We start from the raw sequence: 113872 nt of genomic DNA, 5'->3' as shown, positions 1-113872 counted from the left end.
GAAGTTCAAGCAGATGGTCCCGCATGTACCTACCAAGTCGGGCCTGATGCTCGGCCTGGGCGAGACCGACGAGGAAGTGATCGAAGTGATGCACCGCATGCGCGAGCATGACATCGACATGCTCACCCTCGGCCAGTACCTGCAGCCGTCGCGCAGCCACCTGCCGGTGCAGCGTTTCGTGCACCCGGACACCTTCGCCTGGTTCGCCGAGGAAGGTTACAAGATGGGCTTCAAGAACGTCGCCTCCGGCCCGCTGGTGCGTTCTTCGTACCACGCTGACCAGCAGGCCCACGAAGCCAAGATCAAGCTCTGAGCCTGGTCTGAGGCACGCATGCCGATGCACGCCGAAGGGCGGCATCGGCATTTTTGTTTGTGTACCAAGCGCTGCAAGGAGCCGCAATGAACTGTGCCGAAACCTTACTACCGAGCCTGCCAGCCGCGTTGCCGGCCAACGCCTGCTTTGCCATTGTCGCCCCGGCAGGCGCGGCGCGGCTGGATACGCACAAGGTCAGCCAGTGGTTTGCCGACCGTGGCTACAGCTGCCGCCTGTACCCCGGTGTACACCAGGCCCAGGGCTACCTGGCAGGCTCCGACCAACAGCGTTTGCAAGACTTGCACGATGCCTTTGCCGATCCGGCCATCGACGCCATCCTGTGCATGCGCGGTGGTTACGGCAGCATGCGCCTGCTTGATCGGCTCGACTTTGACCTGATTCGGCGCAACCCCAAGCCGTTGATCGGCTACAGCGACATCACTGCGCTGCACACGGCCATCTATCGGCATGCCGGGCTGATCACCTTCCATGGAGGGATGCTCAATGCCGACCTTCTGGGGGCGAAGTTGCCTCCAACTGAGTCGTCGTTGCTGGCACAGCTGGCTGGGCATGTGCGGGCAGGCGAGCAGATCGTGCACCCGACGGACTATGCCTTGAGCAGTGTATTGGCAGGTGCGGCCAGTGGTCCGCTGCTGGGCGGCAACCTGTCGATGCTGGGTGCGACCATGGGGACGCTGGCCGAGCTGGATACCCAGGGCTGCATTTTGTTTATCGAGGACGTCAACGAGCCGTTGTACCGGGTGGACCGGCTGCTGACGCAGTTGCGTCTGGCGGGCAAGCTGGAAGGGGTAAAGGGCGTGCTGGTTGGGGATTTTGCCGGGATTACCACGGCGGCGCTTGCACCGTTGCTGGAGGAAACCTTTGCGCCTCTGGGGATACCGGTGCTGGCGGGGTGGCGCAGTGGGCATTGCGACCCGAATGTGTGCTTGCCGATGGGGGCTCGGGTGCGGCTGGACAGTAATCAGCAGAGTCTGGTGCTGGAGCAGGATCTGTTCAAGGCTTGAGATTGCCGGGGCCGCGCAGCGGCCCCAAAAATCTCACTGGCTACGCAGGCTCTCAAGCAGCTTGTGGGTCGGATACCCATCCGCCGGCCACCCCAGCCCCTGCTGGGCATTGCGGATAGCCTTGCGGGTATTGGCCCCGATAATGCCATCAGCATTCCCGGCCTCATGCCCGTTGCTGTTCAGCAGGTTCTGCAATTCCATACGCTCGCTGCGGCTCAGCGGCAGGTCTTCCTTCGGCCAGCTGCCAGCAATGAAGCCCCAGCCGCTGAAGCGATCCCCCAGCAAGCTCACCGCCAGCGCGTAGGACGACGAGTTGTTGTACTTGAGGATGGCGCGGAAGTTGTCCAGCACCAGGAACGCCGGCCCGCGTGCGCCAGCCGGCAACAGCAGGGCGGCAGACAGTTGGTTGCTGTTGGCGGGCAACTGCGTGCCTGCCGGCAGTTTCACGCCCATCGCCAGCCACTCGCTCACCGGTTTGCGCAGTGCGCCATCGGCCTGCCAGAAATCGAAACCAGCCGGTACCTGTACCTCGAAGCCCCACGGCTGACCACGCTTCCAGCCCGAGCTCTGCAGGTAGTGCGCGGTCGAAGCCAAGGCATCTGGTGTGCTGTTCCAGATATCGCGGCGGCCATCGCCGTCAAAGTCCACAGCATGGGTGTTGTAGGTGGTCGGGATGAACTGGGTCTGGCCCATGGCGCCGGCCCACGAGCCGCGCATGGCTTCAGGCTGGATATCACCATGCTGGATGATCTGCAGCGCAGCGATCAGCTGGTCCTGGGCGAACTGTGGGCGGCGGCCTTCGTAGGCCAGGGTGGCCAGCGAGCGGATCACCGACTTGTTGCCCTGGAACTGACCGAAGTTGCTTTCCATGCCCCACACCGCGACCAGCACCTGGCGGTCCACGCCATAGCGTTGTTCGATGCGTGTCAGCAACTCGGCATTCTGCTCCAGCAGCTTCTTGCCGTTGCGCACGCGCAGGGGCGACAGGGCGCCTTCGAGGTATTCCCACACCGGGCGGGTGAACTCCGGCTGGCTGCGGTCGGCCTTGATCACGTCCATGTCAGGGGTGACGCCGAGGAACGCGCGGTCGAAGGTGCTGGGTGAAATCCCGGCTTGCAGGGCCTGTTGGCGGAAGCCGGCCTGCCACTGGGCGAAGGTTTGCAGAGGCTGGATTTCAGTGCTGACGTCAGGCGTCGCGCCGGGCACGGTTACCACGGGAGCGGGTTGCGCAGGGGCCAGCGGCAGTGCGTCGGCGGCGGTGGGTTTTTCCGCGCAGGCCACAAGCAGGATGAAGCTGGAGGCCGCGATCAGCTGGCGGGTTTCCCAACGGGGGATAAGACGGAAGAGCATGCACAGATCCAGAATTGCAGGTCAGGTGACGACCATACCATGCCTGCGCTTGCGATGCTTTCATGCAGCCAAAAAGTAGGAAGCCTCCCAATCTCTCGATTGGAAGGCTTCGCGGCGGTAGCTGCCTTTGCCCTTGTTCGGTTGTTCCTGGCGGCAGCGGAACAGCGGTTGGGCAATGATGGACTTGGCCTTGTTGGGGCCGTGCTTTTTCGGCTTTTTGCTCATGGTGCAGGTTCCCGATGGGTGGTTTCGGGGCGCACTGTAGGGGTTGGTGCGGGGTGGGGCCAATTGATTGTGTTTATGGTCGATCGCAGTCCTGTGGGAGCGGGCGTGCCCGCGAACACCGGCGAAGCCGGTGCCATCCACCGCGTCGCCTGATTCGCGGGCACGCCCGCTCCCACAGAGACCCCAGTTATTCCGGAGGTAGCGCCAGGCGCTGGCCAGCCATCAGCAGCGACAGCCGAGCCAGACCCGTCCAGGGCGAGCCCTCGGCCTGGCCTTTGATCTGCGCATCGATACGCTGGGCATCCTGCAACAACTGCGACCAGCGCTGCGCCGACAAACGCTGCAGGGCCTTGCTGACCAGCGGTCGGCGTTTGTCCCAGATCGGCGGCCGGGCCTGGCTGAAGGCTTTGTCCAGCGGCACGCCCTGGCTGAACTGCTGGGCCAGCCCGGCCAGCTGGCGCAACTCACGGGCCAAGGCCCAGAGGATCACTGGCGGCTCCACACCCTCGCCACGCAAGCCTTCGAGCATGCGCAGGGCATGCGCAGCTTCGCCGTTGAGAATGGCGTCCACCAGGCCGAAGACATCGAAGCGGGCGCTATCAGCAACAGCGGCTTGCACGGTTTCCACGGTGATCTGGTTGCCGTCGGCCAGCAGCTTGAGCTTTTCGATTTCCTGCGCGGCTGCCAGCAAGTTGCCTTCCACGCGCGCGGCAATCAGGTCGACAGCGTCACGCTGTGCCGTCAGGCCGGCCTGTTGCAGGCGCTGGTTGATCCACTGCGGCAGTTGATGCACGTCCACCGGCCAGATCTGGATGAACTGGCAATGCGCGCCTTCGATCAACGCCTTGCCCCACTTGGTCTTTTGCGCACTACCGTCGAGCTTGGGCAGGCTGACCAGCAGCAAGGTGTCTTCGGCGGGGTTGGCGCAGTATTCCATCAGTGCGGCGGCACCCTTGTCACCGGGCTTGCCCGAAGGCAGGCGCAGTTCCAGCAGGCGGCGTTGCGCGAACAGCGACAGGCTGGCGCCAGCCTGGAGCAGGGTGCCCCAGTCGAAGTTGGCGTCGGCACTGAACACCTGGCGCTCGTCGAAACCTTGCTGGCGCGCAGCATTACGGATGGCGTCTGCGGCTTCCTGGCATAGCAACGGGTCGTCACCGCTGACCACGTAGACCGGTGCCAAGGTACCTTGCAGGTGTTTGTTGAGTTGGGCGGGGGCAAGTTTCATGGGAAACAGGCGGGGCACCCGAAGGTGCCCCACACGGGCTTAGTTGCCCGGTACTTCCAGCGGCGACTGCTGAGGCGTTTCGGCCTGCTGACGGCGGGCAGCTTCCAGCGCGGCGGCTTCGGCCTGGGCGCGTTCGTCGGCTTTGCGCTGCAGCTCGTCCAGCTGGGACGGGCTCAGCATCTGCAGGCGCACGACCATGGCGTTGACCAGATCGCGGCGCATTTCTTCACGGGCGCGGTTGGCTTCCTGCTCGGAACCGGTGATGTTCGAGCCGTCACGCAGGTAGATCTTGCGTACTTCCAGCTTGTCGCTCATCAGCTCCAGGTTGTTCAGGCCCTGAATGCTGTAGTTCAACACCGTGGTCAGCTCGTACTCGGCGGTACGGTTACCACTGTTGTAGGTGGCCGCGCGCTCGCGCTCCTGTTCGTTGGTCAGTACCAGGCGATACGGTGCGCCAGCATGTACGTTGACGCCGCTGCGCTCCAGTACTTCACGCAGCTGGACCACGGTCGGTCCATAGGCGTTGCGCGCGCTGACATCCATTTCCTTCACGCTCAGCTCGGTAGAGCCGGTGCCGCGCAGCTGGAAACCGCAGGCGCTGAGCATGACCGCCAGGCCGATTACCAGCAAATTGCGTTTGATCATGTTGTTGCTCCCTTGTGGGCCTGTTACGCCCGCCCGCAGTGACTGCGAGCGGGCGCTGCCATCAGTTGGCGACGATGTTGACCAGCTTGCCCGGTACCACGATGACCTTGCGGATGGTCAGGCCATCGATGAAGCGCAGGACGTTCTCGTTGCTGCGGGCAGCGGCTTCGACTTCTTCGCGGCTGGCAGCAGCCGGCATTTCGACCTGGCCACGCAGCTTGCCGTTGACCTGCACCACCAGGGTGATGGTGTCCTGCACCAGGGCTGCTTCGTCGACAGCTGGCCAGCCAGCGTCGATCACGGCCTGCTGGTGGCCCAGTTGCTGCCACAGCTCGTGGGAGATGTGCGGGGTGATCGGTGCCAGCAACAGGGTGACGGCCTCAAGGCCTTCCTGCAGCAGGGCACGGTCCTGTTCGCTGGCCTGCGGGGCCTTTTCCAGCACGTTCATCACGGTCATCACCTGGGCGATGGCGGTGTTGAACTTGTGGAACTGGCCCACGTCGTTGCTGGCCTGCTTGATGGCAGCGTGGATGGCGCGGCGGATGACCTTCTGCGCGTCGTCCAGTGCGGTGACATCCAGCTTGCCCGGCAGGCCCTGGCTGACGTGAGCCTGAGCCAGGCGCCAGACGCGGCGCAGGAAGCGGCTGGCACCTTCGACGCCGGAGTCGGACCATTCCAGGCTCATGTCGGGCGGCGAGGCGAACATCATGAACAGGCGGCAGGTGTCGGCACCGTAGGCTTCGATCATCGACTGTGGGTCGACGCCGTTGTTCTTCGACTTCGACATCTTCTCGGTACCGCCGATTTCCACCGGCAGGCCGTCGGTCTTCAGGCGAGCACCAATGATCTTGGCCTTGGCATCGCGCTCGATCTCGACATCGGCCGGGTTGAACCAGTCCTTGCCGCCGTTGCTGGCCACACGGTAGTAGGTTTCGGCAACGACCATGCCCTGGGTCAGCAGGTTCTTGAACGGCTCGTTCGAGGTAACCAGGCCTTCGTCACGCATCAGCTTGTGGAAGAAGCGCGCGTACAGCAGGTGCAGGATCGCGTGCTCGATACCGCCGATGTACTGGTCGACCGGCAGCCAGTGGTTGGCGGCTTTCGGGTCTACCAGGCCCTTGTCGTAGTTCGGCGAGGCGTAGCGGGCGAAGTACCAGGACGACTCGACGAAGGTGTCCATGGTGTCGGTTTCGCGCTTGGCCGCAGTGCCGCATTTCGGGCAGGTGCACTCGTAGAATTCCGGCATGCGCGCCAGCGGCGAGCCGGCGCCATCCGGCACCACGTTCTCGGGCAGGGTGACCGGCAGCTGGTCTTCCGGCACCGGCACGTCGCCGCAGGACGGGCAGTGGATGATCGGGATCGGGCAGCCCCAGTAGCGCTGGCGGCTGATACCCCAGTCACGCAGGCGGAACTGGGTGCGCGACTTGCCCAGTTCCTTGCGGATCAGGGCGGCTTCGATGGCGTCGAAGGCGCCGGCGAAGTCCAGGCCGTCGAACTCGGCGGAGTTGATCAGCTGGCCGTGCTCGCCATAGGCGGCCTGCCACTCGCTGCCCACTTCATCGCCCGCGCTGGTGCGCACCACGGCCTTGACCGGCAGGTTGTACTTGTGGGCGAACTCGAAGTCGCGCTCGTCGTGGGCCGGCACGGCCATCACGGCGCCATCGCCATAGTGCATCAGCACGTAGTTGGCGACCCATACCGGCAGCTTCTCGCCGGTCAGCGGGTGCTCTACCAGCAGGGAAGTGGCCATGCCTTTCTTCTCCTGGGTGGCCATGTCGGCCTCGGCAACGCTGCCGCTCTTGCACTCGTCGATGAACGCTTGCAGCGCCGGGTTGCCCTGGGCCGCCTGGGTGGCCAGCGGGTGCTCGGCGGCGACGGCGACGTAGGTGGCGCCCATCAGCGTGTCGGGACGGGTGGTGAAGACCTTCAGGGTGCCTTCGTGGCCGATGCTGGCCTGGTCGTACGGGAACTGTACTTCCATGCCGCGCGACTTGCCGATCCAGTTGCGCTGCATGGTCTTGACCTGCTCAGGCCAGCCCGGCAGCTCGTCGAGGCTTTCCAGCAGTTCGTCGGCGTAGTCGGTGATGCGGAAGTAGTACATCGGGATTTCGCGCTTTTCGATCAGCGCGCCCGAACGCCAGCCACGGCCGTCGATGACCTGCTCGTTGGCCAGTACGGTCTGGTCTGCCGGGTCCCAGTTCACGGTACCGTTCTTGCGGTAGATGATGCCTTTCTCGAACAGGCGGGTGAACAGCCACTGCTCCCAACGGTAGTAGTCGGGTTTGCAGGTGGTGACTTCACGTGCCCAGTCGATGGCCAGGCCCAGGCTCTTGAGCTGGGTCTTCATGTAGTCGATGTTTTCGTATGTCCACTTGGCCGGGGCGACGTTGTTTTTCATCGCCGCGTTTTCCGCGGGCATGCCGAATGCGTCCCAGCCCATCGGCTGCAGGACGTTCTTGCCCAGCATGCGCTGGTAACGGGCAATCACGTCGCCGATGGTGTAGTTGCGAACGTGGCCCATGTGTAGCTTGCCGCTCGGGTACGGGAACATCGATAGGCAATAGTAGGTGTCTTTGCCTGGCTGTTCGGTAACAGCGAACGATTGTTGCTCGTCCCAGAACTTCTGGGCGGCGGCTTCGATATCACGGGGCGTGTATTGTTCGTGCATGGCTACTTTTGGCTGAGAGAGAAGAGACCTTGTTCCAGGCAGCGGAACCTCGCTGCGTCCGGCACTCCGGTGTCGTTTAGAGTGAACGCCGTAGCATACAGCAGCGCTGCGCATCGTGGGAAACCTTCGTTGCGAATGGCCGCTGGTCGCAGCACCCGGCTGCTTTTCATGGCGCCGCTAAGCTCAGGTGTGGGGGGAGATATTCTTTATCTTCAATTGAGGTGAACGGATGGGAGAGACGCAGCTACCCGCAATGAAACCGGAGCTTTACGAGCGCCTGATCGACCGGCTTGGCCTGGCACTGGAAGTGGCAAGGACCTCGGTACGATTGCGCGACGAGATGCCAGCCGAGCTGGAGTTGCGTGGCCTGAGCCACGCAGAGTTCGAAGTGATCAAGGCTTACCTGGAATCCCTCCCGGAGCGCCACAATGCCTCTGTCGGCAGTTACCCGCAAGCGGAGCCGACATCGGCCAAGATCATCTGGCTCAAGGACAAGAAACGCCCCGCCAATACGGCGAGATCCAGGACGCTGCCACATCGCTAGCCGTTCAGGACGCCAGGCGCGGGCTATCGCGCGCCGGTTCTTCACTATCACACAACTCACGATCGGCGCCGGCCGCACCCTTGTTGACCGGCGCCGATCCTTCTAGGCTGCACGCCTGCCAAGGAGGTGTGGCCGATGCCGATCCGATTCTTCATCAAACAATGGCTGATGCCGCCGGGCATCCTGTTTCTGCTGCTGCTTGCGGCGTGGTGGCTGCGTGCACGTCGGCCACGGTTGGCGGCGCTGTGCTTTGCCGTGGGGCTTGGTGGCCTGTGGCTGATGAGTTTACCGCTGGTGGTGCAGGAAACCGCCCATAGGCTGGAAAGCGAGCCTCCGTTGGCTGTAAACGACTGGGCCGCTCTTGCGCGGCGGGCAGATGCCATTGTGGTGCTGGGCGCAGGGCGTGAGCGCGGCGACCCGGCCTGGGGCGGTAGCGACCAGCCCACGGCCACGGCTTTGGAGCGCATGCGTTTTGCTGCGCAGTTGGCCAAGGCGTCAGGCCTTCCGGTGCTGACCAGTGGAGGGTTGCACTATGGCACGCCGCCGAGTGAGGCGCGGTTGATGGCTGATCGCCTGCATGAAGACTTTGCTGTTGACGTGAAGTGGCGCGAAGAGGCCAGCCGCACGACCTGGGAAAATGCCCAGTTCACGGCCAAGGTGCTGCAGCCGTTGGGGATTCGCCGTGTGGTGGTGGTGACACAGGCCTGGCATATGCAGCGCTCGCGCTGGAGCTTCGAGCAGGCGGGGTTCGAGGTGGTGCCGGCGCCGGTGGGGTTCCTGGGGCAGGATCATGCGCGGCCGTTTGGCGGGTTGCTGCCGGAGAGCCGGGCGATGTGGCAGAGCGGGCAGTTGTTTAATGAGGTGGTGGGGTTGGTGGGGTATCGGATTTTCTATTGAGCCTTGCATCTTCTGTGCAGGCCTCTTCGCGGGCAAGCCCGCTCCCACAGGTACTGCACATGCCTTCCAGGCTGTGAAAATCCTGTGGGAGCGGGCTTGCCCGCGAAGAGGCCGCTACAGGAAAACTCAGACGGTTTTGGCGATGCGCCCAGCCAGCAATGCCCAGCCCAGCAACAGTACACAGACAATCGCCAACGGCCACGAACGCCATTGCAGGTAAGGCGTCAGTTGTTGCATCGGCACCACCTCACCATACAGCACCGCCTGCTGGAACTGCGGAATCTGCGTGGTAATACGGCCAAACGGGTCGATCAGCGCGGTCACGCCGTTGTTGGTGGCTCGGATCATCCAGCGGCCGGCTTCCAGTGCGCGCATCTGTGCCATCTGCAGGTGCTGCAGGGGGCCGATCGAGGTGCCGAACCAGGTGTCGTTGCTGATAGTCAGCAGCAGGTCGCTGCGTGCCGCCAGGCCAGCGGCAAACTCGGGGTAGACCACTTCGTAGCAGATGTACGGCGCAATCTGGTAACCCTTGGCCTGCAGCAGTGGCTGGTCTTCCGGCCCACGGGCGAAGTCCGACATGGGCAGGTTGAAGAACTCGATGGCGCCACGCAGCATATCCTGCAGCGGTACGTACTCGCCAAACGGCACCAGCTTCTGCTTGAGGTAGGTGCCGTCACCTTCACCGGTCACGGTGATGCCGTTGTAGTAGCGGCGTTGATGGTGCACCACTTCCCGCACTGGCACGCCGGTGATCAGCGCCGAATGCCGCTCGGCAGCAAAACGGCCCATCACGTCGATGTAGCCTTGGGCCTGGTCCTTGAGCACCGGCACTGCCGTTTCTGGCCACACCAGCAGATCCACGGGCTTTGAGCTGAGGCTCAGGTCACGGTACAGCGCCAGCTGCGCGTCGATGTGCGCAGGGTCCCATTTCAGGTCTTGCTCGACGTTGCCCTGAATGGCCGCCACTTTCAACGGGTCACCTACCGGTTTGGTCCAGGCGTGGCCCTTGAGCGCCAGGCCCAGCGCCCATGGGGCCAACAACAGCAGGCAGCCCACGGCCAGGAAGGAGGGGCGGGCACGCAGGCGGTGCAGGTTGCACAGCAGGGCAGCAGTGAGCGCCAGCGTGAAGGAAATCAGCCACACGCCACCCAGCGGCGCCAGGCCGGCCAGCGGGCCGTCCAGCTGGCTGTAGCCGGCGTAAAGCCAGGGGAAACCGGTCAGGAACCAGCCGCGGAAGGCCTCTTGCAGCAGCCACAGTGCAGCGAAGCACAGGGCATCGGCCAGCGGCGCTTCGTTGCGCCGTAGCCAGCGTGCCCACAGCCAGGTAGGCAAGGCAAAGAACCAGGCCAATGCGGCGAAGAACGCCAGCAGCAGCAGAATCGCCAGCAGCGGCGAGGCGCCGCCGTAGGTGTTCATGCTGACGTAAATCCACCAGGTGCCGGCGCCATACAGGCCAAAACCGAACCACCAGCCACGCCACATGGCCTGGCGCGGGCTGAGCTCGCGCAGGCCAAGGTAGAGCATGGCGATGGACAACACGGCCAGCGGCCAGATGTCGAACGGCGCCAGGGCCAGGAGTGTGGAGGCACCGGCCGCCAGGGCCAGCAGGTTACCGGGCCAGCCGGGGCGGGTGATCCAACGCATGTTTGTCCTTAACGGGTGATCGGGGTCAGGCGCAGCAAGTGTATCCGCCGGCTGTCGGCGTTGAGAATACGGAACTTGTAAGACCCGATCTCGGTAGTTTCGTTGCGCTTGGGCAGGTGGCCGAAGGCGCTCATCACCAGGCCGCCGACCGTGTCGAACTCGTCATCGGAGAACTCGCTGTCGAAGAACTCGTTGAAGTTGTCGATCGGGGTAAGCGCCTTCACCAGGAAGTCACCGCTGGGCAGCGGCTTGATGTAGCTGTCTTCCTCGACGTCGTGCTCATCCTCGATGTCGCCAACGATCTGCTCCAGCACGTCCTCGATGGTCACCAGGCCCGCCACACCGCCGTATTCGTCGATGACGATGGCCATGTGGTTATGGTTGGCACGGAACTCGCGCAGCAACACGTTCAGGCGCTTGGACTCGGGCACGAAGGTGGCCGGGCGCAGCAGGTCCTTGATGTTGAAGCTGTCGCCGTTTTCCTTGAGGATCAGCGGCAGCAGGTCTTTGGCGAGCAGGATCCCGAGTACGTCGTCGTGGCTTTCGCCGATTACCGGGTAGCGCGAGTGCGCGGCGTCGATCACCGCCGGCAGGAATTCACGCGGCGACTGGCTGGCCTTGATGCTGATCATCTGCGAACGCGGGACCATGATGTCGCGAACCTGCAGGTCGGCGACCTGGATGGCGCCTTCGACGATGGTCAGTGCTTCGCTGTCCAGCAGCTTGTTCTGGTGGGCTTCGCGCAGCAGCTCAAGCAGCTCCTGGCGGTTTTTCGGCTCATGGGCAAAAGCCTGGGTCAGTTTACCCAGCCAGGACTTCTGCCCGTTGCTCGATCGATCTTCGCTCATGGCGGTTCTCGTGATCCTTCGTGTTTCAGTGTGTGATTGAGTCGGTTTCATCGTCGGCGTACGGGTCGGGGTGACCCAGTTCTGCCAGCAATTCCCGTTCCAGGCTTTCCATTTCCTCGGCTTCCTCATCCTCGATGTGGTCGTAGCCGAGCAGGTGCAGGCAACCGTGCATGACCAGGTGTGCCCAGTGCGCTTCGAGCGACTTGCCCTGTTCGGCCGCTTCGCGCTCGACCACCGCCACGCAGATCACCAAGTCGCCCAGCAGCGGGATATCGAGCAGGTCGTCAGGCACGTCGGCCGGGAACGACAGCACGTTGGTCGCGTAGTCCTTGTGCCGGTAGGTGTGGTTCAGCTCGCGGCCTTCGGCTTCGTCGACCAGGCGAATGGTCATTTCCGAGTCGGCACTGCGCTGGCGCAGGGCCAGTTCGCACCAGCGGCGGAAGGCAGCGTCATCCGGGGCGGCAGCGTCCGTGGCCCGTTGAATATCAAGTTCAAGCATCTTTGCCGGGCGCCTCGGGATTGGCCTGGCGGGCTTCGAAGCGGTCGTAGGCTTCGACAATGCGCTGCACCAGTGGGTGACGAACCACATCTTTGGGTTGGAAGTGGGTAAAGCTGATACCCGGAACGTCTTTCAGCACCTCGATGACGTGTGCCAGGCCCGACTTGGTGCCACGTGGCAGGTCGACCTGGGTGATGTCGCCGGTAATCACCGCCGTGGAGCCGAAACCGATGCGGGTGAGGAACATTTTCATCTGTTCCAGCGTGGTGTTCTGGCTTTCGTCGAGGATGATGAAGCTGTTGTTCAGGGTGCGGCCACGCATGTAGGCCAGCGGGGCGATCTCGATCACCTGGCGCTCGATCAGCTTGGCCACGTGTTCGAAGCCGAGCATTTCGTACAGGGCGTCGTACAGCGGGCGCAGGTACGGGTCGATCTTCTGCGCCAGGTCGCCGGGCAGGAAGCCGAGCTTTTCGCCCGCCTCGACCGCCGGGCGTACCAGCAGGATGCGGCGTACCTGTTCACGCTCCAGTGCGTCCACGGCACAGGCCACGGCCAGGTAGGTCTTGCCGGTACCGGCCGGCCCGATGCCGAAGTTGATGTCGTTGGCCAGGATTTCCTTCACGTAGCGCTGCTGGTTGAGCCCGCGCGGGCGAATGTTGCCCTTGCGCGTACGCAGCGACACGCTGACCTCGTTGACGGCCGGGTTGTCAATGTTCTCGACGGCCGACTCCTGCAGGTACAGGTGTACGGTTTCCGGCGACAGGTCGGTGGCCTTGGTCTCGCGGTAGAGACGGCGCAGCAGCTGTTCGGCAGCGGAAGTGGTCTTGGGTTCGCCGATCAGTTCGAACTGATTGCCGCGGTTGCGGATTTCGATGGCCAGGCGCTGTTCGATCAGGCGCAGGTGCTCGTCGAACTGGCCGCACAGGTTGGCGAAACGGTGGGCCTCGAAGGGCTCGAGGATGAAACGATGGGGTTCTATGGGTGCGTTCAAGGTCGTTTTTAGCCGCTCGACGGCAATGGATGTGAACTCAAGAATAACCCTTGAATGGCAGTGGCGAAAGCACTGAAACGTTCAACGGTATGTAGGGCCGGTACAGCCGACACAGATCAGCAAACCTGTCTGCTATGATGCCCGCCTTTTCTTACGCATGTGTTATCCCGCCGAACATGAGCAAACGCGAACCTGCCATCTATAAAGTGATCTTCCTCAACCAGGGGCAGGTCTTCGAGATGTATGCCAAGCAGATCTACCAGAGCGACCTGTGGGGCTTTCTGGAAATCGAGGAGTTCGTGTTCGGCGAGCGCTCGCAACTGGTGGTGGACCCGAGCGAGGAAAAGCTCAAGAGCCAGTTCGAGGGGGTAGTCCGCAGTTTTGTGCCGATGCACTCGATCGTGCGCATCGATGAGGTGGAGCGCCTGGGCACGGCCAAGATCAGCGAAGCCAAGGGCGGAGGCAATGTCATGCCGTTCCCGATGCCGATGCCGGAAAAGTAAGCCTCAGGGGAGCGGCGAGAACGGCGTACGCCCTTCGGCGTTCTGCAGTTCCAGCAGGTACTTGCGGAAGATCTGGCCGAGCACCTGAGTGGCGTGTTCAAGCTCGTCGCGGGGCATTTGCTCGGTCACTTCGTCGGCCATGTCCAGCGCATCTTCTGCGCCGTTGACGGCGGCCATCTTCAGCAGAATGTAGGCCTGCACGTTGTTGGCCTTGACCCCTTCGCCATGGAAGAACATGGCCCCCAGGCGGTACTGCGCGTCGGCGTGGCCTTGCAGCGAAGCTTTCTGGAACCAGTCCAGGGCTTTGTCGAGGTTTTTTGGCGTTTGCGTGTAGAAGTACTCGCCCAGTTCGAACTGTGCCTGGGCATCCCCTGCGGTTGCCGTCTGCTCGCAGGCCTTGAGGGCGTTTGCCAGGTCTTCTGGCTGGACGTTCAAGGTGCAGCGGCCCGTTGCTGGAATGAGCAACGAGTTACCGCCCTCCGCCAGGGCCAGCAGGGGCTGAAGAAGCAACAGGCAGCCCAATGTCAGGGCGCGGCCGGTGCGGTTCATGGGGATCGACTTACCTCTGCAAAGCTGCGGCCAATGTCTCTGGTGGCACATTATGGGATAAGCAGCGCCAACCTTACAAAGTTTTACTCGAATTTCTGCTTGGTTGGGGAAGTCAGCTGATTGTGCTGGGCCATTTGTTGTCTGTACCGGCCTCTGTGGGAGCGGCCTTGCGTCGCGAAAGGGCTGCGAAGCAGCCCCAGCAATTTGTGCATTTTTGCTGAAATCCTGGGGCCGCTTTGCGGCCCTTTCGCGACGCAAGGCCGCTCCCACAAAAAGCCGGTGCAGCGTTTTACTTCAGGGCAGCAAAGGCCTTTTCAGCCGCATCGAGGGTGATCTGCAACTCTTTGTCGCCATGGGCGATGGAGGTGAAGCCTGCCTCGAATGCGCTTGGTGCCAGGTACACGCCACCGTCCAGCATCAAATGGAAGAAGCGCTTGAAGCGCTCGGCATCGCTGGCCATCACGTCTTCGAAGGTGACGATGTCGTCGGCGCCGCTGAAGTACAGGCCGAACATGGCACCGGCCTGGGTGGTGACGAACGGTATGCCAGCGGCATCGGCGCGCTGTTGCAGGCCGTCGAGCATGCGGCTGGTGTAGTCGGTCAGCTCGGCATGGAAGCCTGGGCGGCTGATCAGCTTCAGCGTGGTCAGGCCGGCGGCCATGGCCAGCGGGTTGCCCGACAGGGTGCCGGCCTGGTAGACCGGGCCAAGCGGGGCGATGCAGCCCATGATCTCGCGCTTGCCGCCGAAGCAGCCGACCGGCATGCCGCCACCGACGATCTTGCCGAAGGTGGACAGGTCCGGCTTGATGCCGTAGTGGCCCTGGGCGCCGCCCAGGGAAACGCGGAAGCCGGTCATCACTTCGTCGAAGATCAGCACCACGCCGTGCTTGTCGCACTGCTCGCGCAGGCCTTCGAGGAAGCCAGGTGCCGGCGGTACGCAGTTCATGTTGCCCGCCACCGGCTCGACGATGATGCAGGCCACGGTCTGGCCGACGTCGGCCAGGGTCTTCTCGACGGCGGCGATGTCGTTGAACGGCAGGGTCAGGGTGTGCTTGGCGAAGTCGGCCGGTACGCCCGCCGAGCTTGGCACGCCCTGGGTCAGCAGGCCGGAACCGGCTTTTACCAGCAGGCTGTCGGAGTGGCCGTGGTAGCAGCCTTCGAACTTGATGATGGCATCACGGCCGGTGTAGCCACGGGCCAGGCGGATGGCGCTCATGGTGGCCTCGGTGCCCGAGCTGACCATACGCACCATTTCCATGGACGGTACCAGCGAGCAGACCAGGTCGGCCATGTCGGTTTCCATGGCGGTCGGTGCGCCATAGGACAGGCCATGCTCCAGCTGCTTGCGTACCGACTCCAGCACGTCCGGGTGGCCGTGGCCGAGGATCATCGGGCCCCAGGAGCCGACATAGTCGACATAGCGCTTGTCGTCCTCGTCAACGACGTAGGCGCCTTCGGCATGCTTGAAGAACAGCGGCGTGCCGCCCACGCTTTTGAAAGCGCGCACTGGCGAGTTGACGCCACCGGGGATGTGCTTCTGGGCTTTGGCGAACAGGTCTTCAGAACGGGACATGAAAAAATTCTCTCGAAATCAGGATGCGAACAAAGCGTTGAAGGCGCGGGCGCGGCGGGTAACTTCCTGCGCGCTGTCGGCACCGAACAGGCCGTGGATCACCGCCAGCAGGTCGGCGCCGTGGGCGACCAGCGGGGCGGCGTTGTCGAGGGTGATGCCGCCGATCACCGCGATCGGCAGTTTCACCTGGGCGCGTGCCTGCTCCAGCAGTTGGACGTTGGCAGCGGGTGCACCCGGCTTGGTGACGGAATTGAAGAAGCGGCCAAAGGCCACGTAGCTGGCCCCTTCGCTGGCGGCCTGGGCGGCCAGGTCGAGGCTGGCGTGGCAGGTGGAGCCGATGATTGCGTGGCGGCCGAGCAGGGCACGGGCCGGGGTCAGCGGGCCATCGGTCTGGCCCAGGTGCACGCCGACGCCCAGGCGTGCGGCCAGTTCGGCGTCGTCGTTGATGAGCAGTTGGGTGCCGTAGCGCTCGCAGAGCTTCATCAGCCCTTCGGCTTCGCGCAGGCGGCGCGCGGCGTCGTCGCTTTTGTCGCGGTACTGCAGCAGGCACACGCCGCCTTCCAGTGCCGCCTCGACATGGGACAGGAAACGGCCGGCGAGCAGCTGGCTGTCGGTGATGGCGTACAGACCGCGTAGCTTCATGGAAGGCCTCGTATCAGGAGCAGAAGTCCAGGGGCAGGCGACGCGGCACGTACTGGCCTTTGCCCAGCTGTTCGGCGTCACGCAGGGTGCGCCAGGTGTAGTCCAGTGCGCTGCGTACGGCGCTTTCCAGTTGCTCGCCAAGGGCCAGTCGGCCGGCCAGGGCGCTGGCCAGGGTGCAGCCCGAGCCGTGATAGCTGCCCGGCAGGCGCTGACAGGTCCAGGTGTGGTGCTTGCCGTCCTGGGTGTACAGGCGGTTGTGGATTTCGTCTTCGTCGCCGTGACCGCCGGTAATCAGCAGGTGTCTACAGAACGGCAAGAGTTTCTCGGCACACTCGTCGGCGGTGCCTTCGGGCAGTTCGGCGAGGATGCGCGCTTCAGGCAGGTTAGGCGTGGCGATGGTCGCCAGTGGCAGCAGGCGTTCGCGCAGGGCGTAGCCCACTTCGTCCTTGCCCAGGCGGCCACCGCCACCGGCACGCAGCACCGGGTCGCACACCAGCGGCAGGTGCGGATGGGCAGCCAGCAGCTCGGCCACGGTGTCGACCATCTCGATCGAGCCGAGCATGCCCAGCTTGACGGCGGCCACCGTGGAGTCGGCCAGCACGGCATTGGCCTGGGCCAGTACCCACTCGCGGTCGAGCACGCGGAAGTCGGAAACGTTGACGGTATCCTGCACGGTCAGGGCGGTCACGGCGGGCGCGGCGTGACAGCCTTGGGCGATCAGGGCTTCGATATCTGCCTGCAAGCCGGCGCCGCCACTTGGGTCGTGGCCGGAGAGACAGAGGACAACGGGGCGGGAGCTGTAGGTATTCATGGTCGGCGAGCTTACCACCAAACCTGTTTGGGCGGATCGTCCGACAAATGAGTTTTGTTGATCAATCGGTCAGAATTTATTGTTGGATTCTTCTGAAAGTATTGATTTAGAGCCTTTTCTTTGATTTTTCATATGGCCGATTGCCAGGTTGCGAAGCTATGCTAGAGTGCTCGGATAACTCGACAAACGGGTTCTGCAGGATCACGTCGTCTCAAACGGATGGGAGGCAACCGCGACGCGACCGGACAGGCCATGCTGGGGCTGTATGCGCTATTTGCTGATTGTGCTTCTGGGCTTGCTGCCCGTGCTGGCTGGAGCGGTCGATTTCGACAGCGCTACGCAGCACCTTCCATTGGGCAAGGCCATGCAGGTGTATGAAGACCTTGATGGCAATGCCAGCATCGCCCAGGTCAGTGCCCCCGGGTTCGCCAAACATTTCCGCCCCCACGATAAAGACGTGCTGAATGCCGGTTACTCCACCTCGGTGTTCTGGCTCAAGGTCGAGCTGCGCCCGGTTGCCGCGCCCGGCGCTGCCCCTCGGCAGTGGCTACTGGAGCTGGCTTACCCGCCGCTGGACCACCTGGAGCTGTATTTGCCTGATAGCGGCGGCGTCTACCGCCTGGCGCAGCGCACCGGTGATGCCTTGCCCTACGACAGCCGGCAGATCCGGCAGAACAACTACCTGTTCGAACTGCCGTTGCCGCCAGGCGAGGTGACCACCGCCTACCTGCGCCTGCACAGCCAGGGCTCGGTGCAGGCACCGCTGGCGCTGTGGTCCCCTGAAGCCTATATGGAAGAGCAGCCCACGCGCCTGTATGTGCTGGGGATGATCTACGGCGTGCTGTTGGTGATGCTGGTGTACAACCTGTTCATCTACCTGAGCGTGCGCGACGTCAGCTACCTCTATTACATCCTTTACATCGCCTCGTTCGGTTTCTATCAGGTGTCGGTGAACGGTGCGGGTGTCGCTTATTTCTGGCCGGACAGCCCCTGGTGGGCGAATGCCTCGACACCGCTGTTCATCGGTGCGGCAGGCCTGTTCGGTTGCCAGTTTGCCCGGCATTTCCTGCAACTGGACAACATCAGCCGTGGTTTCGACCGGTTGCTGCAGTTACTGATGCTGGGCGGTGCGTTGGTCATGGTAATGGCGGTGAGCGTGCCCTACGGCATTGCCCTGCGCATGGCCACGCTGCTGGCCTTGCTGTTTACCGTGAGCATCTTCAGTGCGGGGCTGTACGCCTGGTGGCGGGGCTTGCGCGTGGCGCGCTGGTTCATCATTGCCTGGACGGCCTTCCTGCTCGGCGGGCTGGTCAACACGTTGATGGTGCTGGGGTACCTGCCGAACGTGTTCATCACCATGTATGCCAGCCAGCTGGGTTCGGCGCTGGAGGTGGCATTGCTGTCGCTGGCGCTGGCCGACCGCATCAACAGCCTGCGCGAGCAGCAGGCGCAAACCTTGCGCGAAACCGGACGCACGCTGGAGCAGTTGAACCTGCAACTGGCCAGGAGCAACCGGTTGAAGGATGAGTTTCTGGCCAGTGTGACCCACGAACTGCGCACCCCGATGAATGGCGTGATCGGCTCGCTGGAACTGATGCACACCCTGCCGATGGAGGCCGAGATGGCCCAGTACCACCGCACGGCGGTGGGGTCTGCGCAGGGGATGATGGACATGGTCGATGCCATTCTCACCTTGTCTGAATTGCAGGCCGGCCGCCTGCGTGCGCAACCGGCGCCGTTCAGCCTGCGCACACTGCTGCAGGGGTTGCGCGCCGGTTATGCCGGGCAGGCCTTGGGCAAAGGCTTGTACCTGAGCCTGGATATCCCGGCTGACCTGCCGGATGCGCTGGAGGGCGATGGAGAGAAACTGGCCCGCTGCCTTGGCTGCCTGGTGGAGAACGGGTTGAAGTTCACCCACCAGGGCGGGGTGATGATCCAGGTGCGCGGGCGCCGGGTAGGGCCGGGGGATCTGGCGTTGACCTTTACGGTCAGTGACAGCGGGATCGGTTTTGATGACCTTGAGCAGTCGACCCTGTACCAGCGGTTCTTCCAGGTGGATGGGTCGATGACCCGGCGCTATGGCGGGTTGGGGATTGGCTTGTCGATCTGCCGGCAGATGGGGGAATTGCTGGGGGCGCGGTTGGCACATGAGTCGACGCGCGGGTTGGGGAGCCGGTTCGAGTTGAGCTTGAACATGGCGATTTCGCAGGTGCAGATGAGCCCGAGCATTCTGCAGGCGCGGCGTTCGCTGTAGGTTTTATTGGGGCTGCTTTGCAGCCCTTCGCGGCGGTTCGGCGCCCCGACTCGCCCGCTCCCATAGGCTACAACAACTCCAGACTCTTCCTACGCACCGGCACTGGAAACTCCATCCACTGCGAAATACCCTACAACTCCTGTCGACACGCGTCTGATTGTTCCTGCAAATCCCGCCTAATAGGCTTTGCCTGTCGCTGACGGTTCAGCGATCGGGTGTGGAAACCTGTAGCAAGCATTTCAGGGTATGTCGTTCATGGCGGCTGTACCCGGGAGGCCTTGTGCCTACCGAGTTTTCCCTGAATGCACTCGGGTTTCCACCCCGTGTACAGCCGCCACCCTTCCTGTGGAAACGGAAGCGGCGGTCAACGAGCATTCAGGAGAATCCATGACCGACGAAACCAAAACCACCCCAGGCGTCACCTATTTCTTCCAAGGCGAAGGCCAAACCCATCCGCTGTTCCGCATAGCCGAAGGCATCCCCTGCCGCAGTGCCCGCGAGCAAGCCTCGGAGCTGATGGGTTATGCACGGGACCTGTCGCTGACCGGCTTGATGGATGGCGACCAGCAGATGCTCTGGGCTTCGCACTACTTCTCAGCCATGGCCAAGGCGTTGCTGGATGATGCCGAGTTGGGCTTGATGCGCTGACTTTTGTATGGGCTGTACCCGCCCTTTCGCGGGTGAACCCGCTCCCACAGGTACTGCGCAAGTCATACGGCCAGCATCTGACCCTGTGGGAGCGGCTTTAGCCGCGAAGAGGCCGGCACAGCCCCTACAAATCAATCGTTCATAAAACAGAACGCTAAAGCCAATTTCTGCTGACTACTGCCGTGAAGGTGATGATTTTAATCTGTGCCCATCAACGCGAAACACCCGAATAGCTGAAAAATTCATAAACCTTAGGAGCACAGACCATGAGCAAATTCACCTATAACCGCCTGAACAAAGACGACGCTGCCGTACTGCTGGTAGACCACCAGGCGGGCCTGCTGTCGCTGGTGCGCGACATCGAACCGGACAAGTTCAAGAACAACGTGCTGGCCCTGGCTGACCTGGCCAAGTTCTTCAACCTGCCGACCATCCTGACCACCAGCTTCGAGCAAGGCCCCAACGGCCCGCTGGTGCCAGAGCTGAAAGCGCTGTTCCCGGATGCGCCTTACATTGCCCGCCCTGGCCAGATCAACGCCTGGGACAACGAAGATTTCGTCAAGGCGGTGAAGGCCACTGGCAAGAAGCAGCTGATCATTGCCGGTGTGGTGACTGAGGTTTGTGTAGCCTTCCCGGCGCTGGCGGCCCTGGAAGAAGAGTTCGATGTGTTTGTGGTGACCGATGCTTCCGGCACCTTCAACGAAATGACCCGCGATGCTGCCCATGACCGCATGAGCCGGGCGGGTGCCCAGCTGATGACCTGGTTTGGCGTGGCCTGTGAGCTGCACCGCGACTGGCGCAACGATATCGAAGGGCTGGCGGCGCTGTGCTCCAACCACATCCCGGACTATCGCAACCTGATTACCAGCTACAACGCACTGACTGCCGAGAAGTAAGGCGGGAGATTGGGTGAGGGCTAACAGGTGCTGCAACTGTTGTGGCGAGCACCTGTAAGCCCTCACACATCCTCAAACCATGCCCCCCACCCCACGTTTCGTCATTAATGCCCCTTTGACTCCCCCGCAACCAGTGCTTCACTGGGTCTCTCAAGCCTACCCGGATCCAGGAGCCCCCGATGAACCTGCACCAGTACGCTGAAACCCACGAAGTCACCAACCAGCCTCCGCCCCTCGACGGCGCCAACCTCTACCGCCTCGACCTGCCGCTGCAGGAATGGTCCCGGCGTTTCGGCGCAGGCTGGGCCGAGTCGCGGATCGACGCCTACGGTGCCCTGGCTGGCGGCCCGCTGATGCAGGCAGGTTTCCTGGCCAACGCACACAAACCGGAATTCATCAGCCACGACCGCTATGGTCATCGCATCGACCTGGTCGAGTTCCACCCCGCCTACCACGAACTGATGCGAACGGCCGTCGAACACGGCCTGCCTTCTTTACCCTGGGCCGAGCCCCGCGCTGGCGCACATGTGGCGCGGGCTTCCATGACCTACCTGCACAGCCAGGCCGAGGCCGGGACCGGCTGCCCGCTGACCATGACCTTCGCCGCCGTGCCGGCGCTGCGCCTGCAGCCCGAGCTGGCCGAATACTGGCTGCCGAAAATCCTGGCCTGTGAATATGACCCGCGCAACATCGGTGACCGGCACAAGGCGGGGGTTACCCTAGGCATGGCCATGACCGAGAAGCAGGGCGGCACCGATGTGCGCGCCAATACCACGCGGGCCTATCCGGTGGGGGCACCCGGCCCGGGCCAGGCCTACGAGCTGGTGGGGCACAAGTGGTTCTGCTCGGCGCCCATGTGTGATGCCTTCCTGACCCTGGCCCAGACTGAAAAAGGCCTGAGCTGCTTCCTGCTGCCGCGCCATCGCCCGGACGACAGCCGCAATCAGTTCTACATCCAGCGGCTGAAGAACAAGCTCGGCAACAGCTCCAATGCCTCCAGCGAGGTGGAGTTCCGGGGGGCGCTGGCGTGGATGATTGGCGAGGAAGGGCGGGGCGTGCCGACCATCATCGAGATGGTGGCCATGACCCGCTTCGACTGCATGGTCGGCTCCAGCGCCTTGATGCGCCAGGCGCTGACTCAGGCGGCTCACCACTGCGCGCACCGCAAGGTCGGTGGCCGGGTGCTGAATGAACAACCGCTGATGCAGAACGTGCTGGCCGACCTGGCCCTGGAAAGCGAGGCCGCGCTGGCCCTGAGCCTGCGCATGGGGCAGGCGCTGGAGCAGCTCGACGACCCGCAGCAGGCGCATTTCGCCCGGCTGGTCACGGCCGTGGGCAAGTACTGGATCTGCAAGCGTGCGCCGGCCATGATCAACGAGGCAGCCGAATGCCTGGGCGGTGCGGGTTATGTGGAGGACAGCATCCTGCCGCGGCTGTACCGCGAAGCACCGGTCAACTCGACCTGGGAAGGCTCGGGCAATGTGCAATGCCTGGATGTGCTGCGGGCGTTGTCGAAGGAGCCGGGCGTGCTGGACGCGTTGTTTGCCGAACTGGGCGATGGGCATGGTGACCCACGGTTGGCCGCGCACATCGGTAACCTCAAGGGGGCGTTTGCCGATACGGGCGACATGCAGTACCGGGCGCGGCAGTTGACTGAAGATATTGCCCTGGCGTTGCAGGCCAAGCTGTTGCTGGAGGCGGGGAATGCGGTGGTGAGTGATGCCTTTATCGGTAGCCGGCTGACAGGTGGTGGCCGGGTGTATGGGGCATTGCCGCGGGGTGTGGATGTGGAGGCTTTGGTGGCAAGAGCAACACCCGTCTGGGAGGGCTGAGTTGGCCTCTTCGCGGGCGCGCCCGCTCCCACAGAAACCGTGCTGATCTCAGGGTTGCGAATATCCTGTGGGAGCGGGCGTGCCCGCGAAGAAGCCAACACCGATCAATGGGGATGTATTTACCCAAGAAGGCAGGCAAGATGGTTCACATGCATGTCCAGACAGGAAGCACAGTGTGAGCCACGCTTTTGTAGTCGTTGATACTCCCGAACAGGCCGTCGACCGTCTGGCGGCCTTGCATGAACAGGCCACCGGGGCCCTGAGCCAGGCCCTCAAGCGTTACCTGAAGGACCGTACCGAGCCGGGCGCCGATGAGCGCGACCTGTTCCGCTACCCGGCACTGCGTCTGACCTACCACAGCCACGGCGAAGTGGCCGCCACCACGCGGGCCTACGCCAAGGTCCAGGTGGCCGGCACCTACAGCGTTACCGTCACCCAGCCAGCCGCGTTCCGTAGCTACCTGCTGGAGCAACTGCGGCCATTGATGCACGACTACACCGTCACGGTAGAGGTCGGCGTCAGCGAGCAGAACATCCCTTACCCCTACGTGGTCGACCAGGGCGACGAGTTGGCCGGTAGCGGTATTACCGCCGCGCAGCTGGCGCGGGTGTTCCCCAGCACCGACCTTTCGGCCGCCACCGACAACATCGCCGATGGCCTGTACGACTGGGACCGTGCCGAAATTTTTCCGCTGGCGCTGTTCGACGCCGCCCGCGTCGACTTCTCGCTGCGCCGCCTGGTGCACTACACCGGCAGCGACTGGCGCCATGTGCAGCCATGGATCCTGCTGACCAACTACCACCGCTATGTCGACCAGTTCATCAGCCATGGCCTGGAGCAGCTGCGTGACGACCCGCGTTTCGTGCGCATGGTGCTGCCGGGCAATGTGGTGATCGAAAAGGGCATGGACCACGGTGAAACCCAGGCGTTGGTGGCCAGCGTGATCTGGCACCGCTACCAGATGCCGGCCTACCACCTGATTGCCGCCGATGGCGACGGCATCACCCTGGTCAACATCGGTGTCGGCCCGTCCAACGCCAAGAACATCACCGACCACCTGGCCGTGCTGCGCCCACACTGCTGGCTGATGATCGGCCACTGCGGCGGCCTGCGGCAGTCGCAAACCATCGGCGACTATGTGCTGGCGCACGCCTACATGCGCCGTGACGGCATTCTCGACCGGGTGGTACCGCCGAACATTCCGATCCCGGCTTTGGCCGAAGTACAGCTGGCCTTGCAGGAAGCGGCAGCCCAGGTCACCGGCGAGCGTGGCGAGCAGTTGAAGAAGCGCCTGCGCACCGGCACCGTGCTGACCTACGACGACCGCAACTGGGAGTTGCGCTGGGCTCAGGAACGCCCGCTCATCAACCTGTCGCGTGCCGTGGCGGTAGACATGGAAAGCGGCACCATTGCCGCCCAAGGGTATCGCTTGCGCGTGCCGTACGGCACCTTGCTGTGTGTGTCTGACAAGCCGCTGCACAGCGAGATCAAGCTGCCGGGCTCTGCCAACGCCTTCTATAACCGGGCGGTCAGCCAGCACCTGAAGATCGGCATCGCCGCGCTCGACTTGCTGCGCACCGAGCTCAACTCGCTGCACTCGCGTAAACTGCGCAGCTTCGATGAGCCGCCGTTCCGCTGAGGATCCATGTCACTGCCACCCCGTAACAAGCCGCGCCGCCCCCAGGCGCGGCCTGCCGCCGGTCCGCGTCGCCAGCCCAAGGCGCCACCGGCCGAGCCGCGTCTGATCCTGTTCAACAAACCGTTCGACGTGCTGACCCAGTTCAGCGATGGCGACGGGCGGGCGACGCTCAAGGACTTCATCGACATCCCGGGCGTGTACCCGGCCGGGCGGCTGGACCGCGACAGTGAAGGCTTGCTGTTGCTCACCAACGATGGCGGGCTGCAGGCGCGCATTGCCGACCCCAAGCACAAGCTGGCCAAAACGTACTGGGTACAGGTGGAGGGTGAACCGAGCGACGAGCAGTTGCAGCGCTTGCGTGATGGCGTGGAGCTGAACGATGGGCCTACCTTGCCCGCCGAGGCACGGTGGCTGGACGAACCCGAGCTGTGGCCGCGCAACCCGCCGGTACGGTTTCGCAAGAGCGTGCCGACCAGCTGGCTGGAATTGGTGATCCGCGAGGGGCGTAACCGCCAGGTGCGGCGGATGACGGCGGCGGTGGGGCTGCCGACCTTGCGCCTGGTGCGGGTGCGGATCGGGGATTGGGCGCTGGATGGGCTGGAGCAGGGCTGCTGGCGAGAGGTCCCGGCGAAATTGCAGCGCTAGCAGGAGCGCAAAGCGCTCCCGGCATTCCTGAGCCTTAGACCCCTTCCAGAAACCCCACCACCACGCTCTTGATGATAAAGGCCAGCACCCCCAGCCCCAACACGAAGAACAGGATCAACGTACCGAACTTGCCGGCCTTGGACTTTTTCGCCAGGTCCCAGACGATGAAACCCATGAAACCGATCAGCACGGTGACCAGGATGATCATCATCCATTCTTCGAATACGGCGGGATCCATCGGTGTTCTCCAGGCAGTCTGAGCAGCCGATTATACGCCGGCTGCCATGGGCAATTAACGCAGGTGGGTCAATGGCATCTCGGTACTGGCCAGCACCTGGTTGAGCACGAAGCTCGAACGCACGCTGGTAACGCCTTCTATACGGGTCAGGCTGCCTAGAAGCAGTTTCTGGTAGTGGTCCATGTCGGGTACCACCACTTTAAGCTGATAGTCGGCATCCATACCGGTGACCAGGCTGCATTCGAGCACCTGTGGCAGGTTGCGGATGGCCGCCTCGAAGGTTTCGAAGCGCTCCGGGGTGTGACGGTCCATGCCGATCAGCACGTACGCGGTCAGGCTCAGGCCCAGCTTTTTGCGGTCGAGCAGGGCTACCTGGCGCGAGATGTAGCCGTCGTCCTCCAGTTGCTTGACCCGACGCGAGCATGGCGAAGGCGACAGGCCGATGCGTTCGGCCAGCTCCTGGTTGGAAATGCGCGCATCGCGCTGCAATTCGGCGAGGATGCTCAGGTCGTAGCGGTCAAGTTTGCTCATGGCATTTGCCTTTTCTGTTCGTATTGCGGCGAATTATCAATCCAGGGTGAAAAATTGCGCAAGTGCTATTTATCCGAGCAATCTTCGCAATCCTCTGCCGCAACCTGTCCGGTATCTTTATCACCAGAATCACTGCCCGGACATCAGTCCACGGCGACGCGCCCTAGGCGGGCGGTCGCGGCCAGCCATCCAACAGGATCTGCAGGCCCCCGGGCTACACACCCTCCAGAAGACGGTGTGAGGTGAGCCGGCGCCACAAGTGCCGAGCACGGACGACAATTCCTGAAGGGAGGCCCTGCGGCCTCCCTTTTTTCATGTCTGGAAATTTAATTGGCCTCTGCGACGGGCGCGGTAGACTGGCTGTGGTTGCTGTATTTTCTACCGAGAGGAATACCATGAAGTCGCGCATCTGGCAGTTGGCAGGTGTTGGTTTGCTGGGTTTGAGCATCAGCCTCGGGGCTCTGGCCGAAGGGCCGGGCGAGGGGCATGGCGAACGCGGCCAGCAGGTGCAAGGCGAGGGCGGGCCAGGCCGCTCGCTCAACTCGCGCGATGAAGTGCGCCAGACCCAGCCGCCGCGCCAGGGTTATTACCAGGACATTCCCCATCGCCATGGCGACGACCACCACTGGCAAGCCGGTGGCCCACGGCCCGGCGGTGACTGGCAGGGGCGCCCGGATGGCCATGGCAATGGCTGGGGGCCTGGGCCGCAGTATCGCCCGGGCCACACCATTGATCATTTCCCCGACCGTTACTGGAAAGTGCCCTACCGTGGCGCGGATTACTTCTATTCCGGTGGCTACTGGTACCGCCCACACGGTGGCAGTTACATCGTAGTGGCCCCGCCCTACGGCGTACGGGTCAGTTACCTGCCTTCCTATGCGCGTGAGGTCTGGCTGGGAGGGGCGCTGTTCTTCCTGGTGGCCGATACCTATTACCAGTACCTGGCGGACAGCCAGGAGTACGTGGTGGTCAACCCGCCGGTCGGCGTACCCGCGCCCGCGCCGGTGGCACCGGCAAACGGCGGCTATGACGTGGTGGCTTACCCGATGTATGGGCAGGGGCAACAACAGCAGGACCAGGACCGCTACCAGTGCCATCGATGGGCGGTGAGCCAGTCTGGCTTCGACCCGGCGACGGCGACGTATGCACCACCTGCCAATGTGCTGGACAACTACCGGCGGGCGCTGGGGGCTTGCTTCAGTGGGCGAGGCTACAGCATCAACTGATCGCTATACCGGGTCTGCGTGCACCATCACATCCGCCTGTGGATAACGCTGGCGGATCACCTTTGATGCCTCAACGCACAACCCGTGCGCCTCATGCAGCGGCAACTGCCCCGGCAGCTCCAGGTGCAACTGCACGAACCATTGGTTGCCCGATACCCGCGTGCGCAAGTCGTGTACGCCTTTCACGCCGGGAATGGCCAGTACCAGTGCGGCCATGCCTTCACCAACATCGCCGGGCAGTTCCTTGTCCATCAGGATCGCCGTACTTTCGCGGGCAATCTGCAGCGCGCTCCAGAGGATGTAGCAGGCTATGCCTAGGCCGAACAGCGCATCCAGTTGCGGCCAGCCAAAACGCGCCAGCAACAGGGCCAACAGGATGCTGCTGTTCAGCAGCAGGTCTGAGCGGTAGTGCAGGGAGTCGGCCCGCACGGCGGTGGAGCCGGTCAGGCGAATGACCTTGCGCTGCAATGCCAGCAGGGCAAGGGTCAGCGCCAGTGACAGCAGCATCACGGCAATACCGATACCGGTATCGCCCAAGGGTTGCGGTGTGTGCAGGCGTTCGGCTGCCTGCACGCCGATCAGCACTGCACTGACGGCGATGAACAGTGCCTGCGCCATGCCTGCCAGCGCTTCGGCCTTGCCATGGCCAAAACGGTGGTCGTCGTCGGCCGGTCGCAGGGCGTAATGCACCGCCAGCAGGTTGAGAAACGAGGCCACGGCATCCAGTGCCGAGTCGGTCAGCCCGGCCAGCAGGCTCACCGAGCCGCTCAGCCACCAGGCCAGCGCCTTGCTCAGTACAAGGATGCTGGCCACCGCCAGTGATGCGCGGGTGGCCAGGCGTAGCAGGCGCTGGTGTTCAGCCGGGGTGATCATCCGTGGTCAATGTCCGTGTGGGTTTCAGGCTGCCGGCACCAGGCCAAGGCTGGCCAGTTGCTCGACGCTGCCGCGGTGCTGGATCAGCCTTGGGTCGTTCAGCGGCAGGCGTTGGCCCAGCTCGCTTTCAAGAATGGCCTGCAGCTTCAGGTTGTCGACCTTGCCGTCGGGGCTTACGGCTTCTTGCAGTTTGGCCGGGTCGACCTGGGCGGTGCGGCCACCCGGGTAGTAGATGGCGCCCGTGGCGAAGTCGATGCCGAAAGCGATCAGGCCCGGGATCACGTAGAACAGGATGCCAATGGCGTCCATTGCGGCAACCACAGGGTCGATCTTGCCGCCGATCTGGCCGCGCCGGTCTGGATAGAAAATGGTGCCGCAGGCCGTCAGTTGGGTCAGCAGGGTGGCGATGAGGGCGCCACCGATGACGCGGGTCGAGATGCGCATGTAAATCTCCGAGAAGGTATTCAGCAGGGCAAGCGAAGCGCCTGCGCCTGAAGCTTAAGACCATGATAGAGCAGGCTGGGTTCGCCGTTATACTCGCGAGACTGTTCGAGGACCACCATGATTTCATTACCGATCGATGCCGTCTTGCCCGCCTTGCGCCAAGCCCTGGAAAAACGTGACGAAGCGGTGCTTGAAGCACCACCAGGCGCCGGCAAGACCACCCGCGTGCCGCTGGCGCTGCTGAATGAGCCGTGGCTGGCCGGGCAGACCATTCTCATGCTGGAACCCCGGCGTCTGGCCGCGCGGGCGGCTGCCGAGCGGCTGGCCAGCGAACTGGGCGAGCAGGTGGGCGAGACCGTGGGTTATCGCATTCGCCTGGACAGCAAGGTGGGGCCGAACACCCGTATCGAAGTGGTGACCGAAGGCATCCTTACCCGCCGCCTGCAGGCTGACCCGGCGCTGGAAGGCGTGGGGTTGCTGATCTTCGATGAGTTTCACGATTTGCTGATTAGCTCTTTCTCTGCTTTTGCTTGTCAGGCTTTTCAATCAAAGCCCACAAGGCTTTGATGCTCCTGCTCCTGCTCCTGCTCCTGCTCCTGCTCCTGCTCCTGCTCCTGCTCCTGCTCCTGCTCCTGCCTTAGCTTTTGCCCTTGCTTCTGCTCTCGCTCCTCCTGTTTTTTAGTGGTGCGCTTAGGTAGCTCACTGATCCTGACTGGCACTCTTAAGCCCAGATCATCACTCATCGCCCAGCGTATAATGCTTCCCTGATTTGGGAGCCTCGATGATTTCTCTACCTATTGACCTCGTATTGCCAGACCTACGAGAGGCCCTGGCCAACCGCAATGAAGTGATCCTTGAAGCGCCACCTGGAGCGGGCAAGACCACTCGGGTGCCCCTGGCGCTGCTGAATGAACCTTGGCTTGGTGACCAGAAGATCCTGATGCTTGAGCCCCGTCGACTGGCTGCTCGGGCGGCTGCAGAGCGTTTGGCGAGTGAGCTAGGTGAGAAGGTTGGGGAGACTGTCGGCTACCGAATTCGCCTTGAGAGCAAGGTAGGCCCGCGAACCCAGATCGAGGTGGTCACCGAAGGTATCCTGGCTCGCCGGCTCCAAGATGACCCTGCACTGGACGGTGTGGGCGTGGTCATCTTCGATGAGTACCATCTTCGAAATCTTGATTCTGACCTTGCACTGGCTCTGTGCCTGAGTGCCCGCGAACTGCTACGTGATGAGCCCCCGCTTAAGCTGCTCCTAATGTCCGCAACGCTGGAAGGTGCTCGCCTGTCAAAGGTGCTGAATGATGCGCCTGTGGTCACCAGTGAAGGGCGGATGTATCCGGTCTCGACGGTTTGGGGTAGCCCCTATCAGCCGGGCGAGCGAATCGATGCGCGAATCACAGACACCTGCTTGGCCGCCATCAATGAACAATCGGGAAGTGTTTTGGTTTTCCTTCCTGGGCAGGCAGAGATTCGGCGGGTGGCAGAAGACCTCAAGGAGCAGTTGAGCCGCCGTCCAGAGGTCATCGTATGCCCGCTGTATGGTGATCTCGACTTGAACGCCCAGCGCGCTGCTATTGATCCAGCACCCAAAGGCTCCCGAAAGATCGTATTGGCCACGAACATCGCCGAGACCAGCTTGACCATCGAAGGCGTCAGGGTCGTGGTGGACAGTGGTCTTGAGCGAGTTCCAAGGTTCGACCCTCGCAGTGGCATGACCCGACTCGACACGCAGCGTATCTCGAAGGCCAGTGCAACCCAACGTGCGGGGCGGGCAGGGCGACTGGAGCCAGGTGTCTGCTATCGCCTGTGGTCGGAGTCGCAGCACGAGCAAATGGCCGGCTATAGCACTCCAGAGATCCTACAGGCGGATCTCGCAGCCCTGGCTCTTCAGCTGGCAAGGTGGGGAATGAAACCGGAAGAGATGACCTGGCTCGACCAACCTCCGTCAGCTCCTTTCGGCCAAGCCAGAGACCTGTTGAAGCGCCTGGGCGCGCTCGATGATGCTGGACAGCTCACACCACACGGATCAGCCATGAGCGAGCTCCCAGCGCATCCACGGATCGCTCACATGCTCATCAAAGGCAATGAGATGGGCCTGGATGACTTAGCGTGCAACATTGCGGCGCTGTTGGGTGAGAAGGACATCCTGCGTGGAGCAGGCGCCGATCTTCACACCAGGCTGAGTGCCCTGTCAGGCGAGCAACATTCACGTCGTAGTGGTGGTTCCTTCCAGAGGGTGAAGCAGTCTGCTCGGCAGTACCGATCCCTGCTGCGTGTGAAAGCGTCCAGCCCTGTCAGCGAGCTCGATCACCCACGGTGGGTAGGGTGCCTCCTGGCATTCGCCTACCCTGACCGAATCGGCCTGCAGAGGCGTGCATGTGCTTCCGAGTACCGCCTCTCTAACGGTCGTGCTGCCGTGTTCTCAGAGCCCGATGCTCTGACGAAGCACGAGTGGCTGGTGGTGGCCGACTTGGGTAGCCGGCAAGGGCAGCGCGAAGAGCGGATCTACCTGGCGAGTGACCTCGATCCGGCTCTTTTCGATGACGAGTTGGCCGACCTTGTGAGGTATGTCGATGAGGTCGACTGGGACGAGAGGGAAGGGGTACTGAAGGCTGAGCGGCAGTTGAAGGTTGGGCAGCTTATTTTGTCGACAAGAGCGCTGCCGAGTCTTGATGAGCAAACCCGCTCGCTGGCTTTGGTCAACCTGGTGAGGCGCAAGGGCATTGAGCTCCTGCCGTGGAACCCTGAACTACGGCAGTGGCAGGCACGGGTCGATTTGTTGCGGCAGTTGGATATCCAAAATGGCCAGGCAGAGAGCAAATGGCCTGATCTCAGCGATGCCAACCTCCTCGATACGCTCGAAGAGTGGCTCACGCCGTACCTTGGCAAAGTCACTAGGCTCAGCCACTTCAGTCAGCTGGATCTGTCGTCGATAGTCAGAAACCTTCTGCCTTGGCCGCTTCCACAGGAGCTGGAGACCCAGGCGCCTCAGGCGATCCAGGTGCCGTCCGGATCGAATATCCGCATTGACTACTCGCAGCATCCGCCAATCCTCGCAGTGCGGCTGCAGGAGCTGTTTGGCCTGGCAGAAACTCCACGCATTGCTCATGGCAAGCAGCCGTTGATTCTGCATCTCCTGTCGCCGGCCCGCAGGCCTGTGCAGGTCACTCAAGATCTCGCGAACTTCTGGCGCAGCACATATGCAGAGGTGAAGAAGGATCTTAAGGGAAGATACCCAAAGCATTATTGGCCCGAAGATCCTTTAGTGGCCGAGGCCACTGCTAAAGCCAAGCCGAGGAAGTCCTGAATCCAGGTGCTTTCTTAGAGGTTTATGGTTCTCCGCCCGCCTTCCGTCGTTGCCTGGGTGGCGCAAGGCCATTAGGCATGGACGCAACCTCTGATTTCACATAGCCTTGAGCGCCAAAAGCCATGGAAGTAGGTGATGGACTCGAGCAATGCGGGCGGCGTAGCAGCCAAGCTTGGATTCTTTTATCAGGACTGTGCTGCGGCGCTTTTCGTAACCGAGATGCTGCTCCACAAGAAGATTGAGGCTGTCAGGTGCGAGGTTACTGATGACATCGACATTCTCTATAGTACGCACACAGAGTTTATCCAGGTTAAAACTTCCGACAAGCCGCGTTGGTCTGTCAGTACAGTAACAACCCGTTCTCGCGGTGCAGACAAAAAGCTTATTGCGAATAGCTCTATTGTCCACAAGTCAATGCAGTGCGCATCCGCACCGCTTGAAAGATGTAGATTTAGAATATTGTCTCCTAGGGATTGCTCAGATCCGCTAGATTTTCTAGAGATTGAAATGTCAAAGCGAGACGGCAAACCTGGTCGTCAAGATCTTATCGACGGACTTGATGGTAAGTTGAAGGGTTATATTGCTCCGGCAGGGAATTCAATAGCCGACTGGGTTGATGCCTGTTGGTGGCACGTTATACCTAGCCTGAGAGAAATAGAGCTTACGGCTCTTGATAATATAAGAAAGGCTGCGCAGAGTCTTTATGGTGTGATTCTCAGTGTGGAGTCTGTGGTTGAAAGTATATGGATCAATATTCTTGTAACTATGACCAAGAAAAGCGCGCTGGATAGGCGCGTTTATGTTGAGGATGATAAAACCTATCATCGAGATAACTTTCTCGCTTGGTTCAAAGCTGAGGTGTTATTCTATGATCGCGTTAATTCTCACGCTAAGGTATACGTGCATCGGAAACTACCAAGTATCTTGGTGCAACTTCAGGCCCCGTTTTTTAGTCCAGCTCCTAGTAGGAATGGGCTAGCTCTCCATCAGCGTTATCAATTGGGTCAGTACCGCTACGACCACATTGCTAACAATATCTGTCACTGGTTTGATGAACTCTTGCTAAGGCCAAGTGAGATTGCTGACTTTATAAGCTCTAGTGCCACGGAAAAGTATAGGATATTGAGGGCGCGACTCGCCGATAATGCCACCGATTTAGAGCAATTTCTTGGGAATGCTCTGCTGCACTCGGTAATGAGGTTGAGGCATGATAGTCAACCTATACCGGCCACGCTTTACCTGGATTCTAAAGACGACCTGAAGGTGTTTGAGAATGTCCATATCGTTCAGCGCTCTAAAGGTGGAGATGAGTTGTGGCTTGGAGTCAGCAAGTTAACTAAGGCAAAAACCGTATCCCAAGTATTGCGTGACCTTAGAGATGCACTATACGATGATATTGTCACCGGCCTAGATGGAGTCAGGGAGACAGTCCTTGATGTTAAAGAAGACTCCTACCTACTGAGTCATGATGTTGATGAAATCCTAGATACAAGCAATTCTTTTGAGGATCATTTGGATCGTTTTAGGTTCGTAATTTTCTTCGGTTATGAGTCCAACTTGTTGACAATTCCTGAGACGAAAGGTCATGAAACCAATTTATATCAGGAAGCCTACCAGCTTTTCGTTGACTTTATATCGGATTTGACGACTAATCCGACTTATGCCCAGCTGAATGTCGAGCTTTATATCTATCCCGCTCCAAGCTTCGACGACTTGTGTGGTTTGTTGGAAAAGAAGATGAGAGACGAAAAATGAACAGTATTTATGACAGTGCTCGACTGCTCCTTGATACCCAGGATTCCTCTGCATTTTCTTATCTACGAGCCGCTGACAAACTGCTGTCTAATCCTGTTTCTTTACATATGGGTAGGGACTTAGTCATCCGTGCCTTGGATGCAAGGCCAAAGTTTTCAAACTACACGCCGCTGCTTCGAAATCTTGTGCGCAAAGCCGGATTGTATCCGTACTTGAAGAAGGAGTTTCAGGATGTCTCGGTGAGCGAAAGAGCAGCTTTAGGTATATACCAAACGCCGTTTTCTGACGACATCGTCTTCCACTCAATGCAGTTTCAGGTCTTTGAACTTCTTAGAGCTGGGCGGAATGTCGTATTGAGCGCTCCAACCAGTATGGGGAAAAGTGCGGTTGTAGATTCCATAATTGGCTTAGGGTTGGTGCGCAGGGCGGTTTTGGTTGTACCCACCATTGCACTTGCCGACGAGACTCGTAGGCGCCTTCAAGAAAGATTTGGAGAGTCATATCAGATCATTCATCACAGTTCACAGGAATCAACTGGTGGTAAGGTTATATATGTGCTCACCCAAGAGAGGGTCAATGAGCGGCAAGATATCTTAGACATTGATTTTTTCGTAATTGACGAATTTTACAAGCTTGCATTCCAGCAGCGGGCCAGTGGGAAAATTGATTACGAAAATGAACGAGTGATTGAGCTTAATATTGCATTAAGCAAGCTTCTCAAGGCTTCCAAGCAGTTTTATATGACTGGCCCATTTATCAATAGTGTCACTGGCTTGGCTAGTCTTGGGTTGGAGTACACTTTCATTTCATCTGATTTTAATACTGTCGCGTTGGATGTCGAGTCATTGAATTTATTACCCAATGATGAGGTAGGTAAGGAGGAAGCCGTTCTTGCCATTGCAGAAAAGTGTCGTGGGGAAGCCACTATAATCTACTGTAAGTCTTCTGCTATTGCTGGTGGTGTTGCTAGGACTTTGGCAGCCAATGGTTTTGGCACGAAGTTCAATAGCCCTCATTTGAACTGGGTGGCAGAAGAATATGATTGGGATTGGGATTATTGCTTAGCGTTACGCAATGGTATTGGTCTTCACTTTGGCGGGTTGCCCCGTGCGTTGCAGCAATATACTATTGATCTTTTCAATCGAGGTGAGATCAATTATTTGATTTGTACTTCGACGATTATTGAAGGGGTCAACACAATTGCTAAAAATGTTGTTATATATGACAACCGGGATGGCAATTTTAGTATCGACAAGTTCACGCATGGGAATATTAAAGGTCGTGCTGGTCGGATGGGGGTTCATTTTGTAGGTAAGGTTTACTGCCTTGAGTCAATACCACAGGATTCGTTCAATCAGGAAGTAGATATCCCACTGGGCATCCAAGATGATACGACGCCAATGAACCTCCTGGTGGGTGTTCAGCCTGAACACCTCAGTGACTATTCTCAGTCTAGGTTTGAACGAGATGAGAATGTTGATGAGTTCGGCGTAGATCTGCTCAAGCGGCATAGCTCCTTCAGCTTAGAAACGTTCAGAGAGATTTACTCCTTTGTGGAGATGCTTTCAGAATCCGACCTGCAGTCCGCAATTTTTCATTGGATGCCTTCTGGCGCGTTTCTGAATGTGTTAGCAGAGGCACTGACCAGGTTTCAAGCAGGAGCTCTTCGTAGGGTACGTATCCCCACGAAAAATACCTCAGTGATCCACGCAAAGCTTACAAACTATTTGTACACCTCTGTGTACGCCGAATACTTCAAGTCCCAGATTGATCAGTCAAAGGCGCGTTTGGAGAGAGGAGAAGTCGAAGACTTATCTATCTGCATTAATGATGATCTAAAGGTGGTAATCAATATTTTCGGACATACAGTGCCAAAACTTCTAGGCATTCTTGAAGACGTGGTGAAGCTGTATGCCAAAAGACGCAATATAAACTCCAAGGTAGACTATTCTAGGTTGCGTGGAATTTTTGAACATTACCATCTTCCTCCTGGTCTTGCTGGCTTAGAGGAAATGGGGGTGCCTGTTCAGACGCTTCAGAGACTTAACAGTCTTGTTGGAGCCCCTCAAGATCTTGATGTAGATGAGATGGCGAAGTTTCTACGTGATAATGAGGAGAGCTGGATTAGCTTGAGTGTCGTTGATCGTTCCTTTTTGAAGAGAACGCTTTATCCAAGTTTGAGAGACTGATTGTTCTGCCATACCTTGTGGAGTGCTGAGACCGGCCATAGAGCCGGTCTTTTGTATCTGGAAACGGCGTCATGCTACCTTGAAGATATTGAACTATTTAGTGGGTTAGCTTTCAGCGAAGTCTGGGTTAATGGTGAAATTTATCGTTCCGAGAAACTTTGATATTTCTTGGGGGGTTGCGTCGGGTGCGCAGGTGTTCAAGAAATCACTAACTTTCTTGGTTATTGCGTAACTAAAATCTTTCCACTCACCATATTCATACGAAAACCTCAGCAGGTCACAAATGATAAATGTCTCTCTGCCTTTATGGTTGTTTTTTGGTATGTATATTACTTTTCCTGAGAAGTTGGCGATCTCCATGTGATCCTCATACTTGTCGTAGTGAGGGTGTATGATTTTGTAGGACTCTTTATCTTTAGGGAACGGTGCTTTTTGTCTTAGTGCACCAGTCAGTACGTCTTGGTCGAGCTTGCTCAAGTTGCATTCCTTACATGCGAGGGCAAGATTTTCAGGCTCAAATAGAAATCTGGGATGCGCCGACTTTGCAATGATATGTTCTACGTCCCAACTCAGTCCGTGGTTTTCTCTTTTGAGCATTCGGCAATAGGCACACTTATAACCTTGTTGTTCAAGGTAGTGTTTGCGGATCGACGCTCTGAGGGGAACCATTGGCCCTGTGGTTTCGTTCCATATTTTATGGTTTACACCGTCGTATTTTTCAATGTAGTCGGAGTCTTCCCGGTTAAAGACTATGGGCCTCATTGGTACAGTGCCTCGAGCTGGTTGATCAGGTGATAAACCGGATCGGTGTTACTCATTTTGCCTTGGATTTGGAATAACTTTTTTATCGTATCCCTATCATTTTGATTGAAATCTTCTCGCTTAGAGATTTTTGTCAGAAGTATTAGGGTGGTGCGTAATAGGTATTCGTTGTTCTGACCAGGTGACTGGAATATCTCTGCGAGTTGGAAGTCTGCAGATCTCTTTGCGTATTCATAGGGCTTGTAAAGCCTTCTTTCTTCAAGGTTTAAAACATACCCATTGTCAGTTACGAGTCCAGACACTAATTGAGGAGAGTGCGTTGCAATTACGAAGTGGCAGCCATGGTAATCAGCGAAAACTTCTTGAAGTTGTTTAACTAAGCTGCTTTGCCATTCTGGGTGAAGGCTGATTTCCGGCTCGTCAATACAAATTAACGCACCGTTTTGAATAGAGCCTGCGATGCCCAACATCATCGTAAGCATACATTGCTGGCCTGAGCTTGCTTGGCTCAGCCGTAGTCGGGACTTGTTGCTGCTCTTGATTAGTGTTATGTCATATATCTTTATTAATCCAAATCTTAAAAGTATTGAAAGTTCCCCTAGTAGGTTTTCTCCGGCTCCCGCATCCAGATCCCAGAGGTAAATTTCCAGGTGGGATTTTTTTTGGCGCTTTAATGTGTCATAGAATTTATATTGGTAGTCGTCGCCGTAAGGGAGGTAACTAACGTCGTCGGATAAGAATTCAATAATCCCCGAGGTGCAGTTAAAGTGTATTTCTGCTTTTTCTGCGTCCTGCAGCCTATAGAATTGCTTGATGTCTAAAGCTAATTTTATGTCGAGGTAAGGTGCAAAACCTAGATATTCGAATATTTTAGAAAGCCTGTATGCATTTTGCTGCCCCTTCATAACTCCGTCTATTAGTGAAGAGAGGCTGCTTGGGACGCTGCTTCCATTGGGTCGCTCTGATCCAATATAGCTATACTTGATCCCACTTGGCTTTTTCCTAGATTGGCTCGAACTCGGGAATCGGTCATGGCGTCCTGTTGATACTGCGATAACATGTGTTGGACAAACAGCAGACCCCGCAGAAATCTGTATTTCTTCGTCGTTGTAGCTATTTATTGATTGGGCAAATTGTTGTGGGACGAAATAGAGGCTTGGCACCTCTGTAATTTCATTTATTGGTGTCGGGCGAGGCCTGCTATACGATTCTGACGGGGCAGGAATACTATTCGGGTAGTCTCGGGCTTGAGAGGGAGGATTTAAAAGTTCGGTAAATGTCCTTGTGTGCCTGGATGGATCTTCAGGTACGCTGCGGAAATAAGATGTCAAAGCTTCAGAATAAGGCTTTTCTTGCTTTGCGAATACGTAGGTGCTAACAATTTTTCTTAAAAGCCGGCTTTTACCAGCAGCGTTTTGACCTACAACCATTGTAAATGTGTTGTCTGTCCATTCGCTTGTCTGGCTGTCGCTGAGAGATACTCTTTTTCCATCAGCCCAGACTGACTCTATTTGAAACCGCATCAATGATGATCCTTATCGACTGTACAGCAGAGCTTGATACCGGACATGGGGGCCAGGCCCTGAGGGCCCTGCAGCTCATCGACATCAAGCATGAGGTAGGTTCAAAAGGGGCAATATGCCATCGCGTTCACTGTACGGCCAGTGGATAGTTATACAAGCGCGATTTGGCCATCTGTGGATAAGTCTGATCTTCGAGGATGACCGGTGGGTAGTGACGCCTATGAGAACGCTCAGGACTGCACAGCGGTTGACGGTACAGTATTCACTGGCACCAAGGGCCCCAGGTTGATGGGGTGTCGACGTTCTCGATGCTCATGCTGAGCTCGTTCTGCATATCTTGGAATACGCGATCCAGGCTGGGTAGGGCCTGGGATTCTCGCAGAGCATTCACGACCTGGAGCAACTGCCTGCCTTGAGCAACTGGCATTCGGATGTTGCAGTAAACAGTGTCGTCTTTGTCGTTCTGCATCACCTTCTCCTGGTTGGGTTTGGGCGTGCTGCCTGCGGCAGACCGGCTGTCGTGAACCGAGCCGCAGCAAGCTGCGTCTCGGCCCTGTCGGACTCACATCCGTCACGCCTGCGCGCTCCGCTTGCGGGCATGTCGAATTTGAGTACCCGCAAGCAGCTTACTTGTGGTACTTGCTGAAACGGCTCGAAAGGGTCGCCGGATCGATCTCGCCCCATTGCTCAGGCTCGGATGTTGCTTTAAGCATTACCCATGCTCTTCGCACAAAAAAACCTCCCACCAATGCTGCCTCCGCAATGGCCACGTTGGTCAGCAGTGTATAAAAACCATCCGCTTTGACGTAAATCCACGCTAGCGGTAGTAGCGTTGCAAACCAGCCCACCACGAATGTAAATGCTGCTGCAATGACAGCTGCAACAAGGATGATCATTGGTACACTGAATCTCAGGTTGGTAGCAAAGAACTTGTTCCCGCTTTGGTTCATCAGACCGTAAAGAATTCCCGTGTTTTTATCCTTGTCTTTCCCGTTCTTAAAAATTCCATACAGGGTGACGTTCTCGCCCACCTCAAGCTCTTCGTAGAGCTTGCTAGTAATTTCCAGGTTTGGGATAACTGCGCCCCCAATACTGACCTTGGCTGTGTAGCCGCCTTTGGTCGGCACTTCTGATTTAACGTAGTCAAGTTTGCCTGATACTTTAAGGCAATCGAATTTCATTAAAACTCATCCTTTTACACTTTGAGGGCCTGTAGGCCGTTTGCGCTCACCGTCCGCCCTGTGCTTCAACCCTCGTCGCTGAAAGCAGAGCCCAGATCGGAGGCCTGGCGGCGGCGGGGTCACCGCTCGTCTTGCCCGCGATATCACCTCGCCATGCCCATTCTAAAATATCCTGTATGGAATGGGTTTGGTCAATGTGGCTTTATCCTCGGATTTGAAGGGCAATCCTGTGAATTCGAGGGAGTCGCTCGCTGCCGTGTTGCGCGTGATCAGGCGCGCTAGGAAACTCAAAGCTGAGCAGTTAGCGGAAGGAGTCACTGCCACGCACGTGGCTAATCTGGAGAACGGCAAAGTCAGCGTGACCATGGACACGCTCGAGGCCGTGGCAAATCTGCTCGATGTCAAAGCGATAACGTTGCTCGCCCTCGCAGCGGGACTTCGTTCCGACCGGGACTATGAGCTTGTTCTTGGTGACATCCAGGCCGAGATCAAACAGCTCGATGCCCTGGGTTTGCTCGCCGAATTCAGCCAAGAATTTGAGGATGGACGCTTGAGGTCACGGCCCTCCGGAGCTCAAGTCTCGAAGGCCCGGCTTGCGGCGGTGCTTGAGTGCAAAGCTTCCGGGCTGACACAAAAGGAAACCGCCGAAAAGCTCGGCATACCTTCTTCAACGGTTCAGAGGCATTGGCAGAAGGGCTGACGCATCAGCCCTCGCATTGCTTCATGAGCCATCCTGTGGGCCTAGTTCAGTCACTAGAGCCAGTCTTCTTCGCCTTGCTTGTGCATTGAGCACCTCCGTTGCCCGGCTTGACGTAATTCAAAACCTAGCTGACTGCCAGCCCTCTTGCTACTGCAGGGCGTCGGGGGGCTGATGACTAAGCTCCGTCCAAAACTTCAGATACTCACGCAGGCTCCTCCGTCCAAAGCCTTTGCGGAAGGTCGCCAGGACGTACCGAGAGTTTAGAGTCTCTAGTACCCAAAACCGTCCCTCTCGCTGGGCCCTAACGATATTTGAGGTACAGATGTAATGGCCATCTGCAAAGCGCCCGTATGGCGTTTTTCGAGCATGGTCAAACACGACGCCGATGCCCGTGTGAGCTTGGATAAATGCACTGCACAGGTAGGCGGTGACGGGCATATCGAAGCCTTGGGCTTCTGCTTTGGCAATGCGCTTGAGGTCAAAGTCAGAGAGCCGTTTGCTGTGGAAGCTCAGGCGTACATTGGTCATTGCTGCTTTCCATTCCTGCCTGGTTCTTTCAGCGGATCATGCTGGCCTGATAAATCGGATGAAGATTTGTCAGCGAGTCGCGGTTGAAGCCAGCGACGTGCGAGCTGTGATAAATGGCGCCGGTGTGCACTTCAAGCAGGCATACAGAGCATTCGTTTTCATCCTCGCCGAGGGTAGCCTCAACCAGAGTTTCCATCTGCCAGCCAGACGTACCGTTCATGTGGGAAGGTGTGACGACGAGAACGTCTGTAACCCTGAGGTCGTCGCCCTGGCCAAGAAGGATCTGCTGCAATCGGGGTTCGCTGTCGACCATGAGTGTTGCCTCGTAGGTGCGACCTTCCTGGTGATGCTGCAGCGTGAGGTGATACCAGTGAGATCGCAGTATCCGAGTCACCTGATCCCAATGACACTGACCTTCGCCGAACATGCCTGGCAGGCCGACCATGTCGATTACGTTTGTTCTGAACATTTGAAGCTCTGGATCCGCGAGCGCCGGTCGGCACTTGGTTAAAAGATTGAGAAGACGTCTCTAAGGGAGGCGAATTTCTTATGCCCTGGGCCAACTAGGACGTAGACGGTATTCCGGGTCTCGAACAGCACGCCATCCATGAAGGACTTGCACATGCTTGAGCGGACGAAATAACCGCGCTCGAAACGACCTTCGCTGTCTTCTAGCACTCTATGCGCGAAGAGAAACAAGGGGAGCTGGCCTGTAGATTTGACGTTCGCAGTCTCCTCTGCAGTGAGCTCAAGCTCGAGAAGCTGCCATTGCTCAACGATGCAGTATGGCTTTGTTGGATAGTGAATTTTTACCAGCTCAAGCGCCTCTTCCTCGCTAGGCAAGCCTTCGAAGGATGTATCTGGTGAGTCCAGGAATCGGATCACGTCGTCAGCAGCCACTGGCTCGCCCCCTCAATAATTTCCAGTAAATTGACAGCGGTCACTGCTCACGCCGGCAGGCTGGGTACTCTCGTTACCCTGTGCCTGCCCGGCTTGGGTGGGCAGCGGGGGCGCATTAAACATCCGAATGCGCCGAAGCGCAATCATAATGAACCTAATTAGGTGTGTTATGATTGGGCTCGTTATGGCTTTATCCTCGGTTTTGTGCGGGGAAAAAGTCGATGGAAGCGGCAGAAGCGCTAGCTGTCGTCGTTCGCGGCCTTCGCAGGTTGCGAAAGGTGTCCCAGGAGGAACTGGGCAGCATCGGACGTTCTCACCTGAGCCGGATCGAGCAAGGTGATATCAACATTCGGCTAGACGTTCTGGTTCGCTTGGCAGAGATCCTTGAGCTGGATGCGGCTGCATTGCTCCTGATGGTGACTGCAGTGCAGAAAGAGGAATCTTTCCGTGATGGACTCAGGCGCTTGTCGAAGCAGCTCAACAAAATCGGCAAAAGCGGAATCGATCTAGAGATCCAGGCGCTACCTGGTGACGGTAAGAAGCCAACCGGACGTCCGGCTCGTCCAGACGCAGCAGCGAAGGCTGTAGAAGCACGACGACTGAAGACGAGCGGCATGGCTGTTCCTGAAATCGCAACCAGCTTGGGTTTGTCTGAAGCGACTATTCGCCGGTATCTAAGGGCTGAAGTGGCTAGCTGAAAATTGAGCGGGAGCGGGCCCTTGACTAGATCGTTTGTAGCGCTCAAGTAAGACGAGGATGTACCCTTGGCATATCTCTAAACTAGGAACACGTTCATGTCTCGTCTTGCAGAATTCCGCCGCCTCGAACTCCAGCTTGCCCAGCAACTTGCTGAGCTGGAAGCAATGAAAAACGATGGCTCCATCCAGGCTGAAATGGAGTTTGAAAACAAACTCCGCGCCTTGCTGGGCGAGTACGGCTACAGCCTCCGTGACGTGATCAACATTCTCGATCCTCAAGCAGGCACTCGCCGTCAGGCTCCCCAGGCTCAGGAGAAGTCCACCCGCAAGCCTCGTGAAGTGAAGGTCTATAAAAACCCTCACAACGGTGAAGTTGTGCAGACCAAGGGCGGTAACCACGCTGTTCTTAAGGCCTGGAAGGCAGAACACGGTTCGGCGACCGTAGAGTCGTGGTTGCAATAAGCTCATCGCCTTGACGTGAGGACGACCCCCTAGTTAACCTCACCTGGTACGTGTCCGGCACCAATACCTCTATGAGGAAAAGACCTCTTTAACGACACCTTAAACCCCGTCGTGGAGAGCCGGAGACCCCGAGAAACACCTTAAAGAACCGCCGCATTGGCGGTTTTTTTCTGCCTCCGATCTCGGTACAGGTAAGATCAAGATATTCGAATTTTTCTAACAGTATTGAATTGATTGCAATCGCATATAGGATGAAGTCATGAGGAACGTTGAATTGATTAACGTATTTGATCCACCTTACGAGATTTGGACGTCTAGAAAGGCCTCGAACGAGGAGTCGATGGATCACTACCAAAAACATGGCTTCTTCTCGTTCAATGTGAAGGACAAACTGATCAAGACTATTACCAGCGCTAGGCAGGCCGCCGAGCACTTATGTTTAACTGCGGCTGACTCTGCACTGGAGAATTTTATTGATGCTGCACTTGATGATAGCGATGCTTATCATTACTTTAGATCGTTGATGCCTAAACTTACACCTCCTGCATTACTAGACTACCAGTCGCGATACCCTCACTATAATCAAGCTGCTGTCGAGCGAGATATTAACCACTATGGATTAAGTCTTGCCGAAGGGCAGACACTTTTCCATGGAGGAACCTGGTCTGAGGGGGCTGATGTCGTAGTGACGACTCGTCCGTTTTCCACAGCTTTTTGCCCCCAGATTGCCCGTAGGAGTGCAGAGTGGCAGGGAAAAGCTTATGACGCAGGGAGAGTAGAGATCACCGTTCTCAAGGTGACCTCTCCGCAGACCAAAGCCTACCTTTACGGCCCTGATGGTGATCACGGCCATGAAAAAGAAGTCTTATTTGCGCCTGGTGCGATCCTTCGCGTGACTAGCAGAACGCAGATCTGCACAACGAGCGCACACAAAGCGGGTGAGCACTTCTCGATGCTTTCGAAAGAGGTGCCGGTGATTCTCGTTGAAGCTCAAATCAGCTGAGGCCTCGATGTCCTTAGATGACTGGTCAATTCGATCCTGACCGTATTTTCCGGGTGTTCTCCAACCTGATACAAGACGCCTTGCTACCGATCAGCGGCCTGCTGTGAGGTAAGCGGCCTAGGGGCACATTCAGCACATCGGGTTGCGTTGACCGCGTGATGAGAAAGCGCTTAACTGTACGCATATACAGTATAGGCGTTTCTCGTCATGATCACCGTCCTCGGCACCCTCGATCCCAGCACCACCGACCTCCCTCTGTACTCGTTTCAGGTGCCTGCAGGCTTTCCCTCTCCAGCAGCGGATCACCTGGAAAAACGCATTTCTCTCGACGAGCTGTTGGACGTGCGGGCACCTCACATCTACCTGGTGCGCGTCGAGGGCGATTCAATGATCGGGGCGGGAATTTATCCAGGCGACCTTGTCCTGGTCGACCGATCCATCCCGCCCGAGCCAGGCCACATCGTAATCGCCGCAGTGAACTGCGAGCCCCTCTGCAAACGCCTCGCCCGCGAAGGCAGCCAGGTCGTGCTGCGGTCGGAAAATCCTCGCTACCCTTCCAGGTATTTGCTGGAGGGTGAAGAGCTCGAGATCTGGGGCGTGGTCACTTATAGCGTGCGCAGCCATGCCAAGCTCTGATCGCGTCTTTGCCCTCATCGACTGCAACAGCTTTTACGCAAGCTGTGAGCGAGTGTTCCGGCTCGACCTCCGGCACAAGCCTGTGGTCGTGCTGAGCAACAACGACGGCTGCGTGATCGCCAGATCGGCAGATGCCAAGCCTTGGATCAAAATGGGCGAGCCGTACTTCCAGATCAAGGAAAAGCTCCGTAAGCACGGCATCGTCGCGTGCTCGTCGAACTACGCGCTCTATGGCGACATGAGTGAGCGGGTCATGTCAGTTATCGAGTCCATGGTGCCCGCAGCAGAGGTGTACAGCATCGACGAAGCCTTCGCCGAGCTCACGGGCATGCCCGGCGATCTTGAGCGCCTGGGCCGACAGATCCGTGCCGAGGTTTATCAGCGGACAGGTATCCCGGTCGGTGTCGGTATCGCCTCAACCAAGACCTTGGCGAAGCTAGCCAACCACGCTGCAAAAAAATGGCAGAGCCATACAGGTGGCGTCGTCGACCTGCGCGATGAGGTGAAGCGCAACTGGGTGCTCAAGAAGTGCGATGCGTCGGACGTTTGGGGAGTTGGCCGGCGCTTGACGGCGCACCTGGCGGCTATGGATATACGAACTGCGTGGGAGCTTGCGCATGCTGACGCCTGGGTGCTTCGGAAGCAGTTCAGTGTGGTGATCGAGAAGACTGCCAGGGAGCTGGCCGGCACCACGTGCCTTGAGCTAGATGAGCCCGACCCACCCAAAAAGGAGATCTGCTGTAGCAGGATGTTCGGTACACGACTGACTGAGCTGGCTCCGATCAAAGAAGCAGTGGCCACCTATACGTCCAGGGCTGCCGAGAAGCTTCGTGCCCAGCAGTCGCTCTGCAAACGGCTACGGGTGAGCATCCGCACGGGGATGTTCAATCCGGACGAGGCGAAGTACGCCAACGGCTTCCTTGTCGAATTGCCGTATCCCACGGACGATACACGTCTGCTGACGAAGGCGGCACATGAGGGCGTGGAGCGGGTATTCCGTGAAAGTTTCCGCTACAGCAAGGCAGAGGTGTTGCTGCTCGACCTCAGCCAACCAAGCGAGATTACCGGTGACCTGTTCGCGACTGCTCAGCCGGTGGCGAGTGAGAAGCTCATGGGCGTGCTTGATGCGGTCAATGGGAGGTGGGGCAGGGGAACGATGCGTTTGGCGAGTGTGCCGGTCGACTCATCCTGGGGCATGCGGCGCGAGATGATGAGCCAAAGCTACACCACAAAAATGGACGAGCTCTGGACTGTGTACTGCAAGTGACCAACTCGGCGGCGCTGCCGTGAAAGATAGAGGTAAGAATGCTTTGAAAGTTGCTGGCATTTTGATATAAAGTTGCCTGCAAGTTCTCCGAAGTTGGTGGCTTTTTGCCACGATTTTAATATCACGGTCTTTAAGTTATAGTGGCACCGCTCCGCCGTTGATGGTGGACTGGAGCCCCATTCTGCAGCTTCTTTGGCACAGATTCGGGCAAGCCATAGACATAAAGCTACGGGATGGTTAATGCAAACGATCATTGTTCGGTACTTCGAGACCGTGATCGACCAAGCGTCGGGGAAGAAGGTTCCTCGGCTGCTGGGAAGTGAGTCCTACGACGACATTCGTGAGGCACTTATCCCCGGCTTGCCACCGGCAAAGCAGGGAAAAGCACCGCCTCCTGTTTTCGTCACGAAGAGCTTTTCGACTTCGCCGTTTCATCGCTGGGAGTTGGTGTCCACAGCCAGCACTCCAGCGACCGCTACCGGGCCTGCTGTTTTTGATATCTACCTCAAGTCCGTCGATTGTTCCAGTGAGGTCTACCTCTACCAAACCCTCAAGAAGGACAGGAACCAGACGCTGAACAAGCTGCTGCGACCAGGGACATTGGTTGAGGTTGACTATGGCTTCGTTCAGCACACGGGCAGGCCGGATGCGAGCACCAAGACGAACAAGCGATATAGCGATACGCTTCTTGCAGGAGAAATGTACAAGCGCCGGTTGGCAGTCGTTGTGAAAGTGGTTTCGAGCAACCTCGTGCAGGTCGCTCCCGTCACGTCAGTCACTCCCGCAGCAGGTGACAAATCTATTTTCCAGCTTTCTCAAGCCACGCTGAACAGAATGCCCCGATATAAGTTCAGTGGTAAATCCAGCTACGTGCTGTGCGGCAGGACTGAGTCCATGTCGACGCAACGTTTGCTGCCTCCAGTGAGCTTTGGCACCAGCGTGCCTTCTCGCAACGTTCGCTACACCGTCGCCATCACGAAGGCTGAAGAAAAACTCTTCAAAGCTGCGTTGTTACACGCGGTGGGCGCAACAAATTACGTGCCACATAACCAGTTTTTGCAGGAGCAGATCAGGGCGGATAAGCTCCAGCAAGACCTTGATCGGGCCACTCAAGAGCTTGAGGCGGCACGCCTGAGTCTGGGAGCTATGACGACTGTCGAGAACCTCGCAAAGCGCTGGGCAACTGAATGGGAGCTGCCTTATGATGAGGATCTTGAGATCCAGCGAGGCCTAGATTTAAAGGTCGCAGAGGGTGCTTAAGGCTAGCTATCGTCAAGCGATTTAGGTTGACATTAGTGTCACGACCTTACAGAATTACTGTACATGGTCGGGCCAAGAGTGCAGGACTCCACCCCGGCGACACGGCTAATACCGTCTCCTGTGAAAGTAACATCGTCAAAGAAACCGCCCCTCAAAGGCGGTTTTTTTGTGCCTGAATTTTGGTGGTTCCCCATCATCAAAACGCTGAAATCGGCGGCCCCGATCTTCAACGACCGAGCGCCCTTTGGGCAAGGTCGCTGGCAAATCGAAGGAGCGAGCAGACGAGCTTTCTCCATGCATTTTGTCGTCAAGTGATGCTTGCGTGATCCCTAGTGGGCTCGCCAGCGTTGGCGGCGCTCTCGCCGTGGCGTATCAGCCTCACGTACTTCATTGACTATCCTTCCTTGGCTCACGTTGGTTGGAATTCACAGTGCTGGCATGGCACCGTGTGAGATAGCCATGGCGAAAGGAAGAGACCGTGAAAAGAGATATGAGCAAGGTGCTGATGCCTGACCACCCCCTGTACACCGAGGCTGTGGAAGCGCTGAAGGTCTACCATCAAGCCGAAGCTGACGGGGTCGTGGGTGGGGAGCTGGAGCGTCTTCGGTTAATAGCCGAACATCGATTTCAAGCCGTCACTGATTACCAGCTTCGAGTCCTGGGTGGGCCACCAGAGGAAAGTCATTAGTGGCGCACATTGCTCACGGGGCGCAATTTTGATGCCCTAGGCTCAGAATGGCAGATCATCCTCGCTGATTGGCTCAGGCTTGACCGGCGGCTTGGGCGTGAGGGCTTGGTGGATGCTTTCGAGTCGGACTTGTAGCTCATCAAAAGTCACCACCAATACATCCTTCAGGCCGCTTCGATATTGCTCAAAGGCACGCTGCTTAGCCAGATCCTTGGGGGTTCGGCCTATGATGACGATTGCCGCAATGGCGTGTGCGTGAACGCGTTCATCAAGCTCTTGGGACAGACCGTAGATTTCCCGTTGAAGCACGCTGCGTTGGCTAATGATCTGGCCTACCGCGCCGCTTAGCTCATAGGAAGGCACGAATGTCTGCCGGTATGACTGACCGAGCAGTTCAGTCTGAGGATGTTTGATCTCGATGAGGGCAACATTTCCGGTTGTTCTGGCCGCCATCAGAAAATCCGAGAACTGACCACCCCGGCCACTGAAGCCTTTACCGCCGATATATGGTTGATCTGCAATCTTCTTCACCGGATACCCAAACGCCATGTCGAGCACGAATGGGTTTTCGCTCAAGAAACGCTGCCATCGAGGTTCGTTTACTTTGTTGTCCATCATTTTTCGATAGACCTCAATGAGCTCTCCGAGTGTAACCAGCTCGATTTCTGCCTTGAGGTTGTACAGTGAGGTAGGTGCGGACTTAGCGAGCGCGGGAACGTTTTGCTCTGTGAGTTTGGCGGCCTGCTGCTGATCTTTGGGCGAAAGCCGTGGTGACATCGATCCTAAAGACACGAGGTTAGCAAGCAGGTCGGGGGGGAGCTTTCTAGCACGAGGTGGATAGAGCTCTGGTGCCGCTTGATGAAGCAGGCTGGTGTAACAGGCCAGCTTCTTGTCAGACGCTGTCTCTCGTTGGTGGCGCTGGGTTAACCGATCCAGGCTTTTCCGCAGTTGCTCTAGACGATCAACGCCCAAGTAAAACTCGTTCCCTTTGAGTTTGGCATCGTTGTGACCAGTACCCCCGTGGATCACAACGGTATCGACTCCGTTTAGGCTGCTCAGCGCCTGAACGATGCACCTGTATTCGTACTTGAAACCAAGGCCGTAACGCCAATCCTTATAGAGCCCGTCCGGAAGCCCATCGAGTAATCCATCGACCTCATCTGGAGCCGTTGGGTGTGAGTACGGTGTAAATACAGGTCTTGTGATGATGATCGACTTGATCCCGTGATATCGGGACTGACCGTACTCGGGATGCTCGAACCTCGGGTTGATTGGGTAAATGGTCAGGTAGGATGGTGCAACCTCCAGCAGAAGATGCCAACCTGGCTCATCGTCTGACAACGCGACGTCGCTGTAATAGACCTTGGAAATGCCATAAATTTGTTCACCGATAGATTCGTATTCGTCATCGGATTCAATGGCCGAGAGTTCTTCCTCGCTCAAAGCTCCAGTGTCTTTGAGATCAAAGCGAAGGAAAGGGCCGTCATCGATGCGCTGTTGCATGGCGTACTGAGATGGACGCAGTGAAGGCATTTGTCATCCCTGATGGTAGGTGCGGTGCATTGCCGGGCGCTCAGTGGCCACGCTGCCAGGTCAGGCACGGACATAGGTTGGCGTAAGGCTAGAAGGGGATTGGGTCGTCGAACGGATTATGAAAGGTTTTCGGTACTTGAGGCACCGTCAGCGGCGACACCACGAAGAGGTTCACGATGTCCTCCCTGTCCATAAAGAGAATCTGGCTTCGCTTGGACTGGTCAAGCTTTCCTCCGATCCAGTTCCGAGCAGCCTTGGTGATTTCGCCACCAGCAACGATGAACGCATGGTCAACCAGAACCCGCCTGTTCAGCTCAGAGTCGAAGATCTCATGGCCAAGCATCATCAGCACTTGGTTATGAATTTCCGCAACGTTGGCCTGTCCCCCCTTCGTCACGCCAGATGAGTCAAGCTTCCCTTTTTTCACCTGAATGCCAAAGTAGATGACGTGAAGGGTAGGTAGCACAAACTTCATCCAAATGTCTTTCCCGTATTCCAGGGCCTTGTCTTTATGGCCTGCTGAGGTGATACGGGTAAAGCCCAGTTGACGAAACAAAGGGAGCAGTACGTGCTCTATCAGGTCATCCTCAGAGCAGCGATCAAGGTACGCAACCAGACAAGCCTTCTTTTCCGTTTCTGCCGCTGTGAATGGTCGGTGAGGGCTAGCCGATTCGTTAGCTACCGTACCGCTTCCGACATGGCGAAGGTAGCATTGGTCGTCCTCGCCATAGAATGCTTCGAATCCCTCTCGCTTGATTGCTCCATTTAGGGCCGCTAGTGCTTTCAGTCGAGGCGGCTCTTCGTTGAAAGCGTCTTCGCTGTCCATGAGCAGCCGAATGACGCGCAGCATGGCATCAGGTGGCGTCAAAGAGTTTGCGCTTGGGAAATCCAAAATCTTCTGGAGGGTGTCGGCGACCCAGAACCTGCGTGTGGTGCCGTCGTGAGTGAAATCCGTATCAGCGTCTTTGAAAAACCGGGTTAAGTCGGTGCCGCCGAGGTAGCGGAAGTAGCTTTCGGGCTTGTCTCCGCAGATCATCACCGCTATTTGTTCCAGCGTGCGAGACTTCCATTTCATGCTTGTCTACCTACCTTGGCCATCGATCTCTATGCGCTTGCTTTGCGAGCATAACCGTTTGGCCACTATGCAAGGAACTTTGACTTTCCCTGATGCCTAGCAAGCGCTTATCACTCTCTCAGGGAGCCCTGATCTGGAACATCGCACTCAAGCAATTTGGCCCAGCTCAGTTGCTTCAGATTGTCGTGGATCTGGGGGGCCTTGGAGTATCCGGAACGAACCACAGTTGATCACCTGTCCACGGCCACGTTGAATCATCATGTGCTGAATGTACTGAGTATTGCCCAGACCAGGGTCAGCGCTTTCGTGCCTCTACGTGATGCAGCACCAGGCATGGTGACACTTTGCTCCCGTCATGCGAGTGATCTGGCTGATGGGCTCCTATCTCGGCTTCCGGTAACTCAGCTCACAAGGAACCTTAGGGGGAGATCGCCTTGATGACGACATGGGCATGTGAGCTCCGATTGAGCAGGAGAGTATCTTGACGTGACAATCAGCAATCAGGTGCGCCGGCTGGAAATCGTGAAACGCAGAGCCTTGTGGGCGCTCGCTGATTTGCGGCCCGGAGATGCTCGTGCGGAAACCCTGCTTCTGGAGCTCGACGAGGTTAACCAGGCCCTGGCTGAGTTGCTGCCCGGAGATGAGCTGACGGGCCAGGAATTGACCAATGCCATCGAAATTCAATCTCACAGCGGCCAGCGCCTGATAATTGAAGACAGCATTCCTGAGCCATGGCGACAGCGATTTTCGGCTGCAAGCGTAGGCTCGACCCGCTTGGCGGCAGGGCCATACTTCCGGGACTTCCAGAAGTTCGTCATGTCCTGGAACGACGAGATGGAGCACTTGAAGGCACACCGTGCGAGCCGACAAGAAGGGGCTTAGAAGTGAAAAGGACGATAATCGGAATGGCCGAGGCCGGCGAACCTCTTCTTCGACAAGCTCTCCAAGCCATCCGCGCCCACCAGCAGGCGGTGAATGAGGGAAGACCTGCTGATGAGGTGGAGCGCCTTCGCCTGGAGGCTGACCACCTTTACCAAATCGCCATCATTTGCCAACTGCATAAGGCCGGCACGTTTGGAGAGCAGTCGATTAGAGGCGAGCATGGTTGGTGATCTAAATGCGGCGCCGCCACCGGCTAGCACAAAGTGGTGAGTTCGTCAATATTGTCGCTTGACAAATTTATAGATTAGTGTATAATTAATGCCATCACTAGCAAGGAATGCTAAACGAATTGGGTGGGTAAGGGTTCAACTCCCTTGGTGATAATAACTGCATCTACGTTGCTGATTTCATTTGTTTTTTTTGCTTTAGACAGTATGGAAAGTAACCTAGACAATGTAATGCCTGACAACATAATGGAGGATAAGCCTATGTCAAAAATGCTAAGAAAAATTGCTCATAATGCTGTAAAAAGTGTTCTTTCAACCTTGAGCAACATAGGTGCAGGTATTGTCGCCGGTTTGTTACTTGTGGCTTTTGACCCACCATTGCATAAACGTTAACTTTCGTTGACAAAGAGATACGGCCCTGTGCCGTTTTTTTTTGCCTGCTTGAAATGGCCTACGCATATAGGTACTTCTTTCAGGCAAATCGGATTCCTTCGGTGGCGTGTTGGCTTGATGCCGACCTTATCCAAGTTCAGGTAGTCCAGAGAGAAGGTACGTGAATATCCCGCTCTCATCGCAGCCTACCTCTTGATTGTGGGGTAACGGATCTGGGTATGCAATTTTCCAGCATCAAGAGGCGCCAGGGGAGAAGCTGAGCCTCGAGCTCAATTCGCGCCTTTCAACGCCATGTGTCCCTCATTGACTGCCGATTCGACTATCCGGACTGAGGATTCAAGCTCTTCAGCAGCCGCCAGACTTCCATAGTGTACAAGCGCATCTCGGACGACTAGCGTGCGAATTAACATCGCTGAAAGCATGTTGTTATAAAGTTGTATGTTTAGCTTAAAAAAATTGAGATTTTTCTCTTTAAATAGTTTGACAAAATTTTTCTGATTTGACTCATATATTTCAAATGCCTTTACTTCCTTTTTTAGCTCCTCATACATCGCCTGATTTTTGTCCTCTACTTGTGAAAGTTGATGTATGAGGAGTTCGGCTTTGTATCGGAAAGGGTTTTGAAGCACTTCTGAAGTGTAAAATTCCAAGTATCCGCTGTCTTGCATGTACTTCGATACTTGAAGATCATATTCAGGGTGAGCCATGAGTAAGGAAGTTACGTCATCTAAGGTTTGTATATCCCATCGGTCAGCTAGCTCTTTATTGCGAGTGACAAGTATCCTTGTTTTGTCGAGCCACTCGTAAAGTTGTCTAAGGTTTTCTTGGGATTGGTCGGCACTCTCTGCAAATTCAATTTCTGCCTCGCTAGCAGGCCTGATTATACATTTCACCGGCTCAAATGCCTTGCATAGAGCCAACTGCTTAGGTGTGCAGAAGGCTGGATTTCTTAAATTCATTAAGTCAAAATTTGCATGTTCGTAGGCTTTTGCTACCAGTCTGGAGCAGAACTGCCGATTTGAATGATTATGCTTTAATAAAGACTTATACTTGATGGTGATCGCTTCTCTAAGGGCGTAGAGGCTGCCAACTTTAGAGTGGGCGTATGAGCAAATTAATTCAACCTCAGCCTTAGATAGTAGCCGTTTGGAGCGTAAGACCAGTACATCGGTTGCTCTATCGAATATCAGGCGTTGGGGGTTTTTTGAGAAGACACCGGCCATCGTAGCCTCGATTGTAGTATCTCCTACATAAATCGCTGCGTGTGAATATCTGCTTATGGTTGCTACTCTTACTGAGAGGCTTATCCCGCTTTTGTCGCCGGTAAGGATGATGTCGGCAGGCTGAAGTAGCGAACTTTCAAGTATGTATTTTCGAGCAGACATCAAAAAATCCTTTTAATTAACATGTGGTGAAAGCATTGGCTAATCATATCGGTCTGAACTGTCGTGGACTCATCGAAGTTGTGACCTGGAGGAGTAAGATTGGTGTCAAGAATTAACCGATGACCAGGCCAGGCCAGGCGCCAATGATTTCTGGCAGCTTTGACCAAATGCTCGGCATGAGTGTCCTCTTTGGAGCCTGGCTAATCATACGCATCTCGATAGTAGCCCAGCGGTTGATGCTCAGGAACTGGACGTTCGTGGAGGTCTGCGGGAGAGTACAAAAGGCAAGGAGAAGGAAGGAAATGGGGGCGAGCAGCCAGAACACTTCTGTACTGGCTGTCGCTAAAACGTGAGGTGCGCCAAGCGCGGTTCACTTAGGGGAAACGTAGTAGCGCAACGAAGACTCCAGGAAGCGCTTGTTGAGGTACTCCGGCGTGAGGTGGCCGGCCTCTTGGAGCTTGGCAAGCAGCTTTTCGCTAAGCAGCACGAGCTCCGGGCTCACGGGGAGTGCTGGGAAACCTTGCTCATACAGTGCAACGTTTGAGTCGGGAAGAATGAACTTCTCCCCCGTCGTCATAAAAGGCACCCATTCAATGTCCTTCAACAGCTCGCGCCCCCTGATGAAGAATTGGGTGAGCGCCATGCTCACTATTGTGCGAGCTGTGGCATGTGGATTTCCAGCTCCCCTGAAGATTCGGACGGTATCATGTACCTGCTCAACCTCATCGTCTTCAAGCTCAGCCTGAGACGGCGCCCAGGACGGTGGCTCCATGATGGAGTCGTAAAGCGGCCTTTCTTTGGCCGCAAAGTAGGCCCGTGCTGCCAGCATCACGAAGTATTCTGTGATCCAGGGGGATCGGGCAATGCTTCCGGTCTCCGCTAGCAGCGTCAGCTGCTTCTGATAATTGTCCTCGTTCGTTTTGATCATGCCCTGTTCAGTAGGCTGATCCCAAAGGCGGGAAACAACAAACGAGCTCTTAGGTGAGCGCTTCAGGCGCTCGCCACTCGATTTATCGATGACCGTAAGCAGGTCTTCACCACCCAGCCATTGCTTCAAATGCGCCTGGGGGATGACGTGTTGATTTACCGTAATCTCGTTCGGGTTTTTTATCCGCTTCCCGTCTTCGCTGAGCTTTTCGATTGGCTTTTCGTGGGGGGAGTGCTCTTTCTGATACACGTTTTTGGCCTCATTCGTTACTAGGATGTGCCGATTGGCGACACGATCCCAATCGTTACTGGTGATTGAAACGCCGTCTTCACCGAGCGACCATTTGCCATCGCGTCGAATCAGCTCGACATCCGCTTTTAGGAAGAGTGCACTACCGTGGTAGGCGCGGTCTCGATCCTGCTGCCCCTCATAGGTCATCGACATGCCCAGTGTGAGCAGTCCAGTAGCCTCGTTGTAGGCGGCGGACTCAACCTCGCTCTCGCCGAGCCTGAACTCACTTGCGCTGGCTTCAGATGTAGTGCTGGAAAGCATCTGCACCATCACTTGAGCTAGATCGGAGAGCACACCGTCTTGATTGACCGAGTCCTTGAGGTCACGCACGCCAAAGGCGGCGAGCATCAAGCGAGGATCTGTGGGGTTTCGTTGGGCGACGACGGCAAGCTCGTGGTACTTCTCAAACCCGGCCTTGCGGGAAAGCGTTTCTTGGGCAGCAGAAAGCTTCATGCCATGTTGACGGGCATGCTGCTTGGCTTGAGATTTGAAGATGCTGAGAGGGGAAAAATCAGACATGACAATGCCACCAAAACTATCGACGCTTTGGTTACCGATTGCCTGATCACCGGGCAGCGTCTAGTTAGGGACATGCCGATGTAAAATGGGGGGTAACTACGATGGGCTATTGCTTTGCGAAACAGGCACCAGGCGACCATCACCGCCTGGCCGGATCATAGGACAGGCCAATTGACTCCGCAAGAGCCTGCAGGAAGGGCATCGCCAGGTTGGTTCCGCGGGCAGTGTCTTGGAGGAGGCTTGGGTATCAGGCACGACCGCAAGCGGAGCGCTCCGGCCCGCGAAGGGCCAAAGGCTTGAGGATGGAAGCCCGCAGGGCCGAAACCGGGCGCAGCCGGGGTTTGGTTCACGAGAGGCGTCCCTCGGAGGGGGCAAGCCCAAACCGCATGTCGTTACTCCTCCAAACGGGGGGCTAGGTAGATCGCTATCCGCTGTGGACGGTCGACCTACTCCCTACCGTCACAGAGACTTGGGCTTGGGGTCGTACCTGGACAGCTCGAGATCACGCAACTCCATCAACTCATCACTCTGGCGCATAAACTCATCTTGAGTAATTTCTTTGAGCTTAAATTTTTTGTACAGGGTATCGTACTTTTTCTGATAGATTTTTAGCGTATTAGTTTGATGAACGCTTTCCGCAGCATTACCAATGCTCTTATTTCCTTCGAATGCTTTGGTCAGGTAGGTTCTGAGAGATTCAACGCTCTTATGACCTGTCCATTCCTTGACCTTACGCAAAAACTCTTTATCGCTAATCAGGGCTGCCTCGAAGTCATCCTTGCTTTCAAATTTGTGTCGCTCAATTAGTAGCGTGAATAAGTTGGTGATAAATGCATGGCGGAACATGTGGGCGCATGCCTGTTCTTCAATGCTGGCAGCATCTCTAATATTTGCTACGGTCTTGGTTATAGTCTCTGGGGTAATCGGCTTAGCCGTTCTGTCTGATATGAATAAGAAGTCGTTTTTGTTTTCTGGGTGAGATTTAATTAGCTTCTGCCGCAAGGCCAAATAATATTTGACATCTTTTAATGCAACAGCATTAACTGGAAACTCACGAACGAAGCTCTCGCCGCGTTTCAGCGTTACAAATTTGAGCATCGGATATTTCATAAGCATTGCATCTCGCAAAGCCGATGTCGTCAAAGATGCAATTTCTGTACGACGAGCGCCCGTGTGCTGGAGGAGGGCAAGCAATGCAAGGTGGCGAGCTTTGAGGAATTCGGATTTGTCGGAGTCGCGTACTGCCTGCTCCATTCTATCAACGTTGTGCTCGGAAATCGGGCTCCGAGTATGTTCACGGAAGGGCAAGGGGAAGGAGTGGTGCGATGTTGTTTTCGTTACTTTGTGGTGCTTGTTAAACGTGCGAATGACTTCCTCGGTGGTTAGCTTGATGGTGCCCTTTTGAGAGACGAAATTAGGGTCGCCATGAAATTCGCCAATCCAAGTTAAAAAATTTAGGCACTCTCTCCCGATGTTGAGAGTGGTTCTGTCTTTGCGCTTGGGTTTGTCTAGTCTTCTAGGATCCGGCTCTTCAATAAGCTCGATAATGAAATCTTCAAAGAATTTGTCGGTTACATGGTAGGGGTCAATCCTGTACTGCCAGCAACGCTTTATAAGCTGGCTAATATAGCTCGCGTACTGACCTATTGTTCCGCCTTTGCTGTCCTGCATGCGACCATCAGCAGAGATTTGTTCGTGTTTCCTGGATAGTTTAAGTAAGTAAAGGTTGGCGATGTTGCATGGCTCGTTGTTTGGCCATTTCATGTAGGGGAACTTATAGTAGGAATGCTTGCGCGTTTTGCCCCCTGCGTACCTCTGGAACAGGTCAACATGATCAAGCGTTTCTACGAGGAATTCGTCAGTCATCTTTCTTGCCCTTGGCCGCAATGGATACGACTGATGCTTTCTGTATGGGCGGAATTTGATACATTGCAGGGTTCAAGCTGGTTATTGCGGTGATGCGTTTCAATATCTCTGCAGCACGAATCTTGCGGGTGACTTCATCTTGGGCGCTTACGACGCCATCCAGTTTGCTGCGAACATCTGATAGAGTCTGGAGGAGGATCAAGTTAGCGCGTTTGTGCACATCTAGGCTTAGATTGGCCACCGCAAGCTGCTCTAGTATAGCTTCTCGGGTTCTATTGTTCTTTGCAGGAGGTGGTCTTTGTTCTTCTTTTCTGATAGCCAGTGCAGCATTTTTTCGAAGGCTGTCAATTGCGGAGAAGCCACCTGGCATGCGCTCTTCGCATCGCTGCTTAAAGGTGTTTAGGCTTATCGGTGTTATGTGAATTGGCTCGTCCTCTATGTTCGTTCTGAGGTTGAGTTTTGCCAGGGATGCTTGGCTGATAAGTGCATCCCTTATCTCGGTGTTTTCGAGGTAATTGGACGGTGTTGCTATTATGGATAGTAGTAACTTCCGCGTGTTTTCAATTGAAGCGGTTTGAATGGCCTTGCCTTCATCCCAGTTCATTATTTTTCCTCACTACAACAAGTATATCTACCCGTAAGCCGGTATCACTTTCAAGGAATACTGGCTCCATGGTCATCTGATCGGTTTCCATCAAAAAATCGAAGTAATCCGCAAGTTTTTCTGCATCCATTACTGCCACATTTCGGGTGCCAAATTTCGACTCAATCAGGTCAATCACATCAGTATAGTGCGTGGCGCCGCCACTGGCGATACGCTCGCTGAGGGCCTGCGACAGGGTGTTCCGAAGCTCTTTGCCAGGTAGCTCCTCGGTGATGTAGTTCCATATGTGCGCGGGGTCAGTGTGTCCGAACATCCACTGGAGGATGCCCGCGCTGGCCCCGTAGCCACAGTGAAGGAAGACCAGTGCGAAAAAACGCCGCAGTTGATGCTGACGGATGTAGTAACGGCGCCCCTGGCTATCACGCTCGACCTCAAAGTAGTCGCAGAACAGGTCGATGTTCTTGTAGTAGAGGTACACGTCGCAGGGCGTCAGAGAGCTTGTGCCGATGATGCCTGGGGATGAGAACAACGGAAGGTGGTGATCGATGAAGCCAGCCTCGATCAGCTCCTTCTGGAAGTCGATCAGCGTCTGAACCATCTCAGCTGCAAGGGGATCGATGGGGCGAGCATTCCGAGCCCTGCGGCCCTTCTGGCCTCGACTGGACTTCGCGATGCGGGCGATCAGCCAGCTTTTGTCCTCGCTGAGGCAATTGGTAGGGTCGAGGTCGCGTAGCTCACTGCCACGCTTCGCCATGGTTGCTCCGACCAATAACTGGATGGCTCCGTAGTACACTCCGATGAGCTCCAGCAGGCCTGCGTTGTCCCTTAACTTGCCAAAGTACACTTCCTTGGATTCTTTGAGTTCAGTGCCCGGATCCCTTCCGTTTGAGCGAGTTGAAACACCCAGATATTGCACTCCAAGCTCAGCTATGGAGGGTTCCAAGAGCGAGACGATAGTCTCGTCCGGAATGCCTGTGATGTTCACTTTGTGTTTGACAGCATGCTTGGCGATGTTCACATAGCTTTTGAGAAGATGTGGGCCGTGTTTAAAGTGAAATTCAATTCCATCCTTGATCGACTTGAAGATGATTGGGGTAGGGACGTTTTTGAAACGTCCCATTGTGGCACCACTAACCTTAAAGGTAGCAATCTCTCGGAGATCTTCTTTGCTGGGAAGCTTGAAGTCGAGGGCCGAGATCTTTTGCAAGAAGGTAAAAGCAGTACGATACAATACCAAGTCCCGCTTGGTCATTCGGTCTGGTTTGCCATTTGTGACCGGAACACTGTCGAACTCACGAATGAACCGATCCCTGCGCCAAACGAAGCCTAGAATGCTATGCAGCGGCTTAAGCCGTTTTTTTCCAGCCAAAGTGTCTTTGTATAGCAGAGCGCTGACGCGGATTGAGTTAACGTTTAAACCACCATTTGGAATGGTGTGGTACATCCGATTGATATAAAGCGCGGCTCGTACTCGTGGAATTAGATCTAGAGGTATCTGGAGCGTATTCTCTTCAAGCTGAATAGGCGTTATGTCAGCAAGGGAGGGGTATTTTTCCAGGTGTTCCTCAATCTCCTCTGGATCGGTTGTCTGCAGCAGGGACATGCAGTAGTCCGCTAGGCGGTTGTTCCAATCGTATGTGCTCACGGCAACGTAGCTGTTTGTGCCGATCTGCTCGATGATGTCGCACATCACGTCATAGGTCAGTGCGCTCAGGCCATGCTCGACCAACTCCAAACCCTCGGCGCTTTGAAGGATATGGTCGATGACCGTCAGGGTTCGCCGAAATGAGGCCGCCTGGGAGGCCCAGCTATTGGTGAAGCCGGGCCCAGCTGCATTCTCAGTTGAAGCGATCAACCAGCATTGCAAGGAGTTGAGCAGCTTGAGGTGCTGCGGATCGGTTAATAACGATCCGTCATACAGGTGAACACGCCAGTCCAAGTCTTGGTCATTCTTGAACCCAAAATTGTACTTCCACACAGGAACCTTGAAGCTAGAAACAAGCCAGGGAGCCGTCATGAAGTGGGCTAAGTCGCGCTTCTTGAACAGGACAGCGAAATGTGCGAGGTGCTCAGGATACTGCATGGATCATCTTCTCGTAGGTGCTTGGGCTGCAGTTCTTAATGGCAGTTTCAAGGTGAGCTTGCAGGGCTTTGTCGCGAGCCTTATGGATGTACTTCTCGACCATGTCGCAAACTGCCGCCCAGTACCTTGCCAGTCCGCGAATAGAGTGCGGCGTCTTGCTGGTTTTCACGGCCTGCTTGATGGACATCAGCGCGGTCATGCTTTCAGCAGATACAGAAACACCCACCTCCACGATCTCGCCGTCGGCCAAGAGGTTTTCTTCCCTGGTTTTGAGGTTCTCTGGAACCTCCTTGAGCGTGTACCGGCTCAAGAATTCGTGCAGTTGCTCAAAGTCGTCAAACTTGGAGGCTCGCAGCAGGTATTCGCTGTCCTTCATAGCTTCACAGATGATGCCCTTCTGGAAGATACGTACATACCGTGTTGCGAAGAAGTCGTAGATCGCAGTCGGTAGGTAGGAGTCCAGGAGATCTCGATTCATATACGCGTGGCCAAGCTTTCTGGCAAGCCTTGGCAAACTGTGGTTTTCAATATAATCAGCAACAGCTGCCTGGGCACGCACCCTGCTGGTAGAGAGCTTCTTGATGAAATCCACCAAGTCATCGCCTCTTTTAGCTGTGTGGGGAGATAGGCTGTCTACGAATTTTTTTCGTGTGGACGCGTATTTTTCTACTACAGTTCTATTCAAACAATTGCTGTCTGCTGTTTTTGGATAGTTAAAGCTATTTCCGCAGGTCAAGAAGAGCTTCTGCCAGGTTGGATCACCTTGCTTTTTGAGGTACTGCCGCAATGGCTCCGTGATCTCTTCCACCATGCGAACGAGTGCGGCGGCCTTGGGGTGTAGCAATATTTTTTGCTCAGAATTTTTGCTACCACGCCGATCCTTAAAGCCAATAAGCTCATAGCCTTTATTGGTCTTCAAGAATGAAATCCTTTTCGAGCCATCCCAAATCACTAGGTCATCCATGAAGGTGGTTGTGATTTCTGGGTGGTATAGAGTGAGTAAGCATTGGAATGGTAACATGCTATAAGTCGTTGGTAATCCGAGCTTTTTTGCGAGCGCCGGAAGCTTGATGCCATAACGACTACGTGCATGTTTTAGTGTGCACATACCTTCTTCTTCAAATGTGCGGAAAATATTAGCGAGGCCCAATTTCTCAAAATTTAGATCGAGGCTGGGATTGCTGGAGAAACGGTTCAGAAAAGTGCCGTTCTTAGCTTCCCTGACCCGAGTTCTTTGGGCCTTTCTAATTTGAATTACCTCTGATAATGCCCATTTTTTAATGCAGGAGAGATCACTGTTAATCTCTCCGTAAAGCAGATCAATGGCTTGGATGTCTGTGACGTACACAGGTACTTCCGTAAGCAATTTATCTTTAATCTCGATGCCGTGTTTGTTCGTTGCGATATGTAGGTCTGATCCTGGTCGGCCCTTTCCAGGTGGTAGAGGAATTGTATCTTCGTCAGCTGACCAGATGCCGGTTTTCAGAAAGCATCTGATTATAAGGTTTCGCATAGTTCTGAAGCTGCGAGCGTTCAACCCTGGGTTTTGATTGCGCTCGTATTCAACTTCTTGATAATACCAAAAAAGCTTTTCAAAGAATTCTTCCATTATTTCCGAAGACCTAAAAGCCGCTGGAGGATACCGAAAGCCTTGCTCAGAAATGAAGAGGGCAAGCTTGTTGAACATCCGGCTTTCTATTTTGGCGCGCTTCAATGAGTCTCGTCGGGCTGCTTCATGGAATGCTTTGGTGAACTCAGGGCCATGCGAGGAATACATAGCGGCTAGTTTGAGATAAACCAACTCTCCCTTTTTTGACTTGACGGCCCAACCATTCCAGAAGGAAACGATCTCTGGAACTAACTTGTGCTTGCTCTCTTGCCATACCTGAATGAAATGGGGCATGTGCGAGCGAGACCAAGTTGGCATCTTCAGGTTTGGAAGCAGGTCGACCAGTCCAGAGAGCATTTGGATAACGGCGACAGAGCGTTGGCGGACTACATCAGCTTCAAGCGTGTAGAGATCGCCCGAGCTCAGGCTTCCAAGGAAGCTTTCTGCTAGCCAGGTCATTTTCCCTGCCTCTAGGTTAGTCAGGGTCAGGTGCTCACCTAGGCAGTGACAATGACAATCGAAAAGCTTCAGCGCATTCCCTTTGTGCTCACTGATAGTCGTGGGGGACATCAGGAGCTTGCATGCCAGCTCATCATCGATGGCCTGTAGGGGGTACTGATTCAAATAACCTTTGCTTCTGATGATTGTCATGGTTTTTCTAGGTCTTTGGATCTATCCTGATCCAGTAATCGTAGTAGGTGCGTGCATTTTTGACAACATAGCAAATCGGCAAACTCAGCGAGCGTAGCCTGGATGCCGACCTGGCCCTGGCGCTGAGCCTTAATGGCCGCGAACTGCTGCGTGATGACCCGCCGCTGAAAATGCTGCTGATGTCTGCCACCCTGGAGGGCGAGCGGCTGTCGCGGCTGCTGGACGATGCCCCGGTGGTCCGCAGTGAAGGGCGGATGCACCCGGTGGACATTCGCTGGGGGCGGCCGTTTCAGCCGGGCGAATTCATCGAGCCACGGGTGGTGGACAGCGTGTTGCAGGCGCTGGCAGACCAGGCTGGCAGCGTGCTGGTATTCCTGCCCGGCCAGGCGGAGATCCGCCGGGTGCACCAAAGCCTTCAGGAGGCGCTGGGTGAGCGCCCCGAGATCCTGCTGTGCCCGCTGCATGGCGAACTCGACCTCAATGCCCAGCGTGCCGCCATCGACCCTCCGCCCCAGGGCCTGCGCAAGGTGGTGCTGGCCACGAACATCGCCGAAACCAGCCTGACCATCGATGGCGTGCGGGTGGTGATCGATGCCGGCCTGGCCCGCGTGCCGCGCTTCGACCCTGGCAGCGGTATGACCCGCCTGGACACCCAGCGCATTTCCCGCGCCAGTGCTACCCAGCGCGCCGGGCGTGCGGGGCGCCTGGAGCCTGGTGTCTGCTACCGCCTGTGGTCCGAGGCCCAGCATGACCAGCTGGCCGCCTATGGCAGTGCCGAGATCCTTCAGGCCGACCTGGCCGGCCTGGCCCTGCAACTGGCGCGCTGGGGCGTTACCCCCGAGCAGTTGTGCTGGCTCGACCAGCCGCCGGCCGCTGCATTCGCCCAGGCCCAGGACCTGCTGGCGCGGCTCAATGCCTTCAAGCCCGGCAGCCGTGACAGCCTCAGCGACCATGGCCAGGCCATGGCTGAACTGCCAGCTCATCCACGAATCGCACATTTGTTGCTACGGGGCCAGCACCTGGGCCTGGCACAGATGGCATGCGATGTGGCTGCGTTGCTGGGGGAGCGGGATATCCAGCGGGGCGGTGGCGCCGACTTGCACAGCCGGCTGGCGCTGGTGAGCGGCGAGAGCAAGGCTGCGCGCGGTGGCCAGGGCGGCGTGCAGCGTGCCCGCCAGCTGGCTCGCCAGTACCGCGGCCTGCTGCGTGGCAAGCCCGGGGCTGCGGTCGCCGACCCCGAGCATCCGCGCTGGCTGGGCGCGCTGCTGGCGCTGGCCTACCCCGACCGTGTCGCCCAGCAGCGCCGCGAGGGCGGTGCGGAGTACCGGCTGGCCAACGGCCGTGCAGCGCTATTCGCCGAGGTCGATGCGTTGATGAAGTGCCCATGGTTGGTGATCGCCGACCTGGGGAGCCGCCAAGGGCAGCGCGAAGAGCGGATTTACCTGGCCGCCGAGTTCGATCCAGCCTTGCTCGACGGTGTGCTGGCCGAGCAGGTCGAGCGGGTCGATATCCTGGATTGGGATGAGCGCGAGCAGGTGTTGCGCGCCGAGCGTCAGGTCAAGGTGGGTGAACTGGTGCTCAGCCGTGAGCCGCTGCCGGGGCTGGACGATGACGCCAGGGCAAGGGCGCTGCTTGGCCTGGTCCGGCGTAAAGGCCTGAATCTGCTGACCTGGACCCCGGAGTTGCGCCAGTGGCAGGCACGGGTGGCGCTGCTGCGTCAGCTCGACGTGGAAAAGAATGACCACAGCGAATGGCCCGACCTGGGGGACGAGGCGTTGCTCGCCAGCCTGGAAGACTGGCTGCAGCCTTATCTGGGCAAGGTATCGCGCCTTGGCCACTTCGCCGCACTGGACCTGCCATCGATGCTGCGTAACCTGTTGCCCTGGCCGCTGCCACAGCGGCTGGAAGAACAGGCGCCTGCGCACCTGACCGTGCCGTCCGGCTCCCACATTCGCCTGGACTACAGCGAAAACCCGCCGATTCTCGCCGTGCGCCTGCAAGAGCTGTTCGGCCTTGCCGACACCCCACGCATCGCCAATGGCCGCCAGCAAGTCAAGCTGCACCTGCTGTCACCGGCGCGTCGGCCGGTTCAGGTAACCCAAGACCTGGCCAACTTCTGGCGTACGACCTATGCCGAGGTTAAAAAGGACCTGAAGGGCCGCTATCCGAAGCACTACTGGCCAGACGACCCGCTGGTGGCCGAGGCTACGGCTCGGGCCAAACCTCGGGGTACTTGAGCAATAGAGACAGGCTCAGCCGGATGTGCGTTCGAGGAGGAACATGACTTCCTGGCCTTCGCTGATTCTCAGGTACTCGAAGTTGGGCGTGTGCTCCGAAGGTTCATGATGGGTGCGCACTGCGTGGCCTTGATGATCGCGTATTCGGCACAGCAGGGCATTCTCTGCCCAACGCAACGGTTCAAGTTTGATGTAGTCGGTGACACTGGCGTGTTTATAGAGCCCCAGGTAACCATTGCGGCTGATCCCGAGCTTCTTGTCGTGATCCGCACCACTGCCGGTGATCATGAAATGCAGGCGATCCTCTGTGCTTGATTGAAAGAGGAAGCGGAACACGCAGGCTGGCTGCTGCTTGCCAGTGATCAGCCAGTCACTCTGCCCTGCTATCACTTTACCATCGGCCTCCGTGAAGCGGCTTAGGTATACGGCCTGTTGAGGCCTGTCCGGCATACGGTCAGTCGGGGTGGTTGAGTCGAGTACATGAAGGGTGCCGAGAAAGACTTCGACTTTTTCAGCCCAGTAGTTGGTCATGGGACGCTTCCTGTGGTGGTTTGCAGGCTGTTTTTTCACTCAAAGGCAATGCTTTGGGCAGCCTGCAAACCTTCCACTGTGACCCATCGTACGGTCGATCAGTGGCTTGCTCCCCCCTCCAGCAGCATGAACAGGCGGTACAACACCACGGTACTGAACAGCTGCAGGAAGCCGCTGAGGCTATCCATGGCCAGCTCCATGCCGGGCGATGGCTCGGGGAAGGCCATCAGCAGTAGCCCGTCGATCAACCAGATCGGTGCCAGCACGGCCACCACGCAGATCATGATGCGCATGAAGTGCCCGGTGGTCATGGCTGCGCTTTCGCGCATTGCCTGCACCACGGGGCGGCCACGCAGTACCAGCAGGTACTCGGCGAACACCAGGTTGATCATGATCCACACGCCCGGGAAGATGAACAGCGCAAGGCCCGCCATGATCAGCAGCGAGCTGATGAGGATCAGCAAGGCCAGCTGCGGCCACAGTTGCAGGGCACGGGCGAACAGGTCGCGTTTGGCGATGTCCTGGCCGTTGCTGCGGGTGTGCAGGTAAAGGATCAGCGCGGCGCTGTACAGCGGGTAGAACAGCAGGCTGACCAGCATGCCGTAGGCCGGTGATGCCTGGTCGCCCATCTGCCGGTACAGCAGTTGGGTGAGCAGGGCTTCCAGCACCACCAGCGGCAGGCACAGCTGGAGGATGTTCGGCAGGTGGCGGCGGAAGAAGTACAGGGAGTCGCGCAGAACGCTCAGCGGATTCATCAGTCAACATCGCATGGCAGTTAAAACAGGGGCCTAACTTTAGCCCAAAGCGGGCTTGCGGCTGTCACTTGCTGAAAAAAGTTTCACCGCAGCGGTGATTGAATCCCGCGCCGGTACGCCCCATCTTTGACGCTGTCCGTTGTCCCGCTACCCCACGAGGTCGCCCCATGAACACTGAAGAACAAACCCTGATCGACGGCCTGTTCGGCCGTATCAAGCAAGCCGAAGACCCGAGCCAGCCGCGTGACGCGCAGGCCCAGGCGTGCATCGAGCAACACCTGCGCCAGCAGCCGGCGGCGCCTTACTACATGGCCCAGGCCATCCTGGTGCAGGAGGCGGCAATCAAGCGCCTCGACGAGCAGAACAAGCAACTGGAAGCCGAGCTGAAGCAGGCCCGTGCCCAGGCTGAGGCTGCACAGGCCAGCAGCAGTGCACAGAGCACTGGCGGTGGTGGTTTCCTGTCCAGCATCTTTGGCTCGGGTGGGCGCAATGCGGCTCCGGTCGCGCAGCCACAACAACGCCCTTCGGCGCCCCCCGTAGCATCCGGCGGTGGCTGGCGTGAGCCTTCGGCGCCGGGCTTCTCCCAGCCTCAAGCGCAGCAGCCTGGCTTTGGTGCGGCACCGGCGCGCAGTGGTGCCAGCAGCTTCCTTGGCGGCGCCATGCAAACGGCGGCCGGTGTGGCCGGTGGCGTGTTGCTGGCGCAGGGTATCAGCAGCCTGTTCAACCACAACTCGCAGCCGGAAGAGGTGGTCGAGGTGATCAAGGAAGAGCCGACACCGGCCAGTGACAGCGGCGGCTGGAACGACCAGGGCGGGCAGCAGCAAGTGGCTGACAACGGTGGTTGGGGCAATGACCAAGGCGGTTATGCCGACACCGATTACGGCAGCGATGATGGCGGGTTCTTCTCGGACGACGATTCGTACGTCTGACAGGTCTGGCATACTGCTGGCATTTTTGGGGGCGCGGTGCGCCCCTTTCGCGACGCAAGGCCGCTCCCACAGGTAAAGTGCAGGTTTCAGATGCATTGCCCTACCTGTGGGAGCGGCCTTGTGTCGCGAAAGGGCTGCAAAGCAGCCCCAGGATCCCAGACCAGACACGAGGTTCCCAGGTGAAAAAGATCGCGCTGTTCGCCGATGTGCAGAACCTCTACTACACCGTGCGCCAGGCCCATGGTTGCCATTTCAACTACACCGCGTTGTGGGCCGACGTCAGCCGTGAAGGCCAGATCGTCGAAGCCGTGGCCTATGCCATCGACCGTGGCGACAGCAAGCAACAGCAGTTCCAGCAGATCTTGCGCAACCTCGGTTTCGATGTGCGCCTCAAACCCTTCATCCAGCGCAGCGATGGCTCGGCCAAAGGCGACTGGGATGTGGGTATCACCCTGGATGTAATCGATGCAGCCAGCCGGGTCGACCAAGTGGTGCTGGCCTCTGGCGATGGTGACTTCGACCTGCTGCTGGAGCGGGTGATCCAGCGCCATGGCACCGAGGCTGTGGTGTATGGCGTGCCCGGGCTCACCGCCTTGTCGCTGATCCGCGCCGCCACCCGTTATGTGCCCATCGAGGGTAAGCTATTGCTCAAACATTGAGGCCCTTGCATGGAACGTATTGCTGTCATCGACTTTGAAACCACCGGTATCACCCCCAGTGCAGGTTGCCGTGCCACCGAAGTGGCGGTGGTGATGCTGGAGGGCGGGCGCATCGTCGAGCGCTACCAGAGCCTGATGAACGCGGGCGTGCCGGTACCGGCCTTCGTTGCCGGGTTGACCGGTATCACCACCGCCATGCTGCGCAGCGCGCCGCCGGTGGACAAGGTAATGAACGAAGTGGCCGAGTTTGTCGGCGACACCCCGCTGCTGGCACACAATGCGGCGTTCGACCAGAAATTCTGGGATTACGAACTGAGCCGCATCGGCCGTAGCCGCCGCCAGTCGTTCGCCTGCTCCCTGCTGTTGTCGCGGCGCCTGCTGCCAATGGCGCCGAACCACAAGCTGGGCACCCTGACCCGCTGGGCCGGGCTGCCAGACACCGGTACCGCGCACCGGGCCATGGCCGATGCCGAGATGGCGGCCAACCTGTTGCAACACCTGGCCGGTGAACTGCGTCAGGCCCATGGTATCCAGCAACTTTCACACGACTTCCTGTGCCGCTTGCAGAAAGTGCCCGCCGCGAAGATTCGCGAAACCTTGGCCAAATACCGTTAAGGCTCCCCACCACCCAAACCGAACGCACCAAAAGTGTGCCGCTCATTTGCGCCGGTTCTGTAACGTATCTTCACCCAGGCAGGCCGTTAAACTGAGTCACCCGTAAACGGATTTCGAGTTTTTCCGATGCCTGCCGCCCGTCGTTTCCCGCTGTTGCTCATTGGTGCTTTCCTGGCCTTGTACCTGGTCTGGGGGTCTACCTACCTGTTCATTCGCATCGGCGTGGAGAGTTGGCCGCCGATGCTCATGGCCGGCGTGCGCTTTCTGATTGCCGGGGGCCTGCTGTACGGTTTTTTGCGCTGGCGTGGCGTGCCGGCGCCCACCTGGCCGCAATGGCGGGCAGCGGGGGCGATCGGCTTTCTGCTGCTCAGTTGTGGCAACGGCGGTGTGACCGTGGCCGAACACGCTGGGGTGGCGTCGGGTGTGGCGGCGCTGGCAGTGGCGACAGTGCCGTTGTTCACTTTGCTGTTTGGCCTGCTGTTCGGGCATCGTAATTCGAAGCTGGAGTGGGCGGGCATCGCTTTGGGGCTGGTGGGCATCGGCATGCTGAACATGGGGTCCAACCTGCAGGCAAGCCCGATTGGCGCGGCACTGATCATTTTTGCCGCGGCGTCGTGGGCATTCGGCTCGGTGTGGAGCAAGACCTTGCCGTTGCCCCAGGGGCCGATGGCCAGTGCTGCGGAAATGCTGGTGGGTGGTGCGGTGCTGTTGCTGGGCAGCGTGCTGTCGGGCGAGCGTATGACGCAGATGCCGACTGCCGCTGGCTGGGGGGCGTTGGCCTACCTGGTGTTCTTCGGCTCGATCCTGGCGTTCAGTGCCTACATGTACCTGCTCAAGCATGTGCGCCCGGCAGCCGCCACCAGCTATGCCTACGTCAACCCGGCGGTGGCGGTGCTGCTGGGCATTGTCTTTGCCGGTGAACAGATTGGTGCCGAAGAGTGCGTGGCCATGGCTGTGATCATTGGTGCGGTGGTGCTGATCGGCCTGCCACAGTGGCGCAAGGCGCCCCAGCCCCCTCAGCCGTTGAAAGGCGAAATCTGCAAGTAGGCAGGGGCGATGCGGTAAACTTGCCGCCTTCGCTGAACCCCCTGACGGTATTGCCATGAATTTCGCCAAACTCGGCCTGATCGAACCGCTGCTGCGCACGCTGCAGCAGCTGGACTACACCACCCCGACCCCGGTGCAGGCCAAGGCCATCCCTGCCGTGCTGGCTGGCCGCGACCTGATGGCCGCAGCCCAGACCGGCACCGGCAAGACTGCGGGCTTTGCCTTGCCTGTGCTGCAGCGCCTGGCGCTGGAGGGTGAGAAAGTGGCCAGCAACTCGATCCGTGCGCTGGTGCTGGTGCCCACCCGCGAGTTGGCCGAGCAGGTGCACAACAACGTGCGCGAATACGCCGAGAACCTGCCGCTGAGCACTTACGCCGTGTACGGCGGGGTCAGCATCAACCCGCAGATGATGCGCCTGCGCCGTGGCGTGGACCTGCTGGTGGCCACCCCGGGCCGCTTGCTCGATCTGTTCCGGCAAAACGCGGTGAAGTTCAACCAGGTACAAACGCTGGTGCTGGACGAAGCCGACCGCATGCTCGACCTGGGCTTTGCCGAAGAGCTGCAATCGGTGTACGCCGCGCTGCCACGCAAGCGTCAGACATTGCTGTTCTCCGCCACGTTCTCTGACCAGATCCGCATGCTGGCGGGGCTGGCGCTGAATGACCCGCTCAGCATCGAAGTGAGCCCGCGCAATGCCACGGCCGCCAGCGTCAAGCAGTGGCTGGTGCCTGTGGATAAAAAACGCAAGGTCGACCTGTTCTGCCACCTGCTGCGCAAACAGCGCTGGAAGCAGGTGCTGGTGTTCGCCAAGACCCGCAATGGCGTTGACCAGCTGGTAGAGCGCTTGCTGGCCGAGGGTGTGAATGCCGACGGTATCCACGGTGACCGGCCGCAGGCCACCCGCCAGCGCGCGCTGGACAGCTTCAAGGCCCGCGAGATTCAGGTGCTGGTGGCAACCGACGTTGCGGCCCGTGGTCTGGATATCGATGACCTGCCGCTGGTGGTCAACCTGGACCTGCCGATTGTTGCCGAGGATTACGTGCACCGCATCGGCCGCACCGGGCGAGCCGGCAACAAGGGCGAGGCGATTTCGCTGGTGTGTGCGGATGAAGTGCAACTGCTGGCGGCTATCGAAGTGCTGACCCGCCAGACGCTGGCGCGCCATGAAGAGCCGGACTTCATCCCCGATCACCGGGTGCCGATGACCGATGCCACGGGCCAGGTGATCAAGAAGCCGAAGAAGCCCAAGAAGCCGAAAGAGAACAGCGCCAAGCGTGGGCTGGGGCGCTGGATGGACAGCACTGAAGCGGGTAATGCAGAGCCGGCGGTGAAGGCGGTACGCAAGGTGCCGAGCTTCAATGGTGGGCCGCGTAAGCGTAAGCCTTGAGATTTTTGGGGCCGCTGTGCGGCCCATCGCGACACAAGGCCGCTCCCACAGGTACAGCGCCAATCTAAGATCTTGTGCAGTCCTTGTGGGAGCGGCCTTGTGTCGCGAAAGGGCTGCAAAGCAGCCCCGGCATTCTGTCAGGAGCCCCGCAAAACCCAATCCGCCGCCGCCCGCCCGGCGCGCAAGCCGCTGGCAAAGCACGCCGTCAGCAAATACCCCCCGGTCGGCGCCTCCCAGTCGAGCATCTCGCCGGCACAGAACACCCCCGGCATGCCCTTGACCATCAACCCCTCATCCAGCCCCTCGAAGCGCACCCCGCCAGCACTGCTGATCGCTTCATCCAGCGGCCGCGTACGCACCAGCGTGATCGGCAGTGCCTTGATCGCCCGGGCCAGCGCCTGTGGGTCGGCAAAGGTCGCCTGATCGGTCAGCTCGCGCAGCAGCGCAGCCTTCACTCCATCAATCCCCAACTGGCTGTGCAAGTGTTTGGCCATGGAGCGCGAGCCGCGTGGCTTGGCCAGTGCCTGGGCAATCTTGTCCACAGGCTTGTCCGGCAGCAGGTCGAGCAACAGCAGCCCACGGCCTTCGCGATTGATGGCCTCGCGCACCGGTGCCGACCAGGCATACACCAGGCTGCCTTCCACCCCTTGCGCGGTGAGGATGAACTCCCCCTTGCGCGGTGCGCTGCCCGGGACGCTGAGGGCGATGTTCTTCAGCGGTGCGCCCGCGAACTTGTCCTTGAGCAGTGCGCTCCAGCCCTCAACTTCAAAACCGCAGTTACTCGGCTGCAAAGGTGAGATATCCACAGCCCGTTCGGCCAGCAGCGGTTGCCAGCTGCCGTCGGAGCCCAATCGCGCCCAGCTGCCACCGCCCAGCGCCAGCACCACGACCGAAGCTTTCACCGCACGCTCGCCCTGTGGATAAGCAATCCGCAAGGCGCCATCCGCGTCCCAGCCCAGCCAGCGGTGTCGGGTGTGGATAACTACCCCGGCGTCGCGCAGGCGCTTGAGCCAGGCGCGCAGCAATGGCGCGGCTTTCATGTCGGTGGGGAATACCCGGCCCGAAGTGCCGACGAAGGTCTCGATGCCCAAACCGTGAATCCACTGGCGTAAGGCGTCGGCATCGAAGTCGCGCAGCAGCGCGTCGATTTCGCCCTGACGCCCGGCATAGCGGGAAACGAAAGCCGGGTAGGGCTCGGAGTGGGTGATGTTCATGCCGCCAACACCCGCCAGCAGGAACTTGCGGCCCACGGAAGGCATGGCATCGAACACCTCGACCGCCAGGCCCGCGTGGGCCAGTGCTTCTGCGGCCATCAGGCCGGCAGGGCCGCCACCGATGACGACAGCGAGGGGAGAGGGGGCGGGGTTCAGATCGGGCATGGTGGGCAGCAGGCTGTGGAAAAGAGGCGCATTCTAGCGCAGCGCTGCCCATGGAAGCACTGGTCAAAAAATAACCAGTGTTCTGCAGGCCTTGCCGCCAAAGGGCTACAGCGCCTTTCCCGCAGGTTATCCACAAGCGGTTCCACAGTCATTGTGAACAACCGATGACCCGTGCAGCGCTGTGGTGAAGAATGCCATGGCGCCTGGCCAAGGCCTCGCGGTCCTTGCTGTAGCCGCCGCCGATCACACCCACCACCGGGATATCGCGGCCCAGGCAATGGCGCAGCACTGCTTCGTCACGGGCAGCAACGCCAGCGTCGGTCAGTTGCAGGTAACCCAGCGCGTCGTCCTTGTGCACATCGACGCCAGCGTCATACAGCACCAGGTCGGGTTGGTAGAGGGGCAGCAGGTAGTTGAGGGCGTCGTCCACCACCTTCAGGTAGGCTGCGTCGCCCATGCCGCGTGGCAGGGGGATGTCCCAATCGCTTTGTGCCTTGCGCGCCGGGAAGTTTTGTTCGCAATGCAGCGACACGGTGATGGCCTCGGGTGTGTCGTGCAGAATGCGTGCGGTGCCGTCGCCCTGGTGCACATCGCAGTCGAAGATCAGCACCCGGTGTACCCGGCCAGCCTCCAGCAGGTAGCGGCTGATCACGGCCAGGTCGTTGAAAATGCAGAAGCCGGCGGGGTGGTCGTAATGGGCGTGGTGGGTGCCGCCAGCGAGGTGGCAGGCAATGCCGTGCTGCAGCGCCATTTCGGCGGTCAGCAGCGAGCCACCTACGGCGCGTACGGTGCGCTGGGCCAGCGCTTCGCTCCAGGGCAGGCCGAGGCGGCGTTGGTCCTCGCGGGACAGTTCGCCGTTCATGTAGCGTTCGATGTAGCTGCGGTCGTGGGCCAGGGCGAGGATGTCGTTGGGGCAGATGTCCGGGCGCAGCAGGGCCTGATCAGTGGTCAGCCCGCTGTCGACCAGGTGGTCGTGCAGCAGGCGGAACTTGTCCATCGGGAAGCGGTGTTCGGCGGGGAACTCCGGGCTGTAGTCTTCGTGGTAGATCAGCGGCAGCGGCATGGGGTGTTCGCAATCGGGGCCAGTGCTGATCTTGCCATGGCCGGGGCAGCTTTGCTGCCCAATCGCCGGCAAGCCAGAACAGGTGAATGCTAGCGGGCGGCGCTGGCCAATACGCGTTGCCAGTCCGGCTCGTTCAGGCGCCCGAGGATACGCGTCTTGCCGTTGCCATCCACCGACACGAACAGGGCGCTGGCATAGCCGCTTTCACGCTCGCCACCCACAACGTTCTGCTGGCGGGCGAAATGGTCGATGCAGCCGTTGTGGGTCACCAGCACCAGGTTATGTCCGGGCCGTTTATGGGCCAATGCCTCACTGGCGAATTGCTTGTCGCAACCTTCCAGCCAGTCTTCGCTGGCCACCGCCTGGCCGAGGATGAAGTGCGCGGTTTGCCGGGTACGCAGTTTAGGGCTGCTGAGCAGGTCGGCATTGTCCAGGCCCAACTGGTGCAGCCCTTGGCCAACGCGGCCAGCGGCCTGGCTGCCGGCCACGGTGATGCCGGTGGGGTCGTCCAGGCAGGGGCCGGGCGCGCTGTCGCAGCGTTCGGCGTGGCGGATCATCACGATCACTGCGCCATCGGCCCAATCCTGCAGCAGGCCGCTGTCACTCAGTTGTTGCTCGTTGCCAAGGTCCACGATGTGCGTCCTCGTCGCCAGCCAGGTGGTCAACGCCGCCACGACCATGCACAGGCCAAGGGCGGCACCGAGGGCTTTGCGGGACAGGCGTCGCTTGCGCCGGGCGTGGATGGCAGGGTGCCCCAGGGTATTGCTCGATAGCATGCGTTGCTCCAATTGGCATGGCCGCGCCTGGTGCGGCAGTGATGGCGGCATCCTGCCAAGCGCCCTGTCGGGAGGCAGTGAAGGGCATGTGAAAATTGCATTCGGCTGATGACGGCTGGGTGAAACCTGCGCCCGCGCCTACGCTGTAAACTGCAACACGGCAAAACCGGAGCAGGCCCGATGACCCCCATTCTTGAACTGGAAAGCGCACGGCTGGTGCTGCGCCAATGGCATGACGACGACCTGCGCGAGTTCGCCGCGCTGTGTGCAGACCCCCAGGTAATGCGCTACTTCCCGGCGCCGCTGACACGCCTTGAAGCGGCTGCACTGATTGGCCGCGTGCGTGGGCACTTCAACGAGTACGGTTTTGGTTTATGGGCGCTGGAGCGCAAGGACAGCGGTGCGTTCATCGGCATGACCGGCTTGTTGCATGTCGGCTTCGATGCCGATTTTGCGCCGGCTGTGGAAATTGGCTGGCGCCTGGCACGGCGGCACTGGGGCCTGGGTTTCGCCAGCGAGGCGGCGTGGACCTGCCTGCGTTGTGCTTTCGCCCAATTGCGCCTGGAAGAGGTGGTGTCGTTCACTAGCGAGAGCAACCTGCCGTCGCAGAAGGTGATGCAGGCCATTGGCATGCAGCAGGACCTGAACGGCAGCTTCGAACACCCCCGCCTGCCCGAGGGCCACCCGCTGCGCCCGCATGTGCTGTACCGCATCGACCGCGCACACTGGGAAAAGACCCTGCGTGCCTGAATGCACGGCCATGCCCGGCGCGAATGACAAACCCTGTATCATTTGCCCTTATCAAAGAGCGCTGTAGAGACGTGTTGCCTTGCGAGGAGAACCCCCAATGAGTCATGTGTTGGACGACCTGGTCGACCTGTTGAGCCTCGAAGCCATCGAGGAGAACCTGTTCCGTGGACGTAGCCAGGACCTGGGCTTCCGCCAGCTGTACGGTGGGCAAGTGCTGGGCCAGTCCTTGTCGGCGGCCAGCCAGACGGTCGAGGACGCTCGCCATGTGCATTCGTTACACGGCTACTTCCTGCGCCCGGGCGATGCCAGCCTGCCGGTGGTGTACTCGGTGGACCGCGTGCGCGATGGCGGCAGCTTCAGCACCCGGCGGGTGACGGCGATTCAGAAGGGCCAGACCATCTTCACCTGCAGCGCGTCGTTCCAGTACGACGAAGAAGGTTTCGAGCACCAGGCGCAGATGCCAGAGGTGGTCGGCCCGGAAAACCTGCCCACCGAGGTGGAGCTGGCCCGCGCCATGGCCGACCAGTTGCCAGAGCGCATTCGCGACAAGGTGCTGTGCGCCAAGCCGATCGAAATTCGCCCTGTCACCGAGCGCGACCCGTTCAACCCCAAGCCTGGCGACCCGGTGAAGTACGCCTGGTTCCGCGCCGACGGCAACCTGCCCGACGTACCTGCCCTGCACAAATACATGCTGGCCTACGCCTCGGATTTTGGTCTGCTGACCACTTCGCTGTTACCGCATGGCAAATCGGTGTGGCAGCGCGACATGCAGATCGCCAGCCTCGACCATTCGCTGTGGTTCCATGGCAACCTGCGTGCCGACGAGTGGCTGCTGTACGCCACCGACAGCCCATGGGCCGGTAATTCCCGCGGTTTCTGCCGTGGCAGCATCTTCAACCAGGCCGGGCAACTGGTGGCATCGTCGAGCCAGGAAGGCTTGATTCGCCACCGTAAGGACTGGGCATGAGCCTGGGCGAGGTACGCAACTGGGTGTTCGACATGGACGGCACCCTGACAGTGGCCGTGCATGACTTTGCCGCCATTCGTGTGGCGTTGGACATCCCGGCCGAGGATGACATCCTTACCCATCTGGCAGCCTTACCGGCAGACGTAGCTGCAGCCAAGCATGCCTGGTTGCTGGAGCACGAGCGCGACCTGGCGCTTGCTTCCACGGCGGCCACCGGAGCGGTGGAGCTGGTGCGTGAGCTGGCCGAGCGTGGTTGCCGGCTGGGTATTCTCACCCGCAATGCACGTGAGCTGGCGCATGTGACGCTGGAGGCCATCGGCCTGGCGGACTGCTTCCCGGTGGAGCACATTCTGGGACGTGACGAGGCCGCACCCAAGCCGAGCCCGGATGGGTTGCTGAAGATTGCCAGTGCCTGGGGCGTGGCGCCGAGTGAGCTGGTGATGGTGGGGGATTACCGGTTCGACCTGGACTGCGGGCGCGCGGCTGGGGCGCGGACAGTGCTGGTGAACTTGCCGGATAACCCATGGCCAGAGCTGGTGGATTGGCATGCTGCCGATTGCCGGGCACTGAAGGTGATGCTGGGCTGATTGTTGTGTTGCCTGTTCGGGCCCTATCGCCGGCAAGCCAGCTCCCACAGGGAGACCACAGGATCCGAGATGTGCGCAATACCTGTGGGAGCTGGCGGCGATAGGGCCGGACCTGTCTATGCTGAACCCCACTCTTTCCCCTGATACGGAGACCCACCCATGACCAGCAAAGCCATCTACGTACAACCCGGCGGCGGCTACGACAAGGTCGAGGTCGGCACCAGCGAGGCTGCCGCGCCCCAGGCCGGCGAGATCACCGTGCGCCTGCACGCCAGCTCCCTCAACTACCACGACTTCGCCGTGGTCAGCGGCATGTGGGGCCCGAGCGAGCGGCGCATCCCCATGGCCGATGGCGCCGGCGAAGTGGTCGCAGTGGGGGCTGGTTTCACCGAGTTCCAGGTTGGCGACCACGTGGTCAGCACCTTTTTCCCCGACTGGCTCGACGGCCAGGCCAATGTCGAAGGCTTTGCCAGAGTGCCCGGCGACGGCATCGATGGTTATGCCCGTGAACAGGTCACTGCCCGCGCTACCGCGTTCACCCTGGCGCCCAAGGGCTTCAGCCACGCCGAGGCGGCTACGCTGACTACAGCCGGCCTTACCGCCTGGCGTGCGTTGATGAGCGATGACCACCTCAAGCCAGGCGACACGGTGCTGGTACAGGGCACGGGTGGCGTGTCGATCTTCGCCCTGCAGTTCGCCAAGCTGGCCGGCGCCACGGTAATCGCCACCTCGTCCAGCGACGCCAAGCTGGAGCGCCTGAAGGCGTTGGGCGCCGATCACCTGATCAACTACAAGAACACCCCGGCGTGGGGTGAGAAGGTTCGCGAGCTCACCGACAACCGTGGTGTCGACCATGTGATCGAAGTCGGCGGCCCGGCGACGCTGGAGCAATCGATGATTGCTGCTCGCATTGGTGGGCATGTGTCGCTGATCGGCATCCTGACCGGGGTGGCGGGGCAGTTGCCGCTGGTGCAGGCCCTCGTGCGGCAAATCCGCCTGCAAGGTGTGTTGGTGGGCAGCCGCGCGCAGCAACAGGCGATGGTGCGGGCAATTGATGCCAACGGGCTGCGGCCAGTGGTGGACAAGCACTTCGAGCTGGAGCAGATCGTCGAGGCGTTCCGTTACCAGGAAAGCAACCGGCATTTCGGCAAGATTTGCCTGACCTGGTGAGGTGAGCCGGCCGGATGTAACGGCCACGCTACAAGCCACTACATTCGCGCACATCGGCAGCACAGGGCGGCTGGCTAGAATGCCCCGCTCTGTTGCAATTGATTCTCTTCAAGAGGATACCCCGATGTGTTTGCTCCCCCGTTTCTGGCGGCGTGTGCTGCCTGCCTTGTTGCTGTTGGCGTCCTGCCTCGGCTTTACCCAACCCGCCAGTGCCGTGCAAGTGACCGACGTACTTGGGCGCAAGGTCGAAGTCGATCACGCACCGCAGCGCATCGTGCTCGGCGAAGGCCGGCTGTTTTTTGCCCTTGCCTTGCTCGACCGTGACAACCCGTTCCAGCGGGTGGTCGGCTGGCAGAACGACATGCGCCTGCTCGACCCGCACACCTACGAGGTGTACGCGCAAAAATACCCGCAGGTGGCCAAGCTGCCGCTGATTGGCCAGGCCTCCGAGCAGAGCGTGAGCGCTGAGCAGATCCTGGCGCTCAAGCCTGACCTGGCAATCTTCAGCATCGCCGGCGAAGGCCCGACCCAGCACAGCCCGGTGGCCGACCTGCTGGAAAAGGCCGGTGTGCCGGTGCTGTTCATCGACTTCCGCGTACACCCGATCCGCAATACCCGAGTCAGCATGGAGGCGTTGGGTACCTTGCTTGGGCGTGAACAGCAGGCGCAGGAGTACCTTGGCCTTTACGACCGCCACCTGAAGCGGGTGACTGACGGCGTGGCGGGGATCAAGGAAAGCGAGCGGCCCAAGGTGTTCCTCGAACTGCTGGCCGGCGTATGGCAGGCGCCGGGGCACACCACCGGCAAGAGCGGCCTGGGCAGCGTGGTCGAAGCCGTGGGTGGGCATAACATTGGTGCCGACGTGGTGCCTGGTGCGCTGGGCGATGTCAGTGTCGAGTACGTGTTACAGGCCGACCCGGACGTGTACATCGCCACCGGCAACCGCGCGCCGGGTGTGCTGCTGGGTGCCGGTGTCCCCATCGACACTGCACGGCAGAGCCTGGCGAAGATTACCGACCGCCCCGAGTTCGCCCCGCTGCGGCCGATACAGGCGGGCCAGGCGCATGGCCTGTGGCATGACTTCTACAACTCGCCGTTCAATATCCTGGCGGTCGAAGCCATGGCCCGCTGGGTACACCCGGAACGCTTCAAGGACGTGGACCCGCAAGCGACCCTGGGTGAAATCAATCGCCTGCTCAAGGTAGGCCTGGATGGCCAGTACTGGGTCGACGCCAAGTGACGGCGTTGGCCCAGGAAGGCGCGGCGCTCGCGGCCTGGCATTACCGCCGCCTGCTCTGGCGGCGGGCCTTGCTGGTGTTCACGCTGGCGCTGTTGCTGCTGTTCTCGGTGCTGGCCGACCTGGCCAGTGGTGCCTCGGGCATGGGCCTGGGGCAATTGCTGCATGGCATGTTCGACCCGGCGACGTTGAGCGCCACCGAGCGAGTGATCATCTGGAACGTGCGCCTGCCGTACTCGCTGATGGCGGTGTTGGTGGGGGCAGCCTTGGCCCTTGCCGGTGCCGAGATGCAGGCGATCCTCGACAACCCGTTAGCCAGCCCGTTTACCCTGGGGGTGTCGTCGTCTGCGGCGCTGGGGGCCTCGCTGGCGATTGCCTACCCGCTGGGCATCGCCTGGCTGGCACCCAGCGCGCAGGTGACGGTGATGGCGTTCGCCTTCGCTTGCCTGTCAGTGGTGTTGCTGCAAGCCATGTCCCGCTTGCGCGGTGCGGGCGTGGAAAGCCTGGTGCTGTTCGGCATCGCCCTGGTGTTCAGCTGCAACGCGCTGGTCTCGCTGCTACAACTGCTGGCCACCGAGGACGTGTTGCAGCAACTGGTGTTCTGGACCCTGGGCAGCCTGGCCCGGGCCGACTGGCAGAAGCTCGGTATCCTGGCATTTGTGCTGGTGTTATTGCTGCCGTTCTCGCTAAGGGCGGCGCCAGCGATGACCTTGCTGCGCATGGGGGAGGACCGCGCACGCAGCTTCGGCGTGGACACCCGGCGCCTGCGTTTTGCATCGCTGTTGCGCATCAGCCTGTTGTCGGCGACGGCCGTGGCGTTTGTCGGCACCATCGGATTCGTTGGCCTGGTCGGGCCGCATATCGCCCGCTTGCTGGTCGGCGAGGACCAGCGCTTCCTGCTGCCGGCCAGTGCGTTGGTGGGGGCGTTGATGCTGTCGCTGTCGTCGCTGGCCAGCAAGGCGATCTTGCCGGGAGTGATCGTGCCGGTGGGCATCGTGACCGCTCTGGTCGGTGTGCCGGTGTTCGTGGTGTTGGTTTTCCGCCGGGGGAGAAGGTTGTGAGCCTGTTGATCGAGGGTGTATCGGTGGCCTACGGCGCGCGGCAGATATTGCATGGGGTGAGCCTGCCGGCGCTGCCGGCCGGTAGCCTGGTGGCGCTGGTCGGGCCCAATGGCGCGGGCAAGTCCACGCTGCTGCGTGCTTTGGCAGGGCTGGAGCGGATGCGCGGCGGCTTGAGCCTGGACGGGCAGGACGTGACACGGCTGGGTTTTGCCGAGCGCTCGCGGCGCTTGGCCTACATGCCTCAGCAATTGCCGCCCGGCATTGCCTTGGGTGTGCTGGAAAGCATTGTGGCGGCCTTGCGCGTGAGCGGTAGCGACGACCTGCTGGGCAGCGCCTACGAGGCGTTGCGCCAGTTGGGTATCGAAGGGCTGGCCGAGCGCTCGCTGGACAGCCTGTCTGGCGGGCAGCGGCAGTTGGTGGCGCTGGCGCAACTGATGGCGCGCAATCCGCAGGTGCTGTTGCTGGACGAGCCGACCAGTGCGCTGGACCTGCATTATCAGTTGCGGGTGATGGGGGCAGTGCGCGAGCGGGTGCAGGCGCACCGGTTGTTGGCGGTGGCGGTGTTGCACGACATCAACCTCGCGGCGAGTCATGCCGACTGGCTGGTGGTGTTGCGTGAGGGCAGGGTGGTGGCCTGTGGGGCGCCTGGGAATGTGCTGCAGCCGGGGTTGCTGGCTGAGGTGTATGGCGTGGAGGCGCGGGTGGAGTGTTGCTCGCAGGGGCGCTTGCAGGTGTTGGTGGACCGGGCGTTGGCCTGACTTTCAAGTTGACGCGGTCATTGTGGGAGCGGCCTTGCGTCGCGAAAGGGCTGCGCAGCAGCCCCGGCGATCTTGCAGGATGGCTGAAATTCTGGGGCCGCTGCGCGCCCCTTTCGCGACGCAAGGCCGCTCCCACAACGATCGCATCAGGTCTGAGAACATTGCGCTGTTTGTCAGTCCGGCAGCAACCGGTCACGGCTGTTGGACAGGTGCAGGCAGATCGCCGCCCGCGCTGCATCCGGGTCTTGTCGGCGGATGGCATTGAGCACGGCTTCATGCTCCAGGTTCGCCAGGTAAGCCTGCCGTGCCAGCTTCGCCCCGCCGCGTTCGGCCAGCGCCATGCGGTTGCGCGGGATCAGGCTGTTGCCCAGTTGCAGCAGCATCTCGGTGAAGTACAGGTTACCGGTGGCCTCGGCAATCAGCAGGTGGAAGCGCCGGTCCGCCTCGATGCAGCTGTCGCCGGCCGCCGCCAGGTCCTGGTAGTCATCCAGTGCCTGGCGCATGCGAGCCAGGTGCCCCTCGTCACGACGCAGTGCGGCCAGAGCAGCGGCCTGGCCTTCCAGGCCAATGCGCAGTTCCAGCAGGTCGCGCACATTGGCTGCGCTCTCCGCGCCGATGCGCAGCCCCGCTTGTGGCTGGCGCTCCATCACGAAGGTACCGATACCGTGGCGCGGCTCCACCAGCCCCGAGGCCTGCAATTTCGACAAGGCTTCACGCACCACCGTTCGGCTGACGCCATGCTCGCGCACCAGGGTGTTCTCCGAGGGCAATTTGTCCCCAGGCCTGAAGGTGCCCAACAAAATCTGTTGGGTCAGGCTGGAGACCAGGTCATGGGCGCGGCTATGGCCGCGTTTGTGCGAGTGTTCGGGTTCCATGGTGTGAGCCACTTCTTGTTGTGCTTGTACGACAAGTTAAACCATAAAAATATTTTTTGCCGTTTTTTCCTGTTGCCAATCCCACGCGTAGCCAATCAGTTTTTGCAAGATCGCAGCAAATTGGCATTGTGACAGCTTGTATTTTGCGTATTTGTCGATTTTGTTGATCTTGTCGTACAACTTCGCTGGGCATATGCTCATCCCCACTGCCATGTCAGACAACCCCGACCCGCACAAAAACAATTAGTGGGAGATTCACAAGTGAACGACACCCTCGCTCCGTCTGCCCGGACTGAAGGCGACGCGTTGGCCAGTGCCGTGGCCAAGGTCAAGCGCCACGTCCTGCCGCTGTTCGTCATCATGTTCATCGTCAACTACCTCGACCGCGTCAATATCGGTTTCATCCGCCCGCACCTGGAAAGCGACCTCGGCATCAGTGCCGCAGCTTATGGTTTTGGTGCCGGCCTGTTCTTCATTGGCTACGCCTTGTTCGAAGTGCCTTCGAACATGTTGCTGCAGAAGGTGGGGGCGCGGCTCTGGCTGACCCGCATCATGTTCACCTGGGGGCTGGTGGCCACGGCCATGGCCTTTGTGCAGAACGAAACCCAGTTCTACGTGCTGCGCTTTTTGCTGGGTGTTGCCGAAGCGGGCTTCTTCCCCGGTGTGATCTACTACTTCACCCGCTGGCTGCCAGGTGCAGAGCGCGGCAAGGCAATTGCCATCTTCCTCAGCGGCTCTGCGCTGGCCTCGCTGATTTCCGGGCCGCTGGCCGGTGCGCTGATGCAGATTCAGGGCCTGGGCATGCACGGTTGGCAGTGGATGCTGTTCATCGAAGGCATGGCCTCGGTGGTGCTGTGCTTCTTCGTGTTCTTCTGGCTGGACTCCAAACCGCAGGATGCCAAGTGGCTGAGCCCTGCCGAGCAAGACGCGCTCGTAGCTACCATCGACCGCGAACAGCGAGAGCGCGAAGCGGTGGGGGCGGTCAAACCCTCGGCCTGGAGCCTGCTGAAGGACCGCCAGATTGTCCTGTTCTGCCTCATCTACTTCTGCATCCAGCTGACCATCTACGCTGCCACCTTCTGGTTGCCGAGCATCATCAAGCGCATGGGTGACCTCAGCGACTTGCAGGTCGGCTTCTTCAACTCGATCCCGTGGCTGATCTCGATCCTGGCCATGTATGCCTTCGCGGCCGGCTCTGCGCGTTGGAAGTTCCAGCAGGCGTGGGTGGCCGGGGCGCTGGTGGTCGCTGCCATTGGCATGTTCATGTCCACCACCGGCGGGCCGGTGTTTGCCTTCGTGGCCGTGTGCTTCGCCGCCATCGGTTTCAAGTCGGCGTCGTCACTGTTCTGGCCGATTCCACAGGGTTACCTGGACGCCCGCATCGCGGCGGCCGTGATCGCCCTGATCAACTCGGTCGGCAACCTTGGTGGCTTCGTCGCCCCTACCACCTTCGGTTTTCTGGAGCAGCAGACCGGCTCGATCCAGGGCGGGCTGTATGGCCTGGCGGTAACTTCGGTGCTGGCGGCCATTGCCATCTTCTTTGTACGCACTCGCCCAAAGGGCGCCCCTTCTGACGACCTCAAGGCCCGTTCGGCCCTGGGCCAGACCCACTGATGACTGCGAGACAACAACCATGAATATGCAGACCAATCCCGCCGTTCACTCCAGCACCCCGGTGGTCACCGACCTGCGCGTGATCCCCGTGGCTGGCCACGACAGCATGCTGCTCAACCTCAGTGGCGCCCATGGCCCGTTCTTTACCCGCAACGTAGTGGTGCTGCGCGACAGCGCTGGCAACACCGGGCTGGGTGAAGTGCCGGGTGGGGAAAAAATTCGGCAAACCCTGGAAGACGCCCGCACCCTGGTGGTCGGCCAGCCGATCGGCCATTTCCAGCGCGTGCTCAATGCCATGCGCCAGACCTTCGCCAACCGCGACTCGGCGGGGCGCGGCCTGCAAACCTTCGACCTGCGCATTACCGTGCATGCGGTAACGGCCATCGAATCGGCGCTGCTCGACCTGCTCGGTCAGCACCTCAACGTGCCGATGGCGGCATTGCTGGGTGAAGGGCAGCAACGCGATGCCGTGAAGATGCTGGGTTACCTGTTCTACATCGGCGACCGCCAGCAGACCGACTTGGCCTACCGCAACGAGGCCGATGCCGAGGATGACTGGTTCCGCGTGCGCCACGAAAAGGCCCTGACCCCGGAAGCAGTGGTGCGCCTGGCCGAGGCCGCCAAGGCGCGTTATGGCTTCAGTGACTTCAAGCTCAAGGGCGGTGTACTGCGGGGAGAGGAAGAGATGGAGGCGGTAACGGCCCTGGCCGAGCGCTTCCCCGAAGCCCGTATCACCCTTGACCCGAACGGTGCCTGGTCGTTGAAGGAAGCCATTGCCCTGTGCCGCGACAAGCACGATGTGCTGGCCTACGCCGAAGACCCGTGCGGTGCCGAGAACGGTTACTCGGGCCGTGAGGTGATGGCCGAGTTCCGCCGCGCCACCGGCTTGCCGACCGCCACCAACATGATCGCCACCGACTGGCGGCAGATGGGCCATGCAATCCAGTTGCAGTCGGTGGACATCCCGCTGGCCGACCCGCACTTCTGGACCTTGCAGGGTTCGGTACGGGTGGCGCAGATGTGCAATGACTGGGGGCTGACCTGGGGTTCGCATTCGAACAACCACTTCGACATTTCGCTGGCGATGTTCACTCAGGTGGCGGCTGCGGCGCCGGGTGAGATCACCGCGATCGACACGCACTGGATCTGGCAGGATGGCCAGCGCCTGACCCGCGAGCCGCTGCGCATCGTCGACGGGCATGTGCGGGTACCGGCACGTCCGGGGCTGGGGGTGGAGCTGGATGAGGATCAGCTGGCCAAAGCGCATGAGTGCTACCGCAACATGGGCCTGGGCGCGCGGGATGACAGCGTGGCGATGCAGTTCCTGATTCCGGGGTGGAGCTTCGATAACAAGCGGCCTTGCCTGGTGCGTTAAAGCTGCCGGCCTCTTCGCGGGCAAGCCCGCTCCCACAGGATCGATGCAGGCCTGAGGCCTGGCGCAGTACCTGTGGGAGCGGGCTTGCCCGCGAAGAGGCCATCACCTTTTATCCTGCTTCAAAGAAAGCCCGTGCCATCTCTACAAATGCCCCTAGCACCGGGTTGGGGTTATCCCGGCAGTACGCCAAAAATATCTCCGCCTGCTGCTCCATCCCCACCAGCGGCCTGAACACCACCTGCTCCAGGCGCAACGCCTGCGCCGAGGCAGGCACCACTGCGCACCCCAACCCCACATTGACCAGGCCCAGAATAGAATGCGTCTGCCCCAGCTGGTGCAGGTACTTCGGCTGCACTTCATGCCGCGCAAACAGGTTGGCGATGCGGTCATGGAAGTAGCGTCCTTCGTTGGCGCTGTACATCACGAAAGGCTGCTCATCGAAATCGCTTGGCCTGATCCGCTCACGCGGTGCCAGCGCATGCCCGGCGGGCAGGGCGGCGACGAAGGGTTCGCGGTGAATCGGCAGGTACTCCACGCGCGCACTGGGCAGCACCTGGCGCACCAGGCCGACATCGATCAGGCCGGCTTCCAGGTCGTGCACCTGGGTACTGGAAACCCGTTCGCTGAGCACCAGTTCGATATCCGGCAACGTCTGCCCGGCATGCACCAGCAAGCGCGGGATCATGCTGTAGGCCCCCACCGCCGTGAAGCCCAGGGTCAGCCGGCCTGCCTCGCCATGGGCGATGCGCCGTGCCGAGTGGCTGGCCGAGTCGGCGATTTGCAGGATGCGCCGGGCGTCTTCAAGAAAGCTCTGGCCCGCCAGGGTCAGCCGCGCCTGGCGGTTGTTACGCTCAAGCAGCAGTACACCCAGGGAATGTTCCAGCAGTTGTATCTGCCGGCTCAAGGGTGGCTGGGTCATGTGCAGGCGGGTGGCGGCACGGCCGAAATGCAGCTCTTCGGCAACGGCCACGAAGCAGCGCAACTGGTGCAGCTCCATGATTCAATTCCTGAATTATTCGATCCAGTATCTATATTAGACCTGTATCAATTGCAGGCCTAGCATCGAGTCATGTCTTCGAACTGCCGGATGCTCAACATGAACGAAAACGCCATCGAAGTGCTGCTGACCCAGCCAGTCCCCGAGGCCATCGATGCCCAACTGGTCAGCGCTTATCAGGTGCATCGCCTGTATCAACAACGTGACCCGCAACAGCTGATCAACGACGTTGGCCCACGCATTCGCGGTGTTGTAACTGGCGGTGCCAAAGGGCTGTCCAATGCGCTGATGGATCAGCTGCCCGCGCTGGAGATCATCGCCATCAGCGGCATCGGTACCGACGCCGTGGACCTTCGCCATGCTGCCAGCCGCGGCATCCATGTCACCACAACACCGGGTGTACTCACCGCCGACGTGGCTGACCTGGCGATGGGCCTGATCATCAACACCTTGCGCCGTATGGGCGAGGGCGAACGGCTGGTGCGCGATGGCTTGTGGGGCACGGTCGAGCTGCCGCTGGCGCGGCGGGCCAGCGGTATCGACCTGGGCATTGTCGGGCTTGGCCAGGTGGGCAAGGCGATTGCCCGGCGTGCGGCGGCATTCGACATGCGCATTGCCTACAACGGGCGGCGTGAACAGCCGGATGCGGGTTACCGCTATGAGGCTGACCTGGTCGAGCTGGCGCGTTCGGTGGACGTGCTGGTGGTCGCCGCTGCTGCCGATGGTGGGCAGGTGTTGGTAACGGCCGAGGTGCTGGAGGCACTGGGGCCGAATGGTTACCTGATCAACGTGGCGCGCGGCAAGTTGGTGGATGAAGACGCGCTGGTCGAGGCATTGCGCGAGCAGCGTATCGCCGGCGCCGGGCTGGACGTGTTCGTCGATGAGCCGCAAGTGCCGCCGGCCTTGCGGGACCTCAACCAGGTCAGCCTTCAGCCGCATCGGGGCAGTGCCACGTTGCAGACCCGGTTGGAGATGGGGGGCATGGTTTTAAGCAATCTGGAGGCCTGCTTCCGGGGTGAGTTACCGCCGAATCGGGTGGTTTAGCTCAAGGGCCTCTTCGCGGGCACGCCCGCTCCCACAGGTACAGCGCATGCCTTGAGACCTGTGAGGTCCCTTGTGGGAGCGGGCATGCCCGCGAAGAGGCCAGTACAAGCAACAAAAGGCCCAAGGGCCACACCTTCTCTTCACAAGAACAATCGCTTCCATCGAGAAGCAAGAGGGTCCACATGAACAGCAAATCCGCCGTCGCCGCACCGCAGGCCGTGGCCGGGGTCGGTCGCCATCGCTTCCTGGTCCTGGCGCTGATCTTCGTCATCACCGTCATCAACTACGCCGACCGCGCCACCTTGTCGATCACCGGCACCGAGGTGCTCAAGGACCTCGGCCTGGACCCGGTCATGCTAGGCATGATCTTTTCCGCGTTCGCCTGGGCCTACGCCCTGGGCCAGGTGCCCGGGGGCTGGTTGCTCGACCGCTTCGGTGCCCGCCGCGTGTATGGCATCAGCCTGATCCTCTGGTCGCTGTTCACGCTGCTGCAAGGGACTGTCGGCTGGATGGGGTTGGCCGGTGTGTCCGCTGCGGTCGCGCTGTTTTCCATGCGCTTCATGCTGGGCCTGGTGGAGTCGCCGGCGTTCCCGGCCAACTCGCGCATCGTCAGTTGCTGGTTTCCCACCCGTGAGCGTGGAACCGCCTCGGCGCTGTTCAACTCGGCGCAGTACATGGCTGTGGTGGTGTTTGCCCCGCTGATGGCGTGGATGACCCATACGCTGAGTTGGGAGCAGGTGTTCATCTGGATGGGGGTGTTGGGGCTGGTACTGAGCGTGGTGTGGTTCCGCCTGTACCACGAACCGCACAGCGCGCCAGGCTTGACCCGTGAAGAGCTGGACTACATGCGTGAAGGCGGCGCCCTGGTCGACCTGGAAAAGGAACGCAAGGCGACCCAAAGCAAACCGACCCGTGCCGAAGTGATGCAACTGTTCACCAGCCGCAACCTGTGGGCGGTGTACCTGGGCCAGTACTGCATCACGGCGCTGACCTACTTCTTCATCACCTGGTTCCCGATCTACCTGATCAAGGGCCGTGGCATGACCATCATGGAGGCAGGCTGGGTGGCTGCGTTGCCGGCCATCTGTGGCTTCACGGGTGGCATCCTTGGCGGGTTCGTGTCCGATTGGCTGATCCGCCGTGGCGTGCATCCCTCCAGGGCGCGCAAGACCCCGTTCATCATCGGCATGGCACTGTCCACCAGCCTGGTGCTGGCCAACTACATGGATAGCAACGCGGCGGTGATTGCCATGATGACCTTGGCCTTCTTCGGCAAGGGCCTGGCAGCGGTAGGTTGGGCGGTGCTGTCGGATGTGGCGCCGAAGAAGATGGTTGGCCTGTGCGGCGGTGTGTTCAATGGCATCGGCAACGTTGCCGGTATCGTCACCCCGCTGGTGATCGGTTATGTGGTGGCCAGCACCGGCTCGTTCCATAACGCACTCTGGTTCGTGGCCGCCCATGGCGTGCTGGGGATCCTCGCTTACCTGTTGCTGGCCCGACGCTTCGAGCGCACCGGGCAGGCGTAGGCAGACGCCTTGGCAACAGAGGCCCCGGGAGACCGGGGCTTTTTTGTGGGTGCTCAAGCGTGGCCAGACCAAGTGGCACATTCAAATGAAAAACAAAAGCTTCAGACGGCCCGATGGCGCGATCGGGCATGCCATTCGCGACATCTGGCGTGAATGGAATTGCCCTGTCGTGATCGAACAGTTCCGGGGCGTTCTCGTGTAATTTCCCACAGCCTTACGGGGCTTAAATGAAGCCCGAACCGCAATGACACCTTGCTCTGTGATGCGTGCCAAAGATCAACAACAGCGCGCGAGCAACCTGTCGACTTATTGATTTGAAAGGAGATATTTTCGCCTACGCCTGCCCGTCCATCCTTGTGTCAGCAAAAAGAGAACAACATCAATGAACACCGTGGGATCTGATGGCAACCTTGCACAAGGTTTCAAGCCACGTCATGTAACGATGCTGTCCATCGCCGGCATCATCGGCGCCGGACTTTTCGTAGGCTCTGGCCATGCCATCGCGGCGGCCGGGCCAGCTACCATAATTTCCTATTTCGTGGCCGGGACCCTGGTGGTTCTGGTTATGCGCATGCTCGGCGAAATGGCCGTGGCACACCCTGACACCGGGTCGTTTTCCACCTATGCCGACCAGGCCATCGGCCGTTGGGCCGGCTACACCATCGGCTGGTTGTACTGGTGGTTCTGGGTGTTGGTGATCCCTATCGAAGCGCTGGCCGCCGGGCATGTGTTGAACGCCTGGTTCCCCCAGGTGGACAGCTGGATCTTCGCCCTGGCCTCGGTACTGCTGCTGGCCGGCACCAACCTGTTCAGCGTGGCCAAGTACGGTGAGTTCGAGTTCTGGTTCGCCATTCTCAAGGTAACGGCGATTCTGGGTTTCATCGGCCTGGGCTTTGCCGCGCTGATGGGCTGGCTGCCTAACCGCGAGGTCAGCGGCCTGAGCAGCCTGATGGCCGAGCACGGCGGCTTTACGCCGAAGGGCTGGTCGGCCGTGGTGGGCGCGTTCATTACCGTGATGTTCAGCTTCATCGGCACCGAGGCGGTGACCATCGCCGCGTCCGAGTCCAGCGACCCGTCGCGCAACATCGCCAAGGCCACCCGCTCGGTGATCTGGCGTATCAGCACGTTCTACATCCTGTCGATCTTCGTGATCATCTCGGTGGTCCCATGGAACGACCCGCAACTGGCCGTGGTGGGCTCGTACCAGCGTGCGCTGGAAATCATGAACATCCCCAATGCGGCGTTCATGGTCGACCTGGTGGTGCTGGTGGCCGTGACCAGCTGCATGAACTCGTCAATCTACATTGCTTCGCGGATGATGTACTCGCTGGCCAAGCGCGGTGATGCCCCGGCCTTCCTCAACAAGACCTCCAGGGTTGGCGTGCCGCGTGCTGCAGTGTTTGGCAGTACCCTGATCGGCGCGGCCATCGCCATCCTCAACTACTTCGCGCCGAAGGGCGTGTTCGAGTTCCTGCTGGCCAGCTCTGGCGCCATCGCCCTGCTGGTGTACATGGTCATCGCCATCTCGCAGCTGCGCATGCGCCGCCGCCTGGAGCGGGAGAACACCGAGCTGAAGTTCCGTATGTGGCTGTTCCCGTACCTGACCTGGGCGGTGATCATCTTCATCGCCGGGGCGCTGGCGGTGATGATGTACACGCCCGAGCACCGGGCGGAAGTGAGTTCCACATTGGGCCTGGCGATCGTGATTTCCTTCCTGGGGATCGTGACTTCGCGCGGCCATGCGCAACCGGTGGGGGCGCGTTCGATGGGGTGATTGAGTTCACCTGGCGGTAGGGCAAAGGGCACCTGTGGATGGGTGCCCTTTGTTTTTTTGAAACACTTGTTTGGTGCCGCCAGCGGTTGGGAGGCGGCTTACCAGGCGTAGACTTCCTGTCGAATTCATAAAGGGAGTCGAGGCATGAGCGCAGAACAACAATCCCAAGCGTCGACGGCCCTTCCTTCGGTCAAGGATGACCGGTTCGAGGAAGTGCTCGGGTTAATCAGGGACGCGAGGCAACGTGCGGTGCAGGCGGTCAACACGCAGTTGATCGAATTGTACTGGCAGGTAGGGGCTCACATCAGTCGCAAGCTGGAGCGCGCCGAGTGGGGGGATTCGGTGGTCAACCAGCTGGCGGCATATCTGGCGCTGACTCAGCCGGGACTGCGAGGGTTTACCCGTCCCAATCTGTTCAGGATGCGTCGATTTTATGAGGTTTACCGCGACGATCAAAAAGTCTCACCACTGGTGAGACAATTGCCCTGGACGCTCAATCACATCATTCTCAGCCAATGCAAACGCGCAGATGAGCGTGAGTTCTATGTGCGGATGGCGATTCAGGAGAGGTGGTCAAAGCGCGAACTGGAGCGTCAGCTGAAAACGTCCTTGTTTGAGCGTAGCGTTACGCAGCCGGCCAAAGTCTCCACTCAGCTGAAGCAGAACTACCCGGCGGCCATGGACGTTTTTCGTGATGCTTACGTTGTGGAGTTCCTTGCACTTCCAGCAACGCATGCCGAGTCAGATCTGCATTGCGCATTGATGGACCGACTGAAACAGTTCCTGATCGAGCTGGGCCGGGATTTCTGCTTCGTTGGGTCTCAATACCCGCTTCAGGTCGGCGGCCGGGACTTCGCGCTGGATTTGCTGTTCTTCCATCGCGGCCTCAACTGCCTGGTAGCGATCGAGCTGAAAGTTGGCCGCTTCGAACCTGAGTACCTTGGCAAGCTCGATTTCTATCTGGAGGCACTGGATCGCAACGAGCGCAAGCCTCATGAAAACCCCGCCATCGGCGTGTTGCTATGCGCCAGCAGGGACGACGAGGTGGTCGAGTACGCGCTGAATCGCAGTTTGTCTCCTGCATTGATTGCAGAGTATCAAACGCGCCTGCCGGACAAGGCGCTGCTGCAAGCCAAACTGCATGAGTTCTATGCCTTGGGCGCTACCGCGCAAGAGGACGCCTGAGCATCGGTCATGCACCGCATTTCACGCCTTCCACGTAGCGCTTCACCGCCGGTGCTTTTTCGAAACGCCTGTGAAGCAGGCTGAGCCAAGAGCTGGCTTGGCAATCGACGATACGCCGGTAGTTCACCTGTGGCAGGTTGATACGCTGCACCACCGACTCCGGGACCACTGCGATACCTTGCCCGAGCGATACCAGCGTAATCACCGCCACCAGGCTGCCGGGCTGCGGACCAAGCCGGGGAACAAACCCACCCTGTGCCGCCACCTCCAGCGTGCCGGAAATCTGCTCCGGCAAGATGAAGGTTTCATTGGCCAGGCGCGCGGCCGGAACTTGCGGCACTTCGTTGATGCGTGAGCTGGCGGGCAGGGCGAGAACAAAGCCTTCCTGATGCAACGCGATGGCATCAAGCTCTTCCGGCAGCTCCATTGGCGAGCGCACATAGGCCAGGTCGAGCAGGCCATCGCGAACCATGCCGGGCAATTCGGCCATGGGCAGTTCGCGGATGTTCAGGCGCACGCCGGGGCAGGTTTCGCTGTAGCGGGCGACTTGCTGCTGGAGCATGCCAGAGTAGGCGGCTGAAGCCACATAGCCCAGTTCGATGCGCCCGCTTTCACCACGGGCGGCCCGTTGTGCGCCCAGTTGTGCGGCGTCGAACTGGCGCACGGCGTGCTCGGCCTCGATCAACAAGGCCTGGCCGGCAGCGGTCAGGTTGACCTCGCGCTGGTTGCGTTCGAACAGGCGCACGCCCAGCTCGCGCTCCATGTCCTGGATCTGCCGGCTGAGGGTAGGCGGGGCGATGCCCAGTTGCTCGGCGGCCCGGGTGAAATGGCCGTGGCGGGCAACGCAGAGAAAATAGCGGAAATGGCGGATTTCCATGGGTGTTACCTACAGGGTAATGACGCAGGCCGCCTGGGCTAACAAGGCCTGGGGTTGGCGGCGTTATGGTGAGGCCAACACTACAAGGCTGGCGCTGCGGCGACCAGCCCGCATCTGGAGCCTGCCATGCCTGCCCCCTCTGCACGCTTTACCCTGCTCACTGCCTCCCTGGTCTGTGCGTTGATCATCCTCGACACCAACATTGTCGCCGTCAGCCTGCCCAGTATCGCCCGTGACCTGTCCGGCTCGTTCGCCGATATCGAGTGGGTGGTCAGTGCCTATTTGCTGGCCTTCGCCGCCTGCCTGCTGCCCGCCGGCAGCCTGGCCGACCGCTTCGGCCGGCGGCGCATGCTGCTGCTTGGCCTGGCCCTGTTCGGCATCGCTTCGCTGGCCTGCGGTGCGGCGCCCAACCTGCTGTTCCTCGACCTGGCCAGGGCCGCCAAGGGGATTGGTGCCGCGTTGCTGCTTACCTCGGCCCTGGCGGCGATCGGCAACCGCTTTCATGAACCCCAGGAACGCATGCGTGCCTGGGCCTTCTGGGGGGCCTGCATGGGCGCCACCATCACCCTGGCGCCGCTGCTGGGTGGCGTGATTGCCAGCACCTTGGGCTGGCGCTGGATCTTCTACATCAACCTGCCGTTGGTGGCATTGCTGGCGGTGATGGTCTTGCGCAGTGTCGAGGAGTCTCGCGACAGCGCCGCCGCGCGGCTCGACCCTTGGGGCAGCCTGACCTTCGCCGGCAGCCTGGGCTACCTGATCTGGGCGATGATCGATGCCAACCAGGTGGGCTGGAGCAGCGCGCAAACCCTCGGTCGACTGGTGATCAGTGCCTTCCTGTTCGGCCTGTTCATCATGGTGGAGCGCAGCCAGACGCGGCCGATGATCGACCTGCAGCTGATGCGTAGCGGGCGTTTCGTTGGCGCCTTGCTGGGCATGTTCGCCTACGCAGCCTGCGCCCAGGTAATGATGACCCTGCTGCCGCTTTACTTGCAGAGCGGCTTGCAACTGTCACCCTTGGCGGCTGGCGCAGGCATGTTGCCATTCGCCATCGCCATGCTGCTGACGCCGCGCTTGGGTATGCGCCTGGCTGCCCACATGAGCCCGGCGCAAATATTTTCACTGGGCCTGGTGCTGGTGGGCACGGGTAACCTGCTGTGTGCCTGGGCCACGCGCCACGGCGGCTATGGCGCATTCGCCCTGGCCAGCCTGGTGCTGGGCGCGGGTGCCGGCCTGCTGAATGGCGATACACAGAAGAACATCATGGCGTGTGTGCCGCGTGAGCGAACCGGCATGGCCTCGGGGTTGAGTACCACCATTCGGTTTGGCGCGATCGTGCTGGCCATTGGCGTGCTCGGCGGTGTGCTGGCTACGCGCAGCGGGCAGTTGCTGCACGCATCCATGGCTGTTGTAGCGCCCGCGCAATCGGGCCAGGTTGCTGCGATGGCCGCGCGGGTTGCCGCAGGGGACTTGCAGGCGGCGCTGGCGTTGCTCGACCCGGGTTTACGTGACGCAGTAGCTCCCGTTGCGCGGCAGGCCTTCATGGGTGGTTTTCAGGCCGTGTTGCAGGTTGCGGGTGTTGCCGCGCTGTTGTTTGCGGTGTTGGTTGGCGTGCTGCTGAACCGCCCGCTGCCCACCCGGCAGGACGTGCTGATAGCGTCGTAAAATAAATGAGGTGATTTCTCATTCTCGTCCGGCCTGTAGATAAGGCCGGATTACAGGCCGCCCCGCCGACCCCCTACGGAGCGAGAGAATGAGTTCTACCCCGGTTTCACAGCGCCATCCTTTGAGCCGTGCCGTGCACGCTGCTTTCCTGGGCCTGGTTGTCAGCAGCGCTGCGTTGCCTGCGCTTGCGCAAGCTGCAAACGCTGAGCACAACAACCAAGTCCAGCAATGGAGCATTCCAGGCGGCCCGCTGGCGCCGGCGCTTGACCACTTTGCGCGCCAGGCTGGTATCAGCCTGTCCTACGATGCACAGAGCATCGCCAACCGCAACACGGCGGGCGTGCAGGGTACGCTGGGCACCTCGGCTGCACTCTCGTCGTTGTTGCAGGGGACCGAGCTTCAGGCTGAGCAGCAAGGCCCGGGTGCCTATCTGGTGGTGCCGCAGCCAAAACCTGCCGGCCCGCTGGAGCTGGGTGCGACCGAGGACTACCGCCTGGCGCCCATCATCATCAACTCCAGGGTCAAGGCCAGTGCCGATGACGACATCAACTCGGTGGTTGCCAAGGAGCTTTGGGTAGGTGGCAAGGTAGCGACCAGCATCCTCAACACACCAGCTTCCGTGTCTGTGGTCACCAACAAGGAAATGCAGCAGCGCAGTGTGAGCACCACGGAAGAGGCGCTGCAATACACCCCTGGCGTGGTCAGCGACTTCTACGGCTCGGACGACCGCAACGACTACTTCCAGATCCGCGGCTTTCAGGCCACTACGTACCGTGACGGCCTGACCTTGAGCTCGATGCGGGGTGTGCGCGAAGACCCTTACGCATACGAGCGCATCGAAATTCTGCGAGGCGCCAACTCCACCCTGTTCGGCCCGGCAGACCCGGGTGGCTCGTTGAACTTCGTGACCAAGCAGCCGCGCTTCGAAAAGTTTGGCCAGGGTTACGTGACCTATGGCTCCTATGACCATGCCGAGACCGGTATCGATGTAGGCGATGCGCTGAACGACGAACAAACGCTGGCGGGCCGCTTCACTGCCAAGATGCAGAACAGCGACCGCGAGTACGACCATTCGCAGGACGACAACCGCTTCGTGATGGGTGGCCTGACCTGGGCACCTACCGACTTCACCTCGGCCACGGTGATCCTCGACTACCTGAAGACCAACAGCTCGCCAAACAGCGGTGGCTACCCACTGGACAAGGAATACGACCGCAGCGACTTCTACGGCGAGCCCGGCTACAACTTCCACGATGTCGAGCGCACCAGCCTCAGCGGCAACATCACCCACGACTTCGACAACGGCTTTACGCTGCGCAGTAACCTGCGCTACAGCGAGTTGAGCGATGACTTTGGCTATGTCTACCTGAGCGACAGCGCTTCACGGGTGGGTACCACCATACCGCGCTATGTATTCGGAACTGACAGCGATGCCGACCAGCTCAACGGCAACCTGATGCTGCAATACGATGCCCAGTTCGAGCACATCGACAGCAGCACCCTGGTGGGTGTGGAATACCTCGACTCGACCACCAAACAGAGCTCCGTCTACAGCCTGGCGCCCTCCATCGATATCGCCAACCCGGTATTCACCGGCGTGCCGGGCGGCGTTACGCCCTATACCCGCAAGAAGAACGACGCCACCACCAAGGCCGTGTTCCTGCAGCAGAACCTGTCCTTCTATGACCGCCTGATCGCAACAGCGGGTGTGCGTAATGACTCCATGGACCTGTCCAGCACCGAGTACGTCGGCGGGGTGAACAAGCAAAGCGACAACTTCTCTGAAACGTCCTACCGTGGCGCGCTGACGTACATCGTCAACGATGAAGTTTCCACTTACGTGAGCATGGTGGAATCGGTTTCGCCTCCGCAGGTTGGCGTAACGCCGCAGACCGGCAGGCAGTACGAAGTGGGTGTGAAGTACTCGCCACTGGGTATGGATGCGTTGTTCTCTGCTGCCGTTTATGACCTGACCCAGGAAAACGTCACCATCGCCGTCGTGCTGCCGAGCGGCATCATCGAGCAGCAGACGGTGGGAGAGTCACGTGCACGTGGCCTGGACCTGGAAGCCAAGGCACAAGTTACGCAAAACCTCAGCCTGATCGGTGCCTATTCCTACATGGAAACGGAGGTGCTGCGCGGTGCGCTGTATGACGGTACTTCGCTCAAGGGCAAGGAATTCACCGTGGCGCCGAAGCATACGGCTTCGCTGTGGAGCTACTACGACATTGCCAACACGGATGTGAGCGTTGGTCTGGGTGCTCGGTACGTAGGTGGCTATTACATGGATGCTGCCAACACCAAGAAAAGCGACGGCACCACGCTGTTTGACGCGGCGCTGAACTACAAGATTGCCAAGGGGACAGACCTTGCGCTGAATGTGAGCAACCTGTTTGACGAGCAGCATGTGGTGGGGTCGGGGACGGCGAACTACTACAACCCGGGGCGGGAGGTTACGGCCAAGGTGAGTTATAGCTGGTAAGGCTGGGCTCTCTGAATCTGGAGGGGGATTTGAGCCTGCCTGGAGGGCGTAGGCGCGGTAGATCCCCCGTCAACCTAAGCCACAACCGGATAGCAAGCATCCCCCCACAAGGTATCTGGGTTATCCAGCATCAGTAGAATAATCACCGGCACTAACTTGCCGAGCAGGTTGGCACAGTCCCGCAGTTGGTCCCGGTTGACGCTACTGTTCCAGGTGGCGCCGCCATGCATGATCTGGTTGCGCAGGGTATAGATTCGATTGAACAGCACGCCCAGCACGCCAGCGGTGTTGCGGTTGGCCAGTGCTTGTTGTGCCGTGCGCTGGCCGCTGGCAAGGCGTTCGGTCCACTGCTGCTCGGTGATCTTGCCGTTCTGGTGGTCCCAGAAACTCTGGAACACGTAGGGGTTGTTCAGCAACACCCGAATACTGCCCGAGAACTCGGACCACACCAGGTTCTCGATCAGGTTCTGTTTGTCCAATGCACAGAGTTTGTCGAGAAAAGCCTTGAATGTGGACTGCTCGGAAAGGCGGAACGCTTCATCGATGTCTGTCGCATAAGCAGAGTTGAATGCAATCCACAGAAACACGAAGCGCCCATCGACATCATCTGCCTGCTCTGCACGGTTCAGCCAACTCAGTGCGCGATGAACGCGCAAGGCGAGGTTGGGGTGATGGCCTTCACGTTCCTGGCGGTGACGGGCCTTGAGTGCTTGATGGTCCATGAAGGGCTGATCCTTGAGGTGGTGAACGATCCGTAAAGTGGTAGCGTGTGTCTGAAAACTTTACAGGTATTGAAGCTGCTGGTAGCCGGTGGGGAAACCTGTCTGATCCGGGCGCTCCAACCTGCTCCAATTGTTTACCTGTATGAACAGCCAACGTGGACGTTGCCGGTCATTTTGCTTAGGGTATGGCCATTCGACATTATCTCGCAAGGCAGCCTGCATGAAGCGTGAAGAGTTCCTGGCACAACCCGAAGTAGAGTCTTTCATTGCGTGGCTCGCAGCCAACTTGCCGGTACTCACGTTCAAGCTGCGCTTCAAGGCCAGCAACTGTGTACCCGGCGGATTGACGGTTGATGTACAGGGAATCGAGCAGGTAATCGGGCACTATCGCTGGAAGGCAAGCTGGTACGACGCCAATCGCAGTGCAGTTGAGTCCATGACCTGGGCCCAGACCCAGCGCTCGCTGGGGCAATTGCGCGAGTGGTTGGCCAGTGCAGTCAATGCAGGTGACGAACAACAAGCGCTGCTGGCGTGCTTGCAGATTCTGCGGTGGGGCGGCGTAGTGGGTGCCATTCCGTTCTTGCATCGGCTGGCGGCTCGGGGTGAGCTGTCGAGTTACCTGCAAAAGATGGCAGGGCTCATGTCGCTCGACGGTGACAATGACCTTGATGAACTCGACGATAGTGTCGCGCGCTTTGACTCGGGCCTGACCAAGATTCACGCCTTGCTCGATGTGACGGGGTCGCCCATCTATGACAGCCGTGTGGGTGCAGCGATTGCCATGTTGTATTCGCTGTTTCGCCAGCAATGGGCAGGGCGTGGCAAACCCCTGCTACGGTTTCCGTCCGGTGGTGCGCGTGGCGATCAGGTCCGCAACCCGGGCGCGTTCCTGAACAGCCTGGCTGCGCCGCAGTTTTCGGCCATCGACTATGCCGAGTGGGCACGTTGGCAGGTAAGGTTGGGCTGGATTATCCGCGCACTGCTCCAGCGCACCAGCTGGTTTTCTGAGCAAGGTGCAATGCCTGCGCGTTGCCATGCATTCGAGGCCAGCCTGTTCATGCTGGGTTACGACCTGCGCTGTTTTGGCCTGACGCTGGCAACTGATCCCAACGCTGCTGCAGAGGAAGGCGGGGGCTCGTCTCGCACGCGTGGCAAGACTGGTTGGGTGCCCACAGGGCATGTGTTTGGCCAAGTGCTCAGAGATTATCTGGCCTTCCGCCGCAGCGGTGCGTCCGACGAAAAAGCAGCCTTCGTCGACTGGCTGGTGGCGAAGCCGCGTGACAAGAAGCCGATTACCCGCAGCACTGCGCTGGACTACTGTTTCCCGTTCTCCATGCAGGAGTTCGATCTGTTCGAGCGCCCACTGGCTGCACTGGAGCGCATCGTCGCCGGTGGCGAGGACGGGTTGCGCGCCGCCTTGGCAACCGAAACGCTGGAGCCGTTCGTGCTGAGCGACGAGCGAGTCAGTGTCTGCCTGGTGGATGTATTGATCACGGGTAATGCCTATGCGCACGCAGGGACTGGCAAGGCGCGTGTCGACTACATCATGAGCGCCGGACATGCCGGTACCGAACACGCTGCCAAGACGCTCATGGACGTTGGACGCAAAGTAGGTAAGCACTTCGGTCTGTTGGACGAGAACCATTTGCCAACGGCCCTGTTCAAGCAGTTCTACCAGGATTGCTCGCTCGACACCTGAGCCATGCAAGCAACAGTGAAGTGTCATGTGCCCCCGGGCATACATCAGGTGGGATACAACCATGCAAACTCGAAACGGGATTCAGCTGTATTCCGCCTCGGATATCTGCGGCTTTCTGGAATGTCAGCACCTGACAGCGCTGGAGCTGCAGCACCTTGTCACGCCTATGGAAAAAACGCCTGCAAGTGAACAGAACCGTTTGATTCAGGATAAGGGGCTCGCTCATGAAGCGGCGTTTCTCGAACGCTTGAAAAGCAGTTATGCCGATGTCGTAGACATTGCCGAAGGCAACCCGAGTTTTGCACGGCGGGTGGAGCTGACCATCGAGGCCATGAAGGCTGGCGCCGACATCATCTTTCAGGCCTCGCTTCAGGAAGGTGCCTTTATCGGGCACGCCGACTTCCTGCGTAAAGTGCCGGGTGTATCGGCGCTGGGCAATCACTGCTATGAAGTCATCGATACCAAACTGGCCAAGTCGGCCAAGGCAAAGTTTTTGGTGCAGGTTGCGCTTTACTCGCGAATGCTGGTTGCCATTCAGGGGGTACAGCCGCAGTTCATGTACATCGTGCTGGGTGATGCTGCACGTACCGAACAGGCTTTTCGGGTGGCTGATTACGCCGATTATCTGGAGAACGTACTGCAGCGTTTCAATGCGTTCGTGAACAGTGACGGGCAGCGTGTGACGTACCCTGAGCCCTGTGGACATTGTGGCTTTTGCGGCTGGCGCGAACACTGCAGCGAACAGCGCTTGCAGGATGACCACCTTTCGGCAGTCGCCGGCATCAGCCGCTCGCAAGTCAAGAAACTGCAGGCCGGTGGGGTGAGCACATTGCAGCAGTTGGCGGGTAGTGCCGACGACTTGCGCATCCCCAGGTTGCAAGTGGAGTCACTGAACAAGTTGCGCCATCAGGCACGTTTGCAGTTTCAGGGGCGCTCCAGCGATACCCCGCTGTTCGAGCTGCTGCCGGCCACGGGGCAACGGCGTGGCTTCGGCCGAATGCCCGCTGCGGTCGAGGGCGATCTGTTCTTCGACATGGAGGGCAATCCGCTGGAGGAGGGCGGCTTGGAGTACCTCTTCGGCCTGTATATCGACGAAGGCGGTCAACAATTCTTCAAACCTTTCTGGGCGCACAGCCGGGACGAGGAAAAGCTCGCGTTCGAGCAGTTCATCGATTGGGTCATCGCGCACCTCAAGCGCTACCCCAACGCACATGTTTACCACTATGCCAGCTATGAAGAGACGGCCATCAAGCGCCTGATGAGCCAGCATGGCACGCGCGAGGCGCAAGTGGACTGGCTGCTGCGCAACGGCAAGCTGGTTGACCTTTACAAGGTGGTGCGCGAAGCGATCCGAGTGTCCGAGCCCAGCTACTCGATCAAGAACATCGAGCACTTCTACATGGCCAAGCGCGACGGCGATGTTACCAATGCCGGTGCGAGCATCGTGTTTTATGAACGTTGGAAAGAGACTGGCGAGCAGGCCTTGCTCGAGCAGATCGAGCGCTACAACGAAGACGACGTGCTATCCACCTATCTGCTGCGCAATTGGCTTTTGAGCATCAAGCCGCAGGATGCAGGCACCGCTCTTGTGCCGGAAGCTGAAGGCGAGAAAGCGGTAGCGGAGCTGCAGGAGATCGAGGTTCGACTGGAGGTCTATCGCGATAGATTGCTCGCTGGCTTGTCTGCCGACGACAGCGCCTTGAGCGAAGCAGACCAGGTCAGGTTGCTCACCTTCCAGCTGCTCGACTTCCACCGCAGGGCAGAGAAGCCTGTGTGGTGGCAGCTGTTCAGCCGTCAGGACATGACTACTGAGGAGCTACTGGAAGACATTGAAAGCCTTGCCGGTTTACGGCGCACGAAAACACCGCCTGAGCCGATCAAACAGTCGTTTCTGTTTGAATACAGTTTCGATCCCCAGGAAAGCAAGATGCGCTCGGGCTCTCAAGGCGTCATCACAGAGTCCCTGGCCACTGCGCAACTGGTCAGCCTGGACAACGACGCGTGTCTGGCGGTTTTCAAAGCGACCGTGAGGAATGCGCCGCCGGTTGCCTTCGACATGATTCCCGGAAGGCCAATCCCGTCGACTTTGCTGCGCGAGGCACTGTTTCGCTATGCAGACAGCGTCTTGGCGGCTGAGCCGCGCTTCCAGGCAGTGGCGGACTTCCTCCATCGTCGCGCGCCAAGGGTGAAAGGTATTGAGCCGGGCGCACCGCTGCTAGATCCACGCCTGGCGACGACCGATGCCATCAAGCAAGTGGTACGCAACCTCGAGAACAGTGTGCTGTTCATCCAGGGGCCGCCGGGTGCCGGGAAGACCTATACCGGCTCGCACGTGATTGTCGACTTGCTCAAGGCGGGCAAGCGCATCGGTGTAACCTCCAATTCGCACCATGCCATCAACAACCTGCTGGCTGCTGTCGAGGTGCGTGCACAAGCAGAGGGTGTTGCATTCACGGGGCTGAAAAAATCATCGGAAGGAGAGGGCACGGAATTCGCCGGGCGCTGCATTCGCTCCATCGAGAACAAGAAGGAGTTCCTCGACGCTTGGGGGCCGGGTATCAACCTGACCGCCGGTACGGCTTGGCTGTTTGCCGATGAGGCCTTCACTGAACAGCTGGATTACCTGTTCATTGATGAGGCCGGCCAAGTGAGTGTGGCGAACCTGGTCACCATGGGCATGGCGGCACGCAACATTGTCCTGATGGGTGACCAGATGCAGCTGTCGCAACCTGTGCAAGGCGTGCATCCGGGCCGCTCTGGTGATTCGATCCTTGACTACCTGCTGAACGGTACACCCACCATTGCAGCAGACCGCGGCGTGTTCCTGGGACAAACCTGGCGGATGCATCCGCAGGTTTGTGCGTTCATTTCCCAGGCGATGTATAACGGTCAACTGTCATCGGCGCCAGGCACCGAGCTGCAGCAGTTGCTGCTTGATGGCGCTCGGCCGGAGGTGCCAGCCACCGGGTTGATGTTCTGCGCTGTCGAGCATGACGGCAACGGGCAGAGCTCCGACGAAGAGGCCGCGTACATCAAAGCGCTGTACGCGTATTTCTTATGCCAGCGTTACGTGAACACCACTGGCGAGGAACATACCATTACCCCGGAAAACATCCTGGTCGTGGCGCCCTACAACTTGCAGGTGCAGCTGTTGAAACAGGTTCTGCCTGCTGGCGCGCGCGTCGGTACTGTGGACAAGTTTCAGGGGCAGGAGGCCGAAATTGTCATCGTCTCGATGGCCACGTCGAATGAAGACTACCTGCCCCGGGATATTGGCTTTCTGTACTCGAAAAACCGATTGAATGTGGCGGTCAGTCGTGCCAAGTCGCTGGCTTGCATCGTTGCCAGCCCGGCGCTGACAGCCATTCGTTGCCAGACGCCGCAAGACATGAGCCTGGTCAACGGCTTGTGCATGGCAGCCCGGTACGGACAGCAGCAACGCCTGCCCGCTATGCGTGCATAGCGGCCCTGAGGAGCCGAGTGATGACCTATCCACCCACTTTGCTTGCCGTGCTGGAAAACGCATTGCGGACAACGCGCTTCAGCGTCGACGACCTGCCGGCGCTTGAAGTCGGCGCCTGGCATGCTGCCGTTCTGCTCGACGACATGGCACACTTTCAGTCACTTGCGCCTGCGGCGATGAACGACCGTGACTGCGCCGAGAGCACGCCGCTGGATGTCGCCTACCGGTTTGGCCGAGCCGCATGGATCGACGCGCTGGAGGCGTTGGGTGCAGAAGGGGACAAGGCACTTAGGGACTGGAAAGGCCTTGGCAGCTTTCGCGGCCATGACAACTTTTCCCGTTTGCCTGGCAAGCAGGGCATCATAAAAGCGCTTGTCGGGCGCTACCAGCAAGGCCACAGCCTGAATGACCGTGACGTGGCGGGAAATACGCCACTCCATTGGCTGGTTGCGAACGGTCAACGCAAGGCGGTAAACCACTTTGCCAGGCACTATCGGAAGTTCTGCCTTGATCTGGACGCGAAGAACAACCAAGGGCATACGGCCCGGAACGTCGCCACCCTGGCGGGGCATCACGACCTGGCGGCGCAGTTGCTGAACCGGGAAATCGACGACTACCTGGGGGCCGCGCGCACCTGGCAGCAGCTGTGCGCCACGCTGAGCAGCTATAGCCGCAGTTGAACCCTTCCAGGCCAAGGCCCGAGTGTCAGTACTTCATCAACCATGGCTGCAGTTCCTGGAGGTTGCTGACCACCAGTTGCTGGGCCTCGGGCAGTATCGCCATGTTGCGGTGGTCGATCTGATACCGCTGCAATACGTACTTCACCAACGCCCTGCGGCTGGGCACTACCAATTGCCCATCCGTCATCCCGAAGTCGGTTTCGATGATTGCCTTCTGCGCCGCGTTCAAGCGCCCGTCAGGCGCGAAGATGACCGGCACCTCGACATTCCAGTCTTCATCCTGCTCGCGCGTGTTCGGCGAGGCGTCGAGCAAGTCTGGCTGCCCGCGCAGGCGGCTGAGGACGAAGTCGCGGTACTGACCGTTCTTTTCGCAGTAGGCCCGCACATGCCAGCGCATGCCGGTGTACACCAGCGTGTGCGGGGCGATCAGGCGCACCTCGACGTTGGGGGTGTTGAAGGACACGTATTCGGTTTCCAGCCGCCGGCCTTCACGGCAGGCCTTGAGCAAGGGGCGCAGCACCTCTGGCCGAATGGGGCGGTCAGGCACCTCCAGCACCCGGGTGTGCGCATAAGCCAGCGCCAGCCCGTCGATGTGCGGGGCGCGCTCATTGTTCTGGTACAGCAGGTGCAGATAGGCGCTGGCGCTGTTGTCGATGAACAGCGGCTCGAACTGTTCGCTCGGTACATAGCCCTTGATCTGCTTGTCATACGTCAAGTTTTCGGGCGCATGTTCGGTGATGTAGGTATTGATGTCTTTCGACGCCTGCTGGCGGCTGATGCCAAAGCTCTGCATCAGGTGGCCCGTGGTCAGCCGGCCTTCCCACCAGGCAACGGTTTCGATCAGGCGATAGCGAAGTGCCAGGTCCCAGCGTACCTGCTCGATGGATTGCTTGCGTTTCATACCCTCTCCATGTGCGCGATTACTTTACCTGTATAAGTCTACATTCTAGACGTGTAGTTTTGCATTACATATCTTTGGCTCGTCTTCGGAATACATCGGGGGCTGCACAGGATATGAGCATGACAATGCCGGAAGTGGTTGCGACGGGTGCCCTGGTGGCGATGGGGATCATTCTGCTGGTGCTGATTCAGCAGGGGTTGAGGCTGGGGGAGCTTGGGAAGAAGGTGGAGCATTGCCAGAAGGATTTGCGCTGGTTGCAGATTTGGGAGATGGAGAACCGAGAGCTGAGGGCGGCGGTGCGGGCGGAGCGGGAGCATGTGGCGCAGTTGCGGCGCAAGGTGGAGTTGTTGCAGGGGGTGGTGCCGGTTGGGCAGTGATGCTTGGTGACGTTCTATAGGAGTAGGCATTCATGCCGATAAAACCAAAGCCCTTCACGCTGGTGTGTGAGGACTGCAACTGGAAGAAGACCGTCGCCCCGCGTAGTGATGCATTGAGGCCGAGTGAATGGTTTATGGTGTGCCCGCGGTGCGGTAGCACTCATTTGAAGATGCGAGCGGCAGGGTGGCTGGAGGCTGCTGTAGCGGAGCTTTTGGCGCGGCGAGGGGCTAGCTGAACAGCGGGCAAGGAAGACGTTGTGAACGGCGGTGTGCGTCCGCTTGGTGACCAGCCGTGCTTGTAGTGTGCCCGCTGCATGCAGCGGGCACCTGAGGTGGGTTAGCTCAACCTTTTGAATTCGGCGTCGATGGCTTCTGCCTCATTGCGCCATGCCAGGAACCGCTGCTGACGGACACGGCTTTCATCTACGTTGGCCTGAAGTTCCTGGCGGCGTGAATTGAGCTGCAGGTAGTCGGGGAAGAACTTTTCTTTGAAGCTTTCGGAGTTCACCAGGTCAAGGAAGTCCTGACGCTGTTGTTCGAAGTTGCTGACGATGTCCGCAACAGACTTCTTGAATGCCTCTTCGCGCTTGTATTGCTCCCAGCTATCCCAGGCTTCGAGCGCTACGCCTACGAAGGCCAGGGCCCCGTTGGCACCTTTGGCGAATTTCACAGCACCCCACGGCTTGAACTTCAGGTATTTGCCGATATCCATGCCTACCGTCTTGGCGATTGTCGTGATGCCATCGCGCGCGGCCAATACCGTGGTGTTGCTGATAAGGTTGCCTTTGAGCACATGGTTGATGCCTTGTTTGCCCAGCGCCTTGACCGTGGTATTGAAGTGGTTGACCTCGCTGTCGAAGCCAACTTGCATCTTTTCAACTTCGAGCGTGATCGACTGGGTCTGGCGGCTGAATTCGTTTTGCAGGCGGGTGGACACGATGATGCCTTCAGCACCGACCTCACGCTCGAAAAAGTCGCCGAAGGTTTCCAGGCTGGAACCTTTGGCTTGAAGGATCAAGTCAGAGAAGTAGCGCGTGGCGAAGTTGCGCAGGCTGATGCGCGCCTCTTCGATCTGCTGCCCGGTCACGGCCAGTTGATTGACCAGGCGCGTGTTGAGTTCGTCAAGCCGGCCAACTTCCTGGGCAACCTTCTCGTCGTTCTCGATGGCAACAGGCAGTTGGTTGTTGAGCACGTCTCGGATTACGCTGGCGCGCATCTCGTTGGCCAGTGCGGCGCTGCCACCGTTCTGCTGGATCTTGCCAGTGGTGGCCGTCTGCAAGGTAGCGATATGCGACAGCTCCTTGAACTGCTCAAGGTTGGCCAGCCAGTGCTCCACGCCCATGTCGAAGGGGTTGGCGGCGACTGCGACGATGGACAGTTCGGCTGCTTCCTGATCGGTCAGTCCGATCTGTTCGCGAAGGCGACCTGCCACGTTGTTGCGTTTTACCTGCAGGTTGGACTGGTAGTCCTGCTCGTCCTCTACATCGGCAACTTCATCGAAACGACTGAGGACGAAAACGGTACGGGGCAGAAGGTCCAAGGTGCGGAACAACCAGGTCAGGTCATCCTTGTGGCTTTCCTTGATGGGGTTGGTCGAGTTCATCACGTAAAGCACCAGGTGCGATTCGCTCACGTACTTTTTGGTGATGTCCTTGTACTTTTCGACGGTGTGCGTTTCGGCATTCTCCTGTTGCTTGAAACCAAACAGCCCGGGAGTGTCGATCAGCACGAAGTCTTCGCCGACCTCGTAGACTTTCACCTCATTGGAAGACTCCTGGTGGCTGATCTTCATGCTCGACCTGTCCAGTTTTTCCATCCAGGCCGCCGCAATGGAGGTTTTGCCTTCCGAGAAGCCGCCAATCAGCGCGACCTTGAGTTTTTCACCGGACATGCTGTTGATGACATTCTGCAGCTTGCTGATCAACGCAGGGTCAATCGGTATACCCGCCTGTGCGCCCTGTGCGAGAAAACCTTGCAGCCTGTCGAGCAGTGTCAGCGCACTTGTCTGTTGGGCCTTGAATGTCTTGAGGGTGTTTTCCATTACAGATTTCCTGCGATTTCAATTTGGCGAGAGAGGATTTTCAGGCGGTTGGTCGAGCGAGACAGTGTGTTCACCTGGTTGGCAGCCTGTTTGGCCGGAGCTTCCAGCGCAAGGTCGAGTTGCTTGATCGTCCCTTGCATATCCTCCAGGGCGCTATCAAGGCTCTCGCGCAACGTCTCGCTCAGTTGCTCGGTGGCGCTGCGCAGGTTTTTATCAGTGGCCTGACGCTGCTGTGACTTCTTGTAGTCCTTGTCGATTGCGCTCCAAAGCGCTTTGCCGACCGCGATCAGGAAGGTAAGTGCTGCCCCACCAGCGACCCACAGGCTGGCACCGCCAGTGAACGGTGCTGCTGCGATCCCCACAAGGCTGGCCAGCAATCCCATGACCTTGATGCCGTTATCGATTTTTATGTTGAGGTTGAAATGCTCGTTGAAGCGCAAGCTACCCAGCTTTGCGTAGCTTGTGGTCAGCTCTTGAGCATGTTTTTCGAAGCGTTTGAGAATATCTTCGGCCGCCTTTTGGAACTTGCCAACCTCAGCGTTCACGGCGTCGGGCAGTTTTTCGCTCAGCTGATGCTTCTGGTCTTCGAGTGCTTCGGCCAGGGTGCTTTTGAAAGCGTCGTTGCTGATATTTTCTTCGATCTGCGCATACACACTGTTACGCACGTTGCTGGCGAACTTGTCGATCAAGGTTTCGCCACTGGATTCCAAGCGTTTTTTCAGCGCTTGGAAGCTACTGCTCAGCTGGCTTTTGGCACTTTGCTCTTCTTGAGAGAGCTTTCTCGACAGCGCGCCCAAGGTTTGCTGCACGCCTGAAAGCGTCGTGGTGGTCTGGTTAAGCACATCATTGGCTTTGTTGAAGTTCGCCCGGACGATCTTGGCTTTGCCGTTATGGATTAACCGGTCGCCGAGCAGTTGCAGGAAGGCGCGCAGTCGTGACTTTTCCAGCAACTCGTCAGCGCCGAAGTCTTCAAGCGCTTTGCTGCGCCGTTTGGCATTCTGTGACCCCGGCGCGAGGTGATCGGTTGAAGCAAGAAATGCTGGCAGCGCGCTTAGCGGGAACACCTCCTGATAGTGTTTGCCAAGCTGTTCGCCCATCTTCTCGTCAAGCCCGGCAAGGCTGATGCGTTCATCGTCGGAGATCAGCGGTCGGTTACCCAGGGAGTGCTTGGGGCTGGTGATTTTCTTGTTGAAAATGGTCCAGACCTCGGTTTGCGCCCCCAGGTGATGCTTGATTTTCTCCAGTGTGCCTTGATGCTGCCCATCGCCCGTTTGAGGGGGGGCGGGCTGGTTGGTGACATAGAACACGGCGTGAGCGGTTTGCACCGCGCGCTCAATCTGGTCGAGTACCAAGCCTTCCTTACCCTCGATACCCGGTACGTCCAGCAACGCGAATGGCTGGCCGTCCAGCTCGAACTCATAGCGCTGTGTCGTTCGGGTGTAGTCGGCTTGGCCGTCACCGATGATTTCACCATCGGCATGGAGCTGCAGTTGCTCCACCAGGTCCGCCAATTGGCTTTCATTTTCAAGGCGCTGCTGCACAAGTGCCTGCTGCTGCTGTGTTGCCTGTGTCTGTTGGGTGGCAAGCGCCGCACAGGCTTGGTCACGCGCTGTCGTTACCTCAACCAACTGCCGCTCAAGCGTAAGGCGCTCATGGCTTGTCTTCTGCTGTTCGGCGTTAAAGGTCGCGGCAGCGCTATCGCGTGCTTGGGTGGTTTCGGTCAGCGACGCGGTGGCTGCATTCAGCTCGAGCTCTTCCGGCATTTTTCTGAACAGGCCCAAGAGCGTTTGCCAGAGCGAGGCGGTACTTTTGCGTGTGGCGAGCAGCGTATGCAGTCGGGTTACGGCCGTTAAGGCGTCCTTGTGCGCTTGCTCGTGTTGTTCAAGTGCAGCGCCAAGCCGTTGAGTCAGCTCGTTGGCTTGTGCATTGGCTTGGTCGAGGGCGCTTTGGGCCTCGCTGAACGGCAGTTCGAACTGCTGCATCGTGGCATTCAGCTGTTGCGTCAGTTCGCCAAGGCGCGCTTCGGCTTGCTCGATGTCCTGCTGCAGGCGCTGCAGGTTTTCTTCCGTCACCCCATATTGCTCGCGCAGCTTGCGGAATGCCTGCTGGCTGGCCCGCTTGCCGGGCTCCTGGAGCAGGATGCGCAAGGTCTCGATAAGGGTGGATTTGCCCGCGCCGGTTTCGCCGTAGAAGGCGATGGTGAACGTGTTCCACTCGGCGTTCTTTTCCAGCTCGGCGAGTCGTTCATACAGCGCGGTGCGATGCTGGCCAAGACGCTGGAGCGCCTCTTCGCGTGCCTGGTTCAAGGCTTCGTCGTCCGAGGCATTTTTCAGCTCAGCGATGATGAGTGACAGTTCATCGTTGATTTGCTGGTAAACGTCACGTGGGCTGTTCAGTTCAAGTTTCATCGTGTTTGCTTTGGCGGGTTGTGTAGGCACGCGGGTTGGCTTATTGGCGTGAGCGGATGGTTGAGCGGGCGCCGGGGAAGGCGGCAGGCCTGCTTTGAAGCGCGCTTTGCTCAACACCTCGGGCAGCCGCTCCCAGTAATCGGTGTGGCCGAAGTCGTCCATCTCGATGCTTTCGAAGTGCTCGACCTCGTTACGCCCCAAGCAGGTTTCACCCACGTTCAGCAGCAGGGTCTTGTCTGCCTTCGAATAGGCATTGATCAATCGGCCCTGGAGCAGGCCGCGCATCTTGCGTGCTTCGATGGCCGTGACCTCGACGGCAGCTGCCATCAGCAACACATCGTTGATGGCCAACTGCTGCCGTTTGGAGAAATTTTTCAGGGTACTGATGACCAGCCGGCCACCGAGCGAGTGGCCGATCAGGTTGATGCTCTTGATGTGGGGATGGTGGCTGCTCAGATACTCCTGGAGCTGGTCCAGCAATACCGCGCCCATGCTTTCCGCGCGTGCGCGGGCCTGGGTGAAGTTGCCCATCCGGTCCTTGGCGAGCGTTCCCACAAGACCTAGAGAGCCCATGGAGGCGCCGGTGAAGGCCCCGCCGGCATTCAGGCCCGCTGCTGCAAGCTTCCAGGCTGAGGATTTGTCGAACCGGAAGATGTGATTCGAAGGCCAGAACGCGAAGATGTTGGTGTAGTGCGTTAGCTGCTCGGGAATTCTGTCGAGCAGGAGCTGTTTGTCTTCATCGGTATGCCCGGCGCTGTAGCCGTGGATGAAGATGTTGGCTTCTGTGGTGCTGGAGCTTGCAGACCGTGCGCTTTGGAAGCGGAAAGGTTGGGGCATGGGTACTACTCCTTATCCACGGTCATGCGGCTTTGCGAGTAGCGCCTGTGGGGAGAAGTGGTGCGCGTGCTTTGGGGACAGGTGCCTGAGGAGGGAGTACCTGGGGGTGGGCATCGCTACGTCCTTGTCTTTTTGAACGGGGTGGCGATTGTTGACGCCATTTATGTGGCGAATTTACCTTGTTTTGATGGCGGTTTGCCATGGTTGTGGGGGCAAGGGGGGAATGTTGAGGGGCTGGTAGATGTCTCTGCTAGGTGTACGGTCCCGGAATGAGATGGTGCGGATTGATAGTGAAGCGCTCTGGGTTTTTCGTCCTAGTCTCGCAAATCACCTTGAAGGGTGTACGCCATCGCAAGGCCTTGAAGTGTCTGGCGAAGTTGTAGGCCATGACAAAGGCCAGCACGTGCGCCTGTAGGGCAGCGAAGTCGGGATAGTGGAAGGCTTTGACCGTCCGGTTCATGCGCTCGACCTGGCCGTTGGTCCAGGGGTGGTAGGCCTTGGTCAGACGGTGCTTGATGCCGTGTTCGTGGCAGACACGATCAAAAATGTGGCCACGAACCTATTGGTCGCGCCGTTGCGATACCGCGGCTGCTCAGTGAACGCCACACCGTTGTCAGTGAGCACTGTTTGGATCTTGTAAGGAAACGCCTGCACTACCTGACGTAGAAATTCAGCACCGTTGCGCTTGGTCGCGGCGTCGAAGAACGCAACGTAGGTGAACTTGGTTACGCGATCAATGGCCACGAACAGGTGCTGCTTGCCACTTTCAAGAGGCAGCTCCGAGCTATCGATGTGCAGATAGCCCATCTCCGTTTTGTCGTATTTTCCGCGTTTGGTTGCGGTACCGCTTTTGGGCGCCTGGTTGATCCCGTGACGCACCAGGCAGCGATGTAAAGCACTGCGGGTTAGTTGCGGAAAGTAATCAAGGAGGTGACCCAGCATGTCGTCCAGGGGCATCATCGTACGCTGCCGGAACTCGACCACCATTGCCTCTTCAGCGGCTGTCAGCTTGACACTGCAAGGCTTGGCAGGCCCCATCCGAGCATCCTGCGTGGTAGTTCGTGATCGCCATTTGATGACCGTCTTCACGTTCAGCCGGTAGCGGGCGGCGGGCTTTCGATCCGACTCTTTCGACGCTTGGAGCTCGGCTCGGCTTCGCGGCGTCTTGCGGGCTGAACCGTGGATACGTCCTTCCAAAATGCATCCTCCTCATGAGGTGCTAAGGATGCACCATGACTCTCTGGGACTGAACACCTAAGCCCCTATGTTCGTGGCTTTCAGCCTAAAGGCTGGCATAAAGCTTTCATTTCATTCGCCAGGCTCTCGCCAGAGCACCGGAGCGTATCCATCTCGCATGACCACATAGTATCTGTCGTACATCAAGTAAGCGTTTGGGCCTTTAGGCTGAGTCCACCGGTACTGCCGCTTAGATAGGGACTTTTCAGGCACCCCTAAGGATTTGGTAAGAGATTTTAATAAGAAATCGTCTCCCAGCTCTTTTTGGTAATCAAGAACAAAAGACACTGTTAGTATTTTTCGGGTTTTGGTGTCGTAAGTGTAGCCGATGCTTTCAAAAACGGATCTTTCAAGCTTGACTTTTATGCGGGCTCGGTCAGGCTCCTCTGAAGTTTCTTCTAGATTCTTCCTTTCGTATATTTTGTAGATATCTTCGATAGCCCTTCCAATCTCAATTACGTCCAAAGTCGCAGGGTAAATCTCTCCTTTTGCGAATAGGTTGGAGTTTTCAATTTGGGCTAATTTTGTTTGGGTTTTGTCTAGCTTTTCTTTTAGTGTTTTAATGGTGTTAATTGATGCTGTTTGTTTATTTAGTTGTTCAGTTAATTTCTCAATTTTCTGAGATGATTCAATTATTTTGAGCGGTGTTATGTACTGCTCGTGGAGCATGTGAACCACTGTAGCTGTTGTCGTTACAGCCCCGAGCAGAAGCCCTCCTATCCAGGCTAACGTGCTTTTATCGATTGTATCAGTCACCGACGCATCCTTGATTCTTCCTGACAGACTTTGAAGGGGAATTAAATATCGCTTCTGCTTTTGTTCCCGCAAAACTGTCAGCAGAAGGCATCCATTTCCCATATGTTCTTGCAATCATCGTCCAATCGCTATGCCCCGTTTGCTTAGCTACCCACATAGTATGCTCCCCGGCCGACAGCATCATTGACGTATAGGTGTGCCTAGTCTGGTAGGGGCGTCGGTACCTAACACCAGCTTTCTTCATTGTGGGATGCCACATCGTCTTGCGGATCGGCTGGTCACCAGTCCAGCGCTCAAGCGTGCGTGGGTTCTGGAGCACCTCATTTTCCGCCAGAAATGTCTGCTCCTTCTGCTCCTTCTGCTCCTTCTGCGCCTTGAGCGCTTCCATGGCGGGGCGCAGCAACTTCACCGAGCGCCGACCGGCAGCAGTCTTGGTCACCTCGGCCTCTCCAACTGCAGCCTGGGTCATTGCCCGGTAAATAATCACTTCCCCCTGAACCCAGTCCACATCACCCCAGTCCAGCGCTACCAGTTCGCTTGTCCGGAGCCCTGTCCAGAGAGCGAATTGCACCATGTTCCTAGCCTGGCCGCTTAGGGCTGCCAGAGCCGGTGCCCGCCAGGAAGAACAACGACGCGCCCAGGCGCAGGAGGAGGCGAGAGTCCATTCCCAGGAAAAACGAACGACTGCTGGCGCTGCTGATGCCGATGCTGCTGGCCAGCGGCTGCGCAGTGAAGCCGCCCAGTTCGCTGCCGCCGTCGGTTGTCCCGGCCCGGATACCGCCGCTATCGTCCGAGGCCAGGCAGCCACCCGCGCCGCCATGGTGCTCTCCGACCTGATCAGCCGGTCTTTCGCAACGAATCAAGAGCTGGCGCAGGCTTGTGATCGAGCCAGGATTGCTGGTCAGCAATGCGAGCGTGAATACGCCGCGTCCTCAATCCCTTAACCAGCGTTAAAGCTACTTCATGTGTTTTTTTATCTTTTTGTAGCCGAAGTAAACTCCTAGACCTGCTGCTATCGTTCCTCCCACTACCCAGCCCACAACGGGGACGGCGCTCGCTGCTGCTGCCGTCCCTGCTATCGCTGAAACCCCCCCAGCCATTCCAGCGCCTCCAGCGGCTACTGTTCCTCCGCCGGCTGCTGCCAAAGCTGCAGTAGTGGTCGCGGCCCCGGCTCCGGCAGTACCTAATGCAGTAGCGGCTGCGCCGGAGGCTGCTGTTGCCACGCCTGACACGCCAATAAATCCACCTATGCCTGCTCCAGTGGCGGCCCCTACCCCTGCAGCAATTGCGTCATCCGTCTCGATTGCCATGCCTATTTCCTGATGTGCTTTACGTGATGTGAGTGGCATCACATTGATATCACAAAACGAAGGGTGGCGGCATTAGAAGGGTAGAGGAATTATTTCTGGGATCGGCCAGATCGCATTGGCTGAATGCCGGCAGCGGGTAGGTTATGAGCGGTTGCTGGAGGCTGCGGCAGGGGCTTGTCGATGACGGAACTCTTCAGCTCATGCTCTGGCGCATGCGGTAGCGCCACAGTCTTTGGCGGAACTGACGGCTGCCATACTACGATCCCTGGTCGGAGTGGAACAGTAATCCCTGAGGCTTTCCGGGTTGTTCGTAAGCCACGTCCAGCGCTTTTACCACGAGGTCTCCATCCGGCTTTTCTGATAAGGCCCAGCCCACCACTCTGCGTGCATAGAGATCCAGGGCAACTGCTAGATAGTGCCATTTACCCCGCGCCCAAACCAATATAAAGGCTCGTCTAGAGAAAGAAGTCTGTGCTGGTGTTGAGGAAAATAATTCCCCAAAAAATTAGCAGTCTGTCGGATATGGTGTGGTTTCGGCTTCTGGGAAAGCCGGTTTGTGCTTTCTGGTAAACGTCCGCACTAACTTAGACGCTAAAAATTTCTACACATAAGCTTGGATTTACTCCGCGTGCCTGTAGTGGAGGGTCTGGTACCACAAAGAAGATTGATGGTCTCAATTTGATTTTAGAGGTGTTAGCAGGATTTGGATGGTCGGTTAGTCGGTGATGTCGGGGACGTGGTTGCGAGTTTGATTTGAAAGTTGACGTTAAACGAGGGGCTGACAAAGCGCCATGACGCGATCTGTGACGAGGGTCGTAACGTCCAGATCAAGACCACGTTCGGCAGGACCCTGACCTTCCCGGCGCTTCATGTGCCTGATTACTAACTAGGCATCCGTATGAAGCCTTGCGGAACGTTCGAAAAGGTCTACAACGGGCCGGGAGCTCTCATCCAGCAGCAGCTAGCCGGGGCGAAAGCCGACGCGTACCGGATTGCATGGTGGTTCGATTTCAATGTTGAGGTGTATCAATGCGACGGTTGCTGAGGGCTACCCCATCCCTCGGAGTTGATCGCTCTGGGTAGTAGGGGCCAAGCGGTTAACGCTGGCCCCTTCAAAGATCTCGGTGCGTGTATCAATCAACGCATCATGCCGAGCTCGGCATCATCCAGCAGTGCTTTGCCTAAAGCGCAGAGGTAGTGCGCGGCCCAGATTAGCTTCGGTTTATCTTCCATCAGTCCGTCGATGGTCAGGTCTCGCGCATAGCCCATCAATTCCGAGGCCTGCTCGCGGGCGTTCTGGCAAGGGATGCCGGGTTCGATGCGAAACAGTGGGTGGGTCTGGTTTTCACCTTGAAAGAAGATGGTTTTACCGACAGTGCATTGGGTGTCTTCGGTGGTCATTGATCAATCTCCCTGGTCTTGTAATTGCCTGGGCTGGCCCTATCGCCGGCAAGTCGGGCTCCCACAGGTTTCTCGCTCGGTATGCGAATCAATGCATCGGTTGCGGGTTTGCGGGCGTCTGTATTTGAGCCAGCGCTGATTCGAGTAATCGCCGCAGGGCTTCAAGCTCGTGCATCGAGGCCATGATCAAAACCGATGCGGGCGACCTGGGCTGCATCAGCATCGCCTGCTGGGCTACGGCTTCTGCACAGAGTGCGTAGTCCGAGGCCATCATGATCGTGTCTTCCAGGGAATGGAGGTGGTGAGGAGGGTCGGGGGCTATCTTCAGCATGGCGTGGCTCCTGTCGTAGTGAGGCAACCACCCTCCGCGGCTAAACAGTAAGGTGGCAGCTGTACGCGGGTTAGCCGACCGGGACGTCAGGCACCCGGCGCACCCGAAGGTGCCCCACGCACAGCCGCCATAAGGCGCCAATTCCGATTGCTCGGAATTGCACGGCTGTGTTGTCTGACGATATCGGGCGGCTAAACCCGGTCGTTGAATGCCAACGACACGTCGAGACTAGAGACCGCATTTAGCGTGTGCAACGCAAAACAGGCGCTGGGAGTATCTTTGGGAAACGCCCTACAAGAAAGGGGCTAAATCTGATTTCTCTGGCCCGCAGATCCCAAAATTCAGACACAAAAAAAGACGCCCGAGGGCGTCTTCTTTTTTGGATTTGGTGGAGCCGGGGGGATTTGAACCCCCGTCCGCCAGTACTCCGCTGTCGGTACTACATGCTTAGCCGTGTCTACTGATTTAATCCGCAGCCGCCCGACGGGCAGGGTGCTTTGGATGAGTTGTGTAAGTTTTAGTCACTTCGCCCACAACGTGCTACGCGACGATCCTGTTCTGTATGACAATCAGTTCGGGTTTACAGGCATCCCCTAGTGATTGCTGGAGCCGAAGCTACCAGAAGCAACGGGTCAAGAGGGCCGCTTACGCAGCCAGCTTGTACTCCGCGCCGTAGTTTTCGTCATTGGCAACTATAAAAGTTGCAACAGTGGATTTACGAGTTCTGTTACCAACTCGGCATGCACCTAGAGTTTCGCTACCGGCGTCGAATCCTAATCGGCCCCACACTAGCTCTTGGCTAACGCACCTTACGGCACGTGAGGCGGAGTATACGCCATTGCGCGGGCGACGTCGACAGCCGGTCTGGTCGCCCGCTTTCAGGGTTACGCACCACCGCTGCCGGTGCCGCTGCCTTTTTCGGTTTTTTCCAGGCGCTCCAGCACTTTGCTGGTGATGGCGATGCATTCCTTGGTGTCGCCCGAGGCCTGGGCGGCCTTGGCTTTGTCGACGTGCTCGGTGATGGCTTTGTCCAGGCCTTCGGAGGTGGCGCCGGCGGTGGCCATGCTGTCGTCGATTTTTTGCAGGTTGGTGGTGCAGAGGTCATCGGCGGCAAACACCGGCGAAGCCAGCAGGGTGGCGGCCGCGAACAGGGCCGAAAGCGCGGTACCTTTCATGGGTGTCTCCTCTGGGGCCTCTGGAAGGTGGGCCTGTAAGGTGGACTGTGGGGGATTGGCGGGGGTTCAATCGGGATATCGGGGTGGCATGGCACCGGCTTTGCCGGTGTTCGCGGCTGAAGCCGCTCCCACAGGG

99 protein-coding genes, 1 other RNA gene and 6 pseudogenes (1 of these 106 cut by a window edge) are annotated in these 113872 nt (G+C 58.9%); 53 read left to right on the top strand and 53 right to left on the bottom strand.

The window, feature by feature from the left end; genetic code table 11:
* Together lipA and A0O30_RS09105 are read left to right on the top strand one after the other, a co-directional pair.
* Positions 1 to 313 carry the final stretch of a lipoyl synthase gene (lipA, locus tag A0O30_RS09110; RefSeq protein WP_016712182.1) on the top strand. 704 nt of this gene lie to the left of the window's left edge, so only the last 313 of its 1017 coding nucleotides appear in the window; the start codon falls outside the window, past its left edge; its stop codon occupies positions 311 to 313.
* 86 nt (positions 314 to 399) lie between these two features.
* On the top strand, positions 400 to 1338 hold the full coding sequence (locus A0O30_RS09105) for an LD-carboxypeptidase (protein ID WP_105946267.1): 939 nt from the start codon (positions 400 to 402) through the stop codon (positions 1336 to 1338).
* 33 nt (positions 1339 to 1371) lie between these two features.
* On the opposite strand, the gene A0O30_RS09100 is transcribed toward A0O30_RS09105, so the two are convergent.
* The 5 genes from A0O30_RS09100 to leuS form a co-directional block, all read right to left on the bottom strand.
* On the bottom strand, positions 1372 to 2688 hold the full coding sequence (locus A0O30_RS09100; RefSeq protein ID WP_105946266.1) for a lytic murein transglycosylase: 1317 nt from the start codon (positions 2686 to 2688) through the stop codon (positions 1372 to 1374).
* Between the two features lie 60 nt (positions 2689 to 2748).
* Complete coding sequence (arfA, locus tag A0O30_RS09095; protein WP_003257578.1) at positions 2749 to 2913, bottom strand: alternative ribosome rescue factor ArfA; 165 nt, start codon at positions 2911 to 2913, stop codon at positions 2749 to 2751.
* 187 nt (positions 2914 to 3100) lie between these two features.
* On the bottom strand, positions 3101 to 4138 hold the full coding sequence (holA, locus tag A0O30_RS09090; protein WP_105946265.1) for a DNA polymerase III subunit delta: 1038 nt from the start codon (positions 4136 to 4138) through the stop codon (positions 3101 to 3103).
* A 39-nt stretch (positions 4139 to 4177) separates the two neighbouring features.
* Positions 4178 to 4783 carry an LPS assembly lipoprotein LptE gene (lptE, locus tag A0O30_RS09085; RefSeq protein ID WP_016712177.1) on the bottom strand — a complete coding sequence of 202 codons (606 nt, stop codon included), beginning with the start codon at positions 4781 to 4783 and terminating at the stop codon, positions 4178 to 4180.
* Positions 4784 to 4844: 61 nt separating this feature from the next.
* Positions 4845 to 7451 (bottom strand): leucine--tRNA ligase, encoded by a 2607-nt coding sequence (leuS, locus tag A0O30_RS09080; protein WP_105946264.1) that lies wholly within the window; start codon positions 7449 to 7451, stop codon positions 4845 to 4847.
* A gap of 229 nt (positions 7452 to 7680) precedes the next feature.
* On the opposite strand from leuS, the gene A0O30_RS09075 reads away from it, so the two are divergent.
* A complete protein-coding gene (locus A0O30_RS09075) occupies positions 7681 to 7995 on the top strand; it encodes a hypothetical protein (protein ID WP_019098017.1) in 315 nt (104 codons plus the stop codon).
* Positions 7996 to 8130: 135 nt separating this feature from the next.
* Complete coding sequence (locus tag A0O30_RS09070; protein ID WP_105946263.1) at positions 8131 to 8892, top strand: YdcF family protein; 762 nt, start codon at positions 8131 to 8133, stop codon at positions 8890 to 8892.
* Between the two features lie 126 nt (positions 8893 to 9018).
* Here A0O30_RS09070 and lnt read toward each other — a convergent pair whose 3' ends face one another.
* The 4 genes from lnt to A0O30_RS09050 are packed head-to-tail and all read right to left on the bottom strand — an operon-like array spanning position 9019 to position 12874.
* A complete protein-coding gene (gene lnt, locus A0O30_RS09065) occupies positions 9019 to 10536 on the bottom strand; it encodes an apolipoprotein N-acyltransferase (RefSeq protein ID WP_105946262.1) in 1518 nt (505 codons plus the stop codon).
* A gap of 8 nt (positions 10537 to 10544) precedes the next feature.
* Positions 10545 to 11384, bottom strand: coding sequence for an HlyC/CorC family transporter (locus A0O30_RS09060; RefSeq protein ID WP_016712172.1), 840 nt, complete (start codon positions 11382 to 11384; stop codon positions 10545 to 10547).
* A gap of 25 nt (positions 11385 to 11409) precedes the next feature.
* Complete coding sequence (gene ybeY / locus A0O30_RS09055; protein WP_105946261.1) at positions 11410 to 11883, bottom strand: rRNA maturation RNase YbeY; 474 nt, start codon at positions 11881 to 11883, stop codon at positions 11410 to 11412.
* Complete coding sequence (locus A0O30_RS09050; protein WP_105946260.1) at positions 11876 to 12874, bottom strand: PhoH family protein; 999 nt, start codon at positions 12872 to 12874, stop codon at positions 11876 to 11878. The genes ybeY and A0O30_RS09050 overlap by 8 nt, the downstream gene beginning before the upstream one ends.
* Before the next feature lie 176 nt (positions 12875 to 13050).
* On the opposite strand from A0O30_RS09050, the gene A0O30_RS09045 reads away from it, so the two are divergent.
* A complete protein-coding gene (locus tag A0O30_RS09045; protein ID WP_060498505.1) occupies positions 13051 to 13377 on the top strand; it encodes a DUF1820 family protein in 327 nt (108 codons plus the stop codon).
* A gap of 3 nt (positions 13378 to 13380) precedes the next feature.
* Here A0O30_RS09045 and A0O30_RS09040 read toward each other — a convergent pair whose 3' ends face one another.
* The 4 genes from A0O30_RS09040 to A0O30_RS09025 all read right to left on the bottom strand — a co-directional run bounded on the left by A0O30_RS09040 (position 13381) and on the right by A0O30_RS09025 (position 16952).
* Complete coding sequence (locus A0O30_RS09040; RefSeq protein ID WP_016712168.1) at positions 13381 to 13926, bottom strand: tetratricopeptide repeat protein; 546 nt, start codon at positions 13924 to 13926, stop codon at positions 13381 to 13383.
* A 289-nt stretch (positions 13927 to 14215) separates the two neighbouring features.
* The gene (gene hemL / locus A0O30_RS09035) at positions 14216 to 15499 is read right to left on the bottom strand and encodes a glutamate-1-semialdehyde 2,1-aminomutase (protein WP_019098013.1); all 1284 of its coding nucleotides are present in this window, start codon (positions 15497 to 15499) and stop codon (positions 14216 to 14218) included.
* A gap of 18 nt (positions 15500 to 15517) precedes the next feature.
* Positions 15518 to 16141, bottom strand: coding sequence for a thiamine phosphate synthase (thiE, locus tag A0O30_RS09030; protein ID WP_105946259.1), 624 nt, complete (start codon positions 16139 to 16141; stop codon positions 15518 to 15520).
* Positions 16142 to 16154: 13 nt separating this feature from the next.
* Positions 16155 to 16952, bottom strand: coding sequence for a hydroxymethylpyrimidine/phosphomethylpyrimidine kinase (locus A0O30_RS09025; RefSeq protein WP_016712164.1), 798 nt, complete (start codon positions 16950 to 16952; stop codon positions 16155 to 16157).
* A 265-nt stretch (positions 16953 to 17217) separates the two neighbouring features.
* Here A0O30_RS09025 and A0O30_RS09020 point away from each other — a divergent pair, with 265 nt between their 5' ends.
* From A0O30_RS09020 to A0O30_RS08990, 6 genes are all read left to right on the top strand, one after another.
* On the top strand, positions 17218 to 19206 hold the full coding sequence (locus tag A0O30_RS09020; protein WP_105946258.1) for a hybrid sensor histidine kinase/response regulator: 1989 nt from the start codon (positions 17218 to 17220) through the stop codon (positions 19204 to 19206).
* A gap of 387 nt (positions 19207 to 19593) precedes the next feature.
* Positions 19594 to 19854 carry a DUF3077 domain-containing protein gene (locus tag A0O30_RS09015; RefSeq protein WP_105946257.1) on the top strand — a complete coding sequence of 87 codons (261 nt, stop codon included), beginning with the start codon at positions 19594 to 19596 and terminating at the stop codon, positions 19852 to 19854.
* Positions 19855 to 20120: 266 nt separating this feature from the next.
* Positions 20121 to 20750, top strand: coding sequence for an isochorismate family cysteine hydrolase YcaC (ycaC, locus tag A0O30_RS09010; protein ID WP_105946256.1), 630 nt, complete (start codon positions 20121 to 20123; stop codon positions 20748 to 20750).
* Positions 20751 to 20929: 179 nt separating this feature from the next.
* On the top strand, positions 20930 to 22582 hold the full coding sequence (locus A0O30_RS09005) for an acyl-CoA dehydrogenase family protein (protein ID WP_105946255.1): 1653 nt from the start codon (positions 20930 to 20932) through the stop codon (positions 22580 to 22582).
* A gap of 175 nt (positions 22583 to 22757) precedes the next feature.
* The gene (amn, locus tag A0O30_RS08995; protein WP_060498500.1) at positions 22758 to 24221 is read left to right on the top strand and encodes an AMP nucleosidase; all 1464 of its coding nucleotides are present in this window, start codon (positions 22758 to 22760) and stop codon (positions 24219 to 24221) included.
* A gap of 6 nt (positions 24222 to 24227) precedes the next feature.
* Complete coding sequence (locus A0O30_RS08990; RefSeq protein ID WP_105946253.1) at positions 24228 to 24866, top strand: pseudouridine synthase; 639 nt, start codon at positions 24228 to 24230, stop codon at positions 24864 to 24866.
* 34 nt (positions 24867 to 24900) lie between these two features.
* Here A0O30_RS08990 and A0O30_RS08985 read toward each other — a convergent pair whose 3' ends face one another.
* The gene (locus A0O30_RS08985; protein WP_003249787.1) at positions 24901 to 25104 is read right to left on the bottom strand and encodes a DUF2788 domain-containing protein; all 204 of its coding nucleotides are present in this window, start codon (positions 25102 to 25104) and stop codon (positions 24901 to 24903) included.
* A gap of 54 nt (positions 25105 to 25158) precedes the next feature.
* Entirely contained in the window at positions 25159 to 25635 is a 477-nt protein-coding gene (locus A0O30_RS08980) for an Lrp/AsnC family transcriptional regulator (protein WP_016712159.1), read from the bottom strand.
* Positions 25636 to 26030: 395 nt separating this feature from the next.
* On the opposite strand from A0O30_RS08980, the gene A0O30_RS08975 reads away from it, so the two are divergent.
* On the top strand, positions 26031 to 26861 hold the full coding sequence (locus A0O30_RS08975) for a DUF6515 family protein (RefSeq protein WP_105946252.1): 831 nt from the start codon (positions 26031 to 26033) through the stop codon (positions 26859 to 26861).
* A 3-nt stretch (positions 26862 to 26864) separates the two neighbouring features.
* Here A0O30_RS08975 and A0O30_RS08970 read toward each other — a convergent pair whose 3' ends face one another.
* Positions 26865 to 27734, bottom strand: coding sequence for a cation diffusion facilitator family transporter (locus A0O30_RS08970; RefSeq protein WP_105946251.1), 870 nt, complete (start codon positions 27732 to 27734; stop codon positions 26865 to 26867).
* Positions 27735 to 27758: 24 nt separating this feature from the next.
* The gene (locus A0O30_RS08965; protein ID WP_016712156.1) at positions 27759 to 28178 is read right to left on the bottom strand and encodes a hypothetical protein; all 420 of its coding nucleotides are present in this window, start codon (positions 28176 to 28178) and stop codon (positions 27759 to 27761) included.
* Between the two features lie 117 nt (positions 28179 to 28295).
* Here A0O30_RS08965 and A0O30_RS08960 point away from each other — a divergent pair.
* Positions 28296 to 28709 (top strand): annotated as a pseudogene (locus A0O30_RS08960) (DEAD/DEAH box helicase); the annotation flags it as partial.
* A gap of 11 nt (positions 28710 to 28720) precedes the next feature.
* On the opposite strand, the gene A0O30_RS08955 reads toward A0O30_RS08960, so the two are convergent.
* The gene (locus tag A0O30_RS08955; RefSeq protein ID WP_105946249.1) at positions 28721 to 28921 is read right to left on the bottom strand and encodes a hypothetical protein; all 201 of its coding nucleotides are present in this window, start codon (positions 28919 to 28921) and stop codon (positions 28721 to 28723) included.
* A 38-nt stretch (positions 28922 to 28959) separates the two neighbouring features.
* Here A0O30_RS08955 and hrpB (A0O30_RS08950) point away from each other — a divergent pair, with 38 nt between their 5' ends.
* The 3 genes from hrpB (A0O30_RS08950) to A0O30_RS08940 all read left to right on the top strand — a co-directional run bounded on the left by hrpB (A0O30_RS08950) (position 28960) and on the right by A0O30_RS08940 (position 35426).
* Entirely contained in the window at positions 28960 to 31482 is a 2523-nt protein-coding gene (gene hrpB, locus A0O30_RS08950; RefSeq protein ID WP_105946248.1) for an ATP-dependent helicase HrpB, read from the top strand.
* A gap of 135 nt (positions 31483 to 31617) precedes the next feature.
* Positions 31618 to 33237 (top strand): dsDNA nuclease domain-containing protein, encoded by a 1620-nt coding sequence (locus A0O30_RS08945; RefSeq protein ID WP_105946247.1) that lies wholly within the window; start codon positions 31618 to 31620, stop codon positions 33235 to 33237.
* Positions 33234 to 35426 (top strand): DEAD/DEAH box helicase, encoded by a 2193-nt coding sequence (locus tag A0O30_RS08940; protein ID WP_105946246.1) that lies wholly within the window; start codon positions 33234 to 33236, stop codon positions 35424 to 35426. Before A0O30_RS08945 ends, A0O30_RS08940 begins: the two co-directional genes overlap by 4 nt.
* Positions 35427 to 35531: 105 nt before the next feature.
* Here the strand turns inward: A0O30_RS08940 and A0O30_RS08935 are convergent, their stop codons facing one another.
* The 4 genes from A0O30_RS08935 to A0O30_RS08920 all read right to left on the bottom strand — a co-directional run bounded on the left by A0O30_RS08935 (position 35532) and on the right by A0O30_RS08920 (position 38892).
* Complete coding sequence (locus A0O30_RS08935; RefSeq protein ID WP_105946245.1) at positions 35532 to 36188, bottom strand: HNH endonuclease; 657 nt, start codon at positions 36186 to 36188, stop codon at positions 35532 to 35534.
* Positions 36185 to 37711, bottom strand: a complete 1527-nt coding sequence (locus tag A0O30_RS08930) for an AAA family ATPase (RefSeq protein ID WP_105946244.1) — start codon at positions 37709 to 37711, stop codon at positions 36185 to 36187. The genes A0O30_RS08935 and A0O30_RS08930 overlap by 4 nt, the downstream gene beginning before the upstream one ends.
* Before the next feature lie 262 nt (positions 37712 to 37973).
* Positions 37974 to 38180 carry a hypothetical protein gene (locus A0O30_RS08925; protein WP_105946243.1) on the bottom strand — a complete coding sequence of 69 codons (207 nt, stop codon included), beginning with the start codon at positions 38178 to 38180 and terminating at the stop codon, positions 37974 to 37976.
* A 157-nt stretch (positions 38181 to 38337) separates the two neighbouring features.
* Positions 38338 to 38892, bottom strand: coding sequence for a hypothetical protein (locus A0O30_RS08920; RefSeq protein WP_105946242.1), 555 nt, complete (start codon positions 38890 to 38892; stop codon positions 38338 to 38340).
* Between the two features lie 196 nt (positions 38893 to 39088).
* Between A0O30_RS08920 and A0O30_RS08915 the strand changes: the two genes are divergently transcribed.
* Positions 39089 to 39592 carry a helix-turn-helix domain-containing protein gene (locus tag A0O30_RS08915; protein ID WP_256589640.1) on the top strand — a complete coding sequence of 168 codons (504 nt, stop codon included), beginning with the start codon at positions 39089 to 39091 and terminating at the stop codon, positions 39590 to 39592.
* A gap of 147 nt (positions 39593 to 39739) precedes the next feature.
* On the opposite strand, the gene A0O30_RS08910 is transcribed toward A0O30_RS08915, so the two are convergent.
* The 3 genes from A0O30_RS08910 to A0O30_RS08900 are packed head-to-tail and all read right to left on the bottom strand — an operon-like array spanning position 39740 to position 41020.
* Positions 39740 to 40120 carry a hypothetical protein gene (locus tag A0O30_RS08910; protein WP_105946240.1) on the bottom strand — a complete coding sequence of 127 codons (381 nt, stop codon included), beginning with the start codon at positions 40118 to 40120 and terminating at the stop codon, positions 39740 to 39742.
* 28 nt (positions 40121 to 40148) lie between these two features.
* On the bottom strand, positions 40149 to 40589 hold the full coding sequence (locus tag A0O30_RS08905) for a hypothetical protein (RefSeq protein WP_105946239.1): 441 nt from the start codon (positions 40587 to 40589) through the stop codon (positions 40149 to 40151).
* A gap of 38 nt (positions 40590 to 40627) precedes the next feature.
* On the bottom strand, positions 40628 to 41020 hold the full coding sequence (locus A0O30_RS08900; protein WP_105946238.1) for a hypothetical protein: 393 nt from the start codon (positions 41018 to 41020) through the stop codon (positions 40628 to 40630).
* Positions 41021 to 41241: 221 nt separating this feature from the next.
* On the opposite strand from A0O30_RS08900, the gene A0O30_RS08895 reads away from it, so the two are divergent.
* From A0O30_RS08895 to A0O30_RS27995, 7 genes are all read left to right on the top strand, one after another.
* On the top strand, positions 41242 to 41718 hold the full coding sequence (locus tag A0O30_RS08895) for a helix-turn-helix domain-containing protein (protein WP_105946237.1): 477 nt from the start codon (positions 41242 to 41244) through the stop codon (positions 41716 to 41718).
* 96 nt (positions 41719 to 41814) lie between these two features.
* Complete coding sequence (locus A0O30_RS08890; protein WP_105946236.1) at positions 41815 to 42180, top strand: histone-like nucleoid-structuring protein, MvaT/MvaU family; 366 nt, start codon at positions 41815 to 41817, stop codon at positions 42178 to 42180.
* A 340-nt stretch (positions 42181 to 42520) separates the two neighbouring features.
* Positions 42521 to 43183 carry a hypothetical protein gene (locus A0O30_RS08885; protein WP_146256309.1) on the top strand — a complete coding sequence of 221 codons (663 nt, stop codon included), beginning with the start codon at positions 42521 to 42523 and terminating at the stop codon, positions 43181 to 43183.
* A gap of 207 nt (positions 43184 to 43390) precedes the next feature.
* Positions 43391 to 43819: a LexA family transcriptional regulator gene (locus A0O30_RS08880; RefSeq protein WP_105946234.1), complete on the top strand. Its 429-nt coding sequence runs from the start codon at positions 43391 to 43393 to the stop codon at positions 43817 to 43819.
* A complete protein-coding gene (gene umuC, locus A0O30_RS08875; RefSeq protein ID WP_105946233.1) occupies positions 43806 to 45086 on the top strand; it encodes a translesion error-prone DNA polymerase V subunit UmuC in 1281 nt (426 codons plus the stop codon). Before A0O30_RS08880 ends, umuC begins: the two co-directional genes overlap by 14 nt.
* 240 nt (positions 45087 to 45326) lie before the next feature.
* Positions 45327 to 46346: a hypothetical protein gene (locus A0O30_RS08870; RefSeq protein ID WP_177410266.1), complete on the top strand. Its 1020-nt coding sequence runs from the start codon at positions 45327 to 45329 to the stop codon at positions 46344 to 46346.
* Between the two features lie 490 nt (positions 46347 to 46836).
* Complete coding sequence (locus A0O30_RS27995; RefSeq protein WP_371921620.1) at positions 46837 to 47034, top strand: hypothetical protein; 198 nt, start codon at positions 46837 to 46839, stop codon at positions 47032 to 47034.
* A gap of 42 nt (positions 47035 to 47076) precedes the next feature.
* Here the strand turns inward: A0O30_RS27995 and A0O30_RS08855 are convergent, their stop codons facing one another.
* Positions 47077 to 48567: a Shedu immune nuclease family protein gene (locus tag A0O30_RS08855; RefSeq protein WP_105946230.1), complete on the bottom strand. Its 1491-nt coding sequence runs from the start codon at positions 48565 to 48567 to the stop codon at positions 47077 to 47079.
* 88 nt (positions 48568 to 48655) lie between these two features.
* Entirely contained in the window at positions 48656 to 49642 is a 987-nt protein-coding gene (locus A0O30_RS08850) for a hypothetical protein (protein WP_105946229.1), read from the bottom strand.
* A gap of 486 nt (positions 49643 to 50128) precedes the next feature.
* Between A0O30_RS08850 and A0O30_RS08840 the strand changes: the two genes are divergently transcribed.
* Both A0O30_RS08840 and A0O30_RS27990 read left to right on the top strand, forming a co-directional pair.
* Entirely contained in the window at positions 50129 to 50524 is a 396-nt protein-coding gene (locus tag A0O30_RS08840; RefSeq protein WP_105946228.1) for a hypothetical protein, read from the top strand.
* A 23-nt stretch (positions 50525 to 50547) separates the two neighbouring features.
* Positions 50548 to 50754, top strand: coding sequence for a hypothetical protein (locus tag A0O30_RS27990; RefSeq protein WP_256589637.1), 207 nt, complete (start codon positions 50548 to 50550; stop codon positions 50752 to 50754).
* 659 nt (positions 50755 to 51413) lie between these two features.
* Here A0O30_RS27990 and A0O30_RS08830 read toward each other — a convergent pair.
* The 6 genes from A0O30_RS08830 to A0O30_RS08800 all read right to left on the bottom strand — a co-directional run bounded on the left by A0O30_RS08830 (position 51414) and on the right by A0O30_RS08800 (position 61080).
* Complete coding sequence (locus A0O30_RS08830) at positions 51414 to 52529, bottom strand: YiiX/YebB-like N1pC/P60 family cysteine hydrolase (protein WP_105946226.1); 1116 nt, start codon at positions 52527 to 52529, stop codon at positions 51414 to 51416.
* Between the two features lie 370 nt (positions 52530 to 52899).
* A complete protein-coding gene (locus A0O30_RS08820; RefSeq protein ID WP_177410265.1) occupies positions 52900 to 54267 on the bottom strand; it encodes a hypothetical protein in 1368 nt (455 codons plus the stop codon).
* A 459-nt stretch (positions 54268 to 54726) separates the two neighbouring features.
* Positions 54727 to 56133 (bottom strand): tyrosine-type recombinase/integrase, encoded by a 1407-nt coding sequence (locus A0O30_RS08815; protein WP_105946224.1) that lies wholly within the window; start codon positions 56131 to 56133, stop codon positions 54727 to 54729.
* Positions 56126 to 56737: a hypothetical protein gene (locus tag A0O30_RS08810; RefSeq protein ID WP_105946223.1), complete on the bottom strand. Its 612-nt coding sequence runs from the start codon at positions 56735 to 56737 to the stop codon at positions 56126 to 56128. The genes A0O30_RS08815 and A0O30_RS08810 overlap by 8 nt, the downstream gene beginning before the upstream one ends.
* Positions 56724 to 58820, bottom strand: a complete 2097-nt coding sequence (locus A0O30_RS08805) for a site-specific recombinase (protein ID WP_105946222.1) — start codon at positions 58818 to 58820, stop codon at positions 56724 to 56726. Before A0O30_RS08805 ends, A0O30_RS08810 begins: the two co-directional genes overlap by 14 nt.
* Entirely contained in the window at positions 58807 to 61080 is a 2274-nt protein-coding gene (locus A0O30_RS08800; protein WP_105946221.1) for a hypothetical protein, read from the bottom strand. Before A0O30_RS08800 ends, A0O30_RS08805 begins: the two co-directional genes overlap by 14 nt.
* Positions 61081 to 61169: 89 nt before the next feature.
* On the opposite strand from A0O30_RS08800, the pseudogene hrpB (A0O30_RS08795) reads away from it, so the two are divergent.
* Positions 61170 to 63317: pseudogene (gene hrpB / locus A0O30_RS08795) on the top strand (ATP-dependent helicase HrpB); the annotation flags it as partial.
* A 15-nt stretch (positions 63318 to 63332) separates the two neighbouring features.
* On the opposite strand, the gene A0O30_RS08790 reads toward hrpB (A0O30_RS08795), so the two are convergent.
* Together A0O30_RS08790 and A0O30_RS08785 are read right to left on the bottom strand one after the other, a co-directional pair.
* Entirely contained in the window at positions 63333 to 63848 is a 516-nt protein-coding gene (locus tag A0O30_RS08790; protein ID WP_105946220.1) for a hypothetical protein, read from the bottom strand.
* Between the two features lie 98 nt (positions 63849 to 63946).
* Entirely contained in the window at positions 63947 to 64603 is a 657-nt protein-coding gene (locus A0O30_RS08785) for a YciC family protein (RefSeq protein WP_105946219.1), read from the bottom strand.
* Between the two features lie 167 nt (positions 64604 to 64770).
* Here A0O30_RS08785 and A0O30_RS08780 point away from each other — a divergent pair, with 167 nt between their 5' ends.
* The 5 genes from A0O30_RS08780 to A0O30_RS08760 all read left to right on the top strand — a co-directional run bounded on the left by A0O30_RS08780 (position 64771) and on the right by A0O30_RS08760 (position 69240).
* A complete protein-coding gene (locus tag A0O30_RS08780; protein WP_105946218.1) occupies positions 64771 to 65532 on the top strand; it encodes a DUF2076 domain-containing protein in 762 nt (253 codons plus the stop codon).
* Between the two features lie 179 nt (positions 65533 to 65711).
* Positions 65712 to 66191 carry an NYN domain-containing protein gene (locus A0O30_RS08775; protein ID WP_016489324.1) on the top strand — a complete coding sequence of 160 codons (480 nt, stop codon included), beginning with the start codon at positions 65712 to 65714 and terminating at the stop codon, positions 66189 to 66191.
* 9 nt (positions 66192 to 66200) lie between these two features.
* Positions 66201 to 66806, top strand: a complete 606-nt coding sequence (locus A0O30_RS08770) for a PolC-type DNA polymerase III (RefSeq protein ID WP_028699929.1) — start codon at positions 66201 to 66203, stop codon at positions 66804 to 66806.
* Positions 66807 to 66932: 126 nt separating this feature from the next.
* Positions 66933 to 67853: a drug/metabolite exporter YedA gene (gene yedA, locus A0O30_RS08765; protein WP_016712134.1), complete on the top strand. Its 921-nt coding sequence runs from the start codon at positions 66933 to 66935 to the stop codon at positions 67851 to 67853.
* A gap of 55 nt (positions 67854 to 67908) precedes the next feature.
* Complete coding sequence (locus A0O30_RS08760) at positions 67909 to 69240, top strand: DEAD/DEAH box helicase (RefSeq protein ID WP_105946217.1); 1332 nt, start codon at positions 67909 to 67911, stop codon at positions 69238 to 69240.
* A 137-nt stretch (positions 69241 to 69377) separates the two neighbouring features.
* On the opposite strand, the gene A0O30_RS08755 is transcribed toward A0O30_RS08760, so the two are convergent.
* The 3 genes from A0O30_RS08755 to A0O30_RS08745 form a co-directional block, all read right to left on the bottom strand.
* Complete coding sequence (locus tag A0O30_RS08755) at positions 69378 to 70619, bottom strand: TIGR03862 family flavoprotein (RefSeq protein ID WP_105946216.1); 1242 nt, start codon at positions 70617 to 70619, stop codon at positions 69378 to 69380.
* A 148-nt stretch (positions 70620 to 70767) separates the two neighbouring features.
* Positions 70768 to 71682: a histone deacetylase gene (locus A0O30_RS08750; RefSeq protein ID WP_105946215.1), complete on the bottom strand. Its 915-nt coding sequence runs from the start codon at positions 71680 to 71682 to the stop codon at positions 70768 to 70770.
* An 89-nt stretch (positions 71683 to 71771) separates the two neighbouring features.
* Complete coding sequence (locus A0O30_RS08745) at positions 71772 to 72458, bottom strand: histidine phosphatase family protein (RefSeq protein ID WP_105946214.1); 687 nt, start codon at positions 72456 to 72458, stop codon at positions 71772 to 71774.
* 180 nt (positions 72459 to 72638) lie between these two features.
* On the opposite strand from A0O30_RS08745, the gene A0O30_RS08740 reads away from it, so the two are divergent.
* From A0O30_RS08740 to A0O30_RS08710, 7 genes are all read left to right on the top strand, one after another.
* Complete coding sequence (locus A0O30_RS08740) at positions 72639 to 73208, top strand: GNAT family N-acetyltransferase (protein ID WP_019097494.1); 570 nt, start codon at positions 72639 to 72641, stop codon at positions 73206 to 73208.
* Positions 73209 to 73305: 97 nt separating this feature from the next.
* A complete protein-coding gene (gene tesB, locus A0O30_RS08735; RefSeq protein WP_105946213.1) occupies positions 73306 to 74175 on the top strand; it encodes an acyl-CoA thioesterase II in 870 nt (289 codons plus the stop codon).
* Positions 74172 to 74762: an HAD family hydrolase gene (locus A0O30_RS08730; RefSeq protein WP_105946212.1), complete on the top strand. Its 591-nt coding sequence runs from the start codon at positions 74172 to 74174 to the stop codon at positions 74760 to 74762. The genes tesB and A0O30_RS08730 overlap by 4 nt, the downstream gene beginning before the upstream one ends.
* A gap of 159 nt (positions 74763 to 74921) precedes the next feature.
* Positions 74922 to 75932 carry an NAD(P)-dependent alcohol dehydrogenase gene (locus tag A0O30_RS08725; protein WP_105946211.1) on the top strand — a complete coding sequence of 337 codons (1011 nt, stop codon included), beginning with the start codon at positions 74922 to 74924 and terminating at the stop codon, positions 75930 to 75932.
* Positions 75933 to 76056: 124 nt separating this feature from the next.
* Entirely contained in the window at positions 76057 to 77172 is a 1116-nt protein-coding gene (locus tag A0O30_RS08720) for an ABC transporter substrate-binding protein (protein WP_105946210.1), read from the top strand.
* Positions 77169 to 78230 carry an iron ABC transporter permease gene (locus A0O30_RS08715; protein WP_105946209.1) on the top strand — a complete coding sequence of 354 codons (1062 nt, stop codon included), beginning with the start codon at positions 77169 to 77171 and terminating at the stop codon, positions 78228 to 78230. Before A0O30_RS08720 ends, A0O30_RS08715 begins: the two co-directional genes overlap by 4 nt.
* Positions 78227 to 78988: an ABC transporter ATP-binding protein gene (locus tag A0O30_RS08710; RefSeq protein ID WP_105946208.1), complete on the top strand. Its 762-nt coding sequence runs from the start codon at positions 78227 to 78229 to the stop codon at positions 78986 to 78988. The genes A0O30_RS08715 and A0O30_RS08710 overlap by 4 nt, the downstream gene beginning before the upstream one ends.
* Before the next feature lie 173 nt (positions 78989 to 79161).
* On the opposite strand, the gene A0O30_RS08705 is transcribed toward A0O30_RS08710, so the two are convergent.
* A complete protein-coding gene (locus A0O30_RS08705) occupies positions 79162 to 79863 on the bottom strand; it encodes a FadR/GntR family transcriptional regulator (RefSeq protein ID WP_105946207.1) in 702 nt (233 codons plus the stop codon).
* A 261-nt stretch (positions 79864 to 80124) separates the two neighbouring features.
* On the opposite strand from A0O30_RS08705, the gene A0O30_RS08695 reads away from it, so the two are divergent.
* On the top strand, positions 80125 to 81477 hold the full coding sequence (locus tag A0O30_RS08695) for an MFS transporter (protein WP_105946205.1): 1353 nt from the start codon (positions 80125 to 80127) through the stop codon (positions 81475 to 81477).
* Between the two features lie 19 nt (positions 81478 to 81496).
* The gene (gene gudD / locus A0O30_RS08690; protein WP_105946204.1) at positions 81497 to 82852 is read left to right on the top strand and encodes a glucarate dehydratase; all 1356 of its coding nucleotides are present in this window, start codon (positions 81497 to 81499) and stop codon (positions 82850 to 82852) included.
* Positions 82853 to 82961: 109 nt separating this feature from the next.
* Here gudD and A0O30_RS08685 read toward each other — a convergent pair whose 3' ends face one another.
* Positions 82962 to 83849, bottom strand: a complete 888-nt coding sequence (locus A0O30_RS08685) for a LysR substrate-binding domain-containing protein (RefSeq protein WP_105946203.1) — start codon at positions 83847 to 83849, stop codon at positions 82962 to 82964.
* Positions 83850 to 83948: 99 nt separating this feature from the next.
* Between A0O30_RS08685 and A0O30_RS08680 the strand changes: the two genes are divergently transcribed.
* The 4 genes from A0O30_RS08680 (at position 83949) to A0O30_RS08660 (ending at position 89378) form a co-directional block, all read left to right on the top strand.
* Positions 83949 to 84893 carry a 2-hydroxyacid dehydrogenase gene (locus A0O30_RS08680; protein ID WP_105946202.1) on the top strand — a complete coding sequence of 315 codons (945 nt, stop codon included), beginning with the start codon at positions 83949 to 83951 and terminating at the stop codon, positions 84891 to 84893.
* Between the two features lie 182 nt (positions 84894 to 85075).
* Positions 85076 to 86419: an MFS transporter gene (locus A0O30_RS08670; protein ID WP_105946201.1), complete on the top strand. Its 1344-nt coding sequence runs from the start codon at positions 85076 to 85078 to the stop codon at positions 86417 to 86419.
* 382 nt (positions 86420 to 86801) lie between these two features.
* Positions 86802 to 88193, top strand: a complete 1392-nt coding sequence (gene gabP, locus A0O30_RS08665) for a GABA permease (protein WP_105946200.1) — start codon at positions 86802 to 86804, stop codon at positions 88191 to 88193.
* Positions 88194 to 88337: 144 nt separating this feature from the next.
* A complete protein-coding gene (locus A0O30_RS08660) occupies positions 88338 to 89378 on the top strand; it encodes a YhcG family protein (RefSeq protein ID WP_105946199.1) in 1041 nt (346 codons plus the stop codon).
* Positions 89379 to 89385: 7 nt separating this feature from the next.
* On the opposite strand, the gene A0O30_RS08655 is transcribed toward A0O30_RS08660, so the two are convergent.
* Positions 89386 to 90255, bottom strand: coding sequence for a LysR family transcriptional regulator (locus A0O30_RS08655; protein WP_105946198.1), 870 nt, complete (start codon positions 90253 to 90255; stop codon positions 89386 to 89388).
* A 126-nt stretch (positions 90256 to 90381) separates the two neighbouring features.
* Between A0O30_RS08655 and A0O30_RS08650 the strand changes: the two genes are divergently transcribed.
* The gene (locus A0O30_RS08650; RefSeq protein ID WP_105946197.1) at positions 90382 to 91917 is read left to right on the top strand and encodes an MFS transporter; all 1536 of its coding nucleotides are present in this window, start codon (positions 90382 to 90384) and stop codon (positions 91915 to 91917) included.
* Positions 91918 to 92005: 88 nt separating this feature from the next.
* Positions 92006 to 94399 carry a TonB-dependent siderophore receptor gene (locus tag A0O30_RS08645; RefSeq protein ID WP_105946196.1) on the top strand — a complete coding sequence of 798 codons (2394 nt, stop codon included), beginning with the start codon at positions 92006 to 92008 and terminating at the stop codon, positions 94397 to 94399.
* Between the two features lie 74 nt (positions 94400 to 94473).
* Here A0O30_RS08645 and A0O30_RS08640 read toward each other — a convergent pair whose 3' ends face one another.
* Complete coding sequence (locus tag A0O30_RS08640) at positions 94474 to 95121, bottom strand: HEPN domain-containing protein (protein WP_105946195.1); 648 nt, start codon at positions 95119 to 95121, stop codon at positions 94474 to 94476.
* A 220-nt stretch (positions 95122 to 95341) separates the two neighbouring features.
* Here A0O30_RS08640 and A0O30_RS08635 point away from each other — a divergent pair, with 220 nt between their 5' ends.
* The 3 genes from A0O30_RS08635 (at position 95342) to A0O30_RS08625 (ending at position 100963) form a co-directional block, all read left to right on the top strand.
* A complete protein-coding gene (locus tag A0O30_RS08635; protein WP_105946194.1) occupies positions 95342 to 96820 on the top strand; it encodes a hypothetical protein in 1479 nt (492 codons plus the stop codon).
* 61 nt (positions 96821 to 96881) lie between these two features.
* The gene (locus A0O30_RS08630; RefSeq protein WP_105946193.1) at positions 96882 to 100283 is read left to right on the top strand and encodes a TM0106 family RecB-like putative nuclease; all 3402 of its coding nucleotides are present in this window, start codon (positions 96882 to 96884) and stop codon (positions 100281 to 100283) included.
* A 20-nt stretch (positions 100284 to 100303) separates the two neighbouring features.
* Positions 100304 to 100963 carry an ankyrin repeat domain-containing protein gene (locus A0O30_RS08625; protein ID WP_105946192.1) on the top strand — a complete coding sequence of 220 codons (660 nt, stop codon included), beginning with the start codon at positions 100304 to 100306 and terminating at the stop codon, positions 100961 to 100963.
* Between the two features lie 25 nt (positions 100964 to 100988).
* Here the strand turns inward: A0O30_RS08625 and A0O30_RS08620 are convergent, their stop codons facing one another.
* A complete protein-coding gene (locus A0O30_RS08620; RefSeq protein ID WP_105946191.1) occupies positions 100989 to 101864 on the bottom strand; it encodes a YafY family protein in 876 nt (291 codons plus the stop codon).
* A 119-nt stretch (positions 101865 to 101983) separates the two neighbouring features.
* Here A0O30_RS08620 and A0O30_RS08615 point away from each other — a divergent pair, with 119 nt between their 5' ends.
* Entirely contained in the window at positions 101984 to 102241 is a 258-nt protein-coding gene (locus A0O30_RS08615; protein WP_105946190.1) for a hypothetical protein, read from the top strand.
* 337 nt (positions 102242 to 102578) lie between these two features.
* Here A0O30_RS08615 and A0O30_RS08605 read toward each other — a convergent pair whose 3' ends face one another.
* The 5 genes and pseudogenes from A0O30_RS08605 to A0O30_RS08585 form a co-directional block, all read right to left on the bottom strand.
* Positions 102579 to 104282, bottom strand: a complete 1704-nt coding sequence (locus tag A0O30_RS08605) for a LeoA/HP0731 family dynamin-like GTPase (RefSeq protein ID WP_105946188.1) — start codon at positions 104280 to 104282, stop codon at positions 102579 to 102581.
* The gene (locus tag A0O30_RS08600; RefSeq protein ID WP_105946187.1) at positions 104282 to 107527 is read right to left on the bottom strand and encodes a DUF726 domain-containing protein; all 3246 of its coding nucleotides are present in this window, start codon (positions 107525 to 107527) and stop codon (positions 104282 to 104284) included. Before A0O30_RS08600 ends, A0O30_RS08605 begins: the two co-directional genes overlap by 1 nt.
* A 250-nt stretch (positions 107528 to 107777) precedes the next feature.
* Positions 107778 to 108724, bottom strand: a pseudogene (locus A0O30_RS08595) (IS481 family transposase).
* 111 nt (positions 108725 to 108835) lie between these two features.
* Positions 108836 to 109519: a hypothetical protein gene (locus A0O30_RS08590; protein WP_105946186.1), complete on the bottom strand. Its 684-nt coding sequence runs from the start codon at positions 109517 to 109519 to the stop codon at positions 108836 to 108838.
* A pseudogene (locus tag A0O30_RS08585) lies at positions 109512 to 110123 on the bottom strand (site-specific integrase); the annotation flags it as partial. The gene A0O30_RS08590 and the pseudogene A0O30_RS08585, both read right to left, overlap by 8 nt.
* Before the next feature lie 4 nt (positions 110124 to 110127).
* Between A0O30_RS08585 and A0O30_RS08580 the strand changes: the two are divergent.
* A pseudogene (locus tag A0O30_RS08580) lies at positions 110128 to 110463 on the top strand (DUF2514 family protein); the annotation flags it as partial.
* Positions 110464 to 111025: 562 nt separating this feature from the next.
* Here the strand turns inward: A0O30_RS08580 and A0O30_RS08575 are convergent.
* Positions 111026 to 111268: pseudogene (locus A0O30_RS08575) on the bottom strand (DDE-type integrase/transposase/recombinase); the annotation flags it as partial.
* Positions 111269 to 111589: 321 nt separating this feature from the next.
* Between A0O30_RS08575 and A0O30_RS28180 the strand changes: the two are divergent.
* A complete protein-coding gene (locus A0O30_RS28180; protein ID WP_371920934.1) occupies positions 111590 to 111715 on the top strand; it encodes a hypothetical protein in 126 nt (41 codons plus the stop codon).
* Positions 111716 to 111966: 251 nt separating this feature from the next.
* Here A0O30_RS28180 and A0O30_RS08565 read toward each other — a convergent pair whose 3' ends face one another.
* The 4 genes from A0O30_RS08565 to A0O30_RS08550 form a co-directional block, all read right to left on the bottom strand.
* On the bottom strand, positions 111967 to 112230 hold the full coding sequence (locus A0O30_RS08565; RefSeq protein ID WP_105946185.1) for a DUF3077 domain-containing protein: 264 nt from the start codon (positions 112228 to 112230) through the stop codon (positions 111967 to 111969).
* Between the two features lie 88 nt (positions 112231 to 112318).
* Complete coding sequence (locus tag A0O30_RS08560; RefSeq protein ID WP_105946184.1) at positions 112319 to 112561, bottom strand: hypothetical protein; 243 nt, start codon at positions 112559 to 112561, stop codon at positions 112319 to 112321.
* Positions 112562 to 112947: 386 nt separating this feature from the next.
* Positions 112948 to 113346, bottom strand: a transfer-messenger RNA (tmRNA) gene (ssrA, locus tag A0O30_RS08555).
* A gap of 99 nt (positions 113347 to 113445) precedes the next feature.
* On the bottom strand, positions 113446 to 113736 hold the full coding sequence (locus A0O30_RS08550) for a hypothetical protein (RefSeq protein ID WP_025754271.1): 291 nt from the start codon (positions 113734 to 113736) through the stop codon (positions 113446 to 113448).
* Positions 113737 to 113872: the final 136 nt, after the last annotated feature.

The organism is Pseudomonas sp. LLC-1, from assembly GCF_002992185.1.
GTDB lineage: Bacteria > Pseudomonadota > Gammaproteobacteria > Pseudomonadales > Pseudomonadaceae > Aquipseudomonas > Aquipseudomonas monteilii.
This window is presented reverse-complemented; position numbering and strand designations above follow the sequence as displayed.

Excerpts from the sequence above, each read along its gene's own strand:
- A0O30_RS08655 (WP_105946198.1), bottom strand. The coding sequence starts at position 90,255 with ATGGAAATCCGCCATTTCCGCTATTTTCTCTGCGTTGCCCGCCACGGC.
- A0O30_RS08620 (WP_105946191.1), bottom strand. The coding sequence starts at position 101,864 with ATGAAACGCAAGCAATCCATCGAGCAGGTACGCTGGGACCTGGCACTT.
- A0O30_RS09075 (WP_019098017.1), top strand. The coding sequence starts at position 7,681 with ATGGGAGAGACGCAGCTACCCGCAATGAAACCGGAGCTTTACGAGCGC.
- A0O30_RS09015 (WP_105946257.1), top strand. The coding sequence starts at position 19,594 with ATGACCGACGAAACCAAAACCACCCCAGGCGTCACCTATTTCTTCCAA.
- A0O30_RS08970 (WP_105946251.1), bottom strand. The coding sequence starts at position 27,734 with ATGATCACCCCGGCTGAACACCAGCGCCTGCTACGCCTGGCCACCCGC.
- A0O30_RS08680 (WP_105946202.1), top strand. The coding sequence starts at position 83,949 with ATGAACGAAAACGCCATCGAAGTGCTGCTGACCCAGCCAGTCCCCGAG.
- gudD (WP_105946204.1), top strand. The coding sequence starts at position 81,497 with ATGAATATGCAGACCAATCCCGCCGTTCACTCCAGCACCCCGGTGGTC.
- A0O30_RS08640 (WP_105946195.1), bottom strand. The coding sequence starts at position 95,121 with ATGGACCATCAAGCACTCAAGGCCCGTCACCGCCAGGAACGTGAAGGC.
- A0O30_RS09005 (WP_105946255.1), top strand. The coding sequence starts at position 20,930 with ATGAACCTGCACCAGTACGCTGAAACCCACGAAGTCACCAACCAGCCT.
- A0O30_RS08910 (WP_105946240.1), bottom strand. The coding sequence starts at position 40,120 with ATGACCAATGTACGCCTGAGCTTCCACAGCAAACGGCTCTCTGACTTT.
- yedA (WP_016712134.1), top strand. The coding sequence starts at position 66,933 with ATGCCTGCCGCCCGTCGTTTCCCGCTGTTGCTCATTGGTGCTTTCCTG.
- A0O30_RS08615 (WP_105946190.1), top strand. The coding sequence starts at position 101,984 with ATGACAATGCCGGAAGTGGTTGCGACGGGTGCCCTGGTGGCGATGGGG.
- lnt (WP_105946262.1), bottom strand. The coding sequence starts at position 10,536 with ATGCGTTGGATCACCCGCCCCGGCTGGCCCGGTAACCTGCTGGCCCTG.
- A0O30_RS27995 (WP_371921620.1), top strand. The coding sequence starts at position 46,837 with ATGAGCAAGGTGCTGATGCCTGACCACCCCCTGTACACCGAGGCTGTG.
- holA (WP_105946265.1), bottom strand. The coding sequence starts at position 4,138 with ATGAAACTTGCCCCCGCCCAACTCAACAAACACCTGCAAGGTACCTTG.
- thiE (WP_105946259.1), bottom strand. The coding sequence starts at position 16,141 with ATGAAGCTACGCGGTCTGTACGCCATCACCGACAGCCAGCTGCTCGCC.
- A0O30_RS08980 (WP_016712159.1), bottom strand. The coding sequence starts at position 25,635 with ATGAGCAAACTTGACCGCTACGACCTGAGCATCCTCGCCGAATTGCAG.
- ycaC (WP_105946256.1), top strand. The coding sequence starts at position 20,121 with ATGAGCAAATTCACCTATAACCGCCTGAACAAAGACGACGCTGCCGTA.
- A0O30_RS08850 (WP_105946229.1), bottom strand. The coding sequence starts at position 49,642 with ATGAAATGGAAGTCTCGCACGCTGGAACAAATAGCGGTGATGATCTGC.
- A0O30_RS09105 (WP_105946267.1), top strand. The coding sequence starts at position 400 with ATGAACTGTGCCGAAACCTTACTACCGAGCCTGCCAGCCGCGTTGCCG.
- A0O30_RS08635 (WP_105946194.1), top strand. The coding sequence starts at position 95,342 with ATGAAGCGTGAAGAGTTCCTGGCACAACCCGAAGTAGAGTCTTTCATT.
- A0O30_RS08605 (WP_105946188.1), bottom strand. The coding sequence starts at position 104,282 with ATGGAAAACACCCTCAAGACATTCAAGGCCCAACAGACAAGTGCGCTG.
- ybeY (WP_105946261.1), bottom strand. The coding sequence starts at position 11,883 with ATGCTTGAACTTGATATTCAACGGGCCACGGACGCTGCCGCCCCGGAT.
- gabP (WP_105946200.1), top strand. The coding sequence starts at position 86,802 with ATGAACACCGTGGGATCTGATGGCAACCTTGCACAAGGTTTCAAGCCA.
- A0O30_RS08830 (WP_105946226.1), bottom strand. The coding sequence starts at position 52,529 with ATGTCTGCTCGAAAATACATACTTGAAAGTTCGCTACTTCAGCCTGCC.
- A0O30_RS08730 (WP_105946212.1), top strand. The coding sequence starts at position 74,172 with ATGAGCCTGGGCGAGGTACGCAACTGGGTGTTCGACATGGACGGCACC.
- A0O30_RS09060 (WP_016712172.1), bottom strand. The coding sequence starts at position 11,384 with ATGAGCGAAGATCGATCGAGCAACGGGCAGAAGTCCTGGCTGGGTAAA.
- A0O30_RS08650 (WP_105946197.1), top strand. The coding sequence starts at position 90,382 with ATGCCTGCCCCCTCTGCACGCTTTACCCTGCTCACTGCCTCCCTGGTC.
- A0O30_RS09100 (WP_105946266.1), bottom strand. The coding sequence starts at position 2,688 with ATGCTCTTCCGTCTTATCCCCCGTTGGGAAACCCGCCAGCTGATCGCG.
- leuS (WP_105946264.1), bottom strand. The coding sequence starts at position 7,451 with ATGCACGAACAATACACGCCCCGTGATATCGAAGCCGCCGCCCAGAAG.
- A0O30_RS08805 (WP_105946222.1), bottom strand. The coding sequence starts at position 58,820 with ATGCAGTATCCTGAGCACCTCGCACATTTCGCTGTCCTGTTCAAGAAG.
- A0O30_RS08985 (WP_003249787.1), bottom strand. The coding sequence starts at position 25,104 with ATGGATCCCGCCGTATTCGAAGAATGGATGATGATCATCCTGGTCACC.
- A0O30_RS08940 (WP_105946246.1), top strand. The coding sequence starts at position 33,234 with ATGAACAGTATTTATGACAGTGCTCGACTGCTCCTTGATACCCAGGAT.
- A0O30_RS08890 (WP_105946236.1), top strand. The coding sequence starts at position 41,815 with ATGTCTCGTCTTGCAGAATTCCGCCGCCTCGAACTCCAGCTTGCCCAG.
- A0O30_RS08785 (WP_105946219.1), bottom strand. The coding sequence starts at position 64,603 with ATGAATCCGCTGAGCGTTCTGCGCGACTCCCTGTACTTCTTCCGCCGC.
- arfA (WP_003257578.1), bottom strand. The coding sequence starts at position 2,913 with ATGAGCAAAAAGCCGAAAAAGCACGGCCCCAACAAGGCCAAGTCCATC.
- A0O30_RS08755 (WP_105946216.1), bottom strand. The coding sequence starts at position 70,619 with ATGCCCGATCTGAACCCCGCCCCCTCTCCCCTCGCTGTCGTCATCGGT.
- A0O30_RS08820 (WP_177410265.1), bottom strand. The coding sequence starts at position 54,267 with ATGTCTGATTTTTCCCCTCTCAGCATCTTCAAATCTCAAGCCAAGCAG.
- A0O30_RS09045 (WP_060498505.1), top strand. The coding sequence starts at position 13,051 with ATGAGCAAACGCGAACCTGCCATCTATAAAGTGATCTTCCTCAACCAG.
- A0O30_RS08945 (WP_105946247.1), top strand. The coding sequence starts at position 31,618 with ATGGACTCGAGCAATGCGGGCGGCGTAGCAGCCAAGCTTGGATTCTTT.
- A0O30_RS08750 (WP_105946215.1), bottom strand. The coding sequence starts at position 71,682 with ATGCCGCTGCCGCTGATCTACCACGAAGACTACAGCCCGGAGTTCCCC.
- A0O30_RS08600 (WP_105946187.1), bottom strand. The coding sequence starts at position 107,527 with ATGCCCCAACCTTTCCGCTTCCAAAGCGCACGGTCTGCAAGCTCCAGC.
- umuC (WP_105946233.1), top strand. The coding sequence starts at position 43,806 with ATGCCAAGCTCTGATCGCGTCTTTGCCCTCATCGACTGCAACAGCTTT.
- A0O30_RS08885 (WP_146256309.1), top strand. The coding sequence starts at position 42,521 with ATGGATCACTACCAAAAACATGGCTTCTTCTCGTTCAATGTGAAGGAC.
- A0O30_RS08685 (WP_105946203.1), bottom strand. The coding sequence starts at position 83,849 with ATGGAGCTGCACCAGTTGCGCTGCTTCGTGGCCGTTGCCGAAGAGCTG.
- A0O30_RS08990 (WP_105946253.1), top strand. The coding sequence starts at position 24,228 with ATGTCACTGCCACCCCGTAACAAGCCGCGCCGCCCCCAGGCGCGGCCT.
- A0O30_RS08790 (WP_105946220.1), bottom strand. The coding sequence starts at position 63,848 with ATGACCAACTACTGGGCTGAAAAAGTCGAAGTCTTTCTCGGCACCCTT.
- A0O30_RS08810 (WP_105946223.1), bottom strand. The coding sequence starts at position 56,737 with ATGAACTGGGATGAAGGCAAGGCCATTCAAACCGCTTCAATTGAAAAC.
- A0O30_RS08720 (WP_105946210.1), top strand. The coding sequence starts at position 76,057 with ATGTGTTTGCTCCCCCGTTTCTGGCGGCGTGTGCTGCCTGCCTTGTTG.
- A0O30_RS08625 (WP_105946192.1), top strand. The coding sequence starts at position 100,304 with ATGACCTATCCACCCACTTTGCTTGCCGTGCTGGAAAACGCATTGCGG.
- A0O30_RS08780 (WP_105946218.1), top strand. The coding sequence starts at position 64,771 with ATGAACACTGAAGAACAAACCCTGATCGACGGCCTGTTCGGCCGTATC.
- A0O30_RS08925 (WP_105946243.1), bottom strand. The coding sequence starts at position 38,180 with ATGCAGAACGACAAAGACGACACTGTTTACTGCAACATCCGAATGCCA.
- A0O30_RS08815 (WP_105946224.1), bottom strand. The coding sequence starts at position 56,133 with ATGACTGACGAATTCCTCGTAGAAACGCTTGATCATGTTGACCTGTTC.
- A0O30_RS09070 (WP_105946263.1), top strand. The coding sequence starts at position 8,131 with ATGCCGATCCGATTCTTCATCAAACAATGGCTGATGCCGCCGGGCATC.
- A0O30_RS08975 (WP_105946252.1), top strand. The coding sequence starts at position 26,031 with ATGAAGTCGCGCATCTGGCAGTTGGCAGGTGTTGGTTTGCTGGGTTTG.
- A0O30_RS08740 (WP_019097494.1), top strand. The coding sequence starts at position 72,639 with ATGACCCCCATTCTTGAACTGGAAAGCGCACGGCTGGTGCTGCGCCAA.
- A0O30_RS08760 (WP_105946217.1), top strand. The coding sequence starts at position 67,909 with ATGAATTTCGCCAAACTCGGCCTGATCGAACCGCTGCTGCGCACGCTG.
- A0O30_RS08905 (WP_105946239.1), bottom strand. The coding sequence starts at position 40,589 with ATGTTCAGAACAAACGTAATCGACATGGTCGGCCTGCCAGGCATGTTC.
- A0O30_RS09040 (WP_016712168.1), bottom strand. The coding sequence starts at position 13,926 with ATGAACCGCACCGGCCGCGCCCTGACATTGGGCTGCCTGTTGCTTCTT.
- hemL (WP_019098013.1), bottom strand. The coding sequence starts at position 15,499 with ATGTCCCGTTCTGAAGACCTGTTCGCCAAAGCCCAGAAGCACATCCCC.
- A0O30_RS08870 (WP_177410266.1), top strand. The coding sequence starts at position 45,327 with ATGCAAACGATCATTGTTCGGTACTTCGAGACCGTGATCGACCAAGCG.
- A0O30_RS08955 (WP_105946249.1), bottom strand. The coding sequence starts at position 28,921 with ATGAGTGATGATCTGGGCTTAAGAGTGCCAGTCAGGATCAGTGAGCTA.
- tesB (WP_105946213.1), top strand. The coding sequence starts at position 73,306 with ATGAGTCATGTGTTGGACGACCTGGTCGACCTGTTGAGCCTCGAAGCC.
- A0O30_RS08800 (WP_105946221.1), bottom strand. The coding sequence starts at position 61,080 with ATGACAATCATCAGAAGCAAAGGTTATTTGAATCAGTACCCCCTACAG.
- A0O30_RS09025 (WP_016712164.1), bottom strand. The coding sequence starts at position 16,952 with ATGAATACCTACAGCTCCCGCCCCGTTGTCCTCTGTCTCTCCGGCCAC.
- A0O30_RS08725 (WP_105946211.1), top strand. The coding sequence starts at position 74,922 with ATGACCAGCAAAGCCATCTACGTACAACCCGGCGGCGGCTACGACAAG.
- A0O30_RS08670 (WP_105946201.1), top strand. The coding sequence starts at position 85,076 with ATGAACAGCAAATCCGCCGTCGCCGCACCGCAGGCCGTGGCCGGGGTC.
- hrpB (WP_105946248.1), top strand. The coding sequence starts at position 28,960 with ATGATTTCTCTACCTATTGACCTCGTATTGCCAGACCTACGAGAGGCC.
- A0O30_RS08920 (WP_105946242.1), bottom strand. The coding sequence starts at position 38,892 with ATGAAATTCGATTGCCTTAAAGTATCAGGCAAACTTGACTACGTTAAA.
- lptE (WP_016712177.1), bottom strand. The coding sequence starts at position 4,783 with ATGATCAAACGCAATTTGCTGGTAATCGGCCTGGCGGTCATGCTCAGC.
- A0O30_RS08630 (WP_105946193.1), top strand. The coding sequence starts at position 96,882 with ATGCAAACTCGAAACGGGATTCAGCTGTATTCCGCCTCGGATATCTGC.
- A0O30_RS08660 (WP_105946199.1), top strand. The coding sequence starts at position 88,338 with ATGAGCGCAGAACAACAATCCCAAGCGTCGACGGCCCTTCCTTCGGTC.
- A0O30_RS08855 (WP_105946230.1), bottom strand. The coding sequence starts at position 48,567 with ATGCCTTCACTGCGTCCATCTCAGTACGCCATGCAACAGCGCATCGAT.
- A0O30_RS08880 (WP_105946234.1), top strand. The coding sequence starts at position 43,391 with ATGATCACCGTCCTCGGCACCCTCGATCCCAGCACCACCGACCTCCCT.
- A0O30_RS08645 (WP_105946196.1), top strand. The coding sequence starts at position 92,006 with ATGAGTTCTACCCCGGTTTCACAGCGCCATCCTTTGAGCCGTGCCGTG.
- A0O30_RS08895 (WP_105946237.1), top strand. The coding sequence starts at position 41,242 with ATGGAAGCGGCAGAAGCGCTAGCTGTCGTCGTTCGCGGCCTTCGCAGG.
- A0O30_RS08770 (WP_028699929.1), top strand. The coding sequence starts at position 66,201 with ATGGAACGTATTGCTGTCATCGACTTTGAAACCACCGGTATCACCCCC.
- A0O30_RS08550 (WP_025754271.1), bottom strand. The coding sequence starts at position 113,736 with ATGAAAGGTACCGCGCTTTCGGCCCTGTTCGCGGCCGCCACCCTGCTG.
- A0O30_RS09020 (WP_105946258.1), top strand. The coding sequence starts at position 17,218 with ATGCGCTATTTGCTGATTGTGCTTCTGGGCTTGCTGCCCGTGCTGGCT.
- A0O30_RS08560 (WP_105946184.1), bottom strand. The coding sequence starts at position 112,561 with ATGCTGAAGATAGCCCCCGACCCTCCTCACCACCTCCATTCCCTGGAA.
- A0O30_RS08565 (WP_105946185.1), bottom strand. The coding sequence starts at position 112,230 with ATGACCACCGAAGACACCCAATGCACTGTCGGTAAAACCATCTTCTTT.
- A0O30_RS08705 (WP_105946207.1), bottom strand. The coding sequence starts at position 79,863 with ATGGAACCCGAACACTCGCACAAACGCGGCCATAGCCGCGCCCATGAC.
- A0O30_RS08745 (WP_105946214.1), bottom strand. The coding sequence starts at position 72,458 with ATGCTATCGAGCAATACCCTGGGGCACCCTGCCATCCACGCCCGGCGC.
- A0O30_RS27990 (WP_256589637.1), top strand. The coding sequence starts at position 50,548 with ATGGCCGAGGCCGGCGAACCTCTTCTTCGACAAGCTCTCCAAGCCATC.
- A0O30_RS08935 (WP_105946245.1), bottom strand. The coding sequence starts at position 36,188 with ATGAGGCCCATAGTCTTTAACCGGGAAGACTCCGACTACATTGAAAAA.
- A0O30_RS08930 (WP_105946244.1), bottom strand. The coding sequence starts at position 37,711 with ATGCGGTTTCAAATAGAGTCAGTCTGGGCTGATGGAAAAAGAGTATCT.
- A0O30_RS08965 (WP_016712156.1), bottom strand. The coding sequence starts at position 28,178 with ATGCGCATCTCGACCCGCGTCATCGGTGGCGCCCTCATCGCCACCCTG.